The organism is Bradyrhizobium sp. GCM10028915 (assembly GCF_042666195.1).
In the GTDB taxonomy this organism is placed as follows: domain Bacteria; phylum Pseudomonadota; class Alphaproteobacteria; order Rhizobiales; family Xanthobacteraceae; genus Bradyrhizobium; species Bradyrhizobium canariense_D.
Genome location: NZ_JBHTFN010000003.1, coordinates 1 through 110835 on the forward strand (window position 1 = coordinate 1; position 110835 = coordinate 110835).

A 110835-nucleotide genomic window follows, 5' to 3' on the forward strand; every position below is an offset into this window, starting at 1 on the left:
ACGCCGATCACCGCCTGCTTGCCGGCGTCGATGCGGGCCTGGGTCTTGGCCGAGGCTTCCTCGATGCGCAGCTTCGGTACGCCGGCCTCGATCGCCTTGGCCATGCCCCCGAGCTCCTCGACCTCCTGGATGTGGCCCCAGGCCTTGGCGGCGAGGTCGCGGGTGAGACGCTCGACATAATACGAGCCGCCCCAGGGATCGATGATGCGGGTGGTGCCGCTCTCCTGCTGCAGGAAGAGCTGCGTGTTGCGGGCAATGCGCGCCGAAAAGTCGGTCGGCAAAGCGAGCGCCTCGTCGAGCGCATTGGTGTGCAGCGACTGGGTGTGGCCTTGCGTCGCCGCCATCGCTTCCACAGTCGTGCGCATCACGTTGTTGAAGACGTCCTGCGCGGTCAGCGACCAGCCGGATGTCTGGCAATGCGTGCGCAGTGACAGCGAGCGCGGATCCTTCGGATTGAAAGGCTTCAGCAGCTTCGCCCAGAGCAGCCGCGCGGCGCGCATCTTGGCCACTTCCATGAAGAAGTTCATCCCGGTCGCCCAGAAGAACGACAGCCGCGGCGCGAAGCGGTCGACATCGAGGCCCGCCGCAAGGCCGGCACGAAGGTATTCGACGCCGTCGGCCAGCGTATAGGCGAGCTCGAGGTCCTGCGTCGCGCCGGCCTCTTGCATGTGATAGCCGGAGATCGAGATCGAATTGTATTTCGGCATTTTTTGCGAGGTATACGCAAAAATGTCCGAGATGATCCGCATCGAAGGCGCGGGCGGATAGATGTAGGTGTTGCGCACCATGAACTCTTTCAGAATGTCGTTCTGAATGGTCCCTGAGAGCTTCTCCGGCGGCACGCCCTGTTCCTCGGCGGCCGCAACGTAGAGCGCGAGGATCGGCAGCACCGCGCCGTTCATGGTCATGGACACGCTCATCTGGTCGAGCGGAATGCCCGCAAACAGCGTGCGCATGTCGTAGATGGAATCGATGGCAACGCCGGCCATGCCGACGTCGCCGCCGACGCGCGGATGGTCGCTGTCATAGCCGCGGTGGGTGGCGAGATCGAAGGCGACCGAGAGGCCCTTCTGTCCGGCCGCGAGATTGCGGCGGTAGAACGCGTTGGAATCCTCGGCCGTGGAGAAGCCGGCATATTGCCTGACGGTCCAGGGCTGGTTGACATACATGGTTGGGTAGGGGCCGCGCAGATAAGGCGCGATGCCCGGATAGGTATCGAGGAAGTCGAGCCCGGCCAGATCGGCCTCGCTATATGCGGGCTTCACCAGAATGCCCTCGGGCGTCAGCCACGGCTCGGCGCTGCCGGTCGGGGCGTCGGTGGCGGCGCGCTCGAAGGCGACGTCGGCGAAATTGGGAATGCGGGTCATTCCTTGGGATCCTCAAACCTGCGATTGCGCTCAATCAGCTTTTGCACATTTTTCTTGTAGACGGGATCGTCCAAGCGGCTCTGAGTAATTTGGCCGGTCCCAACCCAGAGCAGCCGCGCGAACAGCTTCCCAATCTTCCATTCTGCCAGACCGAGCAACGTTTGTCCGAGCAGCTGAAACATGGCGGCGCCTCAATCATGGTCCGGATGCTGATGGCTGACGATGGTCGCCATCTTTTCCGGCCCGTAATTCTGCTGCGTGGTCTGGCTCGGCAGATTGGCGATCCCGACCACCCAGCCGAGACGGGACTCGGTGCCGAACTGCCGAGTCGGCACCACGTGGTCAGGACGGTCGAAGGCGCCGGTCATGATCTCGATCCGGTCGCCGTCGATGCGGCCAAAGCTCAGCGGCGTGCCGCAGGCGGCGCAAAAGCCGCGCTCGGCGATGGAGGAGGAGCGGAAGAACGACGGACTCCCCTTGGTCCAGGCGAAGTCCGTCTTGTTGATGTCGGCAAAAGAGGCGAACGGCGCGCCGCTGGCCTTCTGGCACATCCGGCAGTGGCAGATCGAAACCCTGTTCGGCGCCGTCGTGACTCCAAAGCGCACTGCCCCGCATTGGCAGCCGCCGGTGAGAACGGGTTTGCCTGCGTCTGTCATGGCTGCTCCATCCGTCGATAGGTGTCTTGCAGCGTGGCAAGCGCATCGCCGCCGGCAAAGACGAAGCCGGTGACGCCGGCTGCACGCAGCGCCGCCTCGGCATCGGTCGGGCGGCCTGCCAGATAGATAAGTCGGGCGCCGGCGGTTTGCAGGGCCTGCGCCGCGGCTTCGGCGTGTTCCGCATAGACCTTGTCGCTGGAACAAAGGCAGGCGAGCCCGGCACCGGAGGCCTTGAAGGCTGCAGCTAACTGGGCCGGATCGGCGAAGCCCTGGCTGTCGACGGCCTGGATGCCACCGGTCTCGAACAGGCTTTTGGCAAAGGTCGCGCGCGCCGTGAAATCAGCGGGCGTGCCGAGATTGGCCAAGAAGACTTTCGGCCGCGCGCCGTGTGCCTTCAAGGCCGCATCGGATTCGTCCCGCAGCGCCTCGAACGGTTCCGCCAGCCGGATCGGCGGCAGCGCGTCGAACTTGTATTTTTGCTCGCCATAAGGCGCCAGCGCGATCGGCGTCGCCTTCAGCACCGCAGTTTCGTTCTCGTGCAGGTTCGGAAACTCGCTGGCGCCGGTCAGCACGTCGCGGCGTTTTGCGATGTTGGCGTCGCGGGCTTTTCGCGCAGCCGCGACCTTGCTCTGGAACAGGCCCTGCTGAAGCGCAGCGAAGGCGCCGCCGGCTCTCTCGCTCTCCTGGAAGAGCGCCCAGGCCGCGTCGCAGAGCTGGCCGGTCAGCGTCTCGATGCCGCCTGCGCCTGCCGCGGGATCGCTGACCTTGGCGAGGTTGCTCTCTTCCAGCAGCACGAGCTGAGTATTGCGCGCCACGCGCCGCGCGAATGGATCGGGCAGGCCGAGCGCCAGCGTATGCGGCAGCACGGTGACCGCGTTGGCGCCGGCGAGTCCGGCCGCAAACGTCGCCATGGTCGCGCGCAGCATGTTCACATAGGGATCGCGCTGCGTCAGCATGCGCCAAGCGGTATCGGCGGCGATGTACAGCGGTTTTGGCGTGAGCCCGCACGCCGTCTCGATACGCGCCCACAGCAGCCGCAATGCGCGGAATTTTGCCATGGTGAGGAACTGGTCTGCATCTGCGGCAAGCCGCGCATAGACCATGCCCTGCGCCTGCTCCAGAGGAACGCCCGCGCCCTCGATCGCGCGGAAATAAGCGACGCCGCAGGCGAGCGCGAAGGCGATCTCCTGCGCCTCGGAGCCACCGGCATCGTGGATCACGCGTCCGTCGGCCGATGTAAACGGCTCCTTGAAGCCGAGCGCGGAGAGGCCCTTGACGCCGCCGGTGATGGCCGGAACGATCTCATCCCAGGTATAGGGGCTGTGGCCCCACACCGCGCAGGCCGCGAGCGGATCGAGCCCGAAGCGGATGTCGCAGGCCCCGGGATCGATGCCCTTGCTCTTCACATATTCCGCGACGTGGATCGCCGCCATCCGCGATTGCGGACCGATCTCGAGCTCGAGGCCGATGCCGGCATCGAGATGGACGTCCTTCAAGATCCTTGCGACTGCGTCTGCGGTCGGTTCCAGCCCGAAACCGTGAGCGGCATTGCCGCCGGCGAACACCAGCGCCAGACCCGTCGCACCATTTTCGAGATCGGTCAGTGCCTGCGCATTCGCCGCACTTGCATCGGGATGGTCGATCCGCTGCATGATCCGCCAGGGCGCCGCCGCCGGCCGGCCCACCACGGGCGCAACACCTTTGGCGCGCGGATAGAGCGGATCGATCTTGAGTCCGTCATAGGTCTTGGCGACCAGCTTCTCGAACGGCGCGCCCTTTAGCACGCCATCGACCAGCTTGCGCCAGTCGTCGACGGTCGCCTTGGGAAAATCCGCCGCCAGCGGCAGGTCGTCAGTCGCGGAGGTCATGCGGCGAAGGGCTCCCGAAAATCTTGTTGTTCGCAGGCGAAATTGCCACGGCCGGCCGTCCCTGCAAACGGTTGTTTTTGGTTAACCGGTATCCGGAAGCCGCTCAATGCCTTGTGTCGAGACGCTGGCGAGACCGTCATGGACACGAATGCCTGCGATCACGCGGTCGGGCGCGACCTCGGCCAGCGGCACCAGCACAAAGGCGCGCTCGAATAGGCGCGGATGCGGCAGGGTCAGGTCAGGCTTCTGCATCGACACATCGTCATAGGCGATCATGTCGAGATCGAGCGTGCGCGGGCCCCAGCGCCGCTCTTTATCGCGGGTGCGGCCGAATTTCTGCTCGACCTTCTGCATCACGAACAGGAGCGCATGCGGATCAAGGCTGGTCTCGATCTCGATGCAGGCGTTGATGAAGGGAGCCTGGTCCTCGTCGCCCCAGGGCGGCGTCGCATAGTCCGACGAGCGCGCGATCAAAGCGGCCTGCGCCATGCCGCAGATATGGGCGATTGCCTTCTGGAAGGTCGCGCGGACATCGCCGACATTGCCGCCGAGCGCAATCAGGACGCTCGCCATGTCAGGGGTGCCGCGAGCGTGTCAGCATGACGCCGACGTCGTCGAAGATGGCGGCGATCGGCGCATGCGGCTTGTGCACGGTGATCTTGACCGCACGTATGCGCGGAAAGTGCGACAGGATGGCATCGGCGACCGCGCCGGCCGCGCGTTCCAGAAGCTTGTAATTGGTGTTCTTGAAGGCCGCGGTGGTGGTCGCTACGACGTCGGCGTAGGACACAGTGTCGGCGAGCCGGTCGCTGCGCGAAGGCTCCGACAGGTCGGTATAGAGCTCGAGGTCGATGACAAAACGTTGGCCGACCTCGGTCTCGTGCTCCATCACGCCGTGGCGGGCATGGATCGACAGGCCGCTCACGAAGATCGTATCGGTCATGGCTTGCTCTCGATTGCGTGCGCCACTCGCAGGGCCTGCAAGGTCTCGGCGACGTCGTGGGTGCGGATGATTTTCGCGCCGCGTTGTGCGGCGAGCAGATGTGCGGCGATCGAGCCGGCGAGCCGCTCGGTCGGCTCCGACGGCGACACCGAGGCGATGAAGCGTTTTCGCGAGGCACCAACGAGGATCGGCAGGCCGAACATGTCGAGCTCGCGAAGTCGTGCCAGCGCAATCATGCTCTGTTCTGCCGTCTTGCCGAAGCCGATGCCGGGATCGAGCACGATCTTGTCGCGGGCGATGCCGGCTTGTGCCGCGATATCCAGCGAGCGCTGGAAGAACGCCTTCATGTCCGCAATGATGTCGATGGCGGGATCGACCCTGTCGCGGTTATGCATGACGATGACAGGGACGCTCCTCGCGGCCACCAGCGGCGCCATGCCGGCGTCGCGTTGCAGGCCCCAGACGTCGTTGGCGATCGCAGCGCCCTGGTCGAGCGCAAAGGCCACCACTTCCGCCTTCATGCTGTCGATCGAGACCGGCACGCCGAGCGCCACGATGTCCGATAGCACCGGCTTGAGCCGGGCCAGTTCGTCTGCCGCGGTGACCGGCCGGGCGCCCTTGTAGGGCCGGGTGGACTCGGCACCGATATCGATGATGTCGACCCCCACCTCGATCATCGCCCGCGCCCGCGCGAGTGCCTGCTCGGGCGCGATGAATTCGCCGCCGTCGGAGAATGAATCCGGGGTGACGTTGAGCACGCCCATCACCGCCAGGATCGGCCGCTCCAGCAGCGTCCGCAGCACGTCAGGCCCGACTGAACCGGCCGCCGGGACGGATGGGGAGTGCGAGGCATTCATGCGGCCCGCTTTAGCGGTCGGGGAGGGGGAGTCAAGACGGGAAGGCGTGGGTTGCCAGCGTTTGGGCAGGGCGTCGCACACCCTCGCTGTCATTGCCCGCGAAAGCGGGCAATCCAGTATCCAGAGACAGTGCCGCGATACGGAGGAGCCGCGGCGTACTGGATACCCCGCTTTCGCGGGGTATGACGGCAGAGTTGGGATGCATTGTTGCTCATCGGGCAAAACAATGCCGAGAGAGTAGCGCCCACCCCGTATGCGGAGAGCAGCAGTCCTAATACGAAATCTTCGGCGGCAGCTTCTTCGCCTTGGCGATGATGTCGCCGACCGACTTCTCCGAGGGCAGGATGCGGAGCAGCTTTTTCTTCTCGTTGGCGTCCCGCATGCTCTGGGCGAGCCTTGCCGGGTTACGGTAGGCGAGCTCGCGCACGGTGGTGACGCCGGCGGCGCGGACCAGACCGACCTTGGCCCTGCCCATGCCGGGGATGCGCATGTAGTCGGAGACGTTGGCCCATTCCAGCAGCAACTGCTCGCTGATGCCGGTCTTCGCGGAGAGCGCCTTGCGGCCCTTCACGGTCGAAGCCGCCTCGAGCAGCGCGTCGGTGGTGCGGATACCCTGCGCCTTCAACTTGTTGGCGGCAAAGGCCGACAGGCCCTCAATCTCGGAGATCGGATATGTCATGATACTCGATGTGAAATGCGCAGGCGTCAGGCGAACTGGCTGAGGCCCGGGGTCCCCGCGATGATCTTGCCCATCTGATCCGCTCCGATTTTGTCTCGGCCGAAGCGAAAAAGTTCACGGGCGATGTTCTGAATCTCGGACATGCCAAGTCCCAGGCCCATCAGGCGCGTGCCGACCGCCATCAGGCCGCCGCCCATCAGCCGCGACAGTCCTCCGCCGGTGCCGGATGCCTCGATTGCCGCTTCTGCACCTGGAATCTCGTCGATCAGGACCTGGACGCTGTCGGAAGGACCCTCGTTGCGGAGGAAGCCCAAGATAATGCCGACGGTCTTTTCGGCGACAGCACTATCTATGCTGGCGTTTGTCGCCAGCCGCCCGATTAGCTCGTCCATATGGCCGCCCCTCAGCCGGTTCACATGCCGGAGTATTGCTTTCGAAAATGATCTTGAGCCGGTGTGGTGTGAAATACAAGCGATGAACGCCATCAACGTTCCGATTCATTCTCGAACGCGCGAGAAGTGTTGCAGTGATGCAAGAGCGGAGATGAAATCGGCAAAAAAATGCCGCGATGCGAATGCGTCCTTCCTACTTTCGGCGGATGTCCACCTGCATATTTCCGACGATGTCGCATGCCCGGAGCGCGTTGAATGGTTTCAATCAGCGCGCGACATGCGTTAAACTACGGAACTGTGCATTCGAATTTCGATATGCGAAACAGGGCAGAGAGATCAGGGAATAATGACCGCACAGGACAGCAAGCTCGGTGATACCGACGACAAAATCTTCGTCGGTAAAGGAAACGAGCAGGCTTGGCTGACGCTGGCGTTCGCCAATCGCCACGGCCTCGTCACAGGTGCAACCGGAACCGGCAAGACGGTCTCGCTGCAGGTTATGGCGGAAGGATTTGCGCGCGCCGGTGTTCCGGTCTTCGCGGCCGACATCAAGGGCGACCTCTCGGGCATCTCCGAGGTCGGCGTGCCCGCGGATTTCATCGTCAAGCGCGCCACCGAGATGGGACTGACGTTCGAGCCCGACCAGTTCTCGACGGTGTTCTGGGACGTGTTCGGCGAGCAGGGCCACCCGGTCCGTGCGACCGTCACAGAAATGGGCCCGCTGCTGCTCGCACGTATGCTGGACCTGAACGACGTGCAGGAAGGCGTGCTCAACGTCGCCTTTCGCGTCGCCGACGACAACGGGCTGACCCTGATCGACATGAAGGATCTGCGCGCGCTGCTCGATGCCATCGTGCCCGATGCGGGCAAGAAGGGGACGGATGCCGAGGACAGTCCGCTTGCCGAGATCAAGAAGGCGGCGCAGGGTTTTGGTAATGTCACCAAGGCCACGGTCGGCACCATCCAGCGCCAGCTTCTGGTGCTGGAGAACCAGGGCGCCACCAAATTCTTCGGCGAGCCGGCGCTGACGCTGAAGGACTTCATGAAGACCGACCGCGACGGCCGCGGCATGGTCAACATCCTCGTCGCCGACAAACTGCTGCAGAGCCCACGGCTTTACGCGACATTCCTGCTGTGGATGCTGTCGGAATTGTTCGAGGAGCTGCCCGAGGCCGGTGACCTGCCCAAGCCGAAGCTGGTCTTCTTCTTCGACGAGGCGCATCTGTTGTTCAACGACGCGCCCAAGGCGCTGATGGACAAGATCGAGCAGGTGGTGCGCCTGATCCGCTCCAAAGGCGTCGGCGTTTATTTCGTGACTCAAAACCCGGTCGACGTGCCCGACCGCGTGCTCGGACAATTGGGCAACCGGGTGCAGCACGCGCTGCGCGCCTTCACCCCGCGCGACCAGAAGGCGGTCGCCGCTGCGGCCCAGACCTTCCGCCCCAACCCGAAGCTCGACACCGCCAAGGTGATCATGGAGCTCGGTAAGGGCGAGGCGCTGGTGTCCTTTCTCGAAGGCAACGGCACGCCGGCGATGGTCGAGCGGGTGATGATCCGGCCGCCATCGGCCCGGATCGGACCGATCACGCCGGAAGAGCGCAAGGCGATCATGGATGCAAGTCCGGTGAAGGGCAAATACGACACCGCCGTTGATGCAGAGTCCGCCTACGAGATGATCCAGAAGCGCATTGCCGGCACGGCGGCGACTGCCGATCCCAGCGCGGCTGGCGGCATTGGAGGCGGTGGCATCCTCGGCCAGATCGGCTCGATGGTCGGCACCATCTTCGGTACGAACGTCAAGCGCGGCCGCCTCTCGACGGGCCAGGTCATCGCCCGCGACGTGACCCGATCGGTCACCAATCAGGTAATCGGGGGGATGGCGGCCAATATCGGCAAGTCCGTCGCCGGCCAGCTTGGTGGCTCGATCGGCCGCACCCTGGTCCGCGGCGCGCTCGGCGGCTTGCTGCGCAGGTAGGCAGAAAGCCTCGTTTGAGGCAACTCCTCCGCAAACCCGCCGCTTGTGCGCGGCGGGTACAAATTCGGGTGATCAGGACTCTCCAAGCGTTCGTTGGTCTGCTAGGTGCTATGGCCCCTGACTGGACCACATCGTGACCTCACCTAAATCTTTCGTTCGATCCGGCGCACTCCGAACCCTGTCGTTGCGTGCGCCACTCGACCTGCTCTTCCTGCTCTGCTGCTTCATCCTGGCTGCCGATGTCCTTGGTCCCGAGATCTTCGGGCACGGCAAGACCAAGGACTACGGCCTGTGGTACTGGGCCGGGCAGCAGGTCTTGAAGGGTGGGCCGCTCTATCCCGGCGATATCCACCAGTACTTCGAGTTCATCTACCCACCGCTGCCGGCGATCCTGCTGGCAGTCCCGAGCTGGTTCGGCAAGATCGCGCTCTACAGCGTGCTGTCGATCCTGAATATTGCGGCGTGGTGGTACACCGGGATGCTCTCCAATGCCATGACCGGTTCGGGCCGCACGGCTGGCCCTTGGCTGGAGGCGCTGCCCGCTCTCGTCACCGTGACCTTCGTGTTCGACATGTTCGATCTTGGCCAGCCGAACCTCGTCCTGCTGGCGATGATGCTCTACGGCTTCTGGAGTTTGCAGCATCAGCGCTCCTGGCTCGCAGGCTTCATGTTCGCGCTCGCCGCCGCCATCAAGGTGTTTCCCATTGCGGTGCTGCCCTATCTGGTCTGGCGGCGAAACTGGGGAGCCGCCGTCGCTACGGTCGCGTTCGCCGGCATACTTCTCTATATCGTGCCGGCCCCCATTCGCGGCTTCGAGCGCAACGCCGCCGAGGTCAAGACCTGGTATCAGGGCATGGTCGGGTCGAGTTCGGAAAAAGGATTTGGCCAGCGCGACGAGCAGAACTGGTCGTGGGTGAACCAGTCACTCATTGCTGTCACGCACCGGCTGGTCCGGCCAATCAACTACAATCAGGAGGATCCGAGCAAGCCGGCGCGCACGATGAATGTCATCGACGTCGATTACAGGACGGCGAACTGGATCGTGCTGGCGCTGTCGGCGTTGCTCGGACTCGGCTTCGTCGCGGTCATGCCACGGCAAGCGCGGCGTACGGCGCGCTCGGACGCCGAGGAACTCGGCATCCTGTTCTGCCTGATGACGGTGGCATCGCCTCTGGCGCGGCAATACTACTTCATGTGGCTGTTCTTCCCGATGACGGTGCTGATGCATCGTGCCGCCTTCGACGAGCGGGCGAACGTGCGCCTGGGAACCTGGCTCGCCCTTGGCGCCGCCGGCATCCTCATGCTGCTGGCGCTGCCGTGGTTTCCAAATGTCTTGCAGGCCTGGGGCAACAACCTCGTCGCCACGGCGGTGCTCGCAGCTAGTCTCGCATGGCACATCCGGCATCCGCCGGTTGCGGCTGGCCTCAACGCCGCGGCAGCGCTAAAAGCCGATAGTTCTTGAGAAGACATCTTGAGCCGACGTCTCGGGATTCGAACGCAGGGAATACGACCAATGGCAAATGCGCAGCTTCAATCCGTGCTCGACCACATCGACAAGGAGTTCGACAACAGCCTGGAGCGCCTGTTCTCGCTGTTGCGGATCAAGTCGATCTCCGCCGATCCGGCCTTCGCGGCCGATTGCAAGGCGGCGGCCGAGCATCTTGCCAGGGACATCGCGAGCCTCGGCGTTGCCACTGAAGTGAGGCCAACCGCCGGCCATCCCGCGGTCGTCGGCAAGAGCGTCGCGGGCGGCCGTCCGCATGTGCTGTTCTACGGCCACTATGATGTGCAGCCGGTCGATCCTCTCGAGCTCTGGCACCGTCCGCCATTCGAGCCTGTTGTGACCGACCATGCCGATGGTCGCAAGATCATCGTGGCGCGCGGCGCCGAGGACGACAAGGGCCAGGTCATGACCTTCGTCGAGGCCTGCCGCGCCTGGAAGAAGGTGACGGGGTCGCTGCCGATCGACGTCACGTTCCTGATCGAAGGCGAGGAAGAGGTCGGCTCGAAGAACTTCGTGCCCTTCATCGAAGCCAACAAGGACGAGTTTAAGGCTGACTACGTGCTGGTCTGCGACACCGGCATGTGGGACCGCAACACGCCGGCGATCACGACCTCGCTGCGCGGCCTGCTCTATGAGGAGCTCAAGATCACCGCCGCCAATCGCGACCTGCATTCCGGCGTGTTCGGCGGTAGCGCGATGAACCCGATCCGGGTGCTGACCAAAATTCTCGGCGCGCTGTTCGACGACGACAATCGCATCACCATTCCGGGCTTCTATGATGGGGTGAAGGACACGCCGCCGGATATTCTCGCGCAGTGGAAGAAGCTCGATTTCACGCCGGACACATTCCTCAAGCCAGTTGGGCTATCGATACCGGCCGGCGAGAAGGGCAGGCTCCTGGTCGAGCAAGCTTCCACGCGTCCGACCTGCGACGTCAACGGCATCTGGGGCGGTTATATCGGTGAGGGCTCGAAGACGGTGATCCCGTCGCACGCCTCGGCCAAGGTCTCGTTCCGACTGGTCGAAGGGCAGGATCCGCAAAAGATCCGCAAGGCTTTCCGTGAGTACGTGACGGCGCGCATTCCGGGAGACTGCAAGGTCGAGTTCGGCGACCACTCTGCCGGGCCTGCGATTGCGCTCGACTGGAACATGAAGCCGCTCGCCGCGGCCAAGACCGCGCTGACCGAGGAATGGGGCAAGGAGACCGTGTTGATGGGCTCGGGCGCCTCGATCCCGATCGTCGCGGACTTCAAGCGTACGCTTGGGCTGGATTCGCTGCTCGTCGGTTTCGGCCTCGACGACGACAATATCCACTCGCCGAACGAGAAGTACGACCTCCGCAGTTTCCAGAAAGGCATCCGTTCCTGGGCCCGCATCCTCGCGGCGCTGGCGGAGGTGAAGTAGGGCGCTCTTTCCTCGTCATTGCGAGCGTAGCGAAGCAATCCAGAAATCTCTCTCCGGCGCCAGCCTGGATTGCTTCGTCGCTTCGCTCCTCGCAATGACGGGGCCAAATAAAAACGCCGCCCGGAATTGGGCGGCGTTTCATTCCAAAAGGCGTAGAGGTTCGTTGACCGTTACCCTACACCAAATCCCGAAAATTTCAAGAGCGGTAGCCCGGAAGCTCGCGGTCCAGCTTGCGTAGCAGCGGTGGCCACACGAGGTTGGTGGCGCGCAGCTCGGCGCGGTCGCGGTTGGCGAGCAGCTCGGTGTTCTTGTCGATCGCGACATCGTCGACCGGGTAGACCGGCGTTCCCAGCGCGCGCGTACGCACCTGCATCGAGCAGGCTCGCTCGAGGTGATACATGCGCTCGAAGGCCGAGGCGACCGAGCGCCCGACCGTCAGCGTGCCGTGGTTGCGCAAGAGCATGTGGTTGTGGTCGCCTAGGTCCTTCTGCAGCCGCGGCCGCTCGTCGTGGTCGAGGGCGATACCTTCGTAGTCGTGATAGGCGAGGTCGTGGGTGACGAGCTGGGCGGTCTGGTTCAGCGGCAGCAGGCCTTCGGCGCTGCTCGAGACAGCGGTGCCGTCTAGGGTGTGAAGATGCAGCACGCAGATGGCGTCCTCGCGAACCTCGTGGATCGCCGAGTGGATGGTGAAGCCGGCGGGGTTGACGCTGTATTCGCTCTCGGAGAGCTGGTTGCCGTGCAGATCGACCTTGACGAGGCTCGACGCCGTGATCTCGTCGAACATCAGCCCGTAGGGGTTGATGAGGAAATGATGGTCGGGGCCGGGCACGCGCGCTGAGATGTGGGTGTCGACCAAGTCGTCCCAGCCGTAGAGCGAGACGAGGCGATAGCAGGCGGCGAGATTGACCCGTTGCTGCCACTCGGCCTCCGTCATGTTCGACGGCACTTCCTTCAGGCGCGCTTCCGCTGGCGACATGGCTGATCTCTCCGAACATCGTTGTTGCAGGGAGGGAGCGTAGTCCTGCCGCGACCTGCCAGCAAGGCACACAAAGCGCGGCAGTCCAGCGTAGCCCGCATGAGCGAAGCGACATGCGGGGCTGCCTGATAGGCCCCGGATGTCGCTGCGCTCATCCGGGCTACGGTCCTACAAGAGAGAAGAATTTTTACGGCGCCGGGATCGAGAGCAGGCTGGAAATGCTGCTGCCGCGGATATCGTAGACGCGGGCGAACACCACGTCGTCGCGCTTGATCTCGACCAGCACGGGGGCGGTGAGGCCCTTGCAGTAGAACTCACCGAGCGTCATGGCGAAATCGGCGGCATTGGAATCCCAGCCAATGGTGAAGTCGGGGCCGAGCGCGACCTGGGCGGGACGCTGCGGACCGCACACGGCGACCTTCCATTTCCGATTGCGCGGCGGCACTTCCTGGCGTTCGACCAGCTGCTCGCGCAATTCGTCGGAGGCCTGCTTCAGCGCGAGGCCCCAATAATCCAGCATGAAGCGGTCGTCGGCGCCGCGCACGGTGCCGGCGATGTGGTTGAAGTGGGTGTATTGATAGGGATGCAGGCGGATCATCTCGGCGAGCGAGAGCGCAAGGCCAAAGCAGAAGGTGGCGAGCACGACCGGCTGCCAGGTGCGATGATTGGCGCGCAGGCGCTCCATGGCCCAGCCAAAGGCGACGCCGCCGAGCACCGCCATCGGCGGGATCACGAAGACGAAATGGCGGATGCCATTGTACAGCGCCGGTCGCTTCACCATCGCGATCGCGAGCGGCAGCGTCGCGGCGAGCGTGAGCATCAGCAGGATGGTCTTGCGGCGGGCTGGGACCTCGCGGCGGGGCAGCATAACCAAGGTGCCGATCACGGCGCCGAACGTCAGCACCAGCATCACCTCGGGCAACTGAAGTGCGAACAGCGTCGGCAGATAGGACCAGGGCATGTCAGGCACGGATACGATCGCGCCGTCGAACATCTCCTTCCAGGGTTTCTCGAAGAAGTGCGAGAAGTAGGTCAGCGCCTCGAAGGGATTGCCGGGCTCCATGATCGACCACGGCCAGATCAGCCCCATCACGAGATAGCCGAGCACGAGGCCGGGCAGCAGCACGTAGACGACATGAGCGAAGCGTCGGACCGACTCGCGCAGGCCCTCGCTGCGCAGTTCCTCCAGGAACAGCGGCATGAAGCCGATTACGGCATAGACCAGCGCAAGGCCGCCGAGGATGCGGGTGCCGAGCGAGAGGCCGGCACCAAGGCCGACGATCAAGATCGTGCGCGGCGAAGGCTGCGGATATTCCTCGGCGAGGCGCACAAGGCCCAGCATCAGGATGATCATGGCCACGGCGAAGGGCGCATCCTTCGGGTTCATGAACATGTGGCCGTAGAAGATCGGGCAGAGCGCGAGCAGCAAGAGCGAGGCAAGTCCCGCAAGCGGGCCGCCGATACGGCGGCCGAGCCGCCACGTCACGGCAAGTCCGATCACGCCGACGACGGCGCCGACCAGACGGCGCGTCTCGAACAGCTCGAGCGGAATCACCTTGTGCAGGAGGGCCGCGACCATGTCGAAGCCGCCGCCATACATATAGAGGTTGGCGAAGGAGAGTGCCGCGGTGTCCTTGAAACCGGAACCGAACATGCGCAGCAGCAGGTCGGCATATTCGGCGTGGGTGTAGTCGTCCCAGCCGAGCCCATAGTCGCGGAAGGTCAAGCCTGCAATGACGGCGACCGCAGCCAGCACCAGCATGGCGAGATCGTCGCAAGTCCGTTCAACCGAGCGCCGCAGAGGCGTGTCGATCGCCGAAGTCGTGATGGATGTCATGGCTATTGGTGACCCGGAATCCCCTCTTGGCCCTGCTGGTGCGCGCGGGCCTGCTCCCCGGAATCCCTATAGCGCAGTTCCATTACCAAGTAATTGGGCATTATGGCTAAATTCCTGATGCAACGCAGCAAATCCGACCAACTTGAGAGGAGCCTAGAAGTAGCGAGCCGTAGCTGAAGGGAATGTGAATAAGTCCCTGATTTCCTTTCCTTTAGGAACGCAGCCTATAATTCGACGTTGGCGTGGAACACCGGATGACGGTATCGTGGCGTGACGAGTGTCGCGTATGGCTGCGCGGCCGGGGGTGAGTTCGATGGCGTTGGCATTGTTGATCGCGGGGATTTTCGCCGTTTTGGCGGGCCTCCTTGCGATCCTGTTCGGCTTCACCGTCAGGGAATTCAGTCTCGGCAGTACCCTCATAATCTCCGGTACCATCGGCGTCTGCTCCGGACTGTTACTGGCCGGCCTCTACGTGGTGGTCGCGGAGTTGAAGGGCATCGCCCGCCGGCTGGCTGGATCAATTGCACCATCCGACGTTCGGGTCAGGCCCGTGCTGCCGGGTCTCGGGATGGCCGGGACGCCTGCCCCCGCGCCTGAGCCGGCGGGCGCCGAGAAGATGGAGCCGGCGCCGCCATTGCCGGCCGCAGGACCGCCGCCTTGGCAGAACGAAGCAGCCGCGCGCGAGCGTCCGCGCGTCGAGCCGCCGCCAGCGCCGGAAGCTCCGAGCCCGCCTGAGGTTCCGGAACCGCCGCGCCGGCGCAACCTGTTGTTCGCCTCGACCTCCCGCAAGGAGCGTGAGCGCGCGGAAGCGAAGACCGGCGAGGGCTTGCCGCCGCTGCCGCATGCCGAGCCGTCGGCGGAGCCTGCCGCCCCGGAGACGCCGCCTGCGAGCTTTGACGACGCCTGGCCGAAGCCGGACCGTATGAGGCCTCCGGAGCCGCCGGCCGCCGCGCGGCGCCCGTCACCGCGCTCGCCGTCGACCTTCGCTGAGCCTGCTCCGCCGCCCGCACCCGAGCCTGCGGCTGCGGCCGAGCAGACGCCTGTGACCGTGCTCAAATCCGGCATCGTCGACGGCATGGCTTATTCGCTCTATTCCGATGGCTCGATCGAAGCCCAGATGCCTGAGGGGATGATGCGCTTTGCCTCGATCGACGAGCTGCGCTCCCACCTCGACCAGCGCGGCGCTTGAGAGCGGGCGCAGGCAAATCTGGTGCAGGCAAAGGCTAGCGTAGACAAGTAAAGCGGTGGTGTTCTTGTCACTTCGTCAGTAAATCAGCCCGGATTCCTTAGTCGTCCCAATTCAGCCGAACGTATTGTTGACACGGAATACTTTGGCGTCGTCTCTCGCGTGAGACGCAAGGTGGAGAAAGGCGGGGCCGATGTCGGATGCTGGGGCTAAGAATTTCGTTGAGCTGACGGCGGGCATCGTGTCGGCCTATCTCAGCAACAATCCAACGCCTGCGGCTGAGATTCCGAATCTGATCAGCCAGGTGCATGGCGCGCTGGTGCGCGTTTCGTCAGGCCGCACCGAGACGGCGCCGCTCGAGCCAGCGAAGCCGGCGGTCTCGCTGAAGAAGTCGATCGCGCCCGATTATCTGGTTTGTCTGGAAGACGGCAAGCGCTTCAAGTCGCTGAAGCGCCATCTGCGCACCCAATACAACATGACGCCGGAGCAATATCGCGAGAAATGGGGCCTGCCGGCCGACTATCCCATGGTCGCACCGAACTATGCGGTGGCCCGCTCGCAGCTTGCGAAGCAGATGGGACTGGGACAGCAGCAGCGGAAGCGGAAGTAGAGTTTCTACGACGCTTCCGCGAGCGCCTCTTTCGCGTCGGTCTTGATCCGCTCGACCATCGAGCGCAGGCCGTTCGAACGCTGCGGCGTCAGATGGTCGCGAAAGCCGAACTCGTCGAATACGGCAATGGCGTCGGTCGCAAGAATCTCCTGTGGCGTGCGGCCGGAGTAAAGCGACAGCACGATCGCGACCAGCCCGCGCACGATGTGGGCGTCACTGTCGCCGCGATATGTCAGGATCGGCGCGCCGTCATCGCGACGATCAATCAGCTTCTGAAGCCAGACCTGGCTGACACAGCCATTCACCTTGTTCTCGGCCGAATGCTCGGCTTCGGACATCGGTTCCAGGGTGCGACCGAGCTCGATGACGTACCGATAGCGGTCGTCCCACTCGTCCAGAATCTCGAAATTGTCCCTGATTTCGTCGATCGTCGTCATGCTGGCCCAAAGTTCCCGTTCAGGCCAATATAGGGACGCAAAGCGCCGAAATCGATAGGGTTTGGGCGCTAATTCGCCGGTGCGGGCGCCGGGCCGCGCCATTCCAGCGCGAGGTCGTCCTGGGACAGGGTGTCGCGCGGCGCCTCGCTCGCAGCAAGATCGCCTTCGCCGGCCAGCGCGATCGAGCCGGTGTGGTCGGGCGCCTTCTTGTCGGGCTTCTCGAGCTGCTCTTTCTTGTCGTTAATGATCTGGTAGATCTTCTTTGCGCCGTCCTGCGCCCGCTGGCCGATGATGGTGGCGGCCTGTCCGCCGACCTCGCAGGCCGCTGGCTGGCGCTTGCAGAACTGGGTCATGTCGGAGACGGCCGCGGTCGCAGCCTGCACCGCGTCGGCAGCGCCGATCTGCGGCAGCTTGTCCGATTCGGGCGTCTTGTCCCGCGGCAGGAGCACCAGCACCAGCCCGAGCCAGAATGTGATGCGAAGCAGAAAGCGCATCTTGCGTCCTGTATGTTAGATCCCGCCGCGGCGATCTCCGCGGATGTCGGACCTAGCAACTCTCGATAAATCGCAAGTGATTGCCTTCCGCTTAATTCGCGGAAAATTGACTCAAGAATCTTTGCTATCGATGGTGTCGTAAATTTTCGATTGACGTCCGTGCCGTGAGCGCTGCCGCCACGCCCGTCCACCATTTCGAAACCATGCGGATCACGGTGAAACCCTGTGTTCACCATCCTCGCCGATGACGTCGTCAAATCGTCTAAAAAGCCCTGCGATGACGGGGTGTCCGGCGGCGCGCCGCGATGCCTTAGTGTTCGTTTAAGGTCGCTCTGACACGGTGGCTCAACGATAAGGAGGCGTTCCGGCGCGTCTTCCCGACGAATGAGCCGAAGCGCGAGACCCGTGACAGTTTTGAGTATCATCCGCGATTGTCTCGATGCGCTGCTGCATCCCTCCGCGCGTTACGACGCGCTGACGCGAGCGCGCCATCGTGCCTTCATGGCCCCGCGGCTGCTCGGCAGCCTAGCCGCCTTTGCCGCATTCCCGGTCTATCTCGCCATGCGCGGCGCGCCGAGCGCGATCGAGGTGGCAGCCTTCGCCTGGCTGATTGCGCCGATCCTGTTGTCCTGGTTCCTGTCGCGCACCGGCCGTTACGAAGGCGCGCATGTGCTGTCGTCGCTGGCGCTCTCGGGCCTGATCATGGCGGTTGCGGTGACGACCGGCGGCATCGAATCATTCGCCGCAATCTGGCTGGTTGTCGTTCCCCTCGAAGCTGCGCTGTCGGCCTCGCGCCGCGTCGCGGCCTTTGCCTCGCTGCTGGCGCTGTCCTGCGCCGGCATCCTGATCCTCGTCAGCCAGCTCGGCTGGCTGCCGATTGGCGATACCAGCGCTGCGGAACGCGGCGTGCTGATAGCGTTCGGCGTCGCCTCGGCGACGCTCTATGCCGCAGGTCTGGCCTTCGGAGCGGAATCGCTCGCGCGCACCAGCGTTGCGCTGCTGTTGCGTGAGGAAGAGCGTTACCGCCTCCTGGCGCGGAACATGAGCGACGTCATCTCGAGGCATCAGCGCAACGGCGCGGTGCAGTTCATTTCACCGGCGGTGGAAGCCATGCTCGGCGTGCCCGTCGCGCAACTGCTCGGCCACGGCCTGTTCGATCGCGTCCATGTCGCCGATCGGCCGGCGTATCTGACGGCGCTGTCCGATGCCGCGCGCGGCGACGTGCGCAGTGTCGAGTTCCGGTTGCGCCGGGAGCGTGCCGGCTCTGAGCGCGGCCAGGTTGATTTCATCTGGGTCGAGATGCGCTGCCGCCCGCTCGATCAGGATATGGGCCGTGATGCCACGCGCGAGGCCGATGTCGTCGCCGTGATGCGCGATGTCACCGACCGCAAGCTCGGGGAGCAGGCGTTCGATCAGGCGCGCAGCGCTGCAGAGGCGGCGGACGCCGCCAAGACGCGCTTCCTCGCCACCATGAGCCATGAGCTGCGCACGCCGCTGAACGCCATCATCGGCTTCTCCGAGATGATCACGCAGGAGCAGACCTTGATGCTGGGCGCGGCCCAGCGGAGGGAATACGCCCAGCTCATCAACGATTCCGGCCAGCATCTGCTCTCGGTCGTCAACGGCATCCTGGACATGTCCAAGATGGAGTCGGGCAATTTCGAGATGGCGTCCGAACCGTTCGCGCCGCGTGCATCATTGATGCATTGCTGCAATCTGCTGGCGCTGAAGGCGCGGGAGAACGGCGTCGATCTTGTCACCGATGCGCCGCAGGATCTGCCTGTCATGACCGGCGATCCGCGCGCCTTCAAGCAGATCGTGCTCAACCTCGTCGCGAACGCCGTCAAGTTCACCGAGCGTGGCGGTCAGGTCACCGTAACGGCCGCGGTCTCGGGCTCGCAGCTTGCGCTGCGCGTCAGCGACACCGGAATAGGCATCGCGCCTGACGATCTCAAGCGCATCGGCGCGCCGTTCTTCCAGGCTGGCAAGACCTATCAGCGCCGTCACGAAGGCACCGGCCTCGGACTTTCGATCGTGAAGAGCCTGGTGGCGTTGCATCTCGGCGAATTGACGGTACAAAGCAGGCTCGGCGAGGGCACTGCCGTCACCGTCAAGCTGCCGCTCGTCTACACGCCGCAAGCCAAGACGTCTGATATGAAGACTTCTGATGGCAAGATGTCCGACAGCAAGGCGAGCGAGAGCAAGATCGCGACCCTGACGCCGGTGCTACGCCAGGAAGTTCAGGACCATCCTCACGACCAAGTTCAGGACCAACCCGCTCTGGTGAAGAAAAGTGCCTAAAAAGTCTGCCAAGGACGAAGCCGCTCCGCGCCGCCGTGGCGCCAAGGCCGCGGTCATCGATGTCGAGACCGAGCGCAATCTCGTGCTGCGCGTGCTGCTGCATAGCCCCAAGGATACCCTGGCCGGTCTCGTCGCCGTTGCCGCCATCGGCGCGATCGTTGCCAATGCGCTGTTCCTGCAGACCGGCCGGCATCCAGCGCCGATGTTCGGCACCGTGATCAATCTTCCCGCACCGTCGTCCCTGGCGCTGTCGAACCCCTTGCCGCGTCCGCGTCCCGTCGGCGCCGATACTTCGCCGCTCGAGCCGAGAGCGACGGAGTTTCGTGCCGAACCCAGACCTGCGGAAAAGCCGCCTGAAAGGCCTGTCGAGGCGACCGCATCGACGCCGCGCTCGGGCGATCCCATGACCAATCTGGTCAAGCAAACGATTTCGGCGCCGCCCTCCGTCACGCGTCCTCCGGCGCCGATCCCCGTGCAGCAGAGCCCGGCCGCGCGGCGCATCGCCGGCGTGCAGCGCGCGCTGTCCGAATATGGCTACGGGAATTTGAAGATCACGGGCGCGATGGGCGCCGAGACCCAGTCCGCGATCCAGAAATTCGAGCGCGAGCACAAGATGCAGGTCACCGGCCAGCTGTCCGACCGCCTGCTCCGCGAGCTCGGTGCCGCGATCGGACACCCCGTCGAATAGTCGTGACTGTTGCGAAGGCTGGTGCTGATTGCAGCGCTGTCCTATCGTGCGCTCCATGCGTTTGAAATCAAATATCTGGGTCTCAGCCTATCTGCGCCGGTGCCAGACCGAGGGCGTGTACGGCGCGGTGCGGCGTCGCGGCGCGGAGGAGGCGGGTGCGGTGTTCGTGAAGGTCTCGCTGCTTGACGGCAATGCGATGCTCTATGTGCCGGCGCCGCAGACCTCTTATGACGACGGTCGGCCGGTCGATCGCTTCTTTGTGCCGCTTGCGCCGCAACCGATGCCGGAGCCCGCGGTGGAGGAGCGCCTGACCAAGGAAATCCGCTTCGACTCCGATATCTGGATCGTCGAGACCGAAGACCGCGCCGGGCGACATTTTCTCGAGCTGGCGAAGGCCTAACGATCCGATCCGTCAGTCCCTGTCCGCACCGCGGGCGCGGAGCCGGGCTGCACGCCCGGGCGCGTCTGGCTTGCGCCCGCACGTGCGCGCTGGCGCTCGCTGTCATGCAGCGAGGGCTGGTACTTTGCGCGGGTGACGGCGAGCGTCGAGCCGCGCCAGGCGGCCAGCATCACCAGCGCCGCGCGATCGCTGAGGCGATCGTAAAGACGCGACAGCCGGTACACGTCGGTCACGGAGTTGCCGATCTCCGGCTTGAAGAACAGCAGGATACGCTGGAACACCGGGCTCGGCATGTCGAGCGCGCGCGCGGCGACTGCGAGCGCTTCGCCGCTTGCATCGTCGACGATCTGGGCTGCGACGCGCGAGGGCAGGATCAGGCTGTCGCCGAGCTCGGAGGTGAAATTCTCGACATCGCCCGCGATCGCCGCCATCTCGAGGATCTGGATCGCGCGCTTGGCGCGCACGATCGGAATCCGCGGCGCCGCCTTCAGCGGGGTCTGCGCCAGATTGTGCAGGATCAGCGCGCGCTCGGGGGCGCCGGCGCGGAAGAACATGTCGTGGATATCGGCCGCGTCCGTTGGCTGCATTGCCATGTTCGAGGCCATGCGCAGCTCGGCGTCGCTTGGCGTGCGAACCGGCAAGGGGGCAGGAGGGGGAGCAGAGGCGGGCGCCGGGATTTCGCGCGCGAGCGGAACCCTGCGGCCCTCCTGCGCGGCCGACAGTCCGAGCTTCTGCATGATCGGGGCGGGCGTCGACGGATAGATCGCAAGCCGCGCCTTGACGGCCGCGCGCGTCGCGTCGTCGACCTGGTCGATCAGTCGTGTGGCGAGCTCGACGAACTGGCGCTGCTCGTCGTCGCTGTGGGTGCTCGACTGGACATAGAGGTCGGTCAGCACGCGCAGCAGCGTCGGACGAACATCGACGCCTTCGCGACGGGAGAGGGTCATCAGCCCGTCGAATCCTGGAAACAACGACTTGGTCATGGAGAGATACGCGACCTGGAAGAGATACTCGCCGGCAGCCTATCGCGGGCTCCTTTAAAGGCTCGTTAAGGAAAACGAGGCGTGAAGCCGAACGCCTGCTTTGAAGCGTTCTCGTGCCGCAACGGGACGGTGGGTCCCGCCCGTGCGGTTACGGTGCCGCCGGCACGTTTACACCCCGTTAACCATGAACTGATCTTAATGATCCCCATGTTGCAGAGGCGCGCCGGGTCGCGCGGCAATTGAAGAGAGCTGATATGGGGACCATCATCGAATTTCCGGCGGGTCGCCGGGTGAGCGCGTCGGGGGACGTGGCTCCGCGCGCGGACATGGGCACGATTTTGATCCTTCCCGTGATCCGCATCGAGCGCGAGAGCGACGAAACCAGCGGCGATCACGGGCCGGAGCAGGGCACAGCGCCGGGGCGCCGTCGTCGTCGCCGCTAGCCTTCGGCCTTTGCAATGCCGGAGAACCTCCGCCAGATCCGGCCCGTCGTAACGGCCATCATGCTCGCAGTGCTGGGCGCGACGCTTGCCGCCTGTAGTGGCGGCGATTTCGGCCGGACCCGCGCCGACATGCGCAGCGACGACATGCATCGCTGGCTGGGCGCGGAAGTCACCTCCAGCGTCGGTCTGAAGCCATCCCAATTCCAGCTCACCGACGAGGAGCGCCAGCTTCGCGACCTCGCCTATCCCCTGATCGAGCCGCCGCTGTCGCGGCCGGCCTGGAAGAGCGTGTTCGGCGACTACAAGGCGCTGCCCTCGCCCTGGCGGCAAAAGATCGTGTTCGATCGCACCATGTACGGACGCACGCTGATCGACGAGCCGCACCGTTCGCACTCCTCGCGCTATACGCAGCTGATGGAGGACGTGCGCAACGACATCACCCGCTTCGAGCCGTTCTTCGCCTCCGCGATCCGCGTCATCGACCTCGACAAGAAGCGCAATGCCAGCATGGCGCGCGTCTCCTCCCTCTCGCCGAAGGAGAAGGAGGACGCGGTCGAGCGCATGCAGGAGAATTCGCTGATCATCCAGTGGGTGCAGCAGTGCCTCGAGCAGCGCGTGTCGTCCTATCGCTGGGGTCTGGAGCGGCTGGTGATCCAGGCGCCCGACGGCATGGCCGCCGATGCCGACCGCCTGATCGGCGAACTCGCCGCCCAGACCGCCAACCCGCCGGTCGCGGCCCAGCCGCCCTACGGCCGTGCGGTCGTCTCGAAGGGTTAGGATTTTCCGCGGGCGCGCGATCGTTGCCCCGCGGGCTTGCGCCGCTGCTTCCGGAGCTTGCTGACAAGATCCTTCAGCGCATCCGGTAGCGGCACGGATGCGCGATAGGCGAGCCCGACCTCGCGCTTGACCTTGACCTCGATCTCGCGCACCGCGACATCCGGATTGCCGCGCGCTACGCCTTCCGGGACGATGGCGATGCCAACGCCGGCTGCGACCAGCGCCATGGCCCAATCCTCTGATTGCGCGATCGCCGCGGTCTGTCGGGCCTGCGGGTTGCGGCGGAAGAACTCGCTTTGCTCGCAATGGCAGCGGTCGATCAAGGGGACGCCGGCGAGATCGGCGGTGCGAAGCTTCTCCTTCAGGGCCAGCGGATGCGACGGCGGCAGCGCTGCGACATAGCGCTCGCTCCACAGCGCCACGAAATGTTCGTCAGCGCGCAGCATGCTCTTGGAGATGATCCGCGCGTCGGCGCGCTCGTCGCTGCCGACGAGGCGGAGTGCGATGTCGGCGCGCGCCGTCAGCGGCTTGAGCAGTGCGATCGTCCGGGGCACGTCGAGCGTGCGCATCAGGCCGAGCGTCACATTGGTTTTGGTGCTCGGTCTCCTGAACAGGCTCCGCGCCGCGTCGGTCTCGTCGATGATGCGGCGGGCGAGCGTGTGAAACTGCTCGGCCGAGGCGGTTGGCGCGACGCCCTTCTTGTGCCGGATGAACAGCGTGGTGCCGAGCTCGGCCTCCAGATGGGTGATCGCGGTGGAGATCGACGGCTGCGAAACGAAGCAAACGCGCGCCGCCGCGGTCAGGTTGCGCTCACGGTAGACGGCGGCGAAGTAGCGGAGTTCGCGTATGTCCATAGGATATGCCTAGAGATATTATCAATATTCGATATTTTACCTATGGATCTAGCGATGACAAGAACGCTCTGCTCACAACAGGCAGGGAACGCGCGATGAAAATTCACCATCTCAACACCGGCACGATGTGCCCGATGGGGCGGCGCCTCGTGAACGGCACCGGCAGCCTGTTCCAGCGCGCCCGCATGGTCTGCCATTGCCTGCTGGTGGAGACCAATGACGGGCTCGCCCTGGTCGATACCGGCATTGGACTTGGCGATATCGCAACGCCCGATCGGCTGGGACGACGATGGCTGCGGCAGACCGCGCCAAGGCTCGATCCGGCGGAGACGGCGGTGCAACAGGTGAAGGCACTCGGCTATTCCCCCAAGGACGTGCGCCATGTGCTGCTGACCCATCTCGACCGCGATCACGCTGGCGGCGTGCCGGACTTCCCGCATGCCGCGATCCATGTCCATCGCGCCGAATACGACATGGCGGTGCAGCGCAAGCCGGCGCCGCCGGAAGGGCGCTATGTCACCGGGCAGTGGAGCCATGGACCGAGCTGGACATTCTATGGCGAAGCCGGCGAGGACTGGTTCGGTTTCAAGGGCGTGCGCGCCCTCGGCGACGCAGAGGCGGACATCCTGATGATCCCGCTCGCCGGCCATACGCTCGGCCATTGCGGTATCGCGGTGCGATCAGGCGACAAATGGCTGCTGCACGCCGGCGACAGCTATTTCCATCACGGCCAGCTCGACGCATCGCCCCGCATGCCGCTGGTGCTGGGCTATTTCCAGCGTCGCGCCGACATGGACCGCGGCATGCGGATCGCCAACCAGGTGCGACTGCGCGCGCTGAAGCTGAACCACGGCGAACGCGTCACGATCGTCAACAGCCATGATCCCGTCGATTACGAGCGTTGCCGCTGCAACGCGCATTGATCGCGCCCGTCAGCGCTGTCCGTCGTGCGCGGAGATCGCGGATGCCGCGAGGCCTCCGATGCGCGCGTGAGGCCGGCCGCCGGTCGCCATCACGAGCCCGAAGGCGATCTCGTCGCGCCGTGGTGAATCCCACAGCGTCATCTCCGCGGTGCCGAAATGGCTGCGGACATAGGCGGCGTGGATGTGCCCGAGCGGAACCATGAGCCGCGTGCCCGGACCGCCGATGGTCTTCGCCGCCGGAACGATCGCCTTGGGCTGACCGAGCACCTCGCGCATGCCCTGACCGCCGGCCTCGTGCCAGACCGCGCCGTGCTCGAGCTCGCCGTCCTCGCCGACGATGATGCCCTTGCCATAGGCTTCGATCTGCGCGGCGCCGCCGAGCTGCGCGATCAGCCGTGTTGCGAGCTCGCGCCCGAGTTCGCGCAAGGATGCCTGAAACGGCATCAGGTCGGGTTCGAAGCGGCCCGCGAAAGGATTGCGGATCACCGCAATGGCCGTCCCGACCAGCAGAGGCTTCTCCAGCCGGGGGCCGCGCTCGTGCCAGGTGGTCTCGACGCTAAGCGCGGTCTTGCGGATGTCATGGGACACGTCTTGAGACGACATGCGCAGGCGCTATGCTTCGTCGGCGACGGGATTGCGCAGCACGCCGATGTTCTCGATCTCGACCTCGACCACATCGCCGGGCGTGAGGAAAACAGGCGGCTTGCGAGTGAAGCCGACGCCGGCCGGCGTGCCGGTGGCGATAACGTCGCCGGGGACGAGGTCGAAGATGGTCGAGCTGTACTCGATCAGCCGCGGAATCGAGAAGATCAGCATCGAGGTGTCGGACGACTGCACCACCGCGCCGTTGACGCGCGTCTCGAGCTTCAATTTGGTGGGATCGCCGATCTCGTCCGGCGTCACGAGCCATGGTCCGAACGGGCCGGTGCCGACGAAGTTCTTGCCGGAGGCGATCTGCTGGGCGTGACGCTGCCAGTCGCGCACGCTGACGTCGTTGTAGATCGAATAGCCCGCCACGTGATCCCAGGCGTCGGCCTGGCTGATGTGACGGCCGCTCTTGCCGATGACCACGGCAAGCTCGCCCTCCCAGTCGAAATTGTCCGAGACTTTCGGCCGGATCACCGGCGCGTTGTGCGCGACCTGGGAGCGCCAGACCCGGAGGAAGATCGGCGGAAATTCCGTGATCTCGCGCTTCATCCCGAACGCCACGGCTTCATTGTGGTGGTCGAGATAATTGCGCACGGCGCAGACGATCTTCTCCGGACGCGGGATCACCGGCAGATATTTGACGTCACTGAGCGCCATCGTGGGCTTGTGCCCGGCGACGATGGCCTCGCGCCGCGCATAGTCGTCGCTGCCGAGGAAGTCCGCGAGAACAGGATACTGGGGCAGGGCGCGACCGAGATCCACCACGCCATTCTCGGCAACGGCGCCCCAGCTCTCCCGATTCCCGTCCAAGAACGACAGCAGCTTCATGGTACGCCTCAAAGGTTGGCATTTTCGATCTTGCCTATTATTTTCGAAAATCAGGCGAGGCGCAAGCCCGCGGCGATAAAAAGCCGTTGCCGCCTATTCGGTATCGAGCAGATGCGCGGCGTAGGTCGCCACGTTGTCGGCGGTCGTGCGGATATGCGCCTCGATCAGCTGCACCGCGAGATCCGGATTGCGCGAGATGGCGGCTTGCATGATCGCCTGGTGCTCGCCGGCCTTGTCGCGCGGGCGGGGGCGGAAATTGGCCGAAAGGTGCCGATAGCGCTCGGCGCGATCGAACAGATCGGCGCGAATGGCGAGGAGTGTCGCGGAGCCGCAGGCGGACACCAGCGCCTGGTGGAATTGGCGGTGGGCGATCTTCCATTCGGGATCGCGCAGGGGATGTTCCGGATCGCGCTGCTCGATTCGCTTCAATCTGTGCAGGGTCGAGATGACGGCGATTTCCCAGTCGTCGTCGCCCCGCTCGATCGCGCGGCGGATCAATTCCACCTCGATCAGCACCCGGGCATCGGTGACTTCCACCAGGTCCTGGCGGCTGACCGGCGCCACCCGAAATCCGCGCTGCTCCTGCGCGTCGACCAGGCCTTCGGCGGTAAGCGCCGTCAGCGCCTCGCGCAGCGTCGTGAAACTTACGCCGAATCGTTCGCGCAGGACGTCGAATCGCAGCGGCTCGCCCGGCGCCAGGCCGCAGGCAATGATCTCCTCGCGCAGCCGATGGGTGATGTCGGCGGCAACGGTCTTGCCGAATTCCTTGCGGGAGCGAATGGCGCTTTCGGACATGATTTCTGTCATTTGAATCGATGGCTCAACATGCCGCGCCAACGACCATCTTGCAATAATTTTCGTAAACGGTATGATTTTCGAAAATATAGCTGGGGAGGCGTGTGACATCATGAGAGCGGTGCTGGTGCGTCAGCCGGGTGGGCCGGATGCACTCGAGTTGGTTGAGCTTCCGGTGCCTGTGCCCGGACCAGGCCAGGTGCAGATTCGCGCCGAAGCGTTCGGCGTTGGGCAGCCCGATGTGCTGATCCGGCGTGGCGTCTACAAATGGATGCCGCCACTGCCGGCCAATCCGGGCAACGACGTCGCCGGCCGCATCGCCGCGCTCGGGTCCGGCGTCGAGGGGCTTGCGATCGGCCAGAAGGTGCTGCTGAGCGCACGCGACCTGTCGCAGCGCGGCGGCTGCTACGCCGACTATGTGGTCGCGCCTGCGGACGCCATTCATGTGCTGCCCGACAATGTCGATCTGCAGGCGGCCGTGTGCCTGTCGAACTACCAGGTCGCTTACGCGCTGCTGCACGAGTGCCGCCATCCGCGCGCACCGGCGAGCGTGCTGGTGATCGGGGCGGCGGGTGGTGTCGGCACCGCGCTGGTACAGCTTGCCAAGCTCGCACAGATGAATGTCATCGGCACGGTCTCCACCGAGGAGAAGGCCGCATTCGCGCGGGGCAACGGCGCCGATGAGATCATCTTCTACCGCCGCGAAGACGTGGTGGCGCGGGCCCGCGAGCTGACCAAGGGCGAGGGCGTCGGCCTCGTGCTCGATCACGTCTGTGGGCCTGAGTTCACCGGCTATCTCGGCGCGCTCGGCAAATGGGGGACGCTGCTGTCGTACAACGCCTTCGCCGGGTTGCCGGAAGAAAACCTGATGGCGGCGATGCGCGACCATCTCGACATCTGCCCGGCGATACGCTGCTTCTCCTTTCATATCTACGACCACGATCGCGACGGGCGTCGCGCGCTCATGCGCAATGTGATTGACGCGCTGAGCCGCAATGCGATCAAGCCGGCGATCTCGGCGGTCCTGAAGCTCGACGAGGTCAGGCAGGCCCACACGCTGCTCGAGCAGGGCTCCGCGCTCGGCAAGATCATCATGACGCCATGAGGGGGTGGATCGCACAATGACGACACAAGCACCCATTGCACGCTTCACCCGGCTCCGGCACGCGAGCTTTGCCTCGCCAGATCCCGAGCGGTTGCTCGACTATTACCGCGCCGCGATCGGTCTTGGCCTCGTCGGCCGCGACGGCAACCGCATCTTCCTCGCCAACGATGCCGAGCAGCTTTCGCTGGTGATCGAACCCGGCCACGCGGCGCTGACGAGCATCGCCTTCGAGATAGCTCCCGATGTCCAGATCGAGACGCTCGGCGCGGCGCTGAAGCAGGCCGATCTGCGGCCCGAACTTCAGAGCGATCCCCTGCCTGGCGTTTCCAGGCTGCTGTCGTTCAGCGATCCCGAAGGAACGCGCTTCGAGTTGATCCAGGGCTGGACGCCGACGCCCGCGCAGGAGCGGATCGGAGCGCTTGCCGTCAGCAAGATCGGCCATGTCGCGCTTGCTACGCCCGATCCGCGCGCGGCCTCGGAGTTCTACGCGAACATGATGGGCCTGCGCGTCTCCGACTGGATCGAGGATCGCTTCGTGTTCATGCGCAGCGGCTTCGAACATCACACGCTGAACTTCGCCCGCGCGCCCGTCCGTGGCCTGCATCATGTCGCGTTCGAGCTGCGTGGTGCCGCCCACATGCACGAGGCCTGCGATCATCTCGCGCGGCACAAGCTGCCGGTTCTCTGGGGGCCGGTGCGTCATGGCCCCGGGCACAACACCGCGATCTACCACCGCAATCCCGACGGGCATGTGGTCGAGCTGTTCTTCGATCTCGACCGCATGACCGACGAGGCGCTCGGCTATTTCGAGCCGCGTCCCTGGCATCGCGATCGACCGCAGCGGCCAAAAGTCTGGGTCGGCCTGCCGCGCGACGTCTGGGGCATGCCGCCATCGCCTGAATGCACGGAGTTCGCCCGCTAGCGGATCAAACGCGAGTTGAAGAAACGCCGCCTCGTCGCGGCCAACGATAGAACAACCAAAAGGGAGGACGCATCCATGCAACGGATGAAGCGGCTTGCTGCGGCGATTTTTCTGTTTGGCGGTTTTTTCGCAACCACTTCGGCGTCGGCGGAGAATTATCCGTCGCGCCCGATCCGGCTGTTGCATGGATTTGCCGCCGGCGGCGCGGCCGACACGCTGTCGCGCATCATCGCCGACGGGCTCTCGAAAAAGCTCGGGCAGCCGATCATTGTCGAGGCCAAGCCGGGCGCCGGCGGCAACATCGCCGCGGATGCCATCGCGAAGGCGGCGCCCGACGGCTACACGATCGGGCTCGTCACCGGCGCTCACGCCATTTCCGCGGCGACCTACAAGAGCCTCGCCTACCAGCCGGCCGAGAGCTTCGAGATGATCTCGACGCTGGTCTATTACGCGCTCGTCATTGCCGTGCGTAGCGACTATCCGGCAAAATCGCTGGGCGAGCTCGTCGCCATGGCAAAGCAGAAGCCCGGTGCGCTCAGCTTTGGATCGGTCGGTTTCGGCAGCACGCACCATCTTGCAGGAGAGCTGTTGAACGCAGCCGCCGGCGTCGAGATCGTGCACGTGCCCTATCGCGGCGATTCCCAATCCGTCACCGCGCTGCTCGGCGGAGAGGTTCCGGTGATCGTCGGCACGCCGGTCCTGCTCGCCCCGCAGATCCAGGCCGGTGCGATCCGCGGCCTGGCGGTGACCTCGCCGAGGCGCACCGCATTGTTGCCCGACGTGCCGACCGTTCAGGAAGCCGGGATCAAGGGATATGACGTGCGCACCTGGGCCGGCCTGCTGGCCCCGAAGGGAACGCCGCCCGGCATCATCGCCGCACTCAATGCGGCGACGCTGGATGCACTCAGGGATCCCGACCTCAAGCAGCGCCTGGAGACCGCCGTCGGCGGCGAGGTTCGCGGCAGCTCGCCGGAGGAGATGAAGACGCTGATCGAGACCGAGATCAGCAAATGGATCGGCGTGGTGGAGCGGGCGAAGATCCCGAAGATCTGATGGTCGAAGTGCAAAAGTGAACATAGTACCGCCTCGCGCATGCGGTAGTTAACAGCGCGCGAATCGGATTTCCGCGCCGGCGCACATTGTTCGACGGCCCGCTTGAATGTCGGGCAGCGGCGTGCGTCATTGATCGCTCGGGAGGTGAGCGTGGCCGCCAGAGCAATCAGGTATTCGATGCGGGCGTTGATCGTTGCGGCTTGCCTGGTCGCGGCTGCCCAGTCCGCGGCTCAGGAAGACAAGAAAACCGACGACGACAAGCCTGCCGATCCCGATACAGGCGAGAGCACCATCGAGGAGAAAACGCTCGGGCTGCTGCCGAACCCCTGGCAAAAGTACGGGGTGAAGTTTGCGGCCACCTATATCGGCGAGGTGCTCGGAAATCCGACCGGCGGTCTGAAGAAAGGTGCGGTCTACGAAGGCAGGCTCAATCTCGCCGTCGATCTGGATTTCGAAAAACTCGTCGGCATCGACAAGCTGACCTTTCACGCCAACATGTTTCAGATCCACGGCGAAGGCCTCTCGCGCTCGAATCTGCAGAATTTCTTCGTCGTCAGCGGGATCGAAGCGTTGCCCTCGACGCGACTCTACGAGGCCTATTTCGAGAAGCAGTGGGGCGACAAGAAACTATCGCTCAAGCTCGGGCAGCTGGCGGCCGACAGCGAGTTCTTCAATACCAAGTACACGGATGTGTTCACCAACGCCTCGATGGGTTGGCCGGCGATCACGTCGCTTGCTTTGCCAAGCGGCGGGCCGTCGCCGCCCTTGGCGGCCGTGGGCGCGCGCCTCCTGTGGAACGTGACGGACCAGTTGTCCGTCCTTGGCGCGATTTTCGACGGCGACCAGGCCGGGCCCGGTTCCGGCGATCCGCAGGAGCGTAACCGGTATGGCGTCAATTTCCGGGTCAACGATCCGCCGCTTCTGCTCGGCCAGGTTCAATATGCCTGGAATAACAGGAAGGGTGACCCGAACTTGACCGGCCAGTTCAAGGTCGGTGGCTGGCGTCATTTCGGATCGTTCGGGGATCAGCGCTTCGCATCCAACGGCGTCTCGCTGGCCGCGCCAACGAGCAGCGGGGAACCGCGGCTCTTGTCGGGCGATATTGGAGCCTGGGCGGTCTTCGAGCAGCAGATTTATCGGATGCCGACCAGCGACGATCGCGGCATCGGCATTTTCGCACGCGTGTCCGGCGCGCCGGCTGACCGCAATCTGGTCGATGTCTATGCAGATGGCGGCGTCGAGCTCATCGGGCTCAGCAATGCACGCCCCGACGACAAGTTCGGCATTGCCGCCGGATATGCGCATGTCTCAAAACGGGCCCAGACGCTCGACGCCGATTATACCAGGTTCGTCGATCCGCGCTGGCCGGTGCGAAGCTTCGAGGGGCTGCTCACGGCCGTCTATCAATACCAGATCAAGGATGGCTGGACCGTTCAGCCGAACTTTCAATACATCGTCCATCCCGGTGGCGGCGCGACGGCTCCGGCTAGTCCGCTGCCGGGACGGGCATTGCGCAATGCCTCGGTTTTCGGATTGCGCACGACCCTGAAATTTTAAGTCGAGGCAAACGCGAGTGAGGCCATGTCGGCAATCATCGCGCCTCGACCACCTCGCCATCCTCCTTCACGAACCGGCCGACGGGATTGTCCAGGAGATCGATGACGGCTTCCGAGGGCCGGCACAAGCGTGTGCCCTTGGGCGTCACCACGATTGGACGGTTGATCAGGATGGGGTGCGCGAGCATCTGGTCGATCAGCTCGTCGTCCGACCATTTGGGGTCGTGGAGGCCGAGCTCCTTGAAGGGCGTGCCTTTTTCCCGCAGCAGCGCGCGAACGGAGATGCCGAGGGCCTTGACGAGCTCGACGAGCTTTTCGCGCGACGGCGGCGTCTTCAGATACTCGATCACGTCGGGCTCGACGCCGCTCTGCCGGATCATCGCCAGCGTGTTGCGCGAGGTGCCGCAGGCGGGGTTGTGATAGATCGTGACGCTCATCGGGTTGTCTCCGCGATTGGGATGGGGCCTCGCGCCTGGGGCTGTCCGAGCAGCCAATTCATCAACAGCATGGCGGCTAAGGCTCCGCAGAGCTCCGCGAGAATGAATCCGGGCAGGTCGGCGGGACGTATGCCCGAGAACGTGTTCGTCAGCGACCTTGCGATGGCCACGGCCGGATTGGCGAATGAGGTCGAGGCCGTGAACCAATAGGCCGCCGTGATGTACAGGCCGACCAGCCAGGGGACCGCCGTCCGCTGAAACCGGATGCCGGCCAGGATCGTCGCGATGAGGCCGAAGGCGGCGACGGCTTCGGCGAACCATTGCGGTCCCCCGGTTCGCATCTTCGCCGAGAGGTCGATCAACGGCAGTCCGAACATCAGATGCGCCGCCATCGTTCCCGCGATGCCGCCGGCAACCTGCGCGACGACGTAAAGCGCGGCGTCGTTCACCGGTAGCTCGCGCTTGCCGGTGAAGACCAGCGTGACGGCCGGATTGAAGTGCGCGCCGGAGATCGGTCCGAGCACGGTGATCAGGACGACCAGAATGGCGCCGGTCGGCAACGTGTTGCAGAGAAGCGCAAGCGCGACATCCTTGGTCAGCGTCTCCGCCATGATGCCGGAGCCGACCACGGTGGCGACGAGAATGCCCGTGCCGAGCGCCTCGGCCGCGAGGCGGCGCGGAAGATCGAATTGATCAGGCACGGCTCCGCTCCCTTCGTCTCGGCTTGCAGCAGGCTTGCAGGGTTTCGACGACCGGCTCGCAAACTTCCGGCCGCCCGCCGCAGCAATCCCGCAGCAGGAAGACCGCAACGTCGCGGAATTCGGTGAGGTTGGCGCGGTAGACGATCGAACGGCTGTGCCGCTCGGAGGTGACGAGGCGCGCGCGCGTCAGGATCGACAGATGGGCAGATAGCGTGTTCGATGGGACTTCCAGCAGGCGGGCGAGATCGCCCGCCGCAAGGCCATCGGGCTCGTGCCGGACAAGCGTTCGGAACGCCTCCAGTCGGGTCGGCTGGGACAGCGCGGCGAGCGCCAGGACGGCTTCTTCTGTTTCCATATATCCAGACTTATGGAACTAATTGGAACGCGTCAATCCGGAATTCCATGGTGGGCGACCGAATAGTTATTTCGAATATTCTAGAAATATGGTTTGACAGTTGACATCGGCAGGCGCATCGTGGCGGCCATGAAGATCGACGACGCAGCAGCACGCCTCGAAGCTTTGGGTAACCGGACGCGACTCCAGATCTACCGGGCCCTGGTCCGGGCCGGGCACTCCGGCATGCCCGTCGGTCGCTTGCAGGACAAGCTGAAGGTACCGGCGTCGACCCTGTCGCATCACATCAAGACCCTGGTCTCGGTCGGGCTCGTCAGCCAGGTCCGGGAATCGACGACTCTGATTTGCCACGCAAACTTCGACGCGATGCGGGGTCTGGTCGATTTCCTGGCGGCGGAGTGCTGCGCAGACGAAGTCGGATGCAAGACGACGCAAACGGCGGCGTGATTTTTTTGGCTGATATTGTTCGATGATTCTAGAAGTATGGGAGAAGCCGAATGAACGCTAAGACGGTCGCCATCATCGGGGCAGGGCCTGTCGGACTCGCAGCAGCTGCGCACGTCCTGGAGCGTGGCATGTCACCCATCGTTCTGGAGGCAGGATCCGAAGCGGGGCACGCGGTGCGCCAGTGGCAGCAGGTCCAGCTCTTCTCGCCGTGGGAGTACAATGTCGACAAGGCCGCCGCGCGCCTGCTCGCGCCGACGGGATGGAATTCGCCGGACCCGAGCGCCTATCCGACCGGCGGCGAGCTGATCGATCGATATCTGACGCCGCTTGCGACGCGAACGCCATTGCGCGAGGTGATCCGGACATCCAGCCGTGTCTCCGCTATCAGCCGCGTCGGCTTCGACAAGGCGAAGACGAAGGGGCGTGAGCTGGCCCCTTTCGAAATCCGCTACCAGAACGGCAAGGGCCCCGAAGTGCTGCGCGCCGATGCGGTGATCGACACATCAGGTACATGGTTCTCGCCCAATCCTGCCGGAGGTAATGGTCTGCCCGCGATCGGCGAGCGTGAATGCGCTGGCCACATCGCCTACGGCATGCCCGATGTCCGGGGGGCCGGTCGCGCCAGATATGCCGGGAGGACCGTTGCGGTGCTCGGCGCTGGCCACTCCGCGGTGGGCACACTGATCGATCTCGTGCATCTCGCGGGCGAGGCGCCGGGGACGCAAGCTATCTGGCTGTTGCGCGCCGCCGATCCCGCCAAGGCGTTTGGTGGCGGCCGGAATGACAAGCTCGCTGCACGCGGAGAGCTCGGCAGTGCGTTCGCTGCGCTCGTTGCCTTCGGCAAGATCAGGGTGGAAACCGAATTCGGCGTCACGCATCTGGCTGAGACCGAGGGCCGCCTCGAGATCGCGGCCGGCTCGGGTTGCAGCGGACGGAGCGTGATCGTGGACGAGCTGATCGTCTCGACGGGCTTTCGTCCCGATTTTTCGTTCCTGTCCGAATTGCGCCTGCGGCTCGATCCCGCTATCGAGGCGCCGGTCGCCCTGGCGCCGCTGATCGATCCTAACGAGCACAGCTGCGGCACCGTGCGCCCGCACGGCGCCCGCGAGCTCGCGCACGAAGAGCCGGGCTTCTACATGGCGGGCATGAAGTCGTATGGTCGCGCGCCAACCTTTCTCATGATGACAGGATATGAGCAGGTGCGCTCGATTGCGGCCGATCTCGCCGGCGACAAGAAAGCCGCCGCAAGGGTGGAGCTCGTGCTACCGGAGACCGGCGTCTGCACGCGCGGCGGCGTCGAAGCCGCCGGCGCCGTATCAGGATGTTGCGGTGGGCCGGCGAAGCAGGAATCAACGGCCTGTTGCGCCGCCGACGAAGCAGCAAAGAAGGCCGGCGCTTCGGGGTGCGGTTGTTTATGAAGTCGGTTCTTGCAGCTGATGCCGGAGAGTTATCCATTGTGGTTCGTGCGCCGTTTCGGCGTGGGGGCGGGAGGACAGCATTCGTAACTTGAGCGGCCGGTCTCTGATCGCGGTGATGTGCATCGGCCAGGTCGGCAATCTGCTGCCGCACGTGACGCTATCCGCCAATCTGGCGCAGCATCTGATGCCGACGTGGGGCCTCTCGGCGGCCGAAGGCGGCTTGATGGCGAGCGGTTACGCGTTCGGCTACATGCTCGCCGTGCCCGTGCTGACGACATTGACCGACCGGATCGACGCACGGCTCGTCCTGCTCTGGGGTTCGATCGTCAGCGGGCTGGCGACCGCAGCGTTCGGAATCTTCGCGCAAGGGTTTTGGTCCGCGACCGCGATCTGGTCCCTGGCAGGGCTTGGATTTGCCGGCGCCTACATGCCGGGCCTGAAGGCGCTGACGGATCGGCTTCCCGCCGGCGATAGTTCACGCGCCGTCACGCTATACACGTCGAGCTTCTCGGTCGGCGTCGGTCTCTCGTTCCTGGTCGCGCAGCTGATCGCCGACCGTTGGGGATGGCGGACCGCCTTTCTTGTCACCGGCTTCGGTCCGATCGCGATGGTCGTCGCGTGCCTTCTGATGCAGGAGCAGCGGCCCGCGCCGAAGGCGGGGCGTCTGCTCAACTTCGCGCCCGTCTTCGCCAATCGCGAGGCGCTCGGATACATCTTCGGCTACGGCGCCCATTGCTTCGAGCTCTACGGCATCCGCACCTGGCTGGTCGGGTTTTGGACCTTCGTCGTCGCCCATCAAGGCGCCCCGTCGTGGTTGAGCCCCGTCGTGCTGAGCTTCTGCTTTGCGGTGATCTCGATGCCGGCCAGCATCCTCGGCAACGAGGCCGCGCTGAAATTCGGGCGCCATCGCGCGATCACGGTCGTGATGATCGCGTCGGCTTGCGTCGCGCTGGTCATCGGCCTCAACGCGACAGCGCCGGCATGGGTGCTGGCACTGCTGCTGCTCGTCTATGGCCTGACCGTGCCGGCGGATTCGGGCGCATTGACCGCCGGCATGTCGGCCGCGGCTGTGTCCGAACATCGCGGCGCGACCCTGGCTCTGCATTCGACGGTCGGCTTCGGCCTGTCGGCGGTCGGCGCCTGGGGCACCGGCGCCGCCCTCGATGCAGCCGGCGGCCCGCAGAGCGCGACCGGCTGGCTCTTGGCGTTCAGCGTCCTCGCGGTCGGGATTGCACTGGGGCCGCTGGCGCTGCTGTGGGCGCGGAAGGTGCAGCCTGGTGGGGCGAAGTCGATATGAGGTCGCGCAATTCTACTCGGCGGTGGAAAATCGATCGAGGCGCAATCGATGCCGATGATCGGTCAGAAGGCGAGCGCCTCCCGTCACGGCGGCGAGCGTCCCCAATCCCGTCCCGCCGGCGATCAAGAACATGATCAAGAGTTGATACTTGACGGCGTCGATCGGTTCGACGCCTGCAAGGATTTGACCGGTCATCATCCCCGGCAAAGAGACAAGGCCGATCGCAGCCATGCTGTTCATGATTGGCGTGAAGCCGCTTCTCAATGCGTCCCGCAGGACCGGCAGCAACGCCTGATACCGGGTACCGCCAAGAGCAAGGCAAGCTTCGACGGCGGCTCGTTCGCGCACCAGTGTATTCGTCAGCACGTCCAGGCCCAGGCTTATTCCCGTCATGGTGTTGCCCAGGATCATGCCCAACAATGGCAGCGCATAGCGCGGATGATACCACGGATCCGGACGTAGCTCCGTCAGGAGCGCGAACATCGTGACGGTACCGGCCGCCAGCAGCATGCATCCCGCTCCTAAGCCATAGCTCCAGATACCCGGCAGGCGTCGCTTTTGCCGAGCGACGATTTCCCGTGACGCGAAGAGAACCATGATGACGGCGGCGAGGGCGGTCCAGAGCGGCGAGACCGCGGCAAACAGGAACGTCAATACGTATCCAACGAGCACCAGCTGAAGCACCATCCGCACGGTGGCGATGGCCAGCTGCTTTTCAAGCTTGAGGCGGAGAGCGAGCGAGAGAGCGCCGTCCATGACGACAAGGAGCGCGGGCAGAACCAAATCGCCGTATGCCAAGTGAATGTAATTCACGGCCGATTGTCCTCGATCCCGCCGTCGGCATTCATCACAATGACCCTCGACCCGACGCGGCAGGCCTGGGCGTTGTCGTGAGTGCTCCAGACGACACTCGTTCCGTTCGAAATGCGTTCCGCGATCAAAGATTCCACTGCCGCCGTCGATGCCGAATCGAGGGCCGATGTCGGCTCGTCCAGGAGAAGAACCCGCGACCGCAGCATCAGCGCCCGCACTAGCCCCAGCCGTTGTCGCTCGCCGGTCGACAGTCTTTGGACCGGCCAGGGACCGCAACTGCACGGCAACCCCAGTCTCATGACCAGCGGTAAGGCATCATCCCAGCAGCTGAAGTGATCTTGCACGATGTCTGACCACCAGCCCGGCTCGGCAGCGAGGTAGGTCACCCGCTTGCGCCAAGCCGGAGCGGGCATGGCCTCCCTGAGCGTTCCGTCCAGTTCGACCATTCCTTCGTTGGGATCGAGGTCCGCGATCGAGCGAAGGAGCTGGGTCTTCCCGGCGCCAGAAGGCCCTTGCAGGGCGACGCATTCGCCGTCCTGCAAGTCGAATGAAACGGAGAGGTGCAAGCGCTTGAGCGCGCGGACCGTCAGCATGTGTCAAAGCTTGCGCCGGAGCCGATCGGCAACTCGCCTCGCGATCTCCGCCGGCGCCTCGTCCGGATAAGGATGCACCGAGCTGACATTGATCTCGCCGAGGACATAGCTGTCGGTCCCGTCGGGAAGGACCGGACCAAGCATGAAGTCGGCGTCCCAAATCGCAGGCAGGTCAAGTCGCGCAATATCCAGCAACGACGTCAGCTGGGGCGTCCACTCGTCTTCCATCAACCGACGCAGCCGCTGGAAACGCGGCTCTGCGTTCGAGGTGTAGAGGCGCGGTCCGGCCTCGGAACGGGCGGCCGGCGAGTCGACCAGGGCTTTGACCTTGTGATAGCCGAAGCCGGCACAGCGATCGCCCGCCATGTAGCAACGCACCACGCCTTCGCTTAAGCGAGGCTGGAATGGTTGGTCGATCACGCTGCCGTTCTCGAAATACTCCGCGCAACGACGGAGAAAATCATCCAGCGTCAGTTCCTCGGGCGCGTCTTTCGTCGCGTCCAGCACCTTTATCATGGAGGAGGTCGGCAGACTCTCGACCTTCCAGACGCCTTGGCCGCCATTGCCCCGGTTGCGCTTGATCACGCGCGGACCAGCGGCGAGCCGTGTCGGCAACTCGGCGCGCATGGCCTCGGCGCTTTGATATAACGCCGTGTCGCATCCCCAGCCCATCGAGCGGGTACGATAGAGTACCTCCTTGGTGCCCATCTTGAGGATGACATCGGGATGAGCGCTGACCCACACGCCCTGAGCCGCGACGTCCCGCAGCAATGCGTCGAGACCAGCGCGATCTCGACGGTCTTGAATGGGGTTGACCCAGACCAGCACGCCGTCAATCGCGAGCAATTGTTCACGAACGTCCTCGGCGAAGCTTTCATCATAGATCGCCGGCTGGGCTTCAATGCCGACGGCGGCGAGTGCTTCGAAGACGTGTACGAAGCGGCTGTTTTGCGCCGTCGCATCCCGCCGCGCGGCAGCGTCTCCGCGTGAGAGGATGGCGACGGTGTGTCGATGAGAAGGGTGTCGTTCGATGTCCATGCGCAAGCTCCACGAATGGCGTGCTGCGCAGAGCTTGGACCGAGGCCTCACGGGGAGTCTGCTTTGTCCCCACGCAAAGGACACTAGCGGGGCCGTCCGCGAGTTTCAAGACATGGCTGGCGCGGTTCCGCGGAGCGGTGAATTCTTTGTGACGTTCGTCGGCGACTTCGGTGGGCCGCCCGAAGCCTACGCCCGTTGACAGCCGCCGCCCTCGGGTTTTTACTTGGGGTTCGGGGATGTGCGATCTCCCCGTGAGGCGACATGCCCAAGGATCGCGTCCTGATCACCAAGGGCGCACCATGTCATCATACTTTCCTCGATTGCATCCGGCAGACTGGCTCGATTTCTCGGCACGGCGTCCGCGCCGGTCGCATCGCTGTGCGCATTGATGCCCGCGGCCTGTTGCGCCGTGTTGGCACCGAGTAGGGGAAGATCGCGAAACGGACTTCACTTGGGGCAGGACAAGACCAGGAGAATGATCATGCGAACACGAGCAATCTTCCGCACGGTCCTGTTGCTTGCGATCGCGGGCGTGCTGTCGAGCGCGCACGCTCTGACACAGGAGGAGTTGGTCGCCAAGATCCAGGCGGCCGGCTACGCGCAAGTCAGCGATATCAAGTCGACGGCTGAAGGCGTCACCGCCAAGGCGGTGAAGAACGGCAAGGCGGTGACGCTGGTCGTCGACAGCAGTGGTCGGGTTAAAGAGCGAAACTAAGCCGAGGAGTAGCACGATGAAAAGAATCATCTGGGCCGTGGTCGGCATTGGCGTCTGCCTTCTTGCATTTCGCTTCGGCCCCTTCATCCCGGCATATGCCCAGGATGCCGACTGGCAGAAGGTGGACGAGACCCTGGGCCGCAAGCCCGCCGTCTCGGACGACGTCCGCCGTTACGGCTTTCCCCGCACCGATCTCTCCGTGACATTGGACGGCGTCGCGATCAAGCCGGCGCTGGCGCTCGGTGGCTGGATCGCGTTCAAGCCTGCGCATAGCGGCGCCATGGTCATGGGCGACCTCGTGCTGCTCGAGACCGAGATCAATCCGGTGTTGGCGAAGATGATCGCGAGCGGGCTCGAGATCACCGCCGTGCACAATCATCTGCTGCGTGCGAGCCCGGCGACGTTCTACATGCACGTCGCCGGACATGGCGACCCGGTCAAGCTGGCCGCGGCGATCCATGATGCCCTGGCCGAAAGCAAGACCCCGCTGACGGTCACGGCGCCGGCGAATCCGCCGCCCGCCATCGACCTCGACACGGCGAAGCTCGACCAGATCATCGGCGTCAAGGGGCAGGCGAACGGCGGCGTCTACCAGTTCAACGTGAAGCGGCGCGACCCCATCACGGAGGACGGCATGCTGTTGACCCCCGTCGCCGCCATGGGCGTCGCAATCGCCATCAACTTCCAGCCGACGGGCGCGGGTAGGGCGGCCATTACGGGCGACTTCGTGCTGACCAGCGACGAAGTGAACCCGGTTATCCTCGCGCTTCGGACGCGCGGCATCGAGGTGACCGCGCTGCACAGCCACATGCTGGACGAACAGCCTCGGCTCTTCTTCATGCACTTCTGGGCCAACGACGATGCCGTCAAGCTTGCCGAAGGCCTCCGCGCGGCGCTCGACAAGACGGCGAGCACGAAGAGCTGATCTCGGCGAAGGAGCTGCGCACATAGATGTTCGGTGAAACGGAGCTCGGCCGAATTCGTGCGCTAGCGCCGCAGTGCAGCAGTGAAACGGATCCGATCGTTCCGAACCCGAGCTTGTGTCTGTCGTTATCCTTCAACGAACCGAGGAGGAAACAATGCGTGTCCTAGTGATCACCGCGGCAGTATTACTGTCTTGTACGCTCGGTCCCTCACGCGCCGACGAGACGGCTCCTGCACGTCAGGCGCAGGCGACCGTTCCGGTGCAGCCGGATCGAACTCCCGAGCAAGCTGAACAGGCCCGAGACCAAGACAGGAAGAACGCCGAAGACGTTAAGATCGAACGTGATTGGAAGGCGCAAGGCGGCACCGATGGCGATCGCGCCGGCCGAGCCGATCAATCGGATCAGGATCATCAAACGGTGGGACGTGATTGGCGGGCCCGGCCTGACAACGCCGAGCGCCGTTGAGCCAAAATCAATCATCTGCGGTCCAAGCCGACAGCGACATATATGGGTGACACGTTCACGAGCACCAGCAGGTGACGAGAAGCTTGGTCGGATCCGCGCCGTCTAGTGGTTAGAAACAAAGCTTCGCGGCCACCGTAGCACCGTCCGTTCTCTGGGCCTTAGCCGTCATCCCTTCCCTGACTGCCTGGTGCCTCAACGGGCACCAGGATTCCCATACTGCGCTCACCCTGAGGGAGTGGATCGGTAGCCGGACTTCCCCGCTTGACCTTTTTTCGCGCCGTGAGATTTTTAAGGGTCCGAAAAAAGCCGGGGGCGGCGATGAAACTGTTGAACGAATACCTGGAGCGTGCCGTCGGTCTGGAGAAATTGGCGGCGGGCGAGCAGGATTCGACCTTCAAAACTCAGCTGTTGAACCAGGCGGCGGCTTACAGAAAGCTGGCGGCAAAGCGCGCCTTGGAATACGGACTGCCGCCACCAAGCCCGCCTGAAGAACCGCCGCAGCCCTGAGAGAGTTAAAAGATCGATCTGGATCAAGGCCGCCTGCGGCCGTGCGGCTGGTCAGCGAGGGGGACGAGGCCCGGTGGCGCATCCTCCAAGAGTATGTCGCGGGCTTTCGCGAATTGATCGGGAGTTGCGCAAGAAGCTGCACTCCTGAAGTCGAGCTGACATCCGTTGGGCGGGGGACCCTTGCTCCCTGTGTTCAAAATGGAACATAACTCTTTATCGCGAGTTCCTTCCCGATCGCACAGCGGGGTGCGCAGGGGGCCAGCATGCAAGGGACGGGAGTTACTATCCTCGTCGTCGAAGACGAACAGCTTATCCGCGACATGGTGGCCGACGCATTGTCAGATGGCGGCTTTGAAGCCGAAGTCGCCGTCAGCGGGGAGGATGCAGTTAGTCTTCTGCAGGGCAACCAAACCAAGTATCGCGCACTCGTTACCGATATAAATTTGTTCGGAAAGCTCGATGGCTGGCAAGTCGGCCATCGCGCCAGGGAGCTAAATCCGGACATCTCTGTGATTTACATGACAGGGGCTGCGGCCGATCAATGGCCCGCCCACGGCGTGCCCAACAGCATCTTGCTGACCAAGCCATTTGCACCTGCGCAAATCGTGACCGCCGTAGCTCAACTTCTGAATACCGGAACTCCGCCCGCTCAGTCCTGAGGGGAGTGGACGAAGCCTTCTCCGACCGAGGCAGCCTTAGTTCTTCGTCAAGGGCTTGGGCGGCTCGTCGGCCATGGCCTCGACATCAATGGCAGGAAGCTCGCCAGTGCGGTCTTTCAGGTCTGCCGCACGCTGGACCAAGCCAGCAGCGACCGTGGGATTTTTTGTTGTTTTTGCCATGCGCAGCAATGCCGCTGCGGCCTCACGGGCGAACTGATTTAAGCGCGACACGGTTGGACATCCGACACTTAGCTGACGTGGAATGATTCAAGGGTCGAATATTCGTTCCGAATTCGGCTTAAAAATGCGCGCACGACACAAGAAGGGCTTCAGCTCGGGGCTGGGCCAGCTGAGGTCCTTCGTGTGTCGGCACCACGTTATTTGAGGTGCGGTTGCGAATGATGCCCAACCAAAGAAGTGGTTCTTGGTTCCCGTTATCAGCCCAAATTTCGAAAAAAAACGGGCCCCAGCTCGCGGGGCTATTGGGGGGCATGGAGCTGGGGCCACTCGGGGTCGCCCTTGGGGAAGGGCATCGGGAAAACTTGGCAATCGCAGGAATGTTCCTGTCCTTTTCCAAAGAGCGAGTGTGTAGATCAACCGCACGGCCGCGACTTGAGACGTCCTCGTGAACGACTTTTACGACCCCTGAGCCCCGGTCCTCTGGGGGGCACACCGCGTTGCAAACTCACTATAATGGATCGAAGCCGCGCAGAGTCGTTGGGCGACCAGTCCTGCAATAGTGAGAGGCGCGGTGATCCACAGCGCTACGAAACCAAGGCGTGTGCGCTGTCGAATTCATACGAAGGGCCAGATCCGGGCGCGACGTCCTCGGGACTACGCGCCCACATCGCAAGACGGCGATGCTCGGTCTGACTTAACGTACGCGCCTTATTCGGACACAGCGAGAACGGTCAGGCCCCTGGTGCGCTTGTGGGGCGTCTCGAAGTCGATCCGCTGTCCCGGCGATAGGCCGATCAAGGCCGCTCCAACAGGCGTCAGGACCGAGATCCGACTGAGCTCGATGTTTGCCTCATGCGGATAGACCAGCACGATCTCTCGGCTCGCACCCGTCTCGTCATCGCGATAGGTCACTTTCGATCCCATCCTGATCACGCCTCGCAAGTTGTTCTCGTCCGTCACCGTGGCACGTTCCATCTCTCGAGCCAGAAAATGGGCCACTCGCGGAAACAGATCCATGCTCGAATTGGCCAAGGAACTGAGGCGCCGTGATTCGTCCTCAGTAATCTTGATCGGCGGCAACGCCGGCTGTTCTCGCCGGCTCTCAGCTTCGAAATTGCGCATTGGTCGCTCCTATGCTGCAGTTGGTCCGGGGTCGTCATCGAACGGGTTGCCTGACCGCGTCGGCCCTCTCCGGAAGAATGGGACGACCTTTGAATCCGATGGGGTCAGGCTTTGGACCCTGACGACATTCAGACATCCGGCGACGAAGTACGGCATCTGATCGCCGACCCGCAGTCCGATCAAAGCTGTACCCAGCGGGGTCAACACCGAAATGCAGGCGGGATCCGACCAGCACTCCTCAGGCCAGACCAGTTGCACGGTGCGACGCGGAGCGCCCCAATTCGTGCAATGGGTGACCCATGATCCGATCGTCACGAAAGGACGGACGTTGTCCGTTTCGTCCGCGACGATATCGGCGCGGTTGATTTCGCCCATGAGGAATATCCCGTCCAAATCTCCTTTTTGGACGGCGAACCGGGCGAGCTGTTCGAGCCGCGGATAGTCTGATGAGGTCAGTGCAATTTTTGGAAGAGGCAGCACGGCGCACTCCTTCTGCTTCAAGACGACCTCTCGACTGGAGGTCACGAAAGCTGGAAAAGGGCCCGGACGGCGCGAACACCGCCCGGCTAACCGCCTGCTTGGAGGCGGCCGGCGTGAAGAGCAAAACGCGCGGTGCGCGCATCAATGTCGATGACATAAGCCATGATGCTCTGACTATAGTGGTTCATTTCCCTGGAAACATTGCGACGAAACCGCACAGCACCTGTGCACGCGAAGTATCGAGAGGAGACAAGGAGCGTCATTGAAGTGAGACATCGAACAAGCACGCGGGTCTACCCAGCTGCGCAAGAACGTGCGTCGAAGATTACACCGCGTGGGATGGACAGGCTGACGTTGCTGCAGGCGATCGCTCTTGTCGCACCGGTAGGCCCCGGGCGGCGGTTTGACGTGAATGTGAGCCGTAGTTCTACAGAACCATTATTATAGTCGGCATCGATCGCTTGCACCTGGCGATGGAACACTGAACGGGCGCCATGACATGCGATACCGCTCCGAGGTCAGCCCAGCTGAGGACACCGAGCCGGTCGAGATGAGTGGCTGGCGGGGGATCGCGCTCTGCGGATTCTGTGCGTTGCTGGGCGCTCTCGCCGCCGTCGTTGCCGCCGCGACTGGCACCCTTCCACACTGGATCTGAACCGCTCAATCGCGGAGCCAGTGTCCGCCGGAATGGCGGTTTCCGGCCAAACCATCACAATGGCGCTAAAATCTAGCAGTGGAGATATCGATCCGCCTCGGCTAAGCAATTGAGGATCAGCGAAAGCATCTCTCCACCTCGCAGCCTGGGGCAATGAACGCAAATGTTCCTGCTTGCCGTTCTCGTCCTTCCTTTCGCAGGAAGCTTTATTGCGGCGCTCTTGCGGGTCAATGCACGCAACGCTGAGGCATGGCTCGCTGGAGCGGTCGCACTTACAGCTTTTTGCCTCATCGGCGCGGCTTATCCGAACGTGACGAATGGTGGCGTTGTCGGGTGGCGAACGGACTGGGTCGCTGAACTTGGACTCGCATTTGTGCTGAGGCTTGACGGGTTCGCATGGGCCTTCGCCATGCTGATCACCGGCATCGGTTTTCTGGTGGTGCTGTATGCCCGGTACTACATGTCACCCAGTGATCCCGTTCCGCGGTTCTTCTCCCTGCTGCTCGCCTTCATGGGAGCAATGCTGGGAATCGTGCTCTCCGGCAACCTGCTCCAACTGGTTTTTTTCTGGGAGCTGACCAGTCTCTTTTCATTCCTGCTGATCAGTTACTGGCACCACAACGCGGCGGCGAGAGACGGCGCGCGGATGGCGCTGGTGATCACGTCGACGGGTGGGCTTTGCCTCTTCGCCGGCGTGCTGCTCATCGGGCACATCGTCGGCAGCTATGACCTGGAGCAGGTGCTGGCTTCCGGAAACGCGATCCGTTCGCACGCGCTTTATGTCCCCGCACTCGTTCTGATCCTTCTCGGCGCTCTCACAAAAAGCGCCCAGTTCCCGTTTCATTTCTGGCTGCCGCACGCGATGGCCGCTCCAACTCCCGTTTCAGCTTATCTCCATTCGGCAACAATGGTGAAGGCCGGAGTGTTCCTTCTAGTGCGGCTCTGGCCGGCAATGGGTGGAACGAATGAATGGCTGTGGCTGGTGGGCTCGATCGGCCTGATCACGTTTTTTCTGGGCGCCTTTCTCGCCGTGTTCCAGCAGGATCTGAAGGGGCTATTGGCCTACTCGACGATCAGCCATCTCGGATTGATCACGCTTTTGACCGGACTCGATACCCCATTCGGACAGATCGCGGCGATTTTCCATATCATGAACCACGCGACCTTCAAGGCATCGCTGTTCATGGCGGCCGGCATCATCGATCACGAAACCGGCACGCGCGACATCCGCCGCCTTAGCGGGCTATGGGCCTTCATGCCGATTACGGCGACGCTGGCCATGGTGGCTGCCGCGGCAATGGCGGGAGTGCCGTTGCTGAATGGTTTTCTGTCGAAGGAAATGTTTTTTGCCGAGACGATCGAGGTCCATGACAATTCCCTCGTCGATCAGGCGCTGCCGTACATCGTCACTCTCGCCAGCACGTTCACGGTTGCCTATTCGCTGCGCTTCATTCGCGACGTGTTCTTCGGCCCGGCTCCAACCGGCTTGCCACGCGTTCCACATGAGCCGCCCCTGTTGATGCGACTTCCGGCCGAACTGCTCGTGCTGGCATGCCTCATCGTCGGTGTCGCGCCGGCTCTCACAGTGGCGCCGATCCTCGATACGGCTGCCCGGGCGGTTCTCGGCTCCGCGATGCCGGAGTACAGCCTTCGTCTCTGGCACGGAATTACGCCTGAACTTCTGATGAGCATCGTAGCGATGGCCGGTGGGTTGGGCGTCTACGTCATGCTGCGCTCCTACCTGCTCGCGCATGAGGGACCGCCCTTGCTCGGTCGCATCAATGGCAAGCGGATCTTTGACTGGGTGTTGGTGACATTGTCCTGGCGGTTTGCGCGATGGCTCGCCACCAATCTCGGCACGAGGCGTCTCCAACCACAATTGAGACTGTTGGCTGGCGTGGCGTTCGTCGCTGCCCTGCTGCCCCTCTACGCCCGCGGCCTCTCGCTGACGGGACCGTCAAGGAGGGAATTCGACCTCGTCTTTGGACTACTCTGGGTGGTGGGCGTTGGCTGCGCGGTGGCGGCCGCGGTCCAGGCCAAATTTCATCGGGTGGTGGCGCTGATACTGCTCGGGACCGCGGGTCTCGTCACCTGCGTCAGCTTCGTCTGGTTATCCGCTCCCGATGTCGCGCTGACGCAGATCGTCGTTGAGACGGTTACGACGGTTCTCCTGTTGCTCGGCTTGCGGTGGCTGCCGAAACGCATCGCGCGACCAGGCCCGGCAGAGGCGCCCGACAGCATTCGGTGGCACCGCGTTCGCGATTTCTCCATCGCGCTCCTCGCCGGGCTCGGTTTGGGCACGCTTGCGCTGGCGGCCATGCAGCTCCCGGACAACCACAGCATTTCGCGATACTTCGTGGAAAACGCCTACACGAAGGGGGGCGGAACCAACGTGGTGAACGTCATCCTGGTGGATTTTCGCGGGTTCGATACGCTCGGCGAGATCACCGTGCTTGCGGTCGTCGCACTGACCGTCTTCGCGCTTTTGCGCCGTTTCCGTCCGGCCCCCGAAAGCATTCCCGTTCCCGAACAGCAGCATGTCCAGGATGCCCACGACGAGGCTCATCCCGATCGACAGAAGGGCGACACTGCCAAGGACACGCTTGCTACCGCGGCATTGATGATGGGCCTGCTGTTTCCCGTGATCGGCGTCGTGGCCATTTTCCTTCTCTTGCGCGGGCACGACCTTCCGGGCGGGGGCTTCGTCGCCGGCATCGCAATGGCAACAGCGTTCATCCTGCAGTATATGGCTCGCGGCACGGTGTGGGTGGAAGCTCGTCTTCACGTCATGCCGGTGCGTTGGATGGGTTTCGGCCTCTTGCTGCCAGGGTGTGCGGGAGCTGCCGCCTGCGTTTTCGGACACCCCTTCCTGACCTCGTACTTTGCATATGCCGAACTGCCTCTGCTCGGTCGCGTCCCCACGGCCAGCGCTCTTCTTTTCGATATCGGTGTGTTCTCGCTCGTCGTCGGCGCCACGGTTCTGATGCTCATCGCAATCGCGCATCAATCGCTGCGTCGCTATGGCGTGCCGATCCAGGCGGGGCAACGCGCGCCCGATGAGCGAGCGAAAGAGGAATTGGTGTAATGGAGCTTAGCCTGGCCATCGGCATAGGTGCGCTTACGGCTTCCGGAGTGTGGCTGATCCTCAGGCCGCGCACGTTTCAAGTCATCATCGGGCTTTCGTTGCTCTCTTACGCGGTCAATCTCTTCATTGTGGCCATGGGACGGGTGCGGACGGGAGCGCCGGTGCTGATCGCAAAGGAGATCGGGGATGCAACGAAACATGCTGACCCGCTACCACAGGCGCTCGTACTGACTGCAATCGTCATCAGTTTTGCGACGACCGCGTTGTTCCTTGTCGTTCTCCTCGCGTCGCGCGGCCTGGCGCGCACCGATCACGTCGACGGTCAGGAGCCCGAGGCGTGAGCGGAATTGCAAATCTGGTTGTTGCGCCCATCGTCCTGCCCCTGCTTGCCGGCGCAGGCATGCTGCTCTTGAATGGAGAGCGGCACCGCAACATCGTGGCTGCGGTCAACGTCGCCACAACGGTTGCACTTGTTTGTGTCGCGGTGATCTTGCTCGGAATGTCTGATTCGGGTCATCCCGAAATCAGGGAAGTCTATCGCCTGGGCGATTGGCCTGCTCCGTTCGGAATTGTCCTCGTTCTCGATCGGCTCTCCGCGCTCATGCTGCTCCTGACCAGCATCCTGGCGCTGGCGTCGCTCGTGTTCTCTCTTGCCCGTTGGCACCGGACAGGCGCGCATTTCCATCCGCTCTTTCAGTTTCTGTTGATGGGCCTCAATGGTGCCTTCCTGACCGGCGATCTCTTCAATCTGTTTGTCTTCTTCGAGTTATTGCTGGCCGCTTCGTACGGACTTCTGCTGCATGGGTCCGGTCTCGCACGGGTGAAGGCTGGGTTGCACTACATCGTCGTGAATCTGGTCGCGTCTCTATTGTTCCTGATCGGGGTCAGCCTGATCTATGGCGTCACCGGGACGCTCAATATGGCGGACCTCTCGGCGCGGATACCTGCAATCGCTGCGGAGAGCCGCGGTTTGCTCGAAGCAGGCGTCGGCATGCTGGCCGTGGCCTTCCTGCTCAAGGCCGGCATGTGGCCTCTGTGTTTCTGGCTGCCGACGGCCTACGCAGCCGCGAGTCCACCGGTGGCGTCGATCTTTGCGATCATGACCAAGGTCGGCGTATATATCATCCTGCGTCTATCGCTGCTGCTTTTCGGTGAGGGCAGCGGCGCGTCAGCGGGCTTCGGCAGTGACTGGCTGTTGTGGGGCGGGGTGGCGACGATCGCCTTCGGAGCAATCGGCACATTGGCATCCCAGGACACCGCCCGTCTCGGCGGCTTTTCGGTGCTCGTATCCTCCGGAACCGTGCTGGCAGCCACGGGGACCGGGCAAGTCAGTGTCACCGGTGGAGCACTGTTTTACCTGGTCAGCTCGACTCTCGGCATCAGCGCGTTCTTCCTTCTGGCCGAACTCATCGAGCGCGGCCGCGAACCGGGAGCTGACGTGATCGCCGTCACGCGAGAAGCTTACGGAGAAGACGACGGTGCGGACGATACCGAAGAGGAAGTCGGCATGGCCATTGTGGGCACGATGGGATTGCTCGGCGTCGCCTTTATCGGATGCGCACTGGTCATCGCCGGGCTTCCGCCGCTGTCGGGGTTCATAGCCAAATTCGCGCTGCTTACGGCGGCGCTTCAACCTTCAGACATGCATCCGGGTGGTGCCGTTCCCGGCAGTGGATGGGCGCTCCTGTTGGCGCTCCTCATATCCAGTTTTGCGGCGTTGGTCGCGCTGACCCGAGCAGGTATCCGCTCCTTCTGGGCCTCGCCAGATCGCACCGTGCCGCGTGTGCGCCTGATCGAAATGGCGCCCATCATGTTCCTGTTGATCATTTGCGCCACCCAGACAGTGCTCGCCGGTCCGGTGATGCGTTTCATGCAGGCAACGGCGCAATCGCTGCACGCGCCGGCGGGCTACGTCAGCGACGTCCTGGAGATCAGGGTCCAAGGCAGCCGAAAGGCGGGTGGCGAATGACGCGATTCCTGCCCTTTCCGCGGGTGAGCTTCTGTCTTCTCGCATTGTGGCTGCTGCTCAATCAAGCAGTCACGGTCGGACATGTCCTCCTCGGTTGTGTGATCGCGCTCGTCGGCGGGCAGATCCTCACCGTGCTGGAGCTGCCAAGCACACACGTCAGGCGACCCGGCTTCCTTCTTCGCCTGTTGGGATTGGTAGCGATTGATATCATCCGCTCTAACTTGGCGGTTGGCCGGATCATTCTCGGCTTTGGGCGCCGGCAGCGAAAATCCGGGTTCGTGAACATTCCGCTCGACATGCGCAATCCCTACGGACTGGCCATGTTGGCTTGCATCATCACCTCGACGCCCGGAACGCTGTGGGTGAATTTCGATGCACAGAAGGGCTTGTTGATGATCCATGTTCTCGACCTGGTCGATGAAGCCGAGTGGATCCGCACGATCAAGCAGCGCTACGAACGCCATCTGCTGGAGATATTCGAATGAGCCAGCTCTTGCTGATCTACGCGCTTGTCGCCGCACAGGTACTTCTGGTGTTGGCTATCGGCTGTGGCGCGGCTCGCATCTTTCGGGGGCCGCGAGCACAGGATCGCGTTCTGGGTTTCGACACGCTGTCCGTGAACGCGATGTTGTTGCTTCTGACGTTCGGGATTCGATCCGGCGAAACGCTCTATTTCGAGGCGGCTCTGGCCATGGCCCTCTTCGGTTTTGTTGGTACGGTTGCGCTAGCGAAGTTTCTGCTGCGCGGCGAGGTGATGGAATGAACGGCATCGAACACCTGCCGCCCTGGGCTGCGGCTCTCACGGCATTTCTCCTTCTTGTCGGCGCCGCCGCCACACTGGTCGGTTCGCTGGGCCTTTTGCGGTTCGGCACATTCTACGAGCGGGTCCACGCGCCGACGCTCGGGACAACGCTGGGCACCGTATTCATTGCAGCTGCTTCAATCGTTTGCTTTTCGGTACTTCAGAGCAGGCCCGTGCTGCACGAAATCCTGATCATCGGGCTTGGCGTGGTAACCACGCCTATTGCGCTGACCGTATTGGTGGGCGCAGCGCGATTTCGCGATACCGCCGAAAAGAGTGCGCAAGTTCGCGGACCAGAGGGCAATTAGCGCGAGACGCGCGATTTTTTGCGGCAGGTTCCTTGATCGGCCAGTCGGCCAATCCAGGCTAAATGTCGCATTTGATTTCCTGCATCGCATGCCCACCTCTAAGTACATGATGCATGACGCTGAGTAGTAGGCGAGTTCGCCGAAGTCTTTGCATGTTGGCCGCCTGATCGGAGGCAATCAGCCCCGAACTCAGTCCATGCCGCGTTCGCGAGGGCTGGAAGCTCGGTGCTCGGCAGAGCAGAGCAATGCACATGCCGCTCGCAAGCGAGCCGCACCGCAAACAGAGGCAGTGATGACTACAACGCTACGACGCCGGATTTATAGGACCCAGCTGCAGATCCGCCGGTAACCCGGACGATTCAGATCGTCCGGGATGATACCTCAACATTTCTGCAACCAAAGCCGGGAGTTTCTCATGTCGGTGTTCTTCGCGCTGCTCGTCCTGACCTCATGGGTCATGTTCATCTGGATTTCAGATCCCGATGGCTTCCGCGAGGCATTCGCTCGCCGCCGAGCGCCAATTCCTCACGATCCTAAAAGGTGACGTTGGGAGGTTCACCTCCGTCACCGCGTACAACAGTTGCTTATGAGCGAGAAAGATATCGTGCGCCGCATGTTCGCGGGGCGCGATGCTTGGTTGCTTCTCGGCTCCAGATCGTCGGTCCAGGCCAACCTGGTGGACTAGACGAATGAAGCCGGCAGGCAACAGCGTCATAGGCCCTCCGCAAGGCAACCGAATTGCCGCGCTGGTCGAGCTTGGCAGGCCATCGGGCTGGCGGCCGTTCGCAATTATAAGGATTCTGACATGAATATCGTCGCTGCGACAGATTTCTCGACGCGGTCCAATCGCGCTTTGCGGCAGGCCGGCCTCCTGGCGCGCTCCCCTGATGCAACTCTGCACCTTGTTCATGTCGTCGACGAGGATCAGCCAGCGGAGCTGATCCGCATCGAAGAGCGCGAGGCACAGCGGGTGCTGGTTGAGCAGATCGCATCCATGCCGGAGCTGCAAAACGTTCAGTGCTACCCGACTGTGGTCAAGGGCCATCCCTTTGATGGGATATTGCGAGCGGCTGCAGCAGCCGACGCGGATCTCGTTGTAATGGGAGCTCATCGTAAGCAGTTTCTGCGCGACATCTTCACAGGCACCACAATCGAGCGTGTAATTCGCGGAGGAAGGTATCCGGTTCTGATGGTGAACAACGAGGCGCAGCGGCGCTATGAACGCGCTCTGGTGCCGGTCGATATGTCGGATACATCCGCCGATGCAATCCGCGTGGGCCTGTCCACCGGACTCTTGACAGAGGGCGCAACAACGATCCTTCACGCCTTCTCGCCGATGACGAAAGCGCGATTGGTCCGCTCCGGTGCGAGCGCGGCCGTCATCAGCGGATATGTCGATCGCGAGCGTCTAAAGGCAACGGAGGAGCTGACGAAGTTTCTGGTGGCGAACAAGCTCGGCACGCAACGATGGTCTCTCCAGGTCGGCGAGGGCGGGCCGATGCAGGTCATCACCCGTGCGGTTTCGGAGAGGCAGCCTGACTTGCTGGTGATGGGGACGCACGGGCGATCTGGATTGGTTCGGGCGTTGATCGGGAGCGTAACGGAAGAAGTCCTGCGTTCGTTGAGTGTGGACGTTCTCGTTGTTCCTCCCGCGGGCTCTGAACGCACAATGTCAAATCCGCTGATCGGCACCGACCCAAAGGCGTGACGCGTACCGCGGCTCATCGCTCGCCGGCGAGCCCTTCTTTCCGCGAGACCACGGCTCCCGCTCTGTCCGGATGATCGATAGACTAGCGGCGCCGTCGTTCGCTGTCGCGCGCAGCCGGCTTTGCTGCTTGTGGTTTAGTTGAGCCCCGCGTGATCTTCAGCGGATCGCTGGCCGGAAAGGTTTGCTGCAATTGCCGGTCCAATTCCTCGTCGAGCTCCCGCTTCTCCCGCTGCTTCGATGTTTCGTCATGCTTTGGCATTGCTCAATCTCCGCGTTTAGCACTTGGTGACCGGCCGTCCGTGATCGGGAACAGTTGACGCCAAACCGAGCGGAATTGAGGATTTGGAATCAGCAAGGACTCTTGAAGTAGCAGCCAGTGCTCGGGACATCAGCGTCGCTAGTCCCGCCCGCACGGGGGACAATAGTGTTTCTCGATCATGGCACCTGCGCTCCGGCATGAAAAAAACCGCGGCGGATTGCTCCGCGCGGGTGAACTTTCGATGATGCCATTCTGCCAGTGTTTTGCCCGACGTGTCAAAGCTGAACAGCACGACGGGCAGGGATGTATCGGTTCGGCAAACGCCTAGTTGGTGCAATCAAAATGGCTAATGATTTCAATACCCCCGCTACTGTGCATGGGGTTGTTTTTCGATTTTTTTGTTTTTGCGCCGCCGAAGCCGCGCCTCAGCGCCGTCCGCGCGGTGCTTCCGCCTTGGCCGGCGGCTCGGTCTGCGGTCCGCAGCTCGCGGCAGCGAGGGTTGACTGCGCTTGCGGCATCAGGCCGGGCTCGGGGGCGAGCGCCTTCATCACGATCAGGCCGGTGGTGCTGGGGGAATCGATGATCAGGCGGTCGGCGGCGGTGATCTCTTCGTCTTCGGGCAGCTCGTTGTGCTGCGGCTCGGTCATCAGGTCGAGCTCGATCACCTTCTTGCCCGCCGAGCGGTCGTTGATGGCGTAGTAGGCGATCTCGTTGCGAGTGTAGAACGACACCGAGGTATAGGCTTGGCTGACGGGGACCGTCAGCTTGATCGGCCCGTTCGACAGATCGTAGCGGCAGATCGCGAGCGCAAAGGCCGGGTCCATGAACGGCATCGGCGAGGTCTGCGGATCGGCGAGCGGAAGCTGCGTGACCGCGTTGAGCTTGGTCATCGGGGTCAGCCGCGAATAGGCGTCCTGGGTCGCGATCCGCGGCAACGCCAGCACGCTGACGAGATGGACCACGAGGCCCAGCACCACGCCGGCAACGATGGTGAACAACAGCCGGATCATGAGCAGCCCGCCGTCGTGATCGTGGGCATCGGCGCGTCGCGCTGGGTGCGGGTAGCAACGCCGACCGGGGTGTCGTAGAGCCGCAGCATCAGCGCGTAGCGTTCGATGCCGCCGGTCGGCAGCCAGTTGCCGGCGCGCGAGCGCGAGGCGATGCGGATCTCGAACGAGCCGTCGGACTGCCGCACGATCTCCTGGCTGGTGAAGCCGTAGCGCTGCAGCGAATTGGGAACGAGATGACCCTTGCGGTCATAAAGCGTCAGCGTCCAGAACCGTGCCGGCGGCGTCACGCCGGAGACCACGACGTCGCAGCGGCCGTCGAGCACCTTCTTCTTGTCGTCGGCGGTCGCCGTGAAGGCGACGCCGTCGCCGGTGCCGATCGGCAACTCGCCGTTGCGCACGATGGTGGCGCGCGAATAGGGATCGACGTCGGCGGTGCCGGTGCGCGGACGCGCGGTCCAGGGGCCGATGGTCAGCGCGCCGATCTCGGTGCCGCGCGTCGTCGTCATCCAGGTCGCGCCGACGCCCACCACGGTTGCGAGCAGAAGGGCCGTCAATGTGATCAGGATCAGCCGCACTTGTTCGGTCAGTTCTTGCGCGGGGCGGATGCGTTCGCATTCTCTTCCGCATAGTTCTGCGGGAAGGCGAGCGCGCTCGTGGACGATGCCGGTTTGGCTTGCTTGGGGTCGGTGGCGGCCGCTTTGGCCGCGGTCCTGGCCGCGTCATCCAGCAGCTTCTCGACGCGCACCAAAACGTCGGCGCCGCGCTTGGTCAATACGGGCGGCGGACCGGGCTTGGTCTCCAGCACCTTCGGCGCCGCATTGGCCTGTGCGTTGGCGATCCGCTCGGGCGGCAGCTTCTGGCCCATGCCGATACCGGCGATCTCCCGGACCTCGACGCCCTGATGCGCCGCGAGCATGATGTCGTGCCAAGTCTGCGCCGGCAGCGAGCCGCCGGTCATGCGGTTAGTCGGCGAATAGTCGTCATTGCCGTACCAGACCGCGCAGGTGAAATTGCCGGTGTAGCCGACGAACCAGGCGTCGCGATAGGCATTGGTGGTGCCGGTCTTGCCCGCAGTCGGAATGCCGTCGAGCGCTGCGCGGCGCGCGGTGCCTTCGCTGACGACGTGGCTCATCATGCCGGCCATGTCGGCGGCCACGGAGGCGGGGATCGCCTGGCGCGGCTTCGGCCCGTCGCGGTCCCAGCGCCAGACCGGATCGCCGGCGCCGGTGCGCACTTCCAGCACGGAATGCGGCGTCACCGCCTTGCCGCGGTTGGGGAAAGTCGCGTACGCCACCGCGTGCTCGAGCACGGTGACTTCGTCCGAGCCGATCGGCAGCGACGGCGTGTCGGGCAGCGGTGCCTTGAGGCCGAAGCGGCGCGCGACCTCGACGATCTTGGCGCGGCCGATCTTGGCCGGGTTCGGCGCCTTCGGCTGCTCCTTCTGGCCGATCGCGATCGACAGCTTGACGGGTACAACGTTGATCGAGCGCGTGATCGCCTGCGTCAGTGTCACCGCGCCGGAATAGGAATGGCCATAGTTCTGCGGGCACCAATTGCCGATGCAGACCGGGCCGTCGACCACGATCGAATTCGGCGTGAAGCCGTTGAGGAGCGCGGTGGTGTAGACGTAAGGCTTGAACGACGAGCCCGGCTGGCGGTAGGCGTCGGTGGCGCGGTTGAATTGGCTGGCGCCGTAGTCGCGGCCGCCGACCATGGCGCGGATGCCGCCGTCGAGATCGGAGACGACGGTCGCGGCCTGCGTCGCGTGATAGTCGCGGCCGAACTGGCGCAGCTGGTTCTCGACCGCGTCCTCCGCCGCCTTCTGCACGTTGGTGTCGATCGCGAGCCGGACCACGAAGACGCGCTCAGTGTAGGATTTCGGGAAGGTGTCGACCAGCTTGCGCATCTCGTCGAAGGCGTAGTCGAGATAATAATTCGGCGACGCCTCGTAGCGGCGGTCGACCGCGAAGGCGGGGTTCCGGCGGGCGCCGAACACCTGGCCCTCGGTCATGAAGCCGGCGTCGACGAGATTGTCGAGAACGACATTGGCGCGGGCGCGGGCGGCGGGCAGGTTGATGTGGGGCGCGTATTTGGTCGGCGCCTTGAACAGGCCGGCGAGCATCGCGGCTTCGGCGAGCGTCACGTCACGTGCCGACTTGTTGAAGTAGAAATGCGCGGCGCCGTCGACGCCGAAGGTGCCGCCGCCCATATAGGCGCGGTCGAGATACAGCTTGAGGATCTCGTTCTTGGTCAGGCGCCATTCCAGCCAGACCGCGAGGAAGGCTTCGTTGACCTTGCGCTCGATGGTGCGCTCGTTGCTCAGGAACAGGTTCTTGGCGAGCTGCTGGGTGATCGAAGAGCCGCCCTGGCGGACGCCGCCGGCCTGGGCGTTGGTGACGAGCGCGCGCGCGGTGCCGGCGATGTCGATGCCGAAATGCTCGTAGAAGCGGCGGTCCTCGGTCGCGAGCGTCGCCTTGATCAGCACGTCCGGAAAATCTTCCAACGGGATCGAATCGTTGTGCTTGATGCCGCGGCTGCCGATCGGGTTGCCGTAGCGGTCGAGGAAGGTCACCGCGAGGTCGGACTTCTTCAGCCAGTCCTCGTCCGCGGTCTCGCGGAAGGCGGGAATGGCGAGGGTCAGCATCACCACCAGGCCGCCGAGGCCCAGCGTCGCGGCCTCCGACAGCGGCTCGATGAACACCCAGCGCTTCCAACGCCCGACATAGAAGCGGTCCATGAAGGTCGAGTAGCGCTCGTAGAGCTCGCGGATGCCCTTGGCCGAGGAGAACAGCGAGGAGTCGATGCGCGCATCGAGGTCCAGGAAGAAATTCCGGATCCGGGCCTTCCAATGCGGTGGTATGATCTGGCGCACCTAGAACCCTTGCGGCTTGGTTCGAAAGCGTTCAAGCACCCGGCCGGGGGCGGCATCGAGACGTCTTGCGGGAGTGTTGCGGCAAACCCAAGGCGCCCGGCCAGCGACGGTGGGGACTTGCTGTTCCTTCTAGCCGAGCAGGGCCTATAAACCAATGGTCACGCTTGCGATTTTGAACAACAGGCCTAATTGACCCCGGTTCATTACGGGCCTCACGCGGGCGTTGCTTGCAGCCGCATGGCCGCACGCCCTAGATGGCACCAGCCGTAGCTCTTTCGAACTTTTGTTGAGGCGCATGACCGCAGCTCCCAAACGACCTTCAGGCCAGGAAGGATTCTTCTGGAAAACCAAGACGTTGGAAGAGATGTCGGGGCCCGAATGGGAGAGCCTGTGCGACGGCTGCGGCCGCTGCTGCCTGAACAAGCTCGAGGAAGATGGCACCGGCGACATCTATTTCACGCATGTCGGCTGCAAGCTGCTCGATGGGGTGACCTGCGGCTGCAAGGACTACGCGAATCGTTCCGACAAGGTTCCGGACTGCGTCCGCCTGACCCCGGCCAATGTCCGCACCCTGAACTGGCTGCCGCCGAGCTGCGGCTACAAGCTTGTTGCGGAAGGCCGCGACCTCTATTGGTGGCATCCCCTGGTGTCAGGCGATCCCGACACCGTGCATGACGCGGGCGTCTCCGTACGCGGACGGGTCGAAGGCAGCGAGGTCGAGATTCCGGACGATGAGCTCGAGAACCACATCGTGCAGTGGCCGGCGCAGCTGCCAAAACGGGCGCGCCTGAAGCGACGTCCGAAGGACTGATCCGCCGCACCAGGTAGATCACGTCCTCGCGATGGCCGTGGGTGGGATGCTCCCATGCGCCGCGGTGCCTGCCTGAGAAGAACTTTGCTGTCTACATTGGCTGCATAGAACGAATCCTTCGCGGCGTTGCGCCGCCTCATGGCTTCCGGTCGAGATGAACAAGTTCGAGCGGCAGAGCAGTTCTGCCGACACCCAGACATTGCCCGACGATATCGCTGAAGAGCTGTCGCGCCTTCCGAGCGAGGTCTTGAGCGTCGATCACGCTCCTTCGCTCGCGCCGCCGGCGCCGCTGTCGCAGGACGAGGTCCGCACCATCGTCATCAGCCTGATGCTGACGATGTTCCTGGCTGCACTCGACCAGACCATCGTCGCCACCGCGCTGCCGACCATCGGACGCCAGTTCCACGACGTCTCCAATCTCTCCTGGGTCATCACCGCCTATCTGCTCGCGTCGACCGCGGTCGCGCCGGTTTTCGGCACGCTCAGCGACATCTACGGGCGCCGTGTGATGATCATCATCTCGCTCAGCCTGTTCGTCGCGGGCTCGGTGCTGTGCGCGATCGCTCCGAACCTGCCGATGCTGATTCTTGCACGCGGTCTCCAGGGACTGGGTGGCGGGGGCATCATGCCGGTGGTGCAGACCGTGATCTCCGACGTCGTGAGCCCACGCGAGCGCGGCCAGTATCAAGCCTATTTCTCCAGCGTCTGGATGGTCGGCGGCATTCTCGGCCCGGTCATCGGCGGCGTGTTCGCCGAGCATCTGCACTGGTCGATGATCTTCTGGATCAATGTGCCGCTCGCGGCGGCGGCGATCGCGTTGCTGCTGCCCAGGATGAAGAAGATTCCGGTGTTCCACCGCAAGCGCAAGGTCGACTGGCTCGGCGGCGTGCTGCTGATGGCCTCTGCCGTCGTCTTCATGCTGGTGCTGACCTGGGGGGGCACGCGCTTCCCGTGGCTCTCGCCCACCGTGCTTGCGATGGTGGGCGGCGCTGTAGCGCTCGCGGTCACCTTCGTGTGGCACGCGCGCCGGGCGGAAGAGCCGTTCCTGCCGCTGCCGCTGCTCGGAGGATCGGTTGTGCCGTTCGGGCTGACGGCCGGCGGTTGCGCGCTCGGTGCGATCACGGGCCTCACGGTGCAGCTGCCGCTCTATTACGAGGCGGTCTATCACCTCAGCGCCAGCGAAGCGGGCCTCGCGCTGATTCCGCTCGCGGCGGTCTCGACCTGCGGCGCGGCCATCGCCGGTCGCACCATGGCGCGGGCTAAGCACTACAAGCGGGTCGCCATCGTAGGAACGTCCTGGGCAGCGCTGTGCGGCCTCGGCCTCACGTTGACGACGTTGCCGCTCTGGGCGCTGCTGATGCTGATGGCTGCGTTTGCGCTTGGCCTCGGCACCACTTTTCCGGTCTGCGTCGTCTCGGTGCAGAATTCGGTCGCCCGTCCGCAGGTCGGCACCATCACGGGCGCGTTGAACTTCTTCCGCTCGCTTATGTCCTCGTTCACGGTTGCGGCGTTCGCGGCCATCCTGCTCATCGCACTCGGTGCCGACGTTCCGCTCGCCGGCGAGCATCACGGCGCCGTCAATGCGATTCCCGCGGACGACATGCGGCATGCGTTCCGCTACGTCTTCGGCGCCGCCACCGCGCTGATGGCTGGCGCCGCGCTCTGCCTGATCATGATGGAGGAGCGGCCGCTGGCCGGTCCGTCCACGACGCAACCCGTCGAGATGGCGGAATAAGAACCGCTAGCCGCGGCGTCCGTCCGGAAAGCTGCTGCTTCGCGGCAATCGGATCGTGAACTCGGTGAACGCGCCGGGCTCCGTCGCGACGTCGATTGTGCCGCCGTGCTGCTTCACCACGATATCGTGGCTCATCGACAATCCGAGGCCGGTGCCTTCGCCGGCCGGCTTGGTGGTGAAGAACGGATCGAACATCTTTTCCTTCACCTCGTGCGGAATGCCGGTGCCATTGTCGCGGATGCGGATCTCGATGCTGTCGCCCCGGTCGCGTGTCGCGGCGATCACCACCGGCTCGTAATCGGCGGCGCCGTCATCCGACTTGCGCTTGGCGACCGCGTGGAAGCCATTCGAGATCAGGTTCAGCAGCACCCGGGTGATCTCCTGCGGAAACACTTCCGCTTGCCCGGCAGCCGGATCAAGCTCGCGCTTCAGCGTCACGTCGAACTGCGGCTTCTCGGCGCGGGCGCCGTGATAGGCGAGGTTGAGGCTCTCCTCGACCAGCGCGTTGATGTCGCTCAGCCGATGCTCGCCGCCGCCCTCGCGGGAATGCAGCAGCATGTTCTTGACGATGGAGTCGGCGCGCCTGCCATGCTGCACGATTTTCGCGAGATTGTCCTTCAACAGTCGGGTCAGCTCGTCGACCTCGCTGCGGACGTCGTCCGCGAGCGGGACAGGCGCGAGCGCCTCGTTCAGCTCGTCCGTCAGCTCGGCGGAGAGCGATGCAAAATTGTTGACGAAGTTGAGCGGGTTCTTGATCTCGTGCGCGATGCCGGCGGTGAGCTGGCCGAGCGAAGCCAGCTTCTCGGTCTGGACCAGCCGGTCCTGGGCAGCGCGCAAATCGTCGAGGGATTTGGCGAGGTCCCGGGTGCGGTCCTGCACCTCGTTGAACAGGCGCGTGTTCTCGATGGCGATCACGGCCTGGTCTGCAAAGGTCTTGAGCAGGGCGATCGCCTTGTCCGGGAAAGGACCGGCCTCCGGCCGCGTCACGCCGATGGTGCCGATCGCGACGCCGTCGCGTAGCATCGGGATCACGAGGATGCTGCGATAGCCTCGCGTCCGCGCCAGCTCTCTCATGGCGTCCGTGAGGTCGGGCTCGGTCTGCATGTCGCTGCGGAATGCGAACTCTCCGCTTCTTGCCACCCGGCTGTGAATGCCGGATGCCGACAGCGGCACCGGGAACGAATTGAGCAGCTCTTCATTGCCGGCTTCGTTGTCGGTGCTGAAGGCGGCCAGGTGCAGCAGGTCGTCGATGACGCGCGTGACGGTGGAGGAATGTCCGCCGACCAGGGACTTGGCGCTGTCGGAGATCGCCTGGAACACCGGCGTCACATCCGCGGGCGAGGCCGCGATCACCTTGAGGATGTCGGCGGTCGCGGTCTGCCGTTCCAGCGCTTCCCTCGTGGTGTTGAACAGGCTGACATTCTTGATCGCAATCACCGCCTGGTCAGCGAAGGTCTGCAACAGCCGCACGTGATGCTCGCCGAACGCGCCGGTCGCGCGCCGCGTGGCGATGATGACGCCGATCGCCTCGCCGTCGCTCATCAAGGGCGCGAACAGCATGCTGCGGTAGCCCCGGGCGCGCGCGATGTCGCGGGCTGCGGGTTCGACTTCGGTGTCGGGCAATTGCGCCGCCACACCATTGGCCACGAGCCGGTAGGGCGGGAACTGCGCGAATGGCACCGGGAACGAGGCCTGCAGCACGCGATCGCCGGCCGGATCGGTCGGCGTGAACGCCGCAAGGTGCGCCGCGCCCCCAATGTAGCGCAGCACCGCCGTGGAGAAGCCGCCGATCAGCCGGTTGGCATTGGCCGCGATGGCGTCGAACACCGGCTGTACGTCGGACGGCGAGGCGGCCATCACTTTCAGAATGTCGGCGGTGGCGGTCTGACGCTCCAGCGTCTCGCGTGTCTCGTTGAACAGCCGCGCATTCTCGATCGCGATCACCGCCTGGTCGGCAAAGGTCTGAAGCAACTGCACGAGGTCGGCTGCGAACGCGCCGGGCTCGGCGCGCGTGACGCTGATCATGCCGACTGGCGTCGCCCGATTCATCAGGGGCATGAACAGCACGCTGCGGAAGCCGCGCAGCCGCGCAAGGTTCCGATTCAGCTCCGGGACCTCCGCGGCTTCGCTATCGGGAAACTGGATCGTCTCGCCGCCACGCACCAGCGCAAAGGTCGGAAAGTCGGCAATCTTGCGCGGGAACGACGCCTTGAGCCCTTCGTCCGCCTCGGGGCTCGTTGGTGTAAACGCCACGAGGTGGAGCTCGTCCTCGATGAACTGAAGCACGGTGGCGGAGAAGCCGCCGAGCAAGCGCCGGGAGCTGGACGCGATCGCCTCGAAGACCGGCCGGGCATCGGACGGAGAGGCCGCGATGGTGCGCAGAATCCCGGCGCTGGCGTTCTGACGATCGCGCGCAATCGCGAGCTCGCTGCGAAGCTGCGCGTTCTCGGCTGTGGCCGCCTGCAACAGGCGTTTAAATTCCGCGATGTCGTTGGAAGGGGCGGTCATTCGCAATCCGGCTTGATGCCGCGACAAGCGCGGCACCGAGGCGGATTATCACATCTCCTGCGGCCGGAGCCAGCCTCCGCGACAGCGAGTTTTGCTGCCGGAATCCGGCCCGCTTCACGTGCCCGGCCGCGACACCTCGGTCTCCTTGCTGGTGATGAACTCCAGCAGCACGGGAACGCCTTCCTGCGTCTTCTGGATGCCGCGCCTGATCGCGGGGGTGATGTCCTCAGGTCTCGTCACCCGCTCTCCATAGCCGCCGAAGGCGCGCGCCATCGCGGCGTAGTCTCCGGAAATGTCGGTCGAGCGATATTTCTCGGTCGAGACCGGCATCACCTTCAATTCGATCGCCATTGAAAAATTGTTCAGCAGGATCGACATGATCGGGATGCGCTCGCGCACCGCGGTCTCGAAATCCATGCCGGTGAAGCCGATCGCGGCGTCGCCCCAGACATTGATGCAGAGCTTGTCAGGCTTTGCGAGCTTTGCGCCCATGGCCAGCCCAAGGCCGTAGCCGAGTTGCGTCGTCTTGCCCCAGCCGAGATAGGTGAGGGGCTCGACCGACTTCCAGAACGGCGAAAGCTGGTCGCGGGGGCTGCCGGCATCGTGGGTGATGATGGTGTTGCGGATGTCGACGGTATGTTGCAGGTCCCACAGCACGCGATAGGGGCTCAAGGGCGCATCATTGCTGGTGAGCTTCGGCATCCATTTCGCCAGCCACTCCTTGTGCGAAGCCGCGATCTCGGCTGCCACCGCCGACGCGTCGCGATCCGCGCTGACGGTCTTGCCGATCTCCTCCAGCAGCGCGTCGAGCACAAGCCCGGCATCGCCGACGAGGCCAATCCTGGCTTCCACGTCCTTGTTGAGATGGTTCGGATCGAGTGTGGAGTGGATGATGGTTTTGTCTTTGGGCATCGCGATGCCGAAGCTTGTTTCAGTGAAGGAGCAGCCGATGCCGAAAATGAGGTCGGCCTCAGCCAGAAACTTCGGCACGGCGCGCGGCACCGCAAGGCCGCCGGAGCCGAGCGAGAGCGGATGCGTTTCCGGGAAGGACGATTTGCCCCCAAGGCTGGTCGTGACGGGAATGGCGAGCCGTTCGGCCAGCCGCTTCAGTTGTGGCCACGCCTGGGCGTAATGCACGCCCTGGCCGGCATAGATCACCGCGCGCTTGGCGTTGACGAGCAGGTCGGCCGCCTCCTTCATATGAATGGGATCCGCGCCGTAGCGGGTGCGCAGCACAGGCGTGTAGTTCAGCGGCTCCGGCACCTCCTCGTTCCACATGTCCGCAGGGATCTCGACGATCACAGGGCCGCCGCGGCCGTTCTTCAGCTTGGTAAAGGCGCGGCGAAAAATGTTGGCGACTTCCGCGGCCAGGATGATCGGCTCCGACGATTTCGAAAACGCCTTCATCGCCTCGCTGGAATTGAAGTTCGGCTCGATATGCGCAAGCCTGCGCTGATAGCCCATTGGCAGCACCAGTACGGGAACGGATTCGCCGTAGCATTGCGCAACGCCGCCCATCGCATTCTCCGCACCGGGGCCATGCTGCATGCAGAACGCGCCGATCGAGCGTCCCGATGTCACCCGCGAGATCGCATCCGCCATGTGGATGCCGACGCGCTCCTGCCGCACCATCACCGGCCGGATATCGGCCTTGGCCGCATGCTCGATCAGATGGTTGACCGGATAGCCGCAGAGGATCCCGATCCCCTCGCACTTCATGATTTCCGCAATCGCGGTGCCGAGCTTCATGGCGTCTCTCTCCCTGGCGTAGGCCGGTTGCTCCGGCCGATTAGGGGAGAGAGGATCAGGAAATCCGGGGAGGGTAAAGCGCGGACGATGAGAGTCGCGGTAGGTCAGCTATGCAGCGAACTGCCGTAGCCCGGATGGAGCGCAGCGCAATCCGGGGCCGTTCCACCCGGATAGACCAGTGACGAATTTCGCTGCGCTCCATCCGGACTACGACCGCTACTTGCAGCTTTGGCAGATCATCAGCTTGCGTTTCAGCGACTCATCTTCTTGATCGATCAATTGCTCAGCGGCGCCTTTCGCACCCGGATCGGCCCTGGAGCCCTTCGCATTGCGTGACCTCACAGGCGGGACTACCTGGCTCGAGGTGTCGTTGCCGTCGCCGATACCTACGCTGAAGCCATCGTAGTCGGCAGCTGGGTTCGGCGCCGATGGAAGCCCGCCGATCACCGGCGGCGAAGCTTCTCTGATGGATGCTGCCGGCGGAGGTCTGGAAGTTTTGGCGCCCGCATGCGGCGGCGATGCATTGGGCGGAGAAAGCGAAACCGACGGCGCGGCCGAAGTCTGCCCTCTCGCGCTGTCCTGCGACCAGACGCCAACAAAGATGAGGCTGAAAGCCAAGAGCATCACGCTTCTCATCCGCATCCTTCAAGCCGCCGTGGTTCGTCGATTGACAGTGTGAAGCGTATCAGGACCCGCATGGTCGTCAAAGCGCCGCAGCCCGGATTTCGCTACCGGGAATATAGTTCACAAAGCGTGACCGGCCCGCCGCGCACCAAGCCAGGCCCTGTCAAGTCAAAGAGGAATTTAACGCTTGCGCCCTAACTTGCGCTCGCCATGAGTGACCAGGTCGTCCACAGCGAGGTTCAACCGTTTTCGGCGCGTGCGGCGCTTCCCTGGCTGGTGAGCCTTGGCGTCTATGGCCTGCTGCTGATCCTTGGACCGCGGCTGCTCAATGATCCCGACAGCTATTCCCACATCGAGGTCGGGCGCTGGATCATCGCGCATGGCACGCTGCCAGCGACCGACCCATTTTCCTTTTCGAGGCACGGCGCTCCCTGGATCACCTTCGAATGGCTCTCGGAGGTCATCTACGCCGGAGCCTACGCGCTTGCCGGCTGGCAGGGCGTCCTCGTCGTCGCCGCCGCGGCGATAGCGCTCGCCTTTGGCCTGTTCACCTTCTTCCTGCTGCGCGAGCTTTCGCCGACCCAGACATTGCTCATGGTGATCGCGGCCGTCATCCTGTTGGCGCCGCATATGCTGGCGCGGCCACATGTGCTGGTGCTGCCGCTGATGGTGACCTGGGCGGCTGCCCTGGTACGCTGCATGGATCGTGAAGGGCCTCCGCCGTACTGGGCCCTTCCGCTGCTGGTCGTGTGGGCCAATCTGCACGGCAGTGTGGTGTTGGCACTTGGACTGATCGGGCCTGCGGGGCTCGAGGCGCTGCTGCGCGAGAAGCGCAGCGAATGGCCACGCGTATTCCTGCGATGGCTACCGTTCACCGCGCTCGCGGTCGCGGCCTCCTGCCTGACGCCCTACGGGCCGGAACCGCTGCTGATGCCGCTGACCACACTCGGCCTCGGCCCGGCGCTCGGGTGGATCGCGGAATGGCGGCCGCAGGATTTCAGCCACATAGGTTTCTTCGAGTTGCTGCTGCTGGCCGGCATCTTCGCGCTCTCGCGTGGCGTGACGCTGCCGGTCGTGCGGGCCTTGGTCGTGATCGGCTTGCTGCATTTCGCGCTGGCCCAGATCCGCAATGCGGATCTGCTGGCCATGCTGGCGCCGCTCTATCTGGCGGCTCCGCTGGGGCGGAAGTTCGGCGGACCGATTGGGGAAGACGCCGGCTCGTCATGCGGCCTGAACCTCGCCGTGCTCGGTGTGCTGATCGTGGTAAGCGGGGCGACGCTGGCCCGGGATATACGGCCGGCTCCGGCCATTACCCCTCAGGCTGCCATCGCTGAAGCCAACCTCGCCGCAGCGGGGCACGTGCTCAACGATTATACCTTCGGTGGCTATTTGATCTTTGCCGGCATTCCCACCTTTATCGACGGTCGCGGTGAACTGTACGGGGGAGCGTTCATCAACCGCTACAATCGCGCCCTGGCGCTCGTCGATCTCGGCGACTTTCTCAGATTGCTCGACGAATACAGCATCGGCGCGACGTTGCTCGCGCCGGGGACGCCGGCTATAGCGATGCTGGACCGGCTGCCCCAATGGCAGCGCGTCTACAGCGACGACGTGGCGGTCGTGCACAAGCGGCGAGATATACCGCAAAGATAGATCAAGCGGTCCCGTAGGCGGCGTATTGGCCGCCGAGCGGCACGCCGCTCAGGGTCGCTTCGAGACGCCGCGACGGCTTGGTGTCCCAGGGCAGCAGCAGGAAATGGCGCGCACCGATCTCGCGCAAGCCGCCGGCAGCCATCAATTTTCGGGTTGTGCCGGCCCCGAGCAAGACGGCGTCCCGGTCGAACTCACAACGCGCGACGGCAAGACGGGTCAGCGGGTTGTACGGATTGTGCTCGATGACGCAGACGAGTCCACCGGGGCGCGTCACGCGCCGCATCTCCGCGATGAATTGCGCCCATTCCGTTGGCACGAGATGGTGCATCACGCAGACGGCCGTGACCAGATCGAAGCTGGCATCGTCGAAAGGAAAGGTGCGGCCGTCGAACTCACGGTAGTCGACCCTGCCGTTGTCAGCGCGCGCCTGCGCCAGGCTGGCCGACGAGACGTCGATGCCGCTCAAGCGGCCGACCATGCCGTGCAGCAGTGGATGAAGGCTGCCTACGCCGCAGCCGACGTCCAGCATGTCGGGCCTCTCCGTGTCGAGCCGCTGCGCGATCAGGTTGCCCAGCAGATCGGCCTTGGCGCGCATGAAGAAATGATGCGGCAAGCCGGAGAAGTCGATCGAGGATTGGACCACGTCACGGTAGTTGTCGTGATAGCCGTCGAAGAGCTCGGTCATGCGCTGTGTCACTCGTTGACGGCGTGGATCGCGGGTGCGGCTGCCGCCTCGTTGCGGTCGAAGCCTGCGCGGGTCTGCACCACGTAGAGCGGTCGACGTTTCACCTCGGCATGGATGCGGCCGACGTAAAGCCCCACGATACCCGTCATCAGCATGTTCATTCCACACAGCAGGGACACGACGACCATCGTCGAGGACCAGCCGGTCACGAGATGACTATCGTTGCTAAGCCACAACAGGATCACCCAGCCGCCATAGAGCAGTGCCAGACCTGAGACCGTCAATCCGCACCAGATTGCCAGGCGCAAGGGCAGATCGGAAAAGCCGAGCGCGGCGTTCATCGCGAGCCGCAGCATCTTGAACAGCGGATATTTGGTCTCGCCCGCTGCTCGCTCGAGGCGGTGGAAGGTGACCTCCGCCTGCCGGAAGCCGAGCCAGGCGATCATGCCGCGTACGAAGCGGTCCTGCTCCGGCATCTGCCGAAGCGCGTCGAGCACCTTGCGATCGATCAGGCGGAAGTCGCCGACGTCGGCGGGGATGCCGACCGAGGACATCCTGCCGAGAAGCCGGTAGAACAGATGCGCGGTCGCGCGCTTGAATCGGCTTTCGCCGTCGCGCGACAGGCGGCGGGCGTGGACGATGTCGTTGCCTTCCTGCCATTTTGCGATCAATTGCTCGATCACTTCGGGCGGATCCTGCAAATCGGCATCCATGACGATGATCGCTTCACCTTGCGCGGCGTCCATGCCGGCGGTGATGGCGATCTGATGCCCGAAATTTCGCGACAGGCCGATATAGCGAAAGCGCGGGTCGCGCGTGGCGAGCGCCTGTAGCACGATCGAACTGGAATCGCTGCTGCCGTCGTCAACGAAGATCGCCTCTGCCGGCCCGTCGAGCCGGGACAAGACCAGGTCGAGCCTGCGCAGCAGCACCGGCAGCACGGCTTCCTCGTTGAACACGGGGATGACGAGGCTGTAGCGGATCGACTGGAAATTGGCCGCCATGCGAGAGAGTCCAACTCGTTGCAGGAGCGGAAGTCTATGCCGGCGGTGGTTAAGGTCGCCTTGCCACAACCATTAAGGATATGGGGCACCGCAGTGGCTTCCAAAAGGCGGGTGCAGATGGTGATGCCCGATTAACCACGCTGGGCAGCCGCGGCTTCGGCCTAGGACTTGCGGTCTAGGACTTGCGGCGGATCTTGTAGAGAACAAATCGCTCAGAGGTGTCCAGCGCTTCCAGCAGATCCGGCAGCGGGTTTGCGGCTCGCGGCCCGAGGACATAGAGATAGTCGAAGTCCTGATGCCAGGTGCGGACGAACGGCGGAACGCCTGCCGGCGGCCGGCTTGCCGCAATCGCGGTAAGCACGCCCAGCGGCACCGGCCCCCCGTAGGGAATGGCAAGACGGCGCACGTCCTCGCGTGGCCGCACGGGCTGCTTGCCCGCTTCCGTGAATAGATTGGGCACGAACGCGTTGGCATAGTGCACGGCCAGCGTAGGTGCATAGTACATCGGATATGAGGTGAGGTCGGCGAAGGGCGGGTCTCCATTGTCGTCCGTGCTGGCGACGAGGATGCGCGAGCCGCGATCGATCTTGTGGAACGACTCGACGATGGCCGCATAGTCGGTGCGGTAAGGCAGCCACACCGTGAGCACGACGGCGAGATTGATCAGTATGACGCCACTGATCGCGGCGAGCGCTGCCATTCTCCACGCCCGGCTGGGCAGCGTCAGCGAGCAGAAGGCCGGCAGGATCAGAGCCGCAGCGGGAATGACGCGCAGGTCGACGAACGAGGTTCCGAACAGCTTCGAGGGAATGACGACGTAGAGCAGCGCGAAGCCGATCGCGAGCCAGGTCCCGGCTGTTTCGAGCTTGAGGACGCCGCGTCTTGCGGCGAAGAACAGCGAGACCATCAGCGTAAGCCCCGTCGCCGCTGCGATCGTCAGATTGTAACCGTTCATGATGCGCAACGGCCAGATCGGCTTGAATCCGATGAACCAACTCGTTCCTTCGCTTCCGATCGATCCCGCGGTCATGCGCATGATCCCAAAGAGGGCAAGCGCCGGTATGGCCAACGCGCCGAGCCGCGCGGCGGCGACCCCGTACGACCTTCGCCCATGGCGGATGCGCGAGAGCTCGTAGACGCCGAGCGTCGCGCCATAGACGCCGAGGGAGAAGAAATGCGCCGCAAACAGCGCAGCGACGAAGACCATGTTGACGACGAAACGCAGTGGCCATGGGCGCTCCGCGAGCATCAGATAGACGGCGATGCCGCAAAGAGCGAGGCCCAGTCCGAACTCGAAATTCACGAAGCCCCAGCTGAACGGCAGACAGTAAAGGAAAGCGAGCGCCGCAAAGCCGGCGAGATGGACCCGTCGCTTCCGGGCCCATTCGAGCAAAAGCGCGCCTCCGACGATCAGCAATTGGCTCAGGAGCAGAAACAGGCGCGTGGCGTTCTCAACGTTGATCAGCCGCGCCATTTGCGGGACCAGCAGATCCATTCCAAGGTTGGGATAGAATGCCCAGGCCACTTCGTAATACGGATTGGCATTGGGAGTGCCGTTCTGGCTCAGAATGTACATCCGGGCGAGATGATTGGGATAGTCGACCATCGCGGGGATAGGGGTCAGCAGCACCGGAAGAAACGACAGGGCCGCCAGGACAGCAAGAACGCTGATCGGCGTCGATCGGTCCGAGCCAAGACGAGCCCAGATTGTCGAGGTCGGCTTGTCGGAAGGAATCATGTCATAGGGCCGCTAGAGTTTGAGCTTACGCTCTACGACGGCGCAACCGCGCGACACAACGCCAATAATGTGAACTTCGCGAAAATCAAAGTGGGGTCGCCGCCGCATCGGAAGGAGGAGCCTATCATCCGGCGCGCTGCACGCGGATTCGTGCTGATGCGATTGCGGCGCGCCGGCTATGCCGGCTACTTCATCGCCGCGCTGATCGAGTTGAATTTGCTGCTCAGGAGTGCGCTGCCCGTGTTGTTCACGGCCGTGATGATCGCGAACGCGATGCCGGTGGCGATCAGACAATACTCGATGGCGGTGGCACCATTTTCGTCGGCAAGAAATGACTTGAGCAAAGTCATCGTCAACTCCTGTTCATCCGTCCAACCTAGGCCGGTGCCGTTTTCGGAATGGTAAATTGATTCACTAAGTTTTCGTGAGCGCGCCAAAACGCAGGGCGGATGGTCCTCACCTGCCGTTTGATATGGTGACATCGATTGACTTAAGGTTTCGTCACCCAATTCGGACGCATTTGGCGATGTCGTCATCCCGTCTCAGGACGAGATCTGGCGTTCCGGTGCGGCCTTGCTGGAGCGTTTCAGCACTATCGCCAGACGTCCGACCAGATAGCTGACCACGGACGGCTGCGCTCGCGCGGAGCTGCCGGCCAGGCTTTCTTCCTCGGCCGCGTCGTTGACGATGCCGATGTAATTCTTTCTGGCGTCCTGCTGCTTCACGAGCCTGCAACCCCGAGTTCAATCGAGGGGCGACGATGCTGCGCTGAGCGGGAAGCGTCGGTTAATTTTGTCTTCCGTAGGATTACGTGCCCTCCGGCCGCAGGCAGACGCTGAAAGCGCGGCTTGACTTAACGGATTGTTGAGCCTGTTCTCGAGCGGGGCGCCCGGCTCACTCGCGCCGACCGTCCGCATTCAGCGCCCGCAACACCGCGATGCGGGCGAACATCATCCAGCCGCCGCCGGTCTCGGCCGCGTTGATCAGGGTTTCGATCGCGGTCTGCCAGTGGCTCGCATCCTGCGTATCCTCGGGCAGTCGCATGATGTGATCGGCAGCTTCTTGCAGCGTCCGCAGCTTGCGCCCGCCACGTAACGAGATGGGTTCGTCGAACGCGGTCGACCAGGGCATGTCAGGTCGGCCGATCGACGAGGGGCAGCATCACGGCGTCGGCGCTGTGCGATGCCGCTAGCCGGCCTTCTTCGCCCGGGCCGGCGCGCGCACCGGCTTGTCCGCCTTTTTGGGAGCGGCTTTCGCAGCAGTGTCCTTGCCGCCCTTGCCGGTGATCGGCAGCAGCATCTCACGCTGGCCTTCGACGCGCTTCTTCGGCTTCTTGCCCTTGACGGCGTCCTTGGTCACGTCCTTGGCCACCTTCGCCGCGGGGCCTGCGTCCTTCTCGTTCGCGATGCTCTTCTTCAGCGCGTCCATGAGGTTGATAACGTTGCCGCTGGTCTTGGGCGCGGCCTTTGCTGCGATGGGCGCGCCGCTGCGCTTCTTGTTGATGAGGTCGATCAGTGCGGTCTCGTAATGGTCCTCGAACAGCTCAGGCTCGAACGCGCCGGACTTCTTCTCGACGATGTGCTTTGCAAGGTCGAGCATGTCCTTGGTCAGCTTCACGTCCTGGATGTCGTCGAAATAGTCCTTCTCGCCGCGCACCTCGTAGGGGTAGCGCAGCAGCGTCCCCATCAGGCCGCTCCCGAGCGGCTCCAGCGCGATGATGTGCTCGCGGTTGGTCAGCACCACGCGGCCGATCGCGACCTTGTCCATGCTCCGGATCGTCTCGCGGATCACCGCAAATGCGTCGTGGCCGACCTTGCCGTCGGGCACGAGATAGTAGGGGCGGATCAGATAGCGGCTGTCGATGTCGGTCTTCGGTACGAACTCGTCGATCTCGATCGTGTGGGTGGACTCCAGCGCGATGTCGTCGAGCTCGTCCTTGGTGACCTCGATATAGGTGTCGGTGTCGACCTTGTAGCCCTTGACGGTGTCCTCCGAAGTCACCTCGTCACCGGTCTCGGCGTCGACCTTGAGGTACTTGATCCGGTGGCCGGTCTTGCGGTTTATCTGGTTGAACGAGACTTTCTCGGTATCCGAAGTGGCCGGATAGAGCGCGACCGGGCAGGTCACGAGCGACAAACGCAGAAAACCCTTCCAATTGGCGCGGGGGGCCATGGGCTACTCCAAACGCAACGGGGACAGAAGACGAAGATACCATCGGGGAACACCGAATCATAGCAAGGCGGATCGCTGAATCTTGCAACTGCGTTAATCGGCCGCCCGGCGCGCGGTTGCAGCCCGATCCGGCTGCAAAAACCGGAACATCATATCCGATCATGCGTTGCCACTGGACATTCGCCGCGAGGAGTCGCGGCCATCCGATGCGACGGCCAGAAATTGAGGTCACCATGGCAACCACGCGAGACCAACGTCAGATCGTGGAAACTCCGACGGAGGCGCGCCAGGGCGAGCCTGGGCCGTCGGTGGCGGCGCTGCTCGCCATATCAACCGGGCTCGCGATCCTGATCCTCGCGGTCATCTGGTTCGTGTTCTTCCGGACCTGATCGGCAGATCGACCGGACGGTTTGCACCTTCCGACTCGCCGCGTAACGCGGCACATTGCGCCCGCCATGCCGTCGGTTCGTCCGGTGGCATGGCGGGCGCAGTGCGTTGACTGCGAACTGGTCGGATATGACCAAAAAGTAACGCGGCCGGTTCCCCGGTGTTCATATTCAGTTCACGCCGGAATTGCTCATCTGTGCAGGTGTTCATGCGGCCTAATTCTGGAGAGAAGCGTGCGCCTGCTCGTCGTTGAGGACGACCCCGATCTCAATCGCCAGCTTACCAAGGCGCTGACCGACGCCGGCTATGTCGTCGATCGCGCCTTCGACGGGGAGGAGGGGCATTTTCTCGGTGACAACGAGCCCTACGATGCCGTGGTGCTCGACATCGGCCTGCCGAAGAAGGACGGCATCTCGGTGCTGGAGGCCTGGCGGCGCAACGGCCGCACCATGCCGGTCCTGATCCTCACCGCGCGCGACCGCTGGAGCGACAAGGTCCAGGGCTTCGATGCCGGTGCCGACGACTATGTCGCAAAGCCGTTCCACCTGGAGGAGGTGCTGGCGCGGATCCGCGCGCTGCTGCGCCGCTCCACCGGCCACGCCCAGAGCGAGCTGACCTGCGGCCCCGTCACGCTCGACACCAGGACCGGCCGGGTCAGCGTGTCGGGTAATCCCATCAAGATGACGTCGCACGAATATCGGCTTCTGGCCTACTTGATGCACCATTCGGGGCGCGTCGTGTCCCGTACCGAGCTGGTCGAGCATCTCTACGACCAGGACTTCGACCGCGACTCCAACACGATCGAGGTCTTCGTCGGCCGCATCCGCAAGAAGCTCGACGTCGACATCATCCAGACTGTCCGTGGCCTCGGCTATCTCCTGACCCCGCCGGCCCCCGGCGCTTGAAGCGCGGTGTCTCGAACTATCTCGTCTAGACGTATCTTGGCTTGACGGGCGGCGCAGCAGGGGCCTTGTTCGGGTCATGAGTTCCGACGCCATGCCACCCCGCGCCTCCGGGATCATTCCGATGCCCGCCAGCTCGCTTGCGAACCGCCTGTTTCTGTCGGCGACCGCGTGGCTCGTCGTGATCCTGGCCATCACCGGCGTGGTGCTGTCGTCGGTCTACAAGAACGCCACCGAGCGCGCCTTCGACCGCCGGCTCAATCTCTATCTCCGCACGCTGATCGCCGAGGTCGCCACCCCCGACGAGCCGCCGGACCGCCAGTTCCAGTCGCTCGGCGAGCCCTTGTTCGAATTGCCGTTGTCCGGCTGGTACTGGCAGATCACGCGGACCGACACCGAAAAGCCGGAGGTGCGCTCCTCGCGCTCGCTCTGGGACAAGAAGCTGCCAAAGCTTGAAGAGCAGGGCACCGAGCTCACAGCCGCGGGCATCCGGATCGCTTATGTCGACGGTCCAGAGGGACAGAACCTGCGCATGGTGGAGCGGCCGGTCGATCTCGGCGCGGACGGCAAATTTCTCGTCAGTGTCGCCGGTGACGACACCGAGATTTTCGACGAGACGCGCAGTTTCGATTACTACCTCGGCGGCACCTTCACCGCGCTCGGTATCGTGTTGCTGCTGACCACCGTGTTTCAGGTCCGCTTCGGTCTCGCGCCGCTCAAGCGCATCTCCGAATCCATCGCCGACATCCGGTCCGGGCGGGCGGAGCGGCTCGAGGGCGAGTTCCCGGTCGAGATCGCATCGCTGGCGCGCGAGACCAACGCGCTGATCGACGCCAATCGCGAGATCGTGGAGCGCGCGCGCACCCATGTCGGCAATCTCGCCCACGCCATCAAGACGCCGCTCTCGGTCATCGTGAACGAGGCCGGCGCGCATGCCACCGATCCGTTCGCGGCCAAGGTGATGGAGCAGGCCGACGTGATGCGCGACCAGGTCGCCCATCATCTCGAGCGCGCGCGCATCGCGGCGCGGGTCTCGGTCGTTGCGACGGTGACGGAGGTGGCACCGGCCATCGAGGCACTGCGGCGGACCATGGAGAAGATCCACCGCGGCCGCGGCATCGTGGTCGAGGCCGAGGCCGATCCGTCGGCGAAATTTCGCGGCGAGCGGCAGGATCTGGAGGAGATGGTCGGCAACCTCGTCGACAACGCCTGCAAATGGGCGGCGTCGCGGGTCTTCATCGAAGTTCTGGCGGAAGCGCCGCAGCAGGCGAGCATCGGTCCGCGGCTGCATATCATCGTCGACGATGACGGCCGCGGCCTGTCGGAGGCCGAGCGCACCCAGGTCTCACGGCGCGGCCAGCGGCTCGACGAGTCCAAGCCCGGATCGGGCCTGGGACTGTCGATCGTGACCGAGCTCGCTGCGCTCTATGGCGGCAGCCTCTCCCTCGGCCGCGCACCGACGGGGGGCCTGCGGGCGGAGCTGGTCCTCCCCGGAATATAATCCCTTGTTCCGACGCGACTATTTGGCTTGCGGCACCCCGATCCGGACGAAACCAGGGGTATTCGGAGCGACTTCCTAAACGGCTTCTTAAGTGGCCCCACCTATGATCGAGGAGGACGGATCCCACGTCCGCCATTTACCGTTCATTACCCGGGCGCATGAGCCAGACATCGATCGAGCGGCTGAGGGACTATCTCGCGCAGCTCCCGCCGCAGGCGCAGGCGCTGCTGATGCGAGAGTTCGAGCGTGCGCTCGAGCGCGGCCAGGACACGGCCGTGGCAACCCTCGTGCTCGATCAGCTGCGCAAGATTGTCCGCAAGACGGAAGCCGACGAGGCCGCACCGCCGCGTACGGACGATCTGTCGCGGCTGCTGTTCCAGGTGCTGGAACCATTCCTCGTCGAAGCAGGCGCTCCGATCCGGGTCGGGCAGGTCCGCCGCTCCTCGCTGGCTCCGATCTGGCAATGGCTCGGCCGCGACGGTGCTCCGGACAAGCTGAAGGAACTCGAGGCGGCGCTGGCGCGCACGCCGGCCGACAGCGCAGGCCAGGTCGAAGCGCTGACCTCGAAGCTCCAGGCGGTCGCTGCGGATGCCATCTTCGAGCTGACGGGGCCGGGCGGGGGCGACAAGTCGCGTGCGCTCGCACGCGTTGGGCCGCCCAACGTGATCGAGGACTTCTATTCGAGCGGGGCGGTGCTCGCGGTCCGCGACGCCATTGCCACCTTGAACGAGAAGCTGCCGCGCTCTTTGCGCGCCTTCGGCGATGCCCAGATCGCATCGGTGACTGCAGCGCTCAACATTCCCGTCCTCCAGACCCCGCAGATGCTGCCCTTCGCGCTCTCCATCGTCGTGCAGCGGATGACCGCGCCGTGGCAGATCATCCGCCTCGCCATCAAGATTGCCGCATCCGACGACGAGATCCGTGTTGCGGCAACGCCCTATGGCGTCGCCGTCACGATCGCGCTGCATGATCTGTCCTGCGTGGCGGCCATCCTGCGCATGGACATCAAGCGCGGCCATTTCGACAATGTCGCCGCCAATCTCAAGACGCTGCACGACGGCGTGCGAGGCCTGCGTACCGAGCTCGACCTGCGCAACGATTCCGCCTGGGGCAAGCAGTTGACCTCGATCCGGGCCGACATCTCTAACGCGCTGCAATCCGAGATCGACAGTGTTCCCGGCCGCGTCCGCCGCATCCTGCGCCAGCGCGCCGAGAAGGACATTCCGCCGGGCGCGCGGATCGACAGCACCGAGGTCGAGGAAACCGTCGCGCTGATCGATTTCGTCGCCACCTGCCGCAATTATGCGAGCGAGCTTGCGATCAACGAGGTGACACTGCGCACCTATTCCGACCTCCAGCAATATGTCGAGCGTTCGACTGAGCAGCTGGTGCAGTCGCTGCGCGGCGCCGATCACAAGGTCCGCACCTATCGGCAGCAGCAGGTGCAGGCCGCGATCCGCTTCTGCCAGGTGCTGTTCGGCGATGATTATGCCTCGCTGATGAGCCGCGCCGCGGAGAACGCGGCCACGGGCGAGCGCAAATCGTCGCGCGCTAGCTGATCCAGGCGCATATTTCAGTAGTCACAATTTCAGGTTGACGGTGTCGGTGGCTGGCCCTACGGTCGCCGTGCAGGTTTTTTATATTTCTATCTGTGGGCGCATGAAATCCGTTATCAGTTCCATCGAAATCGAGAATCGCGTCGTTGTTGCCAAATATCAAAGGCTGATGGTCGGCGCGAAGGTGGTGCTGGTCGAGAAGGCAAGCGGTCGGCAGCTTCCTGAGACCGTCACCAGGGTTGCATCACCCGTTCCCGTCGGGGCGTTGCGCATCAGATTGCCCGACGCTATCGAGCCGGGAACATACTTCCTGAAGGCCTTCAACGGGCATGGCGAGGACGCCGCTCAAAGCGCGGACTTCGAGATCGGCTAAGCCGTTGGATTTTCACCATTTCGGGACTGTGCGCGGTCGCGCCGAATTGACAATTGTCAATTGCCGCATCGTCCGGCCGTGGTGTAAAGCGACCTGTGGGCGCGGCTTGCGCGCTGCCGGAAGCTTGCCAGATGATGCTATGGTTCGTGTTCGCGCTGATGACGGTCGCGGCGATCTTCGCCGTGCTTTTGCCGCTCGGCCGTAGCGGACGCGCGCAAAATCAGGGCAGCGAGGTCGCGGTCTACAAGGACCAACTCGCCGAGATCGAGCGTGATCTTGCCGCAGGGCTGATCGCCGCGCCCGAAGCCGAGGCCGCGCGCGTCGAGGTCAGCCGCAGGCTGCTTGCCGCGGCCGGCAGCGAGCCCGCAACGGCACCGAAATCCAGCCTCAAATGGCGCCGCGCGGCGGCCGTGCTGGCGCTTGCCGGCCTGCCGCTGGTTGCGATTGGTGTCTATGTGCCGCTCGGCTCGCCCAGGCTTCAGGACTTTCCACTGGCGCAGCGGGAGCGCGGATCCGGGTCCGGCATGGCCCAGTCGCTCGAGAATCTGGTCGTGCAGGTCGAGCAACATCTGGAAAAGAATCCGACCGACGGGCGCGGCTGGAACGTGATCGCGCCCGTGCTGGAACGGCTCGGTCGCTTCGACGACGCCGTGCGCGCCTATCGCAACTCGCTCACCTACAATGGCGAGAGCGCGGAGCGCCGGTCCGATCTCGGCGAAGCGATCTCGGCCGCTGCCGGCGGCGTCGTGACCGCCGAAGCCAAGACCGAGTTCGAGCGCGCGCGCACGCTCAGCGCCGACGACCCCAAGGCGAACTATTTTCTCGGTCTCGCCGCCGAGCAGGACGGCCGCAAGGCCGATGCCGCCAATATCTGGCGCGCGCTGCTGGCGAAAGCGCCGGCGGATGCGCCGTGGCGACCTCTGGTGCAGACCTCGCTCGCGCGGGTCGGTGGCGGTGGCGCGACGATGCCGGCGCTGTCGGATGAGACCCTCGCAGCTTCCAAGGACATGAAAGAGGGCGATCGCAACGCGATGGTTCGCGGCATGGTCGAACGGCTCGCCACGCGCCTCAAGCAGAACGGCGACGACGTCGAGGGTTGGCTGCGCCTGGTGCGCGCCTATCTCGTCATGGGTGATCGCGACAAGGCAGTGGGGGCATCGACCGATGCCCGCCAGGCGGTTGCCAACGATGCAGCGCGGCTGCGCCAGCTCGATGAAGGCCTCAAGACGCTCGGGCTCGACGGATGATGATGTCAGGACGAGACGGGCAGGGAATGGATACGCCATGACGCGCAAGCAGCGACGTATGACCATCATCGGCGGCTCGCTCGCCGTGCTCGCCCTCGCGGCCGCGCTGGTGCTCAACGCGCTGCGCGACTCCATCGTGTTCTTTTCGACGCCGACCATGGTCGCCGAGAAGCACGTTGCGCCCGGCAAGCGGTTTCGCCTCGGCGGCCTGGTGCAGCCCGGCTCGCTCCAGCGCGGCGACAATCTCGCTGTGACCTTCGAGGTCGCCGACGGCGGCGCAAAGCTTCCGGTCGCCTTCAAGGGCATTTTGCCCGATCTGTTCCGCGAGGGGCAGGGCGTCGTCGCCGAAGGCGCGCTCGATGCTGACGGCGTGTTCAAGGCCGACACCGTGCTCGCCAAGCACGACGAGACCTACATGCCAAAGGACGTCGCCGATGCCCTGAAGAAGCAGGGGCACTGGAAGGATGATTACGGCGCCAAAGCTTCCGACGGCGTCAAGCCCGCGGCCACGACCGCGCAGGGCAATCCGCAGGGAGCAGTTCGGTGATCGCGGAGTCAGGACATTACGCGCTGGTGCTGGCGCTCGGACTGGCACTGATCCAGTCCATCGTGCCCCTGATCGGCGCGCGGCTGCGCGATGACGCGCTGATGAATGTGGCGCGCTCCACTGCGCTGGCGCAGCTTCTGTTCGTCGGTGCGTCGTTCATCGCGCTTGTGATGCTGCACGTGGAGTCGGACTTCTCCGTCGTCAACGTCTACGAGAATTCCCACTCCATGAAGCCGCTGCTCTACAAGATCACTGGCGTGTGGGGAAACCATGAAGGCTCGATGCTCTTGTGGGTGTCGATCCTCGCGCTGTTCGGCGGATTGGTCGCGGCCTTCGGCAACAATCTGCCGCTGTCGCTGCGCGCGCACGTGCTGGCCGTACAGGCGTGGATCGCCAGCGCCTTCTATCTCTTCATCCTGGTGACCTCCAACCCGTTCCTGCGCATCACCAACCCGCCGATCGAGGGACGCGATCTCAATCCGGTGCTTCAGGACATCGGTCTCGCCGTGCATCCGCCGATGCTCTATCTCGGCTATGTCGGCTTCTCAATTTCGTTTTCCTTCGCGATCGCGGCGTTGCTGGAGGGGCGGATCGATGCCGCCTGGGCGCGTTGGGTGCGGCCGTGGACGCTGGTCGCCTGGATCTTCCTGACGCTCGGTATCGCCATGGGCTCGTACTGGGCCTATTACGAACTGGGTTGGGGCGGCTGGTGGTTCTGGGACCCGGTCGAGAACGCCTCGCTGATGCCTTGGCTTGCCGGCACCGCGCTGCTTCATTCGGCTCTGGTGATGGAGAAGCGCAACGCGCTGAAGGTCTGGACCATCCTCTTGTCGATCTTGACCTTCTCGCTATCGCTGCTTGGGACCTTCCTGGTGCGCTCGGGGGTCATCACCTCGGTGCATGCCTTCGCGACCGATCCAACCCGCGGGGTGTTCATTCTCCTGATTCTCTGCCTGTTCATCGGGGGCAGCCTGTCGCTGTTCGCGGGGCGCGCGACGTCGTTGAAGCAGGGCGGCCTGTTTGCACCGATCTCGCGCGAGGGTGCGCTGGTGCTGAACAATCTGCTGCTCACTGTGGCCTGCGCGGGGGTGCTGTTCGGCACGCTCTATCCGCTGGCGATGGAGATGCTCGCCGATTTCAAGATGTCGGTCGGCGCGCCGTTCTACAATCTCACCTTCGCTCCGCTGTTCACGCTATTGCTGCTCGCCGTGCCGTTCGGGCCGATGCTGGCGTGGAAACGCGGCGATCTGCTAGGCGTCACCCAACGCCTGCTGGCGGCTGGCGTTGCCGGGCTTATCGCCGTCGCGATGGTCTGGGGCTGGGTGCGCGGCGGCAGCGCGCTCGCGCCATTGGCAATCGGACTTGGCGTCTTCGTCATTGCCGGCGCCGTCACGGATCTGGCCGAACGAACCGGCTTGTTCCGGCTGCCGTTCGCGACGACGCTGCATCGTGCCCGCGGTCTGCCGCGCTCGGCCTGGGGCTCGGTATTTGCGCATGCCGGCCTCGGCGTTGCGCTGATCGGAATCGTCTGCGAGACCACCTGGAACAGCGAATATATCGCGACGATGAAGCAGAACGACGTCGCCCATGTCGCCGGCTATGACGTCAAGCTGGACGGCCTGTTTCAGCGCCAGGGACCGAACTTCCACGAGATGATCGCCGAATTCAACGTCAGCCACGACGGCGAGATGCTCAGCGTGATGACGCCGTCCAAGCGCAGCTTCACCACCCGCGGCTCCTCGACCACCGAGGCCGCGCTGCTGACGCGCGGCGCCAGCCAGCTCTACATCTCGCTCGGCGACGCCACTGCCGAAGGCGCCATTGCCGTGCGCATCTATCACAAGCCGCTGGTGCTGCTGATCTGGTGGGGACCGGTGCTGATGGCGTTCGGCGGCGTGCTATCGCTGTCGGACCGGCGCCTGCGAGTCGGCGCGCCGAAACCGGCGCGTGCCAAGCAGCGCCTGCAGCCGGCGGAGTGATCTGATGCGCCGAATGATGGTCGCGTTCATCGCGCTGATGCTGCTGGCCTTGCCTGCGGCGCATGCCGTGCAGCCGGACGAGATCATGTCGGATCCGGTGAAGGAGTCGCGTGCACGCGATCTGTCGCGTGAGCTGCGCTGCATGGTCTGCCAGAACCAGTCGATCGACGATTCCGATGCGCCGCTGGCGCGCGATTTGCGGCTCCTGGTGCGCGAGCGTATCGCGGCCGGCGACAGCAATTCGCAAGTGCTCGATTTCCTGGTCGCGCGCTACGGCGAGTTCGTGCTGCTCAAGCCGCGCTTCGAGCGCCAGAACATGCTGCTGTGGCTGCTCGCGCCGTTGCTGCTGATTGGCGGCAGCCTGGCGCTATGGCTGCAAATCCGCCGGCGCGCGCGAAATGGTGCAGACCTACCGGCTCCGCCGCTCACGCCCGACGAGGAAGCGCGGCTCGCCGCATTGATGGCGGATGAAGCCAAATCCAGCTAGCTACGTTGCTGCGCGCATCAAGCCGGCACTGCGCGGGGGGTCCTGGAACTTGGTTAAGTTCCTGCAGGTTCACTAGTTTTGGCCGCGATAAACTGCCGCATCCGCATGTCCGGTTCATTACAAAAGTTTAACCCCGCCGCCAGCGCACGGTAAGGCGACAGCCCCCATCTTCAGGTCCGTAAGGTGCCGCCGTCAGGCGCCAAATGGATTTCAAGGCCCTGGAGATCTCTGCATGACCGACCGTTCCGACCTCTCGAACCTTCCGTCCTACCGGCAGCCCCGCCGGCCCGTTTTCTCGGCCCGCAAGATCGCGCTGATGGCCTCGGTCGTCGCCGGCCTCGGCGCCGCCGTCTACGGCTTCGGCACGTCAACCTCGCCCGCCGACCTGTTCTCGACCCCGGCGCTTGCGCAGGTCAACAACGAGGTCCGCAAGGTCGAACGCCCGATCGGTTTCGCCGACATTGTCGAGCGCGTGAAGCCGTCGGTGATCTCGGTGAAGGTCAACATGAAGGAGAAGACCGCGAGCAACGACGACGGCGATGATTCCTCCTCGCCGTTCCAGCCGGGCTCGCCGATGGAGCGGTTCTTCCGCCGCTTCGGCGGTCCGGATGGCGTCCCGGGCCTGAAGGGTGGTGGCGGTCGTGGCCGCGTCGTGCAGGGCCAGGGCTCCGGCTTCTTCATCTCGGCTGATGGCTTTGCCGTGACCAACAACCACGTGGTCGACGGCGCCGACAAGGTCGAGGTCACCACCGACGACGGCAAGACCTACACCGCCAAGGTGATCGGTACCGACCAGCGCACCGACCTTGCCTTGATCAAGGTCGAGGGCAGCTCGAACTTCCCGTTCGCGAAGCTTGCCGACGGCAAGCCGCGGATCGGTGACTGGGTGCTCGCGGTGGGCAACCCGTTCGGCCTCGGCGGCACCGTGACTGCCGGCATCGTTTCGGCCAGCGGCCGCGACATCGGCAACGGCCCCTACGACGATTTCATCCAGATCGACGCCCCCGTGAACAAGGGCAATTCCGGCGGTCCCGCGTTCGACACCAATGGTGAGGTGATGGGCGTCAACACCGCGATCTACTCGCCTTCCGGCGGCAGCGTCGGCATCGCGTTCTCGATCCCCGCCAGCACCGTGAAGAGCGTGGTGGCGCAGCTCAAGGACAAGGGCTCGGTCAGCCGCGGCTGGATCGGCGTGCAGATCCAGCCGGTGACACCCGACATCGCAGACAGCCTCGGCATGAAGAAGGCCGAAGGTGCGCTGGTTGCGGAGCCGCAGGCGAATGGTCCGGCGGCCAAGGCCGGCATCGAGTCCGGTGACGTGATCACGTCGGTCAACGGCGAATCGGTCAAGGACGCGCGCGAGCTCGCCCGCACCATTGGCGGCCTGGCGCCCGGCGCGACCGTGAAGCTCAACGTGCTGCACAAGGGCCAGGACAAGGTGGTGAACCTCACCCTCGGCCAGCTGCCGAACACGATCGAAGCCAAGGCCGACATCGACAAGGACAGCGGCAAGGGCGCGAGCCGCGGCACCGACGTGCCCAAGCTCGGCATGACCGTCGCGCCCGCCGATTCCGTGGCCGGCGCCGGCAAGGAAGGCGTCGTGGTCACCGAAGTCGATCCGAAGAGCGCCGCAGCCGAACGCGGCTTCAAGGAAGGTGACGTGATTCTCGAAGTCGGCGGCAAGAGCGTGAGCACCGCCGGCGAAGTTCGCGACGCCATCAACACGGCGCGGACTGACAACAAGAACAGCGTCCTGATGCGGGTGAAGAGCGGCGGTCAGTCGCGCTTCGTCGCCGTGCCCATCGCGAAGGGCTAACCAAGGGCTCGGCCTCAGGAGGCCTCCGAGATGAAGGGTGTCGCCGGCATCAGTCGCCCCCGCCGACGGCGCCCTTCGGGGGAGCAGCGCAACGTTTGCTTCCCCTATCTACCTTCCGGTGGAATACGCCCCCCTCCGTCGGAAGGCCTAGGGCGGTGAAGTCCCCCCAGCTTCACCGCCCGCCTTTTTCTCGATGCCAGAGTCTCTCACTCGGCTTGCATGCGATTGCCGCTCGCGCCATGTTTAGAGAAGGTTCACTCCCTTGACCGTTGCCGAACGCACGATGCGCCTCCTCATCATCGAAGACGACCGCGAATCCGCCGACTACCTCGTGAAGGCGTTTCGTGAGGTCGGGCACATTGCCGACCACGCCGCCGACGGCGAGGAAGGCCTTGCCATGGCCGAGAACGGCGATTACGACGTGCTGGTGGTCGACCGCATGCTGCCCAAGCGCGACGGCCTGTCGGTGATCGGCGCGCTCCGCGACAAGGACGATTCGACGCCGGTGCTGATTCTCTCCGCGCTCGGCCAGGTCGACGACCGCATCAAGGGCCTGCGCGCTGGCGGCGACGATTATCTGCCGAAACCCTATTCCTTCGCCGAGCTGTTGGCCCGGGTCGAGGTGCTGTCGCGCCGCCGCGGCGGTCCGGCCGAGGACACGCTGTACCGCGTCGGCGATCTCGAGCTCGACCGGCTCTCCCATCGCGTCGCGCGCGGCAAGGACGAGCTGACGCTCCAGCCGCGCGAATTCCGCCTGCTCGAATACCTCATGAAGCATGCGGGCCAGGTGGTGACCCGCACCATGCTGCTTGAGAACGTCTGGGACTATCATTTCGATCCGCAGACCAACGTCATCGACGTGCACATTTCGCGGCTGCGCTCCAAGATCGACAAGGGTTTTGAGCGGCCGCTGCTGCACACGATCCGCGGCGCGGGATACATGATCCGTGACGGCATTCGGTAAACTCGTCCGCACCACGGCATTCCGGCTGACGCTGGTCTATTTGCTGTTGTTCGCGATGTTCGCGGCCTCGCTGCTGGCCTATTTCGCCTGGAATACGCGGCGGCTGATCACCGAGGAGATCACGCAGACAGTCAATGCCGAGACCTCGGAGATCAGCGAGATCTACGGCCGCCGCGGCTTGCGCGCTCTCGTGCTCGCGATCGAGTACCGGGCGCTGCGTCCGGGTGCCAACCTCTATCTCGTGACGACGCCGACCGGGCAGGCGATCGCCGGTAATGTCGGCTCGCTGGCGCCCGGCGTGATGGCGAAGCGCGGCTGGTCCGAGACCGCCTACCGGCGTATCGAGGACGCCGACGATCGCGACCACCTTGCGCTCGTCCGCGTCACCGAACTGGAAAACGGCTTCCGGCTTCTGATCGGACGCGATCTGGCCGAGCGGCGACGGCTGTTCGGCATCGTGGCGAAGGCCGCGCAATGGTCGATCCTGATCGTCGTTGTGCTCGGCCTGGGCGGCGGCATCTTTGTGGCGCGCAGGGTTTTGAGGCGCATCGATGCGATGAGCGGCACCGCCCATCGGATCATGACTGGCGATCTCAGCGAACGCCTGCCGGTAGGGCGCAGCGGCGACGAGCTCGACCGTCTCGCCGAAAATCTCAACGCCATGCTGGAGCGGATCGAGGCGCTGATGGCGGGGCTGAAGGAGGTCTCCGACAACATCGCCCACGATCTCAAGACGCCGCTGACGCGCCTGCGCAACCGCGCCGAGGAGGCGCTGGCGAAATCCGGCGGCGAGGCCGATTACCGCGCCGCGCTGGAGCGGACCATCGAGGAATCCGACGGGCTGATCCGTACCTTCAACGCGCTTCTGATGATCGCGCGCGCCGAGTCCGGGCAGGCGCGCGGCAACATGGATGATTTCGACGCGGCCGATGTCGCCAACGGCATTCACGAACTCTACGAGCCGCTGGCCGAAGACGACGGCATGACTTTGAAGGTCAGGTGCGAGCCGACGCCGGTTCACGCCAACCGCGAGTTGATCAGCCAGGCCCTCGCCAATCTTGTCGAGAATGCGATCAAATACGGCAAGCCGGTCGCGCAATCCGCGGGAACCGTGGTCAGCATGGAGGGCAGGCAGATCACGATCGAATCGAGGCGCGAGGGCGATCAGGTGCTGCTCAGCGTCACTGATCGCGGTCCCGGAATCCCCGAAGCCGACCGCAAGCATGTGGTGGAACGATTCGTGCGGCTGGAAGCGAGCCGCACGCTGCCTGGATCCGGCCTCGGTCTCAGTCTCGCCTCCGCGGTCGCGACATTGCATGGCGGTGAGTTGAGGTTGGGTGACGCCCAGCCCGGTCTTGTCGCCACGCTGGTGCTGCCGGCGCGCGCGGGCGACAGGGTTGCTCCGCCAATGCCGGATGTGCCACAGAAGGTGGCATGAACCACTCCGCGCCGGGAAACGCGGACAAGCATGGTGAGAGACTTGCCGCACGCTTCGCGGAGGCTCCCCATATTGCCGCTTCCGTCACCGACCAAGGACGTTTTGAAAGGTGGCTGGCCGAGCTCGAGCCAGCGCAATTCACCCGTCTTGAAGCGCTGCTGGCTCACCGCTTCGCGCGGGGCATCCTGGCCGGCATCGCGGAATTCTCGCCTTATCTGTTTGAGCTGCTGCGCGCTGATCCGCAGCGCCTGATCCGGCTGCTGGAATGCGATCCGGATGCGCATCTCGCCACGCTGATCGCGGAGGCGAACGGCGCCGTGCTCGCGGCATCCGATGAAGCCGAGGTGATGCGGCTGCTTCGCCGCATGAAGGCGGAGGCCGCGCTCCTGATCGCACTGTGCGACATCGGCGGGGTCTGGCCGGTGATGCGGGTGACCGCAGCGCTCACCGATCTCGCGGTGGCCTCGGTGCGGGCGGCGCTTCAATACCTCCTGCGGCAAGAAGCCGCGCGCGGCAAGCTCTCGCCGCCCAATCCCGAGGCGCCGGAGGAGGGCTGCGGGCTGATCGTGCTTGCGATGGGCAAGATGGGCGCAGGCGAGCTGAACTATTCCAGCGACATCGATCTCATCGTGTTCTTCGATCCCGACAATACGACGCTTGCCGCGGATATCGAACCCCAGCCGTTCTTCGTGAGGGTGACGCAGGGGATGGCACGCATTCTCCAGCAGCGCACTTATGACGGCTACGTCTTCCGCGTCGATCTGCGCCTGCGTCCCGATCCATCCTCGACGCAGGTGGCGATTTCGCGCGACGCCGCGCTGAACTATTATGAGCGGGAAGGGCGTACCTGGGAGCGCGCCGCGATGATCAAGGCGCGAGTCTGCGCCGGCGATCCCAGGGCGGGCGCGGCGCTACTCGCGGAGATCGCGCCCTTCGTCTGGCGCAAGCATCTCGACTTTGCCGCGCTTGCCGACGTTCACGACATGAAGCGGCAGATGCAGACCTATCGCGGCCAGAGCGAGGTTGCGGTCGAAGGGCATAACGTGAAGGTCGGGCGCGGCGGAATCCGCGAGATCGAGTTCTTCGCCCAGACCCAGCAATTGATCGCCGGGGGGCGACATCCCGAACTGCGTGTGCGGCCGACGCTCGCCGCGCTCGGCGTGCTTGCTTCCAGCAACTGGATCACGGTTTCGGCGCGTGACGAGCTGACCACGGCCTACCAATTCCTGCGCCGGGTCGAGCATCGCCTCCAGATGATCGCAGACGAGCAGACCCACACGCTGCCCGAGGACAAGGAGGCGGTGGAGCGTTTCGCCTGGTTCTTCGGCTATCCGGATCGCGAGGCCTTTGCCCGCGACCTTCTGCGGCAGCTCGAGATCGTCCAGGGCCACTACGAAAAACTGTTCGAAGGCGACGATCCGACCGGCACGGCCAAGCTGCCGGCGCTCGACTACAGTGCGGGTCCCGACGATCCGCGGCTGCTTCAGTATCTGGCCACGCTCGGCTTCAAGAAGCCTGCCGCCGTCGCGCAGACCGTGCGTGACTGGATCACCGGCGAGTACCGCGTGTTCCGCGTCGAAGCGACGCGCAACGCATTCGTCGAATTCGTGCCGGCTCTCATCGACGGTCTCGCTCATGCCGAGGAGCCGGATCGGGCCGTCGTGGCGTTCGACCATTTCCTTGGAGCGCTTCAGCGCGGCGGCCGGCTGATCACGCTGCTCGGCCAGAACCGCGATCTCGTCGCGCTGGTCGCCCTGGTGCTGGGCGCGGCGCCCCGGCTCGGCGAGATGCTCGCCCGGCAGCCGCAGCTCATGGATGGCCTGATCGATCCGCGCTTCTTCGGCGCCATGCCCGACAGGCAGGAATTGTCGGGGCGGCTTGCGACCACCGTGCAGGATGCCGGCTCTTACGAAGAGTTCCTCGACCGCCTGCGTCTGTTCGGGCAAGAGAGCCTGTTCCTGATCGGCACGCGCATTCTCTCCGGCACCGTCTCGGCGCAGCAGGCGAGCACGGCCTTTGCCGACGTCGCCGAGGGCATCGTCCATACCGTGCATGGTCTCGTCGCCGACCGCTTCGCCGCCCAGCATGGCCGGATCAAGGGGCAGGAGAGCGCAATCATCGCGATGGGCCGGCTCGGCAGCCGCGAGATGACCGCGTCGTCCGATCTCGACCTGATCCTGCTTTACGATTTCGATAGCGACAATCCGGACTCCGACGGTGCGAAGTCACTGCAAGGTGCGCATTACTTCGCCCGCTTCACCCAGCGCCTGATCAGCGCGTTCACGACGCGCACCAATTACGGAGTGCTCTACGAGATCGACATGCGGCTGCGCCCCTCGGGGCGTGCCGGCCCTGTGGCCTCGAGCCTCGTCTCGTTCGCGGACTACCAGGCCAACGAGGCCTGGACCTGGGAGCACATGGCGCTGACGCGCGCGCGCGTCGTGTCGGCCTCGCCCGAATTCCGGGAGCGGATCGAACACGTCATCCGCGATGTCCTGACCCGTCGCCGCGATCCCGCAATCACCGCCAACGACGTTGCCGACATGCGGCGTGCCATTGCCCAGGAGAAGGGCGAGGCCGATTGCTGGGATCTCAAATATGCCGCCGGCGGCATGGTCGACATCGACTTCATCGCGCAATATCTCCAGCTCGTGCATGCTCACGAGAAACCGGAGATTCTCGACGTCGGCACCACGCAGGTGCTGGACAATGCATGCAGGCTCGGCGTGCTCGCGCAATCGGAGACCGAGATATTGCGTGCCGCGGCGCGGCTCTATCACGACCTGACGCAGATCCTGCGGCTCTGCGTCAGCGACCGCTTCAAGCCCGAAACCGCCGGCACCGACCTCTTGCGCGTGATGGCACGCGCCGGCGACGCGCCGCATTTCTCCTCGCTGGAGGCGCGCGTGAAGGAGACGCAGAGCGAGGTGCGCCGTGTCTTCAGGGCGCTGCTGGAAGGGACGTCGTCGTCGGCTTCAGCGAGGTGAGCGCCTCCCGCACGTTCGGCTCCAAGCCCGCGCCGCGGGCGTCGCGGCGACGCGCTGGATGCAGCGCTAGGCATTCGTGGCGGTTTTTGCGTGTCGCAAGGGGTAGGGCATGCTAGCTTGCATGCCACCATACGATCCGAGGGAACGAACGGTTGCTCGACAAGCTTGAACTATTGCTGGCGCTGGCGAAGGAACGGCATTTCGGCCGGGCCGCCGAAATGTGCGGCGTGACGCAACCGACGATGTCGACCGGGCTGAAGCAGCTCGAGGAGATCCTCGGCGTGATGCTGGTCCAGCGCGGCTCCCGCTTCCAGGGTTTTACGCCGGAAGGCGAGCGGGCGCTGGATTGGGCGCGGCGGATCGTGGGCGATGCCCGCGCGATGCGTGACGAGATCAACGGGCTGAAGCATCAGCTCTCCGGCGAGATCCGAATTGCCGCAATCCCGACCGTGCTCGGCATGGTCGCTGCGCTGACGACGCCGTTCCGCGCCAGGCATCCCGAGGTGCGTTTCCGCATCCAGTCCACCACCTCATCCGAGGTGCTGGGGTTGCTCGAGAATCTCGAGGTGGATGCAGGCCTGACCTATATCGAGAACGAGCCGATCGGCAAGGTGCGCACCATTCCGCTCTACAGCGAGAGCTATCGTCTGCTCACCGCGCCGGATGGAATGTTCGGTGATCGCGAGACGGTGACGTGGCGGGAGGTCGGACAGGTGCCGCTGTGCCTGCTGACGCCCGACATGCAGAACCGCCGCATCATCGACCGCGCGTTACGTTCGGTCGGCGCCGAGGCGACGCCGACCTTGACCTCGAATTCGCTGCTGGTGCTGTTCACGCATGTGAAGACGGGGCGCTGGGCCAGCGTGATGCCGGCCAAGCTCGCCGAGACGCTCGGCCTGTCCGATACGGTGCGGTCGATCCCGATCATCGATCCCGATGTCAATTACAGCATCGGCATGGTGATCCCGCAGCGTGATCCGATGACGCCGCTGATCGCGGCGCTGGTCAATGTCGCGCGAGAAGTCGCGCCGTCGCTGCAATCGTAGAATTCAGGCCGCGGCCGATATTCCGGACGCCGACTTGATCGCGTTGCGGGGCAGGGTGACGCGCACGACGGTGCCGACCTCGAGTTTGGAGCGCAGCCGCATCGAGCCGCCATGAAGCTGCGCCAGCGAGCGGGCGATCGCCAACCCCAGTCCCGAGCCGTGATAGGTCTTGGTGAGCTGGCTCTCGACTTGCTCAAAGGGACGGCCGAGCCGCGCCAGCGAATGCGGCGCGATGCCGATGCCGGTGTCGGCGATCATCAGCACGATCCTGTCGTCGAGCTGCCGGCTGCGCACCACGATGCGTCCGCCGTCGGGCGTGAACTTCACGGCGTTGGAGAGCAAATTGACGATGATCTGCTTGGTGGCGCGACGGTCGGCGACGACGGAGATGGACTTTGCGATGTCGGCGTCGAGCGTCAGGTGCTTGTCCTGCGCGCGGCCGGTGACGACCCGCAAGGATTCCGCCAGCGTCTGCGCCAGGTCGAGCTCTTCCATGTCGAGCTTCATGCGGCCGGCCTCGATCTTGGACATGTCGAGGATGTCGTTGATGACTTCGAGCAGGTAATGCCCGCTGGTCAGGATGTCGTGGCAGTATTCCTGGTACTTCTCCGAGCCGAGCTCGCCGAACATGCCCGAGCCCATGATTTCGGAAAAGCCGATGATCGCGTTCAGCGGCGTGCGCAGCTCGTGGCTCATATTGGCAAGGAATTTCGACTTGGTCTGGTTGGCTTCCTCGGCGCGGGTCTTCTCGCGCTGGTATTTCTCGGCGAGATCGGCGAGTTCGCCCGCCTGGCGCTCCAGGGCTGCCTGCGAGCGCTTAAGGTCGATGACGGTGGCGCGCAGGCGTAGATCGTTGTCGACCAGCTTCTGCTCGTGCTCCTTGATGCGGGTGATGTCGGTGCCGACCGAGACGTAGCCGCCGTCCTTGGTGCGGCGCTCACTGATGTGCAGCCAGCTGCCGTCATCGAGTTGCGCCTCGAAGGTGCGCGCGCCGGGGCCCTGGCTCGCAGTCTCGTTGTGCCGGGTGCGAACCTCCGGCATGCGGCCGACCTCCAGCACGGTCTCGTAGGAGGTGCCGGGGATGACGGCGCTGTCGGGCAGCTTGTGCAGGCGCTGGAAGTGCGAATTGCAGAGCACCAAGCGGTCGCTGGCGTCCCACAGGACGAAGGCTTCGGGAATGGTCTCGATCGCGTCGCGCAGGCGCAAATCGGCTTCCACGGTCCGCTCGGCGAGGCTCTTCTGCTCGGTGATGTCGACCGCGATCCCGATCAGGTGAACGCTGGAATCGGTCGCGCCGCTGGTCTTCTCGCAGCGGACGCGGAGCCAGATCCAGTGGCCGTCGACATGCTGCATGCGGAAGGTCTGGTCGATGTGGTCGATCTTCTCGGAGATGAGCTGGTCGGCGATCTCGAACAGGTCGATGTCGTCGGACTTCACCAGCGCGTTGACCTCGCCGAAGGTGAGGAGCTCGTTGCGGCCGTCGAGGCCGAGCATTGAAAACATTGACTGCGACCAGAAGATGCGGCCGCGCGACAGGTCCCAGTCCCACAGCCCGCAGCGGCCGCGGTTGAGCGCGGTGTCGATCCGGCCGCGCACGGCGTCGTTGATCAGGTCGCCCTCGCGGGCACGGGTGGACTGCCAGTGGAAGGCGAAGCCGAGGATCAGGACCACGAAGCCGGTGGTGGCCGACAGCGTCACCGATAGCGCGGCGTCCGAGCCCCAGATCGGCTCGTTGCGCTCCTGGATCACGGTCACGAAGCCGGGCAACGATTTGATCTGCCGCGCGGTCGCCATTGCGGCGTTGCCGTTCGGCAGCGTCATGTCGGAGATGTTGTCGTCGCGCGGCGGTGCCGCCAGCAGTTGCGCCGTCGTGATTGCGTCGAGCAGGCGGTCGTTGCCCGAGGGATCGCTGTCCATCGGGATGCGAGCGAGGATGCGGCGGTCGATTCCAGCCGAGGTGACGATGACGTGGCGGCCCGAGGCGGTGCCCCAGGTTGGAATGAGGTCGGGCAGCAACGCCGGGAGGCTCTCGATGTTCTTCAGCCGCTCCTGTCGCCCGGAGGTGAGGCGGTCGATACGCTCGGCGAGCAGGTCGGCGAGCGCCGAGATGTCGTGGCGGATCACCAGCCGCTTCTGGCGCGTCTGGTCGACGACCTGCACGAACGCGCCGAGGCAGATCGTGATCAGGAATGCGATGATGAGCGTCGGCACGGCGCGGCGCAGCGCAGGCTCCGCTATCAGGAGCCGATGATAGGCAGGTTTCGCGATCGATTGCGCCAATCCTTTGATCGAATCGGATTGGACGCACGCGTTCGCGGCGTCTGCACGCGACATGCCTAAAGCCCCCTGGAAACCTGCTTGCAACTGGACTTCGGAAGCAGCCCCACATCGCTTCCGAATCATGGTCGATTTGAATCCAGATTTCGCGGGCTGTCGAGAGTCAACGAATCGTTAACGCGAATTTATTCTTATCCAACGCGCAGTTTGTGCGTCGTGCGTCCGCAAACTTACGTGCGCGGCGAGTCCGAAACGAGAACGTGTGACTCCTCGCACATTCTCTGTCACGCGCGCGGCGGTTCGGCGTGACTGATGACGCGCTTCACGCTCGGGAACGCGCGCCGCAACGCGCGCTCGATCGCATCGACATGCTCGTGCACCTTGATCACGCTCATCGACGGCTCGGCGCGGCAGTGGAAATTCACGATCTCGCCGGCGTCGGTGTTGCGGACGCGAACATTATGGATGTCGTGGATCTCGCCGCTGGCGGCATATTCCGTCAAGGCTGCGGCGACGGCCCGCACCCGTTCCGGTTCGGCATCGACCCCGAACGGCAGTTCCGGTTCCAGCGGCTCGATGTGGACGTCGACCTCGACATCTGCGCCGAACTCTTCCTGGATGTTGCGTTCCAGCGTGTTGGCGACGTCATGGGCGGCGTAGAGCTGCATCCCCCCGTCGACCTCGAGGTCGATGCTGACGATCAGCTTGGCGCCGAGATCGTGCACGGTGACGTGGTGGATGGCGAGGCCCGAATTGTGGGCGATGACCATGATGCGGTCGCGCACGGTCTCGTTGTCGCGCGCCACGGGGACTGCGGTGAAGGTGAGGTCGGTATCGCCGAAGGCCGTCTCGACGGCTGCTTGCGCGTTGCGCTTGATGTCCTCGACCCGGTCGATGGGGTAGGTCCGCGGCACCTTTGCGATCGTGTCGATAAACGTGGTGGCACCGACCATGCGCACGCGGAGCCGCTCGATGTCGATCACGCCCGGCACGCTGCGGATCGCGGCCGTGGCCGTCTCATGCGCGCCTTCCGGAGCGCGGTCCACCAGCGTCTGCACGGTCGAGCCGGCCATGCGCAGGCCGAGCAGGGCGATCATCACGGCCACTGCGGCGGCGGCAGCCGCGTCGCCCCACCAGAAGCCGAGGCCGGCGAGGATCAGGCCCACGATCACGGCGAACGAGCCCATCACGTCGGAGGCGAAATGCAGCGCATCGGCGGCGAGCGCCTGGCTCCTGGTCTCCCGTGCGGCACGGTGCAGGGCACGGGCGCGCCAGAAATTGACGGCGATGTCGATCACCAGCACGACGAAAGGGACGGCGGAGATCGTCGGCGGCGCAACTCCCTCTCGGAGATGGCTGTAGGACTGGACCAGGATTCCACCGGCGAGCACGTAGAGCAGGGCGGTGACGCCCAGTGCCGAGACACTTTCGAGCTTGCCGTGGCCGTAATGATGCTCTTCGTCCGCCGGCTTGTCGGACACCCGCACCACCGCCCAGGTGATGATGGTGGCGACCAGGTCGATCGACGAATGCAGCGCCTCGGAGATTAGCGCCAGCGAGCCGATCGCGATCCCGACCGCGAACTTGGCCGCCGCCATGCCGCCGCTGGCGAATATCGAGATCGCTGCGACTGAGGTCTTGTTGTGTTGGGAGCTCATGGCGGGGATTTAGCAGGCCGCGGGTGAACATCAAGCGACGATCCACAGGCGTAGACGCTAGTGAGTTGCAGGAGCGGGTGAACTCCGTCGTGCCCGGACTTGTCCCGGGCATCCACGTTCTTCGGAGCGACAAAGACGTGGACGGCCGGGACAAGCCCGGCCATGACGAGTGGAGAGACTGGTGCGCTGCCGCTCTCTCTGGTCGTCGCGGCCACTACACCGTCACGACGATCTTCCCCAGGTGGTTGTTGGCCTCCATGTGCTCGAAGGCCTTGTCGATGTCGTCGAAGGCAAACACCTTGTCGATCGGCAGCTGCAGCTTTCGCGACTCGACGGCGCCCCAGATGTCCTTGCGGACCTCCTCAAAAATCTCACGGATCTCCTCGATGGTGCGGGTGCGGAAGGTGACGCCGACATAGTCGATGCGGCGGGCCGCGTGCAGGTCGAAATTGAAATCGGCATGGGTGCCGCCGAGCCGGCCGACATTGACGATGCGACCCTTGACCTTGGTCGCCGCGAGGTTCTGGCTCGCGACCTTTCCCGAGACCTGGTCGACGATGAGGTCGACACCTTCGCCGTTCGTCGCCTTCAGCACCTCGTCGACCCATGTGGGGTCGGAGGAATTGACCGCGAGGTCGGCGCCATACTCCTTCAGCCGGCCGCGGCGATAAGCATCGGTCGAGGAGCCGATCACGAGCCTGGCGCCCTTGAGCTGCGCAATCTGCATCGCCATCAGGCCGACGCCGGAGCTGGCGCCCTGGATCAGCACGGCTTGCCCGGGCTGCACGCCGCCGATGGTGACGACGGCGTTGTGCATGGTCGCGAGTGCCACGGGCAGGGTGGCGGCTTCCTCGAAGTTCATGTTCGAGGGCGCGTGGAAAAGCCGGCCGTGATCGGCCAGCGTGTATTCGGCAAACGCCGCGCCGCCCGAGCCCATGATGCGGTCGCCGACCTTGAGGCCCTTGGCATCCGGTCCGAGCGCGGCGACCTCGCCGGCCCATTCCATGCCGAGCACGGTGCCGGCGCCGCCGGCCGCGCCATGGGCGTGGCCCTTGCGCATGCCGGTGTCGGCGCGATTGAGGCCACAGGCGCGGACCCGGACCAGCACCTGCGTGCCTTCAGGCTTTGGTTGAGCGACGTCGGAAATCGTAGCGCCACCAGGGCCGTAGACATAAGCCTTCATGAATTGCTCTCGCTTCTTGCAGTGATTATTCAGCAGCCTGCGCTGTCGGATGAACGATCATGCCTTCGAGCCGGCTGCGGATGATGGCCTCCGCTTCGCGCACGATGCGGGAGATCAGTTCCGCGCAGGTCGGGATGTCCTGGATCAGGCCCTGGACCTGGCCCGCCGACCAGATGCCTTCGTCCGAGTTGCCGGTCGCGTAGACCATCTTGCCGCGGGCGCCCGCGACGAGTTCGCGGATGTCCTCGAACTTGGCGCCTTCCTTCTCCATCGCTACGACCTTGGTCGAGATCTCGTTCCTGGCGACGCGGGAGGTGTTGCGCATGGTGCGGAAGATCAGCTCGGTTTCGCGCTCGTCATTGGCCACGATCTTCTCCTTGATGAGCTGATGAATGGGGCTCTCTTTGGTCGCCATGAAGCGGGTGCCCATGTTGATGCCTTCGGCGCCGAGCGCCAGTGCGGCGACGAGGCCGCGGGCGTCGGCAAAGCCGCCGGAGGCGATCATCGGGATCTTGATCTTGTTGGCGGCGGCCGGGATTAGGATCAGGCCGGGGGTGTCGTCCTCGCCGGGATGGCCGGCGCATTCGAACCCGTCGATCGAGATGGCGTCGACGCCCATGCGCTCGGCCGAGAGCCCGTGACGGACGCTAGTGCATTTGTGCACGACCTTGACGCCGTGCTTCTTGAACTCGTCGACATGCTCCTGCGGCTTGTTGCCGGCGGTTTCGACCACCTTGATGCCGCTCTCGATGATGGCGGCGCGATATTCGGCATAAGGCGGCGGCTTGATTGCGGGCAGGATGGTGAGGTTGACGCCAAACGGCTTGTCGGTGAGATCGCGGCAGCGGGCGATCTCCTTCCTGAGGTCCTCCGGTGTCGGCTGGGTCAGCGCCGTGATGAAGCCGAGCGCGCCGGCATTGGCGACGGCGGCGACCAGCTCGGCGCGCCCGACCCACTGCATGCCGCCCTGGACGATCGGGTGCTCGACTCCGACGAGCTTGGTGAACCGTGTCTGCAGCATGATCTGTTTCCCCGCTTGCGTGGCGCTCTTTTATCGGTCGATGCCGGCAGGATGCCGCCCGGGTCGGGAAAAGTCTATTGCGAGGGCGTGCGGTGGAGGCGGGGCGATCATGCGGGGAGTGGGGGGATTCCGTGAGGCGGATAATTGACGCGGGCTCGTGTCCCGGACGCGCTGCAACGCCTCTTCGCGTTGCCGCTGCAGAGCCGCGACCCATGCCCAGCGAGCGCTCTGAAAGATGGGCGCCGGCTCTGCAGCGCACCGTCGAACCGGACGATGCTTCGCTCTGCCGGGGGATGCTGCGCTGCGTCCGGGGCACGGACGCACAATCTTCCGATCAATCTCGATCCGACTTGCAAACAGCAGACGCATCTTCGCATCCTCGCGGCGCATTTCGCCCGAGCTTTGCCTGATCGCATCGCCCTCGTCGTGACAAGGGCGCAAGGAAGGACGGGGCGCCGGCTGGCACCCGCAAGTCCGTGCGCCAGAAGAATGCACACGGGGTGGACCACAGGTCAGCCAATCGCCCGGCCTTCCCTGCGCGGTGGTTTACGGCTTACTTCGTGCTCTCCCCGGGGAGCGATGCACTATTGCCCCCGTCGCCCCGCAGATGGCTGATGCAAGCGCCCGGTCGGGCAGCACGCATCACCACAGGACTTGACGCACAGACCCCGGGCGTCAGGACCACGCGACTTCGCCGTCCGCGCACGTCCTCGCTGGGTCTTCGGGAGCTGGCGTGTGCTCACACCCGAAGCCATGCGAAGACGCTGTCGGCGCCGTGTCGTAGGCGCGAAGCCTGTGCTCACGGTTGCCCGCCCTGCAAGGCTCGCCGCGCCCGACGCCGTCGCGTCCATCGCTGCCCCACCCGCGGTTCGTGACGATCGCGATCCGCCCCTTGTCCCGGGTCAGGGTATCGCGTACGGACGATAAATCCGAATTTCGGTAAAGTGGAATATTTTGGCGGGCGGGGATTGACAGGCGGCGCGCGAAATTTGTGCGGCTGTTTTGCCCGACGGGCGAACCCTGCCGGGCTATTCCGTCGACAGCCGCACCATCTGGCGGCCGCCGTTCATTTCCTTGAGGCTGTTGACGAAGTTTTCGGGGCGCTGCCAGCGGTAGGGGACCTTCAATCCCATGTACTCGGCGATGTCGCCGATGAAGCCGGTGCAATTGGTGGTCTCGGCGTTCCAGACCGGCGAGCTCGCCTGCAATTTCTTGATATAGGCAAACACGCGCTTGGCGTCGGCTTCGTTCAGATAGACGCGGTAGTTCGCGGTCAGATACTCCGGGTCGAGATCGCCGTAGCTCGCGCCGGTTTCCGCCGGCACCCAGGTGAGGTGACCAAGCACATAGGCCCAGGTGTCGCCGGCGGGCGTGAGCCCTGCCACTTCGACGGCGCGCTCGCTGGTCTTGCCGTACCAGACGAAGGCGTGGCCCCAGCTCGCCGCCGTGCGGGCGCGGAAATCGACGTAGTACGGACCTTTTTCCGCGCGCGCGACCGGGCGCCGGGTCGATGGCGCCGGCCGTGATACGGTGTCGGTCGTGGCAAGCGCGTTTGCGTCAGCAACGCGCTTGTTCGCTTCGTGGGCCGAGGCCGAAGGTGTCGTACACGCGAGCATGGCCGCGAGCGCGAATCCCGCAAGGATGCAGGGTCCCGATCGTTCAGGTTTGTTCGTCACGCTGTGCCCCTCGACTGTCGGCCACTCACGCAGAGTCTACGCTTGCTTCTGCGGGTATTTCGCTAACGCGTCAGTAGCGCGCTGCGACGGGGCCGGGCGCCTTGCCGATCGGGGCCTTTCCAACCGGGCTCTTGCCAATCGGCATCTTGCCGATCGGCGCCTGCTCCGAATAGACGGGAACGGGCTGGCGGCGCGGCAGATCCGCGGCATTCGCGACCGTTACCAGAGCAAGCGTAGCACCCACGACAAATACAATCTTCTTCACAGTCATACCCCTAGAAGGTTTGGTCCAAACACGGCACCGCCGTGCCCCCAGACACGCCTCACAGAAGGGCGGCCGAATGCGTCCACAGTGCGGCATCGGCGCGACATGTTGGCGGCATCTGCCGGCCGCGCGGAGATGTGATGTGTCTGAATGTTTCGGCGCGCTCTGCCCAACCTACGCGACTCGGCCTCACCCGATCCGGTTCAGGCTGTTCCTGATCGTCGAGAAGATGCCGCCGATGTCTTTTCGCAAACCGTCGAGCGCGTTGAAACTGTCGAAGATGCGGGCGAGGCGGTCTTCGACCTCGCGTTTGCTCTTGGTCAGCGCGTCGACGCGCGAGGCGAGGGTGACGTCGCCGTTTGCCTCGATCTCGCCGACGGTTTTGGCGAGGAGGTCGTGCGTCGTGCCGACGTCCGCGATCATGCCCTCGATTCCGAACACAGGCGCCTTCAGCGGGACGAGGTCAGCCTGCGACTTCGACAGCTCTGTCTTGAAGGCGTTCAGCGTCGCCAGCGTTTCCTGTAACGCACCGAGGCGCTGGCGCGACTGGAGAACAAAATCGTTCAGCGCATTCTGGCGGTCGGCAAGCGTCTTGCCCTCGGCGTCGATCTCGACACCGGCGAGCGAGCGTTCGAGCTGGGCCCGGCGCTCGCCGAGCTCTTCGAAGTCGAGCCCGATGGCTTTCAGGATGTGGAAGCTGTCGTCGATGCGGGCGAGGCGCTGCTCGATCTCGATCTTGTTCTTCGACAGCGTCTCGACCCGGGTGCCGAGCGGTGCTTCGCCGCCGGTTTCGAGCTCGTCGATGCTCTTGGCGAGGCGCTCATGACCGAGGCTCAGCTCGCCGATCAACGCATTGAGGCCGGCGTCCGACGAGCGCAGCGGCACCAGCTCAGCGTGGGACTTCGCTAGATCGTCCTTGTACTGATTCAGGGTCGCAAAGGTGTCCTGGACCGCGCCGACCCGGGACAGCAGCGTCGATACGTCGCCCGCGATGTCCTTGAGCCGGTCGGCGAGGTTGTTCTTGCGGTCGTCGGTCTCAAGGTCGTGCAGCGAGCGTTCGAGCTGGTTCTGGCGGTCGCGGATCTCGGTGAAAACCGGCTCGACCGCGCGGCGCTGCTCGGCGACCTTGCCGACCATATCGCGCAATTCCTGCTGGCGCCGGCGGATTTCGGCGAGCTGGTCGTGCATGTCGGTGGATTCGTTGCGGCCCCGCTGCAGCAGGGCGCGCTGCTCGGTGCCGCCCAGCTTGTCGTGCAGGGCGGAGACGGCCTACCGGGGATCGCTCTCGATCAGGTGCTGGACGGTGGCGTCGAGGTGGTTCTGCAGGGCGTGGGCGACGACCACGTCCTCGCGGGTCTTCTTGAGGCGGTCGCGCAATGTGTCGAGGCGCCGGTCCTGGCGCGAGAGCCGCCAGGCGGAGGCGCCGATCAGTGCCAACGCCAAGGCCAGGATCGCGCCGGTCGCAACACGCTGCGGGACGGGCAGGCCTCCGAACCAGGCAGGCAGGTGGCCGACATCGTAACCGAGCGCCTGCTGGGCGAAGATCGCGATGGCAGTGAGCAGAACAAACCAGGCAACCAGGAAAGACAGCCACATCGTGACTTCCTCACGCCGGCACATTATCGCCATAATTGCTATTGGAGAGCGGAACCGAGATCAAGGGCGGCGGGAGCTTGCTGGATAGGTCCGGCCTCACGATCCACGGCTGAATGCGTCAGCCGATCGGTGGAGGGGGAGAGGCGCGTTTCCCGTGTTGGGGGCAGACGTTCAGCGCGCTGGTCATGCCCGGGCTTGTCCCAGGCATCCACGCGCCTCCGCGCCAACAGAACGTGGATGGCCGGGACAAGCCCGGCCATGACGGAGAGAGAAGCTACAGCCGAAACTCGTTGGTCAGCTCGCCGATGCCGTCGATCGCGACGGTCACAATGTTCACCGGCTCTTTCATCACGCCGACGCCGACCGAGGTGCCGACGGCAATGAGGTCGCCGGGGAGCAGGGTCATGTCGTGGGAGATCCTGCTGACCAGCTCCTGCGCGGTGAAGATCATGTCCGATATCGGATAGTTCTGTCGCTCCGCACCGTTGAGGATGGTGCGGACCACCAGCCTGACCGGATCGAGACCGGTCGCGATGACGGGGCCGAACGGGCCGTAATCGTCGATGCCTTTGGCCCGTGCCCATTGCGGGAAGGTCGGGTCGCTGGTCAGGATGTCGTTGGCGGTGATGTCGTTGACGCAGGTGTAGCCGAAGATGAAGCTGTCCGCTTCCGCCGGCGACACCCGGGCACAGGTCTTGCCGATGACGATGCCGAGCTCGCCTTCATACGTGGTCTTGCCGTCGTAATAAGAGGGACGGCGGATCACCGCGCCTGGCGTCGTAATGCTGGTGGTGGCCTTCAGGAGGTAGAGCGGCTCCGGTGGCTCGGGCTGGTTGAGCTTGGCCGCGAGTGCATGAAAATTGTTCCAGAGCGCGACGATCTTGCTGGGCACGCAGGGCGCGAGCAGTTCGACCTCCGACAGCGCCAGCGTCTTGCCGGTGGCTGCATGGCGGCCAAACATCTCGCCCTCATGGACGCTGATACCCGACGACGTTAGCGTGCCGAAGCCGGTCGCACCGCTATTCCGGAAGCGGAGCCATTGTTTGATCTCGCCAGCCATCACGCCACCGCCAGTGCGCGCGGATCCGATGGGGTCGGGATGCCGTCGTAGAGACCGGCAATGCGGGCGCGCTGGGTCACCATCGCCAGCACTGAATCGAGGGCGGGGGTGGCGACGCCGGTGAGGCGGCCCATCTCCTGCACGACGGTGACGAGCGGGTCGATCTCCATCGGGCGGCCGCGCTCGAGATCCTGGAGCATCGAGGTCTTGTGCGCGCCGACCTTGCGCGCACCTTCGATGCGGCGCTCGACGTCGACGCGGAATTTGACGCCGAACGTTTCGGCGATGCCTTGCGTCTCCATCATGATCGCGCGCGACAGCGCGCGAGTGGCCGGATCGGTGCAGATCACGTCGAGCGTTGCATGGGTGAGTGCGCTGATCGGGTTGAAGCAGACATTGCCCCACAGCTTGAGCCAGATCTCGTCGCGGATGCGGTCGAGCACCGGCGCCTTCAGCCCGGCTGCGATGAAGAGATCGGCGAGGCGTTGCACGTCCGGGGTAATCTCGCCGGAGGGCTCGCCGAGCGGAAAGTTGTTGCCGTAGACGTGACGGATCACGCCGGGCGCCTCGATCTCGGTGGCGGGATAGACGATGCAACCGATGGCGCGCTCGGCGCCAATTTCGCGCCACTGCCGTCCTCCGGGGTCGATGCTCTCCAGCGTCGAATTCTCGTATTGGCCGCCGTGCTTGTAGAAGTACCAATAGGGGATGCCGTTGACGGCGGTGACGATGCGAGTGTGGGGTCCGAGCAGCGGCTGCATTGTCTCGATCACGCCGGTGATCGAGTGCGCCTTCAGCGTGATGATGATGTAGTCCTGCACACCGAGCTCGGCGGGATCGTCGGTGCAGCGCGGATGCACGGTGTGCTTCTCCTCGCCCGCGAGCAGCGTCAGGCCGCGCTCGCGCATCGCGGCAAGGTGCGCGCCGCGTGCGACCAGGCTGACGTCGGCGCCCGCGCGCGCGAGCTGAACCCCGAGATATCCGCCGATTGCGCCGGCGCCGTAGATGCAGATCTTCATGGAATCCTCGCGAAGCAGCGGAAGCCGGATTTCGGGACGAAAGATCCGGTCCGGCTCGGAAGGTCCGAGCCGGGGACGGTAGTCGCAGGGGGAAGTGAGACGCTTTAAGCTGCTTGCGGCGTGCCGTTGATCGCTTCGTCCACGAAGGAGGCGATGTCACGCATGCTGATGACCGAGACGAGGCTGTAATCGTCGATGACAGGCAGGTGCCGGATGTGATTCCGGTTCATCAGATGGCGGACGTGCTCGATCGTGTCGTTTGAGGTGCAGGATACGAGCTGCTGCACCGAGACGAGCTGCGAAACCTTGACGTTGACGGCATTGGCGCCGTGCTCGGCGACGGCGCGCACGACGTCGCGCTCGGTGAACATGCCGACCGCGGTGTTACCCTCGGAGCGGACCACGTCCTTCACCACCAGTGCGCTGATATTGTTGGCGCGCATCAGCTTGGCGGCGATACCCACCGTTTCGTTCATTCGCACCGTGACAACGCGCGGTGTCTTCTTGCGCAGAATGTCTCCGACCAGCATTGCAACCTCCCTGGGTGAATGATGCGGCAAGTGTGGTATACATAATGCCAATCGTCAAGCACTCGATTTGGCTGTTCCGAAAAATCTTGAGGCAACAATGCTGACGTTTGCCGTGAGCCAAAAAGAAAGGGGCGCATCGCTGCGCCCCTGTCTCACCGTGCAAGGAGTGTTCGTTATGCCGTCTCGGTCTTGGCGTTCCCCGTCGCGGCGTTGGCGCTCTCGGCTTCCTTGCCGAGGATGAAGGAGCGGCGCATCGGCTTGATCACGAACAGCGCCGTCAGGGCCGCCGTCGCGTTCAGCGCGACTGCGACCACGAACACGGCCTTCCAGCCATACGTGGCCGAGATCACGCTGGCGAGCGGAACGAGCAGGGACGCGGTCCCCTTCGCCGTGTAGAGCATGCCGTTGTTGGTGGTTGCGAACTTCGAGCCGAAGGTGTCGCCGCAGGTCGCCGGGAACAGCGAGTAGATCTCGCCGAACACGCCGAAATAGACCGCGGTGGCGAGCACGAAGACGACAGGGACGTGGCCATAGGCCGACAGCGTCAGCAGCATCAGCGCGGCGGTGCCGAAGGCGATGAACATGGTGTGCTCGCGGCCGATCGTGTCGGAGACGAAGCCGAAGAACGGCCGTCCGAAACCGTCGAAGATGCGGTCGAGCGAGATCGCGAACGTCAAGGCCGCCATCTGAAAGCCGGCGAGCGTGACCGGCGTGTCGGCGATCTTGAAGTCGTGTGCGATCGGGGCGATCTGCGCCGCGGTCATCAGGCCGCCGGAGGCGACCATGACGAACACGAGATACATGACCCAGAAAATAGGGGTGCGCAGCACCTGGGGCGGGGTGAAGTCGATCTTGGTCTGCGGCAGATTGAGCTGCTTCTTCTTCGGCGGGATCGAGATCCGCGGCGGCTGAATGAAGAAGGCGAGCACGAAGACGATCACGCCCTGGCCGATGCCGAAGGTGAGGAACGCGTGCTGATAGCCGCTCGTTGCGATCATGGCTGCGATCGGCACGACGGTGAGTGCAGCGCCTGCGCCGAAGCCGGCGGCAGTCGCACCGGCGGCAAGGCCCCGGCGATCGGGAAACCATTTCAGCGCGTTGCCGACGCAGGTGCCGTACACGGCGCCCGCGCCCATGCCGCCGATGATTGCGGCCGCGTAGAGCAAGGTGAGGCTATCGGCATAGGAGTTGAGAATCCACGACAGCGCGATCATGACGCCGCCGAACATGATGACGATGCGCGGGCCGTATTTGTCGACGAACCAGGCCTCGATCGGCACCAGCCAGGTTTCGGTGACGACGAAGATGGTGAAGGCGAGCTGGATCGCGGCGCGTCCCCAATGGTGCGCGTGATCGATCGGATCGACGAACAGGGTCCAGCCATATTGCAGGTTGGCGATCATCGCCATGCAGACGATGCCCATGACCAGCTGGAGCCAGCGGAAACCTGTGCGGAGAGGCGCGGCCGTGACAGCGCCATCGGTGCTGGAAATCATCAAGAACCTCCCAAGCGCCTGTCTGGTTCGACACCGGTCGCAAGATGACCTGATGTCGCAATATTGTGGCTTATCGTCGCAAGCGCGGTGGCGACCTTGGTATACCATATTCCAGATTGCAAGCCCTATCTTGGCGCGCGCCTGAAAATTTGCGGAGTTCCTTTAGGGTCGGCGGGTTCACGAAAACGTCGCGCACAACGAAAACGCCCGGCCGCGAGGCCGGGCGTTTTGCGCGAGAAGCGCTTTTGGAGCGCGTCAGACGGTCGATTGCGCGACCACGACCTTGCGCCAGGGCTTGAGCACCGCGATCGCCAGCGCCGAGGCCAGGATGTTGGCGCCGGCTGCGATGATAAACACGTTGTCCCAACTGCCCGACGACTGCTGCATGTAGTTGCCGATCGGGACCAGCAGCGCGGCCGTACCCTTCGCGGTGTAGAGCAGGCCGGCATTGGTGGTCGCGAACTTGGCGCCGAACGTGTCGGTGCAGGTCGAGGGGAACAGCGAGTAGATCTCACCCCAGGCGAAGAACACGAAGCCCGAGAGTAGCACGAACCAGAGCGGATCGTGGCCCCAGAGGTAGAGCATCCAGATGCCGATACCTTCCATGCCGAAGGCGATGAACATCGTGTTCTCGCGGCCGATCATGTCGGAGATCCAGCCGAAGAACGGACGCGTCAGGCCGTTGAGCACGCGGTCGATCGTGGCCGCGAAGGTCACCGCGGTCATCGTCACCGCCATCAGCGTGACCGGCACGTTGTCGATCTTCCAGTCCGCCGCGATCGGCTTCAGGTTCGCCGTCACCATCAGGCCGCCGGCGCCGACGATCACGAACATGAAATACATCAGCCAGAAGATCGGCTGACGCAGCACCTCGGTCGGCTGGTAGTTGCGCCGGGTCTGCTGCAGATTGGCGTTCACGACCGCGTTCGGCACCTGACCTGCTTTCGGCGCGAGCAGGAAGAAGGCGAGGATGCAGATGATAATGCCTTGTCCGAGGCCGAAATAAAGGAAGGTGGTCTGGAAACCGCTGTCCTTGATCATGGCCTGGATCGGCGCGACGGTCAGCGCGGAGCCCGCACCGAAACCAGCGGCCGTGATGCCCGCGGCAAGACCGCGCTTGTCCGGAAACCACTTCAGCGCGTTACCGACGCAGGTGCCGTAGACGCCGCCGGCGCCGATGCCTGCGATGATCATGCCGAGATAGTAGCCGTTGAGCGTGGTCGCCTCCGCGTTGATCGCCCAGCCGGCGGCACAGAGCACGCCGCCGACCAGCACCACGATGCGCGGACCGTATTTGTCGACGAACCATCCTTCGATCGGCACGAGCCAGGTCTCGAACAGCACGAACAGCGTAAAGGCCCATTGGATCGACGCACGATCCCAGCCGAACTTCTTCTGGATGTCGGGGACGAAGAACGTCCAGCCGTATTGATAGTTGGCGATCATCACCATCGCCGCGACACCGACCGCCAATTGCGTCCAGCGATACGTGTCGCTAACGCGCGCGGCTGTCGGGGCGGTTGCTTGCACCATGTCAGTCATAAAGCCTCCCGTGGCGCCTCTCATTTTTCTGCGAGCGCTGGAACGGCATTCTTGTATGCATTATGCCAAGCTTCAAGCGCTGGTCCGGTCACCGTGCGCAAATGCCGCAGGACCTTGCCCGGTTGCGGCTGTGACTCAGGACAGCACAAGTAGAAATGGCCCCGTGATCCGGGGCCATTCATCAAAAGTAGTATGCGGACTGATCTAAAACCGTCTCCCGCTGCGCGCGCAGGCGCGGGCGGCTGTCCGGCCTACAGGCCAAAGCGCGGCAGGTCGCCGTTGTGATTCGAGATCTCGGCGCTCGCCATCAGGAGGCGGTCGATCGTTGCCATCAGGCGGGCGAACAGCGAGGAGGAGGGCGCGAGAGCGACGGAAGCGGTCTTGGACATCGGAAATCCCTTTCTCGAGACGGTCAGTAGTGCTGTCTCATTTCGAAAGGGAATTTATGTATACCAGATGCCAATGTCTATGCATGCCATTGCATAGCAGCATTTAGCTCTTCGCATTGCAGCATAATAATCCGTTAAATGGGCCGATTTGAGCGGGATATGCCAAAGCCGGCCGAAACTGAACCATTTGACCGTCGATATCCAAAAACGGAGCCTTGGCAGCGGCACATGAAGCCGTTAGTGGTCTGCCCCCTCCAATCATCTGTCAGAGTGGTTCATGTCGAGCGCCTCGCCCGTCGTCTCGATCGGCATCGATTTTGGGACCAGCAATACGGTCGTGGCCCTTGCGGCGGACGACCGCCGGGTCGAGGCCATCCGCTTCGACCATGGCGGACAGCGCCACAGCGTCTTCGTGTCGGCGCTGTGTTTCTGGGAAGACCGGCCGGGAGCCGGCGCCCAGGCTGAAGGCGGCCCGTGGGCGATCGAGCAGTTCCTGGAAGGACGCCATGTCTACCGCTTCCTCCAGTCGTTCAAGACCTTTGCCGCAAGCTCCAGCTTCAACACCACCCAGGTGTTCCGGCAGCGCTACAAGTTTGAGGATATTTTGGCGGCGTTCCTGCGGACGCTGGCGCGGCATGGCGGCGATAAATTCGGCTTCGAGACGTCCACCATTACAGTCGGTCGCCCCGTCCGCTTCGCCGGGGGCAATCCCGACGAAGCGCTGGCGATGCAGCGCTACCGGGCCGCGTTCGAGCGCCTCGGCGCCGGCCACGCCCGCTATGTCTACGAACCCGTGGGCGCGGCGTTCTCCTTCGCCCGCCGGCTGGAACGCGATGCGACCGTGCTGGTTGCGGATTTCGGCGGCGGCACCAGCGATTTCTCGGTGATGCGGTTCTCGCGTGCCGGCGGCGCCTTGCGCGCCGAACCGCTCGGCCATGCCGGCATCGGGATTGCGGGCGACACCTTCGATTACCGCATCGTCGATCACGTCGTCTCGCCGCGGCTGGGCAAGGGCTCGAGCTTCCGCTCGTTCGACAAGGTGCTGCCGATCCCCACCGGCCACTACACCAATCTCGCGCGCTGGCATCAGCTCGCGATGATGAAGAGCAACGGCGACTTGCGCGAACTCCGGGAGCTTGCGCGCACCGCAGTGAAGCCGGCTCTGCTCGAGGATTTCATCACCATCGTCGATCTCGACCTCGGCTTTTCGCTGTACCGCGCGGTGTCCGACGCCAAGGTCGCGCTGTCGGCCCAGGAACAGGTGGAGTTCCGCTTCAAAGGAGGCGGGGTCGACATCGGCTCGACTATCACGCGGAAGAATTTCGAAGCCTGGATTGCCGACGACATCGCGAGGCTCGGGGCCACCGTCGACAAGGTGCTGGGCGAAGCCGGCATCACCGCGCGCGAGGTCGAGAAGGTGTTTTTGACCGGCGGCACGTCTTTCGTGCCGGCCGTTCGAAAACTGTTCGCCGAGCGGTTCGGCAACGAACGGCTGATGTCGGGCGATCAGTTCGAGTCGATTGCGTACGGCCTTGCTTTGATCGGACACAGCCCGGACCCGGACCGCTGGACCGCAAGCGGCGGGCTCCAGTCGAGGGCGGGCGCGTAGCCTACGGTCACGCGGCCGCCCCTAAGTCGCGTCCGATCGCTATTGCTTGATCTCAGGCTCGACGAGCTTCGCCAGATTGCGCAGCGATTCCTGCCAGCCGAGATAACAAGCCTCCGGCGGGATGACGTCGGGGATGCCGGCCTGCGTGATATCCAGCTCGGTGCCGACGGATACTTTCTTCAGGATCACGGTGACCTGGATCTCGCCCGGCAGATTGGGGTCGTCGAACCTGTCGGTGTAACGGAGACGTTCGCCGGGGACGAGCTCGAGATATTCGCCGCCGAAGGCGTGGCTGTTGCCCGTCGTGAAGTTACGGAACGACATCTTGAACGTGCCCCTGACCTTCGGCTCGAAATGATGGACGGTGCAGGTGAAGCCATTCGGCGGAAGCCATTTTGCCAACGCATCCGCCTCCAGGAAGGCGCGATAGACTTTCTCCGGGCTGGTCGTGAGAACGCGGTGCAGGCGGACAGTGCTGGGCATGATCATTCTTCCTCATGAATCGCCGGGCTCGACGTGGGCGTCTACTGCCCGTTCATGTCCAGATGACGAAGGAGATGCTGCCGATCCGACGCGGCGTCTCGATTTTTTTGATGGATCCACGCATGGGGCGCTCGGCAGCCTTCGAGAGCAGCTCGCCGGGGGCGAAAGATGAGCGCTGAATAGCGCGCGTCCTGCACCTACCGCCGGGCTCCCGAGCCGTTAAATTCCGTCAAGCCTTGCAAATGGCGAGGATGAGGTATACGTTGAGGCTGTTCGTTCAGCCGCTGTGCCTTGTTGAATGCGCCCGCGGGCTCCTTTTCCATAGACATCGACGAATAGAATTTGTTCTGCGTGACGATCACGCGGAACCTGCGCGTATGCGCTTTGGAGAAGAAAATGACGACAGGTACTGTAAAGTGGTTTAACGGCCAGAAGGGCTTTGGATTCATTCAGCCGAACGACGGCGGCAACGATGTGTTCGTTCACATCAGCGCGGTCGAGCGGGCTGGTCTTGCAGGTCTCGCTGAAGGCCAAAAGGTCAACTTCGAACTCAAGACCGACAAGATGCGGGGCAAGGTCAGCGCTGAGAATCTCTCGCTGGCCTAAAGCCTTGGTGCCGTTTCACGGATGTACTGAAACGGCCATGCCACCCGCTCGATCCCAGGATTGAGCGGGTTTTTGTCCGTTGCAGAGCAGGGTGAATAATGAGCGCCAAGAGACCGGCCGAACCGTCACCCGAAAGCATCGCGCGTTCTAACCGTCAGCGTTTGGCCGCTGAGGAAGGCGCGCGGGCGATGGTGGACGTTGGAAAGCAAGCCGTCGATGTTCGCAAGAACATGGCGCGGCTTCGAGAGCTGCGCCAGGCCAAGGAAGCGGCAGACGCCGCCCTTCAGGCGTCGCTGCCGCCGCCCGTCCCGACGAAGCGCAAGAAGAAGGTGACGCCATAACTGGCTTCCATTGCGCCGAGGACAATTTGGAGAGGGCCGATCACATGCCAAAGAGTGCGGGTCGTGCCTAGAATAAAGTCGGATGGCGGTGGCACCATCACCTTCTTTCTCGCGCTTGGCGCGGGACGACAGATGTGCCGTCTTGCGACGACGTTCCTGACGCAGAAGCAGGCTTTCAGTTATCTTCGCAAGAACCGGACCGAGTTCGAGCGCATGGCGCGGGCGCAGCTCGCTTCTGGTGCAGTCGAAGACGGAATCGTCGTGCTCTCGATGCTGTAGACCAGGCGGATTTCGGCGCCCCGCCTTTAGCGGAATTCGCGGTCGGAGTCTGGGATCGTCGTGCCTATTCGGAGCCGCTTCCCGGCTTCGCCTCCCGGGCCAATCGCTCCGCTTTCAGCCGTTCGCGATTCTCGTTGAAGGAGTTCTGGTCCTTCGCATAGTCATTGATCGGCTTCTGCGTTGTCGCAGGCTTGAACGCCTTGTTGGCTTCACGCTTGGCGCGATCAGAGGATTGATCTTTCGACATTTAAGCCCTCAATTTGATCAACGAGCGTGGTCCTGGCGAGTGCCGGACGCGACGCCACCCGTGCCCGAACTGAAAGGCCGACTTGCCATCCTCGGAAGCGAAGGCGACCAGTTCTTCAGCGTGGGGCAGGGTCTTTGCGAGGCGTGCTGCACTCGCCGTGGAGATGGCATGCTGGCATTTCCGGCATGCTCGCATTTCCGGGAGCACACCGGTCGAGGGAGCAACGGCCGGCCACCGCATCTGTTCCTCGCGAACCAATCTTTAATCCAGCCTTGGCGGCGCGGCAAGCGCGCCGATCGTGCGATGCAGCCTTTGCGCGCCAACAAAAAGGCCGCCGAAGCCGGCGGCCTTTCGCGTCGTGAGATAAGCCCGCCTATTCGGCGGCCTGCTTCTGCGGCGGATCGAGCGCGCCGGACTTGTGGATATCGGCGACCTGATGGTCCGAGAAGCCCAGCACGGTGCGCAGGATCTCGTCGGTGTGCTCGCCGAGCAGCGGGGATCGCTCCACCTCGCTCGGGGAGTCCGACAGCTTGATCGGGTTGCCGACGGAGATGTACTTGCCGCGGGTGGGGTGGTCGACCTCGACCACGGTGCCGGTCGCGCGCAGCGACTGGTCCTCGGCGATCTCCTTCATCGACAGGATCGGGCCGCAGGGAATGTCGTCCTTGTTGAGGATTTCCATCGCCTCGAACTTCGTCTTCGTCATCGTCCATTGTTCGATGCGGCCGAAGATCTCATTCAGGCGCGGCAGGCGGACGGCCGGCTTGGCGTAGTTCGGATCGGTCTTCCAGGAGGGCTCACCGATCACGTCGCAGATCTTCTCCCAGACCGGGGCCTGGGTGATGAAGTAGATATAGGCGTTGGGATCGGTCTCCCAGCCCTTGCACTTCAGGATGCGGCCGGGCTGGCCGCCGCCGGAATCGTTGCCGGCACGCGGCACGGCATCGCCGAACGGAATGCCTTCGCCGAACTGGCTGTATTCCTTGAGCGGACCATGGGCGAGGCGCTGCTGGTCGCGCAGCTTGACGCGCGCGAGATTGAGCACGCCGTCCTGCATCGCGGCGGTGACGCGCTGGCCCTTGCCGGAATGGGTGCGCTGATAGAGTGCGGTGACGATGCCGAGCGCCAGATGCAGACCGGTGCCGCTGTCGCCGATCTGCGCGCCGGTCACGAGGGGCAAGCCGTCGCGGAAGCCCGTGGTGGAGGCGGCGCCGCCGGTGCACTGGGCGACGTTCTCATAAACCTTGCAGTCCTCGTATGGTCCGGGACCAAAGCCCTTAATAGAGGCGACGATCATCTTCGGGTTGATCGCCTGGATCTTCTCCCAGGGGAAACCCATGCGGTCGAGCACGCCGGGGCCGAAATTCTCGACCAACACGTCGCACTTCTTGATGAGCTCGGTGAGGACTTCCTTGCCCTTGGGGTTCTTGGTGTCGAGCGTGATCGAGCGCTTGTTGTGGTTGAGCATGGTGAAATACAGGCTGTCCACATTCGGGATGTCCTGCAGCTGGCCGCGGGTGATGTCACCCACGCCCGGGCGCTCCACCTTGATCACGTCGGCGCCGAACCATGCGAGCAACTGCGTGCAGGTCGGCCCGGACTGGACGTGGGTGAAGTCGAGAATGCGAACGCCCTCGAGCGCTTTTGTCATCGTGTTGCTCCGTACTCTGATCTACCCCTGCACCCGCAGGGACCTTGTGGGTTGAAGGGGAGTGCTTACTTCTTCTTCTGCAGAACGCTTTGCGGATTGAGGTTGCCGATGCGGCCGCTCTCGGAACCGGCGGCCGGATCGATCACGGCGTTGATGAGCGTCGGCTTGCCCGAAGCCATGGCTTCGTTGACGGCGCGCTTGAGCTCGTCCGGCGAGGTCGCGTTCACGCCGACGCCGCCGAAGGCTTCCATCATCTTGTCGTAGCGGGCGCCCTTGACGAACACTGTCGTTGCCGGATCAGCGTTGGCGCCGTTGACGTCGGTGCCGCGATAGATGCCGTCATTGTTGAAGATGACGACGCAGATCGGCAAATTGTAGCGACAGATGGTCTCGACCTCCATGCCGGAGAAGCCGAAGGCCGAGTCGCCTTCGACCGCGAGCACGGGATGGCCGGTCTCGAGAGCCGCCGCGATCGCCTGACCCATGCCAATACCCATCACGCCCCAGGTGCCGACGTCGAGACGCTTGCGCGGCTTGTACATGTCGATGACGCCGCGGGCGAGGTCGAGCGTGTTGGCGCCCTCGTTGACGAGGATCGCCTCGGGATGATCCTTGATGACGTTCTTCAGCACGCCGAGCGCGCCGTGATAGTCCATCGGCGATTTGTTGTTCATGAGCTTCGGCGCCATCTTGGCGACGTTCTCTTCGCGCTTGGTCGAAATCGCCTTGGTCCATTCGGCAGGCGGGGCGGTCCAGCCCGAAGCCATCCCCTGGTTGAAGGCGGAGACGACCGAGCCGATGTCGCCGACGACGGGCGCGACGATCTCGACGTTGGAGTCCATCTCGCGCGGTTCGATGTCGACCTGGATGAACTTCTTGGGCGCTTCGCCCCAGTTCTTGCCCTTGCCGTGCGAGAGCAGCCAGTTCAGCCGGGCGCCGATCAGTAGGACGACGTCGGATTCCTTCAGCACCGTCGAGCGGGCAGCGCCTGCGCACTGCGGATGGGTGTCTGAGAGGAGACCCTTGGCCATGCTCATCGGCAGGAAGGGGATACCGCTCTTCTCGACGAAGGTTTTGATCTCCTCGTCGGCCTGCGCGTAGGCCGCGCCCTTGCCGAGGATGATGAGAGGGCGCTTTGCGCTCTTCAAAACATCAAGCGCGCGCTTGATCGAAGCGGGCGAGGGGATCTGCGCGGGAGCCGCGTCGATTACCTTGACCAGCGACTTCTGGCCGGCATCGGCGTTCATCACCTGGCCGAACAGCTTTGCCGGCAGGTCGAGATAGACGCCGCCCGGACGGCCGGAGACGGCGGCTCGGATGGCACGGGCAAGACCAATGCCGATGTCCTGGGCGTGCAGCACACGGTAGGCTGCCTTGCACAGCGGCTTGGCGATCGCGAGCTGGTCCATCTCTTCATAGTCGCCCTGCTGGAGGTCGACGATCTCGCGCTCGGAGGAGCCCGAGATCAGGATCATCGGGTAGCAGTTGGTGGTGGCGTGGGCGAGCGCGGTGAGACCGTTGAGGAAGCCGGGCGCGGAGACGGTGAGGCAGATGCCGGGCTTCTTGGTGAGGTAGCCGGCGATGCCCGCCGCATAACCGGCGTTCTGCTCGTGGCGGAACGAAATCATGCGAATACCGGCCGCCTGCGCCATGCGGCCCAAATCCGTGATCGGGATGCCCGGCACATTATAGATGGTGTTGATGCCGTTCAGCTTG

General features: G+C 64.1%; 111 protein-coding genes (1 of these 111 only partly in view). 52 read left to right on the forward strand and 59 right to left on the reverse strand.

What is annotated here, in order from left to right; genetic code table 11:
• The 9 genes from scpA to ACFQX9_RS01770 form a co-directional block, all read right to left on the reverse strand.
• A partial coding sequence (scpA, locus tag ACFQX9_RS01730) for a methylmalonyl-CoA mutase (RefSeq protein ID WP_377786301.1) occupies nt 1-1367 on the reverse strand: 1367 nt, incomplete at its 3' end.
• Nucleotides 1364-1549, reverse strand: a complete 186-nt coding sequence (locus ACFQX9_RS01735; RefSeq protein WP_018456878.1) for a hypothetical protein — start codon at nt 1547-1549, stop codon at nt 1364-1366. The genes scpA and ACFQX9_RS01735, both read right to left, overlap by 4 nt.
• Nucleotides 1550-1558: 9 nt before the next feature.
• Nucleotides 1559-2023, reverse strand: coding sequence for a GFA family protein (locus tag ACFQX9_RS01740; RefSeq protein ID WP_085352263.1), 465 nt, complete (start codon nt 2021-2023; stop codon nt 1559-1561).
• Nucleotides 2020-3891, reverse strand: coding sequence for a methylmalonyl-CoA mutase family protein (locus ACFQX9_RS01745; protein WP_377786304.1), 1872 nt, complete (start codon nt 3889-3891; stop codon nt 2020-2022). Before ACFQX9_RS01745 ends, ACFQX9_RS01740 begins: the two co-directional genes overlap by 4 nt.
• Nucleotides 3892-3972: 81 nt before the next feature.
• Complete coding sequence (folK, locus tag ACFQX9_RS01750; protein ID WP_247474689.1) at nt 3973-4464, reverse strand: 2-amino-4-hydroxy-6-hydroxymethyldihydropteridine diphosphokinase; 492 nt, start codon at nt 4462-4464, stop codon at nt 3973-3975.
• A 1-nt stretch (nt 4465) separates the two neighbouring features.
• Nucleotides 4466-4834 carry a dihydroneopterin aldolase gene (gene folB / locus ACFQX9_RS01755; protein WP_007593547.1) on the reverse strand — a complete coding sequence of 123 codons (369 nt, stop codon included), beginning with the start codon at nt 4832-4834 and terminating at the stop codon, nt 4466-4468.
• Nucleotides 4831-5691 carry a dihydropteroate synthase gene (gene folP, locus ACFQX9_RS01760; RefSeq protein WP_377786307.1) on the reverse strand — a complete coding sequence of 287 codons (861 nt, stop codon included), beginning with the start codon at nt 5689-5691 and terminating at the stop codon, nt 4831-4833. The genes folB and folP overlap by 4 nt, the downstream gene beginning before the upstream one ends.
• 271 nt (nt 5692-5962) lie before the next feature.
• The gene (locus ACFQX9_RS01765) at nt 5963-6370 is read right to left on the reverse strand and encodes a DUF4332 domain-containing protein (protein ID WP_007608193.1); all 408 of its coding nucleotides are present in this window, start codon (nt 6368-6370) and stop codon (nt 5963-5965) included.
• A 26-nt stretch (nt 6371-6396) separates the two neighbouring features.
• Nucleotides 6397-6762, reverse strand: coding sequence for a hypothetical protein (locus ACFQX9_RS01770; RefSeq protein ID WP_085362365.1), 366 nt, complete (start codon nt 6760-6762; stop codon nt 6397-6399).
• A 346-nt stretch (nt 6763-7108) separates the two neighbouring features.
• Between ACFQX9_RS01770 and ACFQX9_RS01775 the strand changes: the two genes are divergently transcribed.
• From ACFQX9_RS01775 to ACFQX9_RS01785, 3 genes are all read left to right on the forward strand, one after another.
• Entirely contained in the window at nt 7109-8737 is a 1629-nt protein-coding gene (locus ACFQX9_RS01775; protein WP_377786309.1) for a helicase HerA-like domain-containing protein, read from the forward strand.
• 133 nt (nt 8738-8870) lie between these two features.
• Entirely contained in the window at nt 8871-10199 is a 1329-nt protein-coding gene (locus tag ACFQX9_RS01780) for a glycosyltransferase family 87 protein (RefSeq protein ID WP_085385862.1), read from the forward strand.
• 51 nt (nt 10200-10250) lie between these two features.
• Nucleotides 10251-11645, forward strand: a complete 1395-nt coding sequence (locus ACFQX9_RS01785; protein ID WP_085352269.1) for a M20/M25/M40 family metallo-hydrolase — start codon at nt 10251-10253, stop codon at nt 11643-11645.
• A 196-nt stretch (nt 11646-11841) separates the two neighbouring features.
• Here ACFQX9_RS01785 and ACFQX9_RS01790 read toward each other — a convergent pair whose 3' ends face one another.
• Entirely contained in the window at nt 11842-12621 is a 780-nt protein-coding gene (locus tag ACFQX9_RS01790; protein WP_018456867.1) for a class II aldolase/adducin family protein, read from the reverse strand.
• A 187-nt stretch (nt 12622-12808) separates the two neighbouring features.
• The gene (locus ACFQX9_RS01795; protein WP_204510684.1) at nt 12809-14458 is read right to left on the reverse strand and encodes a glycosyltransferase family 39 protein; all 1650 of its coding nucleotides are present in this window, start codon (nt 14456-14458) and stop codon (nt 12809-12811) included.
• Between the two features lie 313 nt (nt 14459-14771).
• Here ACFQX9_RS01795 and ACFQX9_RS01800 point away from each other — a divergent pair, with 313 nt between their 5' ends.
• On the forward strand, nt 14772-15647 hold the full coding sequence (locus tag ACFQX9_RS01800; protein ID WP_247394552.1) for a DUF308 domain-containing protein: 876 nt from the start codon (nt 14772-14774) through the stop codon (nt 15645-15647).
• 190 nt (nt 15648-15837) lie between these two features.
• Nucleotides 15838-16254, forward strand: a complete 417-nt coding sequence (locus ACFQX9_RS01805) for a MucR family transcriptional regulator (protein WP_018456864.1) — start codon at nt 15838-15840, stop codon at nt 16252-16254.
• A gap of 5 nt (nt 16255-16259) precedes the next feature.
• Here the strand turns inward: ACFQX9_RS01805 and ACFQX9_RS01810 are convergent, their stop codons facing one another.
• The gene (locus ACFQX9_RS01810; RefSeq protein WP_018456863.1) at nt 16260-16691 is read right to left on the reverse strand and encodes a SufE family protein; all 432 of its coding nucleotides are present in this window, start codon (nt 16689-16691) and stop codon (nt 16260-16262) included.
• Nucleotides 16692-16759: 68 nt separating this feature from the next.
• Complete coding sequence (locus ACFQX9_RS01815; protein WP_247394550.1) at nt 16760-17185, reverse strand: DUF5330 domain-containing protein; 426 nt, start codon at nt 17183-17185, stop codon at nt 16760-16762.
• A gap of 384 nt (nt 17186-17569) precedes the next feature.
• Between ACFQX9_RS01815 and ACFQX9_RS01820 the strand changes: the two genes are divergently transcribed.
• From ACFQX9_RS01820 to ACFQX9_RS01830, 3 genes are read left to right on the forward strand one after another with little or no spacing between them, the layout of a single operon-like run.
• The gene (locus ACFQX9_RS01820) at nt 17570-19486 is read left to right on the forward strand and encodes a PAS domain-containing sensor histidine kinase (protein WP_247370952.1); all 1917 of its coding nucleotides are present in this window, start codon (nt 17570-17572) and stop codon (nt 19484-19486) included.
• Nucleotides 19479-20174: a peptidoglycan-binding domain-containing protein gene (locus ACFQX9_RS01825; RefSeq protein WP_018458487.1), complete on the forward strand. Its 696-nt coding sequence runs from the start codon at nt 19479-19481 to the stop codon at nt 20172-20174. The genes ACFQX9_RS01820 and ACFQX9_RS01825 overlap by 8 nt, the downstream gene beginning before the upstream one ends.
• 55 nt (nt 20175-20229) lie before the next feature.
• Entirely contained in the window at nt 20230-20574 is a 345-nt protein-coding gene (locus ACFQX9_RS01830; RefSeq protein WP_018458488.1) for a DUF1491 family protein, read from the forward strand.
• Here ACFQX9_RS01830 and ACFQX9_RS01835 read toward each other — a convergent pair.
• Nucleotides 20571-21557, reverse strand: coding sequence for a DUF2336 domain-containing protein (locus ACFQX9_RS01835; RefSeq protein WP_085352274.1), 987 nt, complete (start codon nt 21555-21557; stop codon nt 20571-20573). The genes ACFQX9_RS01830 and ACFQX9_RS01835 overlap by 4 nt on opposite strands.
• Nucleotides 21558-21811: 254 nt before the next feature.
• Between ACFQX9_RS01835 and ACFQX9_RS01840 the strand changes: the two genes are divergently transcribed.
• Nucleotides 21812-22000 carry a hypothetical protein gene (locus ACFQX9_RS01840; protein ID WP_027516916.1) on the forward strand — a complete coding sequence of 63 codons (189 nt, stop codon included), beginning with the start codon at nt 21812-21814 and terminating at the stop codon, nt 21998-22000.
• Nucleotides 22001-22015: 15 nt separating this feature from the next.
• A complete protein-coding gene (locus ACFQX9_RS01845; RefSeq protein ID WP_085395547.1) occupies nt 22016-22777 on the forward strand; it encodes a hypothetical protein in 762 nt (253 codons plus the stop codon).
• Here the strand turns inward: ACFQX9_RS01845 and ACFQX9_RS01850 are convergent.
• A complete protein-coding gene (locus tag ACFQX9_RS01850; protein WP_204510691.1) occupies nt 22774-23631 on the reverse strand; it encodes a LysR family transcriptional regulator in 858 nt (285 codons plus the stop codon). The genes ACFQX9_RS01845 and ACFQX9_RS01850 overlap by 4 nt on opposite strands.
• Before the next feature lie 95 nt (nt 23632-23726).
• Between ACFQX9_RS01850 and ACFQX9_RS01855 the strand changes: the two genes are divergently transcribed.
• Nucleotides 23727-24554, forward strand: coding sequence for an MBL fold metallo-hydrolase (locus tag ACFQX9_RS01855; RefSeq protein WP_026233595.1), 828 nt, complete (start codon nt 23727-23729; stop codon nt 24552-24554).
• Between the two features lie 9 nt (nt 24555-24563).
• Here the strand turns inward: ACFQX9_RS01855 and ACFQX9_RS01860 are convergent, their stop codons facing one another.
• The 3 genes from ACFQX9_RS01860 to ACFQX9_RS01870 all read right to left on the reverse strand — a co-directional run bounded on the left by ACFQX9_RS01860 (nt 24564) and on the right by ACFQX9_RS01870 (nt 26825).
• A complete protein-coding gene (locus ACFQX9_RS01860; protein ID WP_018458494.1) occupies nt 24564-25157 on the reverse strand; it encodes an amino acid synthesis family protein in 594 nt (197 codons plus the stop codon).
• Nucleotides 25158-25166: 9 nt separating this feature from the next.
• A complete protein-coding gene (locus ACFQX9_RS01865) occupies nt 25167-26030 on the reverse strand; it encodes a fumarylacetoacetate hydrolase family protein (RefSeq protein WP_377786317.1) in 864 nt (287 codons plus the stop codon).
• 93 nt (nt 26031-26123) lie between these two features.
• Nucleotides 26124-26825, reverse strand: a complete 702-nt coding sequence (locus ACFQX9_RS01870) for a GntR family transcriptional regulator (RefSeq protein ID WP_018458496.1) — start codon at nt 26823-26825, stop codon at nt 26124-26126.
• Between the two features lie 112 nt (nt 26826-26937).
• Here ACFQX9_RS01870 and ACFQX9_RS01875 point away from each other — a divergent pair, with 112 nt between their 5' ends.
• From ACFQX9_RS01875 to ACFQX9_RS01890, 4 genes are all read left to right on the forward strand, one after another.
• Nucleotides 26938-27930 (forward strand): zinc-dependent alcohol dehydrogenase family protein, encoded by a 993-nt coding sequence (locus ACFQX9_RS01875; protein ID WP_247300175.1) that lies wholly within the window; start codon nt 26938-26940, stop codon nt 27928-27930.
• Between the two features lie 16 nt (nt 27931-27946).
• Entirely contained in the window at nt 27947-28852 is a 906-nt protein-coding gene (locus ACFQX9_RS01880; protein WP_018458498.1) for a VOC family protein, read from the forward strand.
• Nucleotides 28853-28927: 75 nt separating this feature from the next.
• On the forward strand, nt 28928-29905 hold the full coding sequence (locus ACFQX9_RS01885; RefSeq protein WP_377786320.1) for a tripartite tricarboxylate transporter substrate binding protein: 978 nt from the start codon (nt 28928-28930) through the stop codon (nt 29903-29905).
• A 177-nt stretch (nt 29906-30082) separates the two neighbouring features.
• A complete protein-coding gene (locus tag ACFQX9_RS01890; protein WP_377786565.1) occupies nt 30083-31462 on the forward strand; it encodes a carbohydrate porin in 1380 nt (459 codons plus the stop codon).
• Between the two features lie 34 nt (nt 31463-31496).
• On the opposite strand, the gene arsC is transcribed toward ACFQX9_RS01890, so the two are convergent.
• The 3 genes from arsC to ACFQX9_RS01905 are packed head-to-tail and all read right to left on the reverse strand — an operon-like array spanning nt 31497 to nt 32954.
• Nucleotides 31497-31898: an arsenate reductase (glutaredoxin) gene (arsC, locus tag ACFQX9_RS01895; protein WP_204510695.1), complete on the reverse strand. Its 402-nt coding sequence runs from the start codon at nt 31896-31898 to the stop codon at nt 31497-31499.
• Nucleotides 31895-32599, reverse strand: coding sequence for an MIP/aquaporin family protein (locus tag ACFQX9_RS01900; protein ID WP_085395543.1), 705 nt, complete (start codon nt 32597-32599; stop codon nt 31895-31897). The genes arsC and ACFQX9_RS01900 overlap by 4 nt, the downstream gene beginning before the upstream one ends.
• Entirely contained in the window at nt 32592-32954 is a 363-nt protein-coding gene (locus tag ACFQX9_RS01905; RefSeq protein ID WP_018458503.1) for a helix-turn-helix transcriptional regulator, read from the reverse strand. The genes ACFQX9_RS01900 and ACFQX9_RS01905 overlap by 8 nt, the downstream gene beginning before the upstream one ends.
• A gap of 129 nt (nt 32955-33083) precedes the next feature.
• On the opposite strand from ACFQX9_RS01905, the gene ACFQX9_RS01910 reads away from it, so the two are divergent.
• From ACFQX9_RS01910 to ACFQX9_RS01920, 3 genes are all read left to right on the forward strand, one after another.
• Nucleotides 33084-33401 carry a helix-turn-helix transcriptional regulator gene (locus ACFQX9_RS01910; protein ID WP_018458504.1) on the forward strand — a complete coding sequence of 106 codons (318 nt, stop codon included), beginning with the start codon at nt 33084-33086 and terminating at the stop codon, nt 33399-33401.
• Nucleotides 33402-33451: 50 nt separating this feature from the next.
• Nucleotides 33452-34819, forward strand: a complete 1368-nt coding sequence (locus tag ACFQX9_RS01915; RefSeq protein WP_377786323.1) for an NAD(P)-binding domain-containing protein — start codon at nt 33452-33454, stop codon at nt 34817-34819.
• Nucleotides 34820-34934: 115 nt separating this feature from the next.
• Complete coding sequence (locus ACFQX9_RS01920; protein ID WP_018458506.1) at nt 34935-36116, forward strand: MFS transporter; 1182 nt, start codon at nt 34935-34937, stop codon at nt 36114-36116.
• Nucleotides 36117-36128: 12 nt separating this feature from the next.
• Here the strand turns inward: ACFQX9_RS01920 and ACFQX9_RS01925 are convergent, their stop codons facing one another.
• Genes ACFQX9_RS01925 through ACFQX9_RS01935 form a run of 3 tightly spaced genes read right to left on the reverse strand, consistent with a single transcriptional unit; the run spans nt 36129 to nt 38560 of the window.
• A complete protein-coding gene (locus tag ACFQX9_RS01925) occupies nt 36129-36929 on the reverse strand; it encodes an ABC transporter permease (protein WP_018458507.1) in 801 nt (266 codons plus the stop codon).
• Nucleotides 36926-37522 carry an ATP-binding cassette domain-containing protein gene (locus ACFQX9_RS01930; protein ID WP_018458508.1) on the reverse strand — a complete coding sequence of 199 codons (597 nt, stop codon included), beginning with the start codon at nt 37520-37522 and terminating at the stop codon, nt 36926-36928. The genes ACFQX9_RS01925 and ACFQX9_RS01930 overlap by 4 nt, the downstream gene beginning before the upstream one ends.
• Before the next feature lie 3 nt (nt 37523-37525).
• Nucleotides 37526-38560 carry a Cj0069 family protein gene (locus tag ACFQX9_RS01935; protein WP_204510700.1) on the reverse strand — a complete coding sequence of 345 codons (1035 nt, stop codon included), beginning with the start codon at nt 38558-38560 and terminating at the stop codon, nt 37526-37528.
• Nucleotides 38561-39041: 481 nt separating this feature from the next.
• Between ACFQX9_RS01935 and ACFQX9_RS01940 the strand changes: the two genes are divergently transcribed.
• The 5 genes from ACFQX9_RS01940 to ACFQX9_RS01960 all read left to right on the forward strand — a co-directional run bounded on the left by ACFQX9_RS01940 (nt 39042) and on the right by ACFQX9_RS01960 (nt 41832).
• Nucleotides 39042-39275 (forward strand): hypothetical protein, encoded by a 234-nt coding sequence (locus ACFQX9_RS01940; RefSeq protein WP_026233600.1) that lies wholly within the window; start codon nt 39042-39044, stop codon nt 39273-39275.
• A 16-nt stretch (nt 39276-39291) separates the two neighbouring features.
• Nucleotides 39292-40200 (forward strand): DUF1259 domain-containing protein, encoded by a 909-nt coding sequence (locus tag ACFQX9_RS01945; RefSeq protein WP_377786326.1) that lies wholly within the window; start codon nt 39292-39294, stop codon nt 40198-40200.
• Nucleotides 40201-40354: 154 nt separating this feature from the next.
• Nucleotides 40355-40666, forward strand: a complete 312-nt coding sequence (locus ACFQX9_RS01950) for a hypothetical protein (RefSeq protein WP_377786328.1) — start codon at nt 40355-40357, stop codon at nt 40664-40666.
• A 318-nt stretch (nt 40667-40984) separates the two neighbouring features.
• Complete coding sequence (locus ACFQX9_RS01955) at nt 40985-41173, forward strand: hypothetical protein (protein WP_377786330.1); 189 nt, start codon at nt 40985-40987, stop codon at nt 41171-41173.
• A 263-nt stretch (nt 41174-41436) separates the two neighbouring features.
• On the forward strand, nt 41437-41832 hold the full coding sequence (locus ACFQX9_RS01960) for a response regulator (protein ID WP_085352290.1): 396 nt from the start codon (nt 41437-41439) through the stop codon (nt 41830-41832).
• A 36-nt stretch (nt 41833-41868) separates the two neighbouring features.
• On the opposite strand, the gene ACFQX9_RS01965 is transcribed toward ACFQX9_RS01960, so the two are convergent.
• The 3 genes from ACFQX9_RS01965 to ACFQX9_RS01975 form a co-directional block, all read right to left on the reverse strand.
• A complete protein-coding gene (locus tag ACFQX9_RS01965; protein WP_377786332.1) occupies nt 41869-42063 on the reverse strand; it encodes a hypothetical protein in 195 nt (64 codons plus the stop codon).
• 657 nt (nt 42064-42720) lie between these two features.
• The gene (gene rnk, locus ACFQX9_RS01970) at nt 42721-43134 is read right to left on the reverse strand and encodes a nucleoside diphosphate kinase regulator (RefSeq protein ID WP_143273371.1); all 414 of its coding nucleotides are present in this window, start codon (nt 43132-43134) and stop codon (nt 42721-42723) included.
• 9 nt (nt 43135-43143) lie between these two features.
• Nucleotides 43144-43635, reverse strand: coding sequence for a GreA/GreB family elongation factor (locus tag ACFQX9_RS01975; RefSeq protein ID WP_377786335.1), 492 nt, complete (start codon nt 43633-43635; stop codon nt 43144-43146).
• A gap of 797 nt (nt 43636-44432) precedes the next feature.
• Between ACFQX9_RS01975 and ACFQX9_RS01980 the strand changes: the two genes are divergently transcribed.
• From ACFQX9_RS01980 to ACFQX9_RS02015, 8 genes are all read left to right on the forward strand, one after another.
• Nucleotides 44433-47354: a monovalent cation/H+ antiporter subunit A gene (locus ACFQX9_RS01980; protein ID WP_377786337.1), complete on the forward strand. Its 2922-nt coding sequence runs from the start codon at nt 44433-44435 to the stop codon at nt 47352-47354.
• Nucleotides 47354-47695, forward strand: a complete 342-nt coding sequence (locus ACFQX9_RS01985) for a Na+/H+ antiporter subunit C (protein ID WP_018458528.1) — start codon at nt 47354-47356, stop codon at nt 47693-47695. The genes ACFQX9_RS01980 and ACFQX9_RS01985 overlap by 1 nt, the downstream gene beginning before the upstream one ends.
• Entirely contained in the window at nt 47692-49323 is a 1632-nt protein-coding gene (locus tag ACFQX9_RS01990; protein WP_377786339.1) for a monovalent cation/H+ antiporter subunit D, read from the forward strand. Before ACFQX9_RS01985 ends, ACFQX9_RS01990 begins: the two co-directional genes overlap by 4 nt.
• A complete protein-coding gene (locus ACFQX9_RS01995; RefSeq protein WP_377786341.1) occupies nt 49320-49808 on the forward strand; it encodes a Na+/H+ antiporter subunit E in 489 nt (162 codons plus the stop codon). Before ACFQX9_RS01990 ends, ACFQX9_RS01995 begins: the two co-directional genes overlap by 4 nt.
• Nucleotides 49805-50086, forward strand: a complete 282-nt coding sequence (locus ACFQX9_RS02000; RefSeq protein WP_018458531.1) for a K+/H+ antiporter subunit F — start codon at nt 49805-49807, stop codon at nt 50084-50086. Before ACFQX9_RS01995 ends, ACFQX9_RS02000 begins: the two co-directional genes overlap by 4 nt.
• Nucleotides 50083-50433, forward strand: a complete 351-nt coding sequence (mnhG, locus tag ACFQX9_RS02005) for a monovalent cation/H(+) antiporter subunit G (RefSeq protein ID WP_018458532.1) — start codon at nt 50083-50085, stop codon at nt 50431-50433. The genes ACFQX9_RS02000 and mnhG overlap by 4 nt, the downstream gene beginning before the upstream one ends.
• 415 nt (nt 50434-50848) lie before the next feature.
• Nucleotides 50849-50977: a hypothetical protein gene (locus ACFQX9_RS02010; RefSeq protein WP_018458533.1), complete on the forward strand. Its 129-nt coding sequence runs from the start codon at nt 50849-50851 to the stop codon at nt 50975-50977.
• A 261-nt stretch (nt 50978-51238) separates the two neighbouring features.
• Nucleotides 51239-52141, forward strand: a complete 903-nt coding sequence (locus ACFQX9_RS02015) for a universal stress protein (RefSeq protein WP_377786345.1) — start codon at nt 51239-51241, stop codon at nt 52139-52141.
• Nucleotides 52142-52223: 82 nt separating this feature from the next.
• On the opposite strand, the gene ACFQX9_RS02020 is transcribed toward ACFQX9_RS02015, so the two are convergent.
• The 4 genes from ACFQX9_RS02020 to ACFQX9_RS02035 all read right to left on the reverse strand — a co-directional run bounded on the left by ACFQX9_RS02020 (nt 52224) and on the right by ACFQX9_RS02035 (nt 56282).
• Nucleotides 52224-52400, reverse strand: a complete 177-nt coding sequence (locus ACFQX9_RS02020) for a hypothetical protein (protein ID WP_018458535.1) — start codon at nt 52398-52400, stop codon at nt 52224-52226.
• Nucleotides 52401-52825: 425 nt separating this feature from the next.
• A complete protein-coding gene (locus ACFQX9_RS02025) occupies nt 52826-53410 on the reverse strand; it encodes a DUF1254 domain-containing protein (protein WP_018458536.1) in 585 nt (194 codons plus the stop codon).
• Nucleotides 53407-53985, reverse strand: coding sequence for a DUF1214 domain-containing protein (locus ACFQX9_RS02030; RefSeq protein WP_007593444.1), 579 nt, complete (start codon nt 53983-53985; stop codon nt 53407-53409). Before ACFQX9_RS02030 ends, ACFQX9_RS02025 begins: the two co-directional genes overlap by 4 nt.
• Before the next feature lie 8 nt (nt 53986-53993).
• The gene (locus tag ACFQX9_RS02035; RefSeq protein ID WP_377786347.1) at nt 53994-56282 is read right to left on the reverse strand and encodes a transglycosylase domain-containing protein; all 2289 of its coding nucleotides are present in this window, start codon (nt 56280-56282) and stop codon (nt 53994-53996) included.
• A 295-nt stretch (nt 56283-56577) separates the two neighbouring features.
• Here ACFQX9_RS02035 and ACFQX9_RS02040 point away from each other — a divergent pair, with 295 nt between their 5' ends.
• Nucleotides 56578-57093, forward strand: coding sequence for a YcgN family cysteine cluster protein (locus ACFQX9_RS02040; RefSeq protein ID WP_026233606.1), 516 nt, complete (start codon nt 56578-56580; stop codon nt 57091-57093).
• Between the two features lie 154 nt (nt 57094-57247).
• On the forward strand, nt 57248-58828 hold the full coding sequence (locus tag ACFQX9_RS02045; RefSeq protein WP_085352297.1) for an MDR family MFS transporter: 1581 nt from the start codon (nt 57248-57250) through the stop codon (nt 58826-58828).
• A gap of 6 nt (nt 58829-58834) precedes the next feature.
• Here the strand turns inward: ACFQX9_RS02045 and ACFQX9_RS02050 are convergent, their stop codons facing one another.
• The 3 genes from ACFQX9_RS02050 to ACFQX9_RS02060 form a co-directional block, all read right to left on the reverse strand.
• Nucleotides 58835-61336: a GAF domain-containing protein gene (locus tag ACFQX9_RS02050; RefSeq protein WP_247455140.1), complete on the reverse strand. Its 2502-nt coding sequence runs from the start codon at nt 61334-61336 to the stop codon at nt 58835-58837.
• 114 nt (nt 61337-61450) lie between these two features.
• Entirely contained in the window at nt 61451-63085 is a 1635-nt protein-coding gene (locus tag ACFQX9_RS02055; RefSeq protein WP_085352299.1) for a thiamine pyrophosphate-requiring protein, read from the reverse strand.
• A gap of 216 nt (nt 63086-63301) precedes the next feature.
• Nucleotides 63302-63721 carry a hypothetical protein gene (locus ACFQX9_RS02060; protein WP_026233607.1) on the reverse strand — a complete coding sequence of 140 codons (420 nt, stop codon included), beginning with the start codon at nt 63719-63721 and terminating at the stop codon, nt 63302-63304.
• 198 nt (nt 63722-63919) lie between these two features.
• Between ACFQX9_RS02060 and ACFQX9_RS02065 the strand changes: the two genes are divergently transcribed.
• A complete protein-coding gene (locus ACFQX9_RS02065) occupies nt 63920-65362 on the forward strand; it encodes a hypothetical protein (RefSeq protein WP_085352300.1) in 1443 nt (480 codons plus the stop codon).
• Between the two features lies 1 nt (nt 65363).
• Here the strand turns inward: ACFQX9_RS02065 and ACFQX9_RS02070 are convergent, their stop codons facing one another.
• The 7 genes from ACFQX9_RS02070 to ACFQX9_RS02100 all read right to left on the reverse strand — a co-directional run bounded on the left by ACFQX9_RS02070 (nt 65364) and on the right by ACFQX9_RS02100 (nt 70961).
• On the reverse strand, nt 65364-66047 hold the full coding sequence (locus tag ACFQX9_RS02070) for a class I SAM-dependent methyltransferase (RefSeq protein ID WP_162496368.1): 684 nt from the start codon (nt 66045-66047) through the stop codon (nt 65364-65366).
• A gap of 8 nt (nt 66048-66055) precedes the next feature.
• Nucleotides 66056-67051 (reverse strand): glycosyltransferase family 2 protein, encoded by a 996-nt coding sequence (locus ACFQX9_RS02075; protein WP_085352302.1) that lies wholly within the window; start codon nt 67049-67051, stop codon nt 66056-66058.
• A gap of 175 nt (nt 67052-67226) precedes the next feature.
• Entirely contained in the window at nt 67227-68789 is a 1563-nt protein-coding gene (locus tag ACFQX9_RS02080) for a hypothetical protein (RefSeq protein WP_085352303.1), read from the reverse strand.
• A 185-nt stretch (nt 68790-68974) separates the two neighbouring features.
• Nucleotides 68975-69139, reverse strand: a complete 165-nt coding sequence (locus ACFQX9_RS02085; protein ID WP_018458549.1) for a Flp family type IVb pilin — start codon at nt 69137-69139, stop codon at nt 68975-68977.
• A 192-nt stretch (nt 69140-69331) separates the two neighbouring features.
• Entirely contained in the window at nt 69332-69514 is a 183-nt protein-coding gene (locus ACFQX9_RS02090) for a hypothetical protein (protein ID WP_018458550.1), read from the reverse strand.
• Between the two features lie 169 nt (nt 69515-69683).
• Nucleotides 69684-69920 carry a hypothetical protein gene (locus tag ACFQX9_RS02095; protein WP_018458551.1) on the reverse strand — a complete coding sequence of 79 codons (237 nt, stop codon included), beginning with the start codon at nt 69918-69920 and terminating at the stop codon, nt 69684-69686.
• Nucleotides 69921-69977: 57 nt separating this feature from the next.
• Nucleotides 69978-70961: a Ku protein gene (locus ACFQX9_RS02100; RefSeq protein WP_377786352.1), complete on the reverse strand. Its 984-nt coding sequence runs from the start codon at nt 70959-70961 to the stop codon at nt 69978-69980.
• A 233-nt stretch (nt 70962-71194) separates the two neighbouring features.
• Between ACFQX9_RS02100 and ACFQX9_RS02105 the strand changes: the two genes are divergently transcribed.
• The 14 genes from ACFQX9_RS02105 to ACFQX9_RS02170 all read left to right on the forward strand — a co-directional run bounded on the left by ACFQX9_RS02105 (nt 71195) and on the right by ACFQX9_RS02170 (nt 88191).
• Nucleotides 71195-71350, forward strand: coding sequence for a hypothetical protein (locus ACFQX9_RS02105; RefSeq protein WP_007593402.1), 156 nt, complete (start codon nt 71195-71197; stop codon nt 71348-71350).
• A gap of 231 nt (nt 71351-71581) precedes the next feature.
• The gene (locus ACFQX9_RS02110; RefSeq protein WP_018458554.1) at nt 71582-72253 is read left to right on the forward strand and encodes a response regulator transcription factor; all 672 of its coding nucleotides are present in this window, start codon (nt 71582-71584) and stop codon (nt 72251-72253) included.
• Nucleotides 72254-72374: 121 nt separating this feature from the next.
• Complete coding sequence (locus ACFQX9_RS02115) at nt 72375-73751, forward strand: ATP-binding protein (protein ID WP_377786355.1); 1377 nt, start codon at nt 72375-72377, stop codon at nt 73749-73751.
• Between the two features lie 158 nt (nt 73752-73909).
• The gene (locus tag ACFQX9_RS02120) at nt 73910-75310 is read left to right on the forward strand and encodes a hypothetical protein (protein WP_018458556.1); all 1401 of its coding nucleotides are present in this window, start codon (nt 73910-73912) and stop codon (nt 75308-75310) included.
• A 100-nt stretch (nt 75311-75410) separates the two neighbouring features.
• Nucleotides 75411-75680: a hypothetical protein gene (locus ACFQX9_RS02125; protein ID WP_007593394.1), complete on the forward strand. Its 270-nt coding sequence runs from the start codon at nt 75411-75413 to the stop codon at nt 75678-75680.
• A 131-nt stretch (nt 75681-75811) separates the two neighbouring features.
• Nucleotides 75812-76927, forward strand: coding sequence for a c-type cytochrome biogenesis protein CcmI (gene ccmI, locus ACFQX9_RS02130; RefSeq protein WP_085352442.1), 1116 nt, complete (start codon nt 75812-75814; stop codon nt 76925-76927).
• A 37-nt stretch (nt 76928-76964) separates the two neighbouring features.
• The gene (ccmE, locus tag ACFQX9_RS02135; protein WP_026233609.1) at nt 76965-77474 is read left to right on the forward strand and encodes a cytochrome c maturation protein CcmE; all 510 of its coding nucleotides are present in this window, start codon (nt 76965-76967) and stop codon (nt 77472-77474) included.
• A complete protein-coding gene (locus ACFQX9_RS02140) occupies nt 77471-79453 on the forward strand; it encodes a heme lyase CcmF/NrfE family subunit (protein ID WP_377786358.1) in 1983 nt (660 codons plus the stop codon). The genes ccmE and ACFQX9_RS02140 overlap by 4 nt, the downstream gene beginning before the upstream one ends.
• Nucleotides 79454-79457: 4 nt before the next feature.
• Nucleotides 79458-79940 carry a cytochrome c-type biogenesis protein gene (locus ACFQX9_RS02145; RefSeq protein WP_026233610.1) on the forward strand — a complete coding sequence of 161 codons (483 nt, stop codon included), beginning with the start codon at nt 79458-79460 and terminating at the stop codon, nt 79938-79940.
• 232 nt (nt 79941-80172) lie between these two features.
• On the forward strand, nt 80173-81756 hold the full coding sequence (locus tag ACFQX9_RS02150) for a Do family serine endopeptidase (protein ID WP_018458561.1): 1584 nt from the start codon (nt 80173-80175) through the stop codon (nt 81754-81756).
• Nucleotides 81757-82039: 283 nt separating this feature from the next.
• Nucleotides 82040-82720: a response regulator transcription factor gene (locus ACFQX9_RS02155; RefSeq protein ID WP_035969420.1), complete on the forward strand. Its 681-nt coding sequence runs from the start codon at nt 82040-82042 to the stop codon at nt 82718-82720.
• The gene (locus ACFQX9_RS02160) at nt 82704-84158 is read left to right on the forward strand and encodes an ATP-binding protein (RefSeq protein ID WP_377786362.1); all 1455 of its coding nucleotides are present in this window, start codon (nt 82704-82706) and stop codon (nt 84156-84158) included. Before ACFQX9_RS02155 ends, ACFQX9_RS02160 begins: the two co-directional genes overlap by 17 nt.
• Nucleotides 84155-87145: a bifunctional [glutamine synthetase] adenylyltransferase/[glutamine synthetase]-adenylyl-L-tyrosine phosphorylase gene (locus ACFQX9_RS02165; protein ID WP_377786364.1), complete on the forward strand. Its 2991-nt coding sequence runs from the start codon at nt 84155-84157 to the stop codon at nt 87143-87145. Before ACFQX9_RS02160 ends, ACFQX9_RS02165 begins: the two co-directional genes overlap by 4 nt.
• 152 nt (nt 87146-87297) lie before the next feature.
• On the forward strand, nt 87298-88191 hold the full coding sequence (locus tag ACFQX9_RS02170; protein ID WP_018458564.1) for a LysR family transcriptional regulator: 894 nt from the start codon (nt 87298-87300) through the stop codon (nt 88189-88191).
• A 3-nt stretch (nt 88192-88194) separates the two neighbouring features.
• Here ACFQX9_RS02170 and ACFQX9_RS02175 read toward each other — a convergent pair whose 3' ends face one another.
• From ACFQX9_RS02175 to ACFQX9_RS02240, 14 genes are all read right to left on the reverse strand, one after another.
• The gene (locus ACFQX9_RS02175) at nt 88195-90525 is read right to left on the reverse strand and encodes a PAS domain-containing sensor histidine kinase (protein WP_377786366.1); all 2331 of its coding nucleotides are present in this window, start codon (nt 90523-90525) and stop codon (nt 88195-88197) included.
• A gap of 227 nt (nt 90526-90752) precedes the next feature.
• Nucleotides 90753-92126 (reverse strand): cation-efflux pump, encoded by a 1374-nt coding sequence (locus ACFQX9_RS02180; RefSeq protein ID WP_377786368.1) that lies wholly within the window; start codon nt 92124-92126, stop codon nt 90753-90755.
• Nucleotides 92127-92340: 214 nt separating this feature from the next.
• Nucleotides 92341-93309, reverse strand: a complete 969-nt coding sequence (locus ACFQX9_RS02185; protein ID WP_377786370.1) for a zinc-binding dehydrogenase — start codon at nt 93307-93309, stop codon at nt 92341-92343.
• A 25-nt stretch (nt 93310-93334) separates the two neighbouring features.
• Complete coding sequence (locus tag ACFQX9_RS02190) at nt 93335-94330, reverse strand: nitronate monooxygenase family protein (protein WP_018458568.1); 996 nt, start codon at nt 94328-94330, stop codon at nt 93335-93337.
• A 1028-nt stretch (nt 94331-95358) separates the two neighbouring features.
• Nucleotides 95359-96006, reverse strand: a complete 648-nt coding sequence (locus tag ACFQX9_RS02195; protein WP_377786372.1) for a hypothetical protein — start codon at nt 96004-96006, stop codon at nt 95359-95361.
• 70 nt (nt 96007-96076) lie between these two features.
• The gene (locus ACFQX9_RS02200) at nt 96077-96277 is read right to left on the reverse strand and encodes a hypothetical protein (RefSeq protein WP_007608336.1); all 201 of its coding nucleotides are present in this window, start codon (nt 96275-96277) and stop codon (nt 96077-96079) included.
• A 183-nt stretch (nt 96278-96460) separates the two neighbouring features.
• Nucleotides 96461-97459: a hypothetical protein gene (locus ACFQX9_RS02205; RefSeq protein WP_377786374.1), complete on the reverse strand. Its 999-nt coding sequence runs from the start codon at nt 97457-97459 to the stop codon at nt 96461-96463.
• Between the two features lie 81 nt (nt 97460-97540).
• The gene (locus tag ACFQX9_RS02210) at nt 97541-97867 is read right to left on the reverse strand and encodes a hypothetical protein (RefSeq protein ID WP_377786376.1); all 327 of its coding nucleotides are present in this window, start codon (nt 97865-97867) and stop codon (nt 97541-97543) included.
• A gap of 274 nt (nt 97868-98141) precedes the next feature.
• Nucleotides 98142-98927 carry a fumarylacetoacetate hydrolase family protein gene (locus ACFQX9_RS02215; RefSeq protein WP_018458571.1) on the reverse strand — a complete coding sequence of 262 codons (786 nt, stop codon included), beginning with the start codon at nt 98925-98927 and terminating at the stop codon, nt 98142-98144.
• A complete protein-coding gene (locus ACFQX9_RS02220) occupies nt 98927-99946 on the reverse strand; it encodes a 2-dehydropantoate 2-reductase (RefSeq protein ID WP_247404495.1) in 1020 nt (339 codons plus the stop codon). Before ACFQX9_RS02220 ends, ACFQX9_RS02215 begins: the two co-directional genes overlap by 1 nt.
• A 104-nt stretch (nt 99947-100050) precedes the next feature.
• Nucleotides 100051-100476 (reverse strand): CBS domain-containing protein, encoded by a 426-nt coding sequence (locus ACFQX9_RS02225; protein ID WP_018458573.1) that lies wholly within the window; start codon nt 100474-100476, stop codon nt 100051-100053.
• A 173-nt stretch (nt 100477-100649) separates the two neighbouring features.
• Nucleotides 100650-101972 carry an oxalate/formate MFS antiporter gene (gene oxlT / locus ACFQX9_RS02230; RefSeq protein ID WP_018458574.1) on the reverse strand — a complete coding sequence of 441 codons (1323 nt, stop codon included), beginning with the start codon at nt 101970-101972 and terminating at the stop codon, nt 100650-100652.
• A gap of 255 nt (nt 101973-102227) precedes the next feature.
• Nucleotides 102228-103514 carry an oxalate/formate MFS antiporter gene (oxlT, locus tag ACFQX9_RS02235; RefSeq protein ID WP_026233613.1) on the reverse strand — a complete coding sequence of 429 codons (1287 nt, stop codon included), beginning with the start codon at nt 103512-103514 and terminating at the stop codon, nt 102228-102230.
• A 251-nt stretch (nt 103515-103765) separates the two neighbouring features.
• Entirely contained in the window at nt 103766-103903 is a 138-nt protein-coding gene (locus ACFQX9_RS02240; protein WP_007593333.1) for a hypothetical protein, read from the reverse strand.
• Nucleotides 103904-104180: 277 nt separating this feature from the next.
• Here ACFQX9_RS02240 and ACFQX9_RS02245 point away from each other — a divergent pair, with 277 nt between their 5' ends.
• Entirely contained in the window at nt 104181-105512 is a 1332-nt protein-coding gene (locus ACFQX9_RS02245; protein ID WP_377786381.1) for an Hsp70 family protein, read from the forward strand.
• A 39-nt stretch (nt 105513-105551) separates the two neighbouring features.
• Here the strand turns inward: ACFQX9_RS02245 and ACFQX9_RS02250 are convergent, their stop codons facing one another.
• Nucleotides 105552-105995 (reverse strand): SRPBCC family protein, encoded by a 444-nt coding sequence (locus ACFQX9_RS02250; RefSeq protein ID WP_026233614.1) that lies wholly within the window; start codon nt 105993-105995, stop codon nt 105552-105554.
• A gap of 396 nt (nt 105996-106391) precedes the next feature.
• On the opposite strand from ACFQX9_RS02250, the gene ACFQX9_RS02255 reads away from it, so the two are divergent.
• The 3 genes from ACFQX9_RS02255 to ACFQX9_RS02265 all read left to right on the forward strand — a co-directional run bounded on the left by ACFQX9_RS02255 (nt 106392) and on the right by ACFQX9_RS02265 (nt 107221).
• The gene (locus ACFQX9_RS02255; protein ID WP_007593324.1) at nt 106392-106601 is read left to right on the forward strand and encodes a cold-shock protein; all 210 of its coding nucleotides are present in this window, start codon (nt 106392-106394) and stop codon (nt 106599-106601) included.
• Nucleotides 106602-106699: 98 nt separating this feature from the next.
• The gene (locus tag ACFQX9_RS02260; protein ID WP_026233615.1) at nt 106700-106942 is read left to right on the forward strand and encodes a hypothetical protein; all 243 of its coding nucleotides are present in this window, start codon (nt 106700-106702) and stop codon (nt 106940-106942) included.
• 54 nt (nt 106943-106996) lie between these two features.
• Entirely contained in the window at nt 106997-107221 is a 225-nt protein-coding gene (locus ACFQX9_RS02265) for a hypothetical protein (protein ID WP_026233616.1), read from the forward strand.
• A 64-nt stretch (nt 107222-107285) separates the two neighbouring features.
• Here the strand turns inward: ACFQX9_RS02265 and ACFQX9_RS02270 are convergent, their stop codons facing one another.
• The 3 genes from ACFQX9_RS02270 to oxc all read right to left on the reverse strand — a co-directional run.
• Complete coding sequence (locus tag ACFQX9_RS02270; RefSeq protein ID WP_007608360.1) at nt 107286-107468, reverse strand: hypothetical protein; 183 nt, start codon at nt 107466-107468, stop codon at nt 107286-107288.
• A 373-nt stretch (nt 107469-107841) separates the two neighbouring features.
• Nucleotides 107842-109119: a formyl-CoA transferase gene (frc, locus tag ACFQX9_RS02275; RefSeq protein ID WP_018458582.1), complete on the reverse strand. Its 1278-nt coding sequence runs from the start codon at nt 109117-109119 to the stop codon at nt 107842-107844.
• Between the two features lie 65 nt (nt 109120-109184).
• Nucleotides 109185-110835, reverse strand: the 3' portion of a protein-coding gene (gene oxc, locus ACFQX9_RS02280; protein ID WP_377786385.1) for an oxalyl-CoA decarboxylase. The gene runs 83 nt beyond the window's last position; only the last 1651 of its 1734 coding nucleotides appear in the window; its start codon lies off the right edge, out of view; its stop codon occupies nt 109185-109187.

What these genes read in the sequence shown, in the direction of transcription:
- ACFQX9_RS01735 (WP_018456878.1), bottom strand. Translation starts at nt 1,549, where the DNA reads ATGTTTCAGCTGCTCGGACAAACGTTGCTCGGTCTGGCAGAATGGAAG.
- ACFQX9_RS01740 (WP_085352263.1), bottom strand. Translation starts at nt 2,023, where the DNA reads ATGACAGACGCAGGCAAACCCGTTCTCACCGGCGGCTGCCAATGCGGG.
- ACFQX9_RS01745 (WP_377786304.1), bottom strand. Translation starts at nt 3,891, where the DNA reads ATGACCTCCGCGACTGACGACCTGCCGCTGGCGGCGGATTTTCCCAAG.
- folK (WP_247474689.1), bottom strand. Translation starts at nt 4,464, where the DNA reads ATGGCGAGCGTCCTGATTGCGCTCGGCGGCAATGTCGGCGATGTCCGC.
- folB (WP_007593547.1), bottom strand. Translation starts at nt 4,834, where the DNA reads ATGACCGATACGATCTTCGTGAGCGGCCTGTCGATCCATGCCCGCCAC.
- folP (WP_377786307.1), bottom strand. Translation starts at nt 5,691, where the DNA reads ATGAATGCCTCGCACTCCCCATCCGTCCCGGCGGCCGGTTCAGTCGGG.
- ACFQX9_RS01765 (WP_007608193.1), bottom strand. Translation starts at nt 6,370, where the DNA reads ATGACATATCCGATCTCCGAGATTGAGGGCCTGTCGGCCTTTGCCGCC.
- ACFQX9_RS01770 (WP_085362365.1), bottom strand. Translation starts at nt 6,762, where the DNA reads ATGGACGAGCTAATCGGGCGGCTGGCGACAAACGCCAGCATAGATAGT.
- ACFQX9_RS01775 (WP_377786309.1), top strand. Translation starts at nt 7,109, where the DNA reads ATGACCGCACAGGACAGCAAGCTCGGTGATACCGACGACAAAATCTTC.
- ACFQX9_RS01785 (WP_085352269.1), top strand. Translation starts at nt 10,251, where the DNA reads ATGGCAAATGCGCAGCTTCAATCCGTGCTCGACCACATCGACAAGGAG.
- ACFQX9_RS01790 (WP_018456867.1), bottom strand. Translation starts at nt 12,621, where the DNA reads ATGTCGCCAGCGGAAGCGCGCCTGAAGGAAGTGCCGTCGAACATGACG.
- ACFQX9_RS01795 (WP_204510684.1), bottom strand. Translation starts at nt 14,458, where the DNA reads ATGACATCCATCACGACTTCGGCGATCGACACGCCTCTGCGGCGCTCG.
- ACFQX9_RS01800 (WP_247394552.1), top strand. Translation starts at nt 14,772, where the DNA reads ATGGCGTTGGCATTGTTGATCGCGGGGATTTTCGCCGTTTTGGCGGGC.
- ACFQX9_RS01805 (WP_018456864.1), top strand. Translation starts at nt 15,838, where the DNA reads ATGTCGGATGCTGGGGCTAAGAATTTCGTTGAGCTGACGGCGGGCATC.
- ACFQX9_RS01810 (WP_018456863.1), bottom strand. Translation starts at nt 16,691, where the DNA reads ATGACGACGATCGACGAAATCAGGGACAATTTCGAGATTCTGGACGAG.
- ACFQX9_RS01815 (WP_247394550.1), bottom strand. Translation starts at nt 17,185, where the DNA reads ATGCGCTTTCTGCTTCGCATCACATTCTGGCTCGGGCTGGTGCTGGTG.
- ACFQX9_RS01820 (WP_247370952.1), top strand. Translation starts at nt 17,570, where the DNA reads ATGAGCCGAAGCGCGAGACCCGTGACAGTTTTGAGTATCATCCGCGAT.
- ACFQX9_RS01830 (WP_018458488.1), top strand. Translation starts at nt 20,230, where the DNA reads ATGCGTTTGAAATCAAATATCTGGGTCTCAGCCTATCTGCGCCGGTGC.
- ACFQX9_RS01835 (WP_085352274.1), bottom strand. Translation starts at nt 21,557, where the DNA reads ATGACCAAGTCGTTGTTTCCAGGATTCGACGGGCTGATGACCCTCTCC.
- ACFQX9_RS01840 (WP_027516916.1), top strand. Translation starts at nt 21,812, where the DNA reads ATGGGGACCATCATCGAATTTCCGGCGGGTCGCCGGGTGAGCGCGTCG.
- ACFQX9_RS01845 (WP_085395547.1), top strand. Translation starts at nt 22,016, where the DNA reads ATGCCGGAGAACCTCCGCCAGATCCGGCCCGTCGTAACGGCCATCATG.
- ACFQX9_RS01850 (WP_204510691.1), bottom strand. Translation starts at nt 23,631, where the DNA reads ATGGACATACGCGAACTCCGCTACTTCGCCGCCGTCTACCGTGAGCGC.
- ACFQX9_RS01855 (WP_026233595.1), top strand. Translation starts at nt 23,727, where the DNA reads ATGAAAATTCACCATCTCAACACCGGCACGATGTGCCCGATGGGGCGG.
- ACFQX9_RS01860 (WP_018458494.1), bottom strand. Translation starts at nt 25,157, where the DNA reads ATGTCGTCTCAAGACGTGTCCCATGACATCCGCAAGACCGCGCTTAGC.
- ACFQX9_RS01865 (WP_377786317.1), bottom strand. Translation starts at nt 26,030, where the DNA reads ATGAAGCTGCTGTCGTTCTTGGACGGGAATCGGGAGAGCTGGGGCGCC.
- ACFQX9_RS01870 (WP_018458496.1), bottom strand. Translation starts at nt 26,825, where the DNA reads ATGTCCGAAAGCGCCATTCGCTCCCGCAAGGAATTCGGCAAGACCGTT.
- ACFQX9_RS01875 (WP_247300175.1), top strand. Translation starts at nt 26,938, where the DNA reads ATGAGAGCGGTGCTGGTGCGTCAGCCGGGTGGGCCGGATGCACTCGAG.
- ACFQX9_RS01880 (WP_018458498.1), top strand. Translation starts at nt 27,947, where the DNA reads ATGACGACACAAGCACCCATTGCACGCTTCACCCGGCTCCGGCACGCG.
- ACFQX9_RS01885 (WP_377786320.1), top strand. Translation starts at nt 28,928, where the DNA reads ATGCAACGGATGAAGCGGCTTGCTGCGGCGATTTTTCTGTTTGGCGGT.
- ACFQX9_RS01890 (WP_377786565.1), top strand. Translation starts at nt 30,083, where the DNA reads ATGCGGGCGTTGATCGTTGCGGCTTGCCTGGTCGCGGCTGCCCAGTCC.
- arsC (WP_204510695.1), bottom strand. Translation starts at nt 31,898, where the DNA reads ATGAGCGTCACGATCTATCACAACCCCGCCTGCGGCACCTCGCGCAAC.
- ACFQX9_RS01905 (WP_018458503.1), bottom strand. Translation starts at nt 32,954, where the DNA reads ATGGAAACAGAAGAAGCCGTCCTGGCGCTCGCCGCGCTGTCCCAGCCG.
- ACFQX9_RS01910 (WP_018458504.1), top strand. Translation starts at nt 33,084, where the DNA reads ATGAAGATCGACGACGCAGCAGCACGCCTCGAAGCTTTGGGTAACCGG.
- ACFQX9_RS01915 (WP_377786323.1), top strand. Translation starts at nt 33,452, where the DNA reads ATGAACGCTAAGACGGTCGCCATCATCGGGGCAGGGCCTGTCGGACTC.
- ACFQX9_RS01920 (WP_018458506.1), top strand. Translation starts at nt 34,935, where the DNA reads ATGTGCATCGGCCAGGTCGGCAATCTGCTGCCGCACGTGACGCTATCC.
- ACFQX9_RS01930 (WP_018458508.1), bottom strand. Translation starts at nt 37,522, where the DNA reads ATGCTGACGGTCCGCGCGCTCAAGCGCTTGCACCTCTCCGTTTCATTC.
- ACFQX9_RS01935 (WP_204510700.1), bottom strand. Translation starts at nt 38,560, where the DNA reads ATGGACATCGAACGACACCCTTCTCATCGACACACCGTCGCCATCCTC.
- ACFQX9_RS01940 (WP_026233600.1), top strand. Translation starts at nt 39,042, where the DNA reads ATGCGAACACGAGCAATCTTCCGCACGGTCCTGTTGCTTGCGATCGCG.
- ACFQX9_RS01945 (WP_377786326.1), top strand. Translation starts at nt 39,292, where the DNA reads ATGAAAAGAATCATCTGGGCCGTGGTCGGCATTGGCGTCTGCCTTCTT.
- ACFQX9_RS01950 (WP_377786328.1), top strand. Translation starts at nt 40,355, where the DNA reads ATGCGTGTCCTAGTGATCACCGCGGCAGTATTACTGTCTTGTACGCTC.
- ACFQX9_RS01955 (WP_377786330.1), top strand. Translation starts at nt 40,985, where the DNA reads ATGAAACTGTTGAACGAATACCTGGAGCGTGCCGTCGGTCTGGAGAAA.
- ACFQX9_RS01960 (WP_085352290.1), top strand. Translation starts at nt 41,437, where the DNA reads ATGCAAGGGACGGGAGTTACTATCCTCGTCGTCGAAGACGAACAGCTT.
- rnk (WP_143273371.1), bottom strand. Translation starts at nt 43,134, where the DNA reads ATGCGCAATTTCGAAGCTGAGAGCCGGCGAGAACAGCCGGCGTTGCCG.
- ACFQX9_RS01980 (WP_377786337.1), top strand. Translation starts at nt 44,433, where the DNA reads ATGTTCCTGCTTGCCGTTCTCGTCCTTCCTTTCGCAGGAAGCTTTATT.
- ACFQX9_RS01985 (WP_018458528.1), top strand. Translation starts at nt 47,354, where the DNA reads ATGGAGCTTAGCCTGGCCATCGGCATAGGTGCGCTTACGGCTTCCGGA.
- ACFQX9_RS01995 (WP_377786341.1), top strand. Translation starts at nt 49,320, where the DNA reads ATGACGCGATTCCTGCCCTTTCCGCGGGTGAGCTTCTGTCTTCTCGCA.
- ACFQX9_RS02000 (WP_018458531.1), top strand. Translation starts at nt 49,805, where the DNA reads ATGAGCCAGCTCTTGCTGATCTACGCGCTTGTCGCCGCACAGGTACTT.
- mnhG (WP_018458532.1), top strand. Translation starts at nt 50,083, where the DNA reads ATGAACGGCATCGAACACCTGCCGCCCTGGGCTGCGGCTCTCACGGCA.
- ACFQX9_RS02010 (WP_018458533.1), top strand. Translation starts at nt 50,849, where the DNA reads ATGTCGGTGTTCTTCGCGCTGCTCGTCCTGACCTCATGGGTCATGTTC.
- ACFQX9_RS02015 (WP_377786345.1), top strand. Translation starts at nt 51,239, where the DNA reads ATGAATATCGTCGCTGCGACAGATTTCTCGACGCGGTCCAATCGCGCT.
- ACFQX9_RS02020 (WP_018458535.1), bottom strand. Translation starts at nt 52,400, where the DNA reads ATGCCAAAGCATGACGAAACATCGAAGCAGCGGGAGAAGCGGGAGCTC.
- ACFQX9_RS02025 (WP_018458536.1), bottom strand. Translation starts at nt 53,410, where the DNA reads ATGATCCGGCTGTTGTTCACCATCGTTGCCGGCGTGGTGCTGGGCCTC.
- ACFQX9_RS02040 (WP_026233606.1), top strand. Translation starts at nt 56,578, where the DNA reads ATGACCGCAGCTCCCAAACGACCTTCAGGCCAGGAAGGATTCTTCTGG.
- ACFQX9_RS02045 (WP_085352297.1), top strand. Translation starts at nt 57,248, where the DNA reads ATGAACAAGTTCGAGCGGCAGAGCAGTTCTGCCGACACCCAGACATTG.
- ACFQX9_RS02050 (WP_247455140.1), bottom strand. Translation starts at nt 61,336, where the DNA reads ATGACCGCCCCTTCCAACGACATCGCGGAATTTAAACGCCTGTTGCAG.
- ACFQX9_RS02055 (WP_085352299.1), bottom strand. Translation starts at nt 63,085, where the DNA reads ATGAAGCTCGGCACCGCGATTGCGGAAATCATGAAGTGCGAGGGGATC.
- ACFQX9_RS02060 (WP_026233607.1), bottom strand. Translation starts at nt 63,721, where the DNA reads ATGAGAAGCGTGATGCTCTTGGCTTTCAGCCTCATCTTTGTTGGCGTC.
- ACFQX9_RS02065 (WP_085352300.1), top strand. Translation starts at nt 63,920, where the DNA reads ATGAGTGACCAGGTCGTCCACAGCGAGGTTCAACCGTTTTCGGCGCGT.
- ACFQX9_RS02070 (WP_162496368.1), bottom strand. Translation starts at nt 66,047, where the DNA reads ATGACCGAGCTCTTCGACGGCTATCACGACAACTACCGTGACGTGGTC.
- ACFQX9_RS02075 (WP_085352302.1), bottom strand. Translation starts at nt 67,051, where the DNA reads ATGGCGGCCAATTTCCAGTCGATCCGCTACAGCCTCGTCATCCCCGTG.
- ACFQX9_RS02080 (WP_085352303.1), bottom strand. Translation starts at nt 68,789, where the DNA reads ATGATTCCTTCCGACAAGCCGACCTCGACAATCTGGGCTCGTCTTGGC.
- ACFQX9_RS02085 (WP_018458549.1), bottom strand. Translation starts at nt 69,139, where the DNA reads ATGACTTTGCTCAAGTCATTTCTTGCCGACGAAAATGGTGCCACCGCC.
- ACFQX9_RS02095 (WP_018458551.1), bottom strand. Translation starts at nt 69,920, where the DNA reads ATGCCCTGGTCGACCGCGTTCGACGAACCCATCTCGTTACGTGGCGGG.
- ACFQX9_RS02100 (WP_377786352.1), bottom strand. Translation starts at nt 70,961, where the DNA reads ATGGCCCCCCGCGCCAATTGGAAGGGTTTTCTGCGTTTGTCGCTCGTG.
- ACFQX9_RS02105 (WP_007593402.1), top strand. Translation starts at nt 71,195, where the DNA reads ATGGCAACCACGCGAGACCAACGTCAGATCGTGGAAACTCCGACGGAG.
- ACFQX9_RS02115 (WP_377786355.1), top strand. Translation starts at nt 72,375, where the DNA reads ATGCCCGCCAGCTCGCTTGCGAACCGCCTGTTTCTGTCGGCGACCGCG.
- ACFQX9_RS02120 (WP_018458556.1), top strand. Translation starts at nt 73,910, where the DNA reads ATGAGCCAGACATCGATCGAGCGGCTGAGGGACTATCTCGCGCAGCTC.
- ACFQX9_RS02125 (WP_007593394.1), top strand. Translation starts at nt 75,411, where the DNA reads ATGAAATCCGTTATCAGTTCCATCGAAATCGAGAATCGCGTCGTTGTT.
- ccmI (WP_085352442.1), top strand. Translation starts at nt 75,812, where the DNA reads ATGATGCTATGGTTCGTGTTCGCGCTGATGACGGTCGCGGCGATCTTC.
- ccmE (WP_026233609.1), top strand. Translation starts at nt 76,965, where the DNA reads ATGACGCGCAAGCAGCGACGTATGACCATCATCGGCGGCTCGCTCGCC.
- ACFQX9_RS02145 (WP_026233610.1), top strand. Translation starts at nt 79,458, where the DNA reads ATGCGCCGAATGATGGTCGCGTTCATCGCGCTGATGCTGCTGGCCTTG.
- ACFQX9_RS02150 (WP_018458561.1), top strand. Translation starts at nt 80,173, where the DNA reads ATGACCGACCGTTCCGACCTCTCGAACCTTCCGTCCTACCGGCAGCCC.
- ACFQX9_RS02155 (WP_035969420.1), top strand. Translation starts at nt 82,040, where the DNA reads ATGCGCCTCCTCATCATCGAAGACGACCGCGAATCCGCCGACTACCTC.
- ACFQX9_RS02165 (WP_377786364.1), top strand. Translation starts at nt 84,155, where the DNA reads ATGAACCACTCCGCGCCGGGAAACGCGGACAAGCATGGTGAGAGACTT.
- ACFQX9_RS02175 (WP_377786366.1), bottom strand. Translation starts at nt 90,525, where the DNA reads ATGTCGCGTGCAGACGCCGCGAACGCGTGCGTCCAATCCGATTCGATC.
- ACFQX9_RS02180 (WP_377786368.1), bottom strand. Translation starts at nt 92,126, where the DNA reads ATGAGCTCCCAACACAACAAGACCTCAGTCGCAGCGATCTCGATATTC.
- ACFQX9_RS02185 (WP_377786370.1), bottom strand. Translation starts at nt 93,309, where the DNA reads ATGAAGGCTTATGTCTACGGCCCTGGTGGCGCTACGATTTCCGACGTC.
- ACFQX9_RS02190 (WP_018458568.1), bottom strand. Translation starts at nt 94,330, where the DNA reads ATGCTGCAGACACGGTTCACCAAGCTCGTCGGAGTCGAGCACCCGATC.
- ACFQX9_RS02200 (WP_007608336.1), bottom strand. Translation starts at nt 96,277, where the DNA reads ATGACTGTGAAGAAGATTGTATTTGTCGTGGGTGCTACGCTTGCTCTG.
- ACFQX9_RS02205 (WP_377786374.1), bottom strand. Translation starts at nt 97,459, where the DNA reads ATGCACGACCAGCTCGCCGAAATCCGCCGGCGCCAGCAGGAATTGCGC.
- ACFQX9_RS02210 (WP_377786376.1), bottom strand. Translation starts at nt 97,867, where the DNA reads ATGTGGCTGTCTTTCCTGGTTGCCTGGTTTGTTCTGCTCACTGCCATC.
- ACFQX9_RS02215 (WP_018458571.1), bottom strand. Translation starts at nt 98,927, where the DNA reads ATGGCTGGCGAGATCAAACAATGGCTCCGCTTCCGGAATAGCGGTGCG.
- ACFQX9_RS02220 (WP_247404495.1), bottom strand. Translation starts at nt 99,946, where the DNA reads ATGAAGATCTGCATCTACGGCGCCGGCGCAATCGGCGGATATCTCGGG.
- ACFQX9_RS02225 (WP_018458573.1), bottom strand. Translation starts at nt 100,476, where the DNA reads ATGCTGGTCGGAGACATTCTGCGCAAGAAGACACCGCGCGTTGTCACG.
- oxlT (WP_018458574.1), bottom strand. Translation starts at nt 101,972, where the DNA reads ATGATTTCCAGCACCGATGGCGCTGTCACGGCCGCGCCTCTCCGCACA.
- oxlT (WP_026233613.1), bottom strand. Translation starts at nt 103,514, where the DNA reads ATGACTGACATGGTGCAAGCAACCGCCCCGACAGCCGCGCGCGTTAGC.
- ACFQX9_RS02240 (WP_007593333.1), bottom strand. Translation starts at nt 103,903, where the DNA reads ATGTCCAAGACCGCTTCCGTCGCTCTCGCGCCCTCCTCCTCGCTGTTC.
- ACFQX9_RS02245 (WP_377786381.1), top strand. Translation starts at nt 104,181, where the DNA reads ATGTCGAGCGCCTCGCCCGTCGTCTCGATCGGCATCGATTTTGGGACC.
- ACFQX9_RS02250 (WP_026233614.1), bottom strand. Translation starts at nt 105,995, where the DNA reads ATGCCCAGCACTGTCCGCCTGCACCGCGTTCTCACGACCAGCCCGGAG.
- ACFQX9_RS02255 (WP_007593324.1), top strand. Translation starts at nt 106,392, where the DNA reads ATGACGACAGGTACTGTAAAGTGGTTTAACGGCCAGAAGGGCTTTGGA.
- ACFQX9_RS02260 (WP_026233615.1), top strand. Translation starts at nt 106,700, where the DNA reads ATGAGCGCCAAGAGACCGGCCGAACCGTCACCCGAAAGCATCGCGCGT.
- ACFQX9_RS02270 (WP_007608360.1), bottom strand. Translation starts at nt 107,468, where the DNA reads ATGTCGAAAGATCAATCCTCTGATCGCGCCAAGCGTGAAGCCAACAAG.
- frc (WP_018458582.1), bottom strand. Translation starts at nt 109,119, where the DNA reads ATGACAAAAGCGCTCGAGGGCGTTCGCATTCTCGACTTCACCCACGTC.